Genomic DNA, 115,343 nt, shown 5'->3' on the forward strand with positions numbered 1-115,343 from the left:
CGCTGTCAGCCACCGGCTTTTATAAAACCCCGAAAATTCATTATGACCCGCAAACCATGAGTGGGCGGCCGTTCTATTATTTTGCTTATGGCGCGGCAGTGTCAGAAGTTGAAATCGATACTTTGACTGGCGAATATCGCGTGCAGCAAGTCGATATTTTGCATGATGTGGGTGAGTCTTTAAATCCTGCCCTTGATATTGGGCAGATTGAAGGCGGTTTTGTACAAGGGATGGGCTGGCTAACCACCGAAGAGTTATGGTGGGATCAGACTGGACGCTTACGCACGCATGCACCTTCTACTTATAAAATCCCTGTCGCGGGCGATCTACCAGAACGTTTCAAGGTGTGTTTGGTAGATAAAAAACCCAATCGAGAAGCGACGATTTATCACTCCAAAGCAGTGGGCGAGCCACCGTTAATGCTAGCCATGTCGGTGTTTTTTGCGCTCAAAGATGCGGTTGAAAGTGTTGGGAATTATCAATACAGCAGTGGTTTAAATGCACCCGCTACTCCAGAGTCGGTCTTAATGGCAATTGAGTTTTTAAGGAAAAAGGTTAAATAAATGAATAAATTTGCTCTACTCAGTATAGCTTTCCTTCCCTGTTTAGCGAATGCAGAAGCAACTTTAGCACACTGGGATCTTGGTTTAGCCGTGACTGCGCGGCAATCGCCGTTTGTGGGAGGGGATACACAATTAAGTGCTAAACCTGTGTTTGCAGATCAATCTGGTTTTAATATTCCTGGCCCTAGCTTATCTTTATTGAATTCACCAAATGCACGTTACTATATTGGAGTGGGTTTAGATGATTGGGATCACGAGCGTGGGAATAGTACGCAATTAAAAGATATGCATGAATTAGATCGAGCGATTAATTTGCGCGTCGGGGGTGCTTGGAAAGTTATGAATGGGGTAACCTTATTCGATATTGCTCAGGATATGACTGCACATAAAGGCACACAATTAAAAGCGCGCTATACGTTTAATCCCGAACCTTATCAAGCCATTTTCCGTCCGTATGGAGAGGTGCAATGGCTGTCTGATAAAGTCACTGATTATTACGTAGGTGTGAATGCGGATGAAGCCAAAGCGGGTCGGCCTGCTTATCAAGCTGATGCTGCTTTTGCTTTTAAAGCAGGGGTAGAAGTCGAACAACCTTTAAGTCCAAAACTGACTTTGGTAGGTGATGTTGCGGTAACTGCGTATGATTCACAGATTAGTGATAGCCCGATTATTGAGCGCAGTAGTGTTTGGGGTGGGGCTTTGGGGTTGAGATATAGTTGGTAGTCTCTAAATGCTAGTGCATTTAAAATCATAACGTTATTTAGATGCACTAACATTGCCTGGTATTAAGATCAGCTCTGGGTATCAGGTTTTAATCTTAAATAAAGGTGAGTTTACTATTTCCGTGCTAGCAGTTAATTTCAACTAGATCTCCTTTTTATTCAAAAAATTGACAAAATAAATTAAGTTTTATTTTTTATTATTTTTCATATGTTGAGTTAAATGCCTTTGGCAAAAAGTGATTTAAAGTTATTTGTTATTAGCCGTATTGGATATTGAATTAAATAAGGATTTTCCCAACCGATAAGCCCGCTGAAACTGTTCCTGCACCGAAAAGCTATCACTAGCTTCCAGCCTGCGTCGATTAAGCTGCACTTGCATACCTTGTTCGTAATAGTGATCAAGGAGTTTTTCTAGTTCATTCAGATTGTAAGTGGGCTTATCTTCACTGACGGATAGCGGAATCATCGACTGGAAATTGAGGAGTTTTTGGTTGTAATCCAAAGCATCACGAATATTTCGGGCTTTTTGGTTGTGCGGATTTTGCAAATCATAAGGAGGTTGCCATTCATTTTGTGGAGCAAGGCGATCCACTTGATTCAGTACCCCTAATAGAATGGGTTGGCGGCGTGCGCGTTGCTTGGGATCATTCAGCCAAGTTTGCCATTGCTCTTTAAATTTAGTATCCAAGGCACGAGCAGGTTGATTGGCTTTGAGCACCCACAGCACCACATCGCTTTGCATCATTTGCTCCAGCAAATACGCATCATTGTCAGCTTGACCATCTAAGCCGGGTAGATCTACCAAATGCATAGCATCCACCTCATTCTCTAATTTGGCTTGATAAACCGTTGCAGTGCGAGTAGACGGCAGTTGATTGACTTCCGCGACCATTGAACCAATCAAGGCATTGATAATGGATGATTTACCCGCGCTGACCTGCCCAATTAAGCAGACCCGTAAGGGTTCAAGGGGTACAGCTAAGCGCGCTTGATCGGCTTTTAAAGTTTCACTAGCGCTTAATTCTTCATTACTGACCTTAAAGCGTCCACTGTAGAGATCAATCACTACACTGGAAACTTCTTGCAGCAAGGCTTGTTTAAGCTTGGCTTGAATTTCATCTTTTAAGTCAGTGAAGACATGATCTAAGAGTTGCCCACGTGCCTCAGCAATTAACCCAGCGGGTGTAAACGCTCGAATGATGCGATAAATATTCCAGACATTTTGAATCGCTTCCTGTTTGTCACGATGGTCGTAAACCATCCGCACCATCGATAAGTTCAGCTTTTCCACTAAAGGTACGTGTTGCATGATTAAGACCCGATAACGCCGACTGACTTCTTCGGTCATGCGCAAGGCTTCGGGAAGCGTAAAAGCTAACTCACGCCGTGAACGCGTAGGGTGATATTGTGCAGCCGCCATTGAGGCTAGTTCCAAACTATAAGGTCGCATCATGGACCAATCGGCATTGGCGGCAAGCTTTTCTTCAAGGCTTTTATTTAAGAGTGCCCAAACTTGCAGATCAAATGCTGTCCAGTCTTTCGAAGCTTTGACCCAAGTTTCTTCACTCAAATGCTTCGTATCAATCCCTTTTTTTACTTGGCGACGCAGAAAAAAGAGAGGTACTGCAGCTACAAAAGTCAAAACAGTAATGAGTAGCACTAAAGCGAGCAGATAGCCTTCGCGATAAATCGAGATGATTCCAAAGCCCAGCACCACCAGCAGAGGAATCCCAACCACCAGGGCGAGAAAAGGTGCAATGCGTTCAGAGAGACGCAGGAAACTACTTAGGCTGGTTTGAGTTTGGCGCATCTTGATTGTCTTTATCGTTCTTTAATTTAGGCAATAAAGCGCGCATGGCGTCTTCATATAAAGTCTGTAACTCGATTTGATCGACTGCTTCGCCTTGAGTTTGATGATAGAGGTATTTGCTCGCCGCGCGGCCTAAAGCATAGGTAGTGGCAAAACTTATACTTGCAGCTGTTGCCGTTCCAATGGTCTGCCCATACACTGGAATCAATTTGGCCAATTGGCGCAAACCCAAACGGGTCGCGTATTTGATTCCAAAACTAGCCCCCAACGCTGTAGCAAACTCGCTCAGTAGTTTTTTATCCCATTCCACCCCATATTGATTTGCAAGGCTATGGAGCATTTTGCCTTGAATACTTGGAACGGCGACTAAACCGACGGCTGGCAGGACGTCACTTGCCGCCGCAGCTCCGGCATACCAGAGCACTTCTTTTTTCAAATGGATGAAGTTTTTTTCTTCTTGATTCGTATGCAATTGCTCATCATTGAATTGTGCCAGAATTGGCAGCAAGTCTGCTAAAGCTTGTTTTAATTCAGAAACACCGGATTGAGCCGGATCGTCTGCAATGAAATCCACCGCCACTTGATCCAGTGTTTGCGCTAAGACTTTTTCAACTTGAGCTTGATTATGGGCAATAGCCTGTTGGCGTTGAATCAAGTCAGATACTTGCAAAATACCAGTGTGCACGACCAAGTAATTTTTAATTTTTCCAGAAGCGCGGATTTGTTTTAAGGCTTTGACGACATCGCTTTGTTCAGGGTCATCCGCTTTCAGTACAATCAACAAAGCATGGCTACGATCTTCACAGGCTGCTATATCTTCACGCGCATCATAATCAGCTTCCGACAGACCACGGGTATCGAGAAAGCGTAGCAGAGGCTTATCTTGTGGATAGTCATAGACATTGGCAGTTTTAGTGCAGGGTTGAAAGCCATTGCCAATATCGATTTTACTATCGCCAGTCAGCGCCTGAATGAGGGAGGATTTGCCAGCACCAGTTTTGCCCAGCAACCACAAGATCGGTAAGGACTGTGCTTGCTGAGCAAATACCGGTTCTAACTCTGGATTTTTGCTCGGATTCGCCCAAGCGGTGACGCGTTCAGACCAATTCATACCCTAGCCTAGCCTTGTTATTCATATACTAACTAATCTAGGGGATAAATCAGATAAAGCAAGTTGTCTGGATGAAGTCTGTTGCTATTTAAAGCTCACTTTATTCTTAAACAATTTTCGGCTCTTGCTGGGTGGCACAGTGAATACTGCCGCCGCCTGCTACAATTCCATCGACATTAATCTGTTCAATTTTCCGATTCGGAAAAGCTTTTTGCACTGCCAGTTTGGCCGCTTTATCCGCAGCCGCATCGCCAAAATTCTGCATAATCACTGCACCATTACACACATAAAAACCAATATAACCAGCGGCAAATTCATTATTTAAGAAAGTATCACGAATATCGATAGGTGCTTGTAGTTTAATCACTTGCAGCTTTTTGCCAGTCGCATCGGTGGCGCTTTTTAAAATTTCTAAATGCTTTAAAGTCACTTCATGATCAAATGAGTCCGGATCAGAATCATAACCGGCTAATACCACACCGGGGCGGGCAAAGCGTGCATAAAAATCGGTATGACCATCCGTAATATCTTTACCTTTAATTCCGGGCAGCCAAATAATTTTGCTTAAACCTAATAGCGGCATCAGTAAATCTTCAAATTGTGCTTTAGAAACACCCGGATTACGGTTTTTATTTAACACACAGCTTTCGGTGATAATCGCTGTACCCTGTCCATCGACTTCAAGACAACCACCCTCTAACACTAAACTGGTATTGAGCACCGGCACATTAGCTTGGCCTGCAACTAGGTCGGCGACATTTTTATCTAAGTTATGTACCTGTTTTTTCCCCCAGCCATTGAAGTTAAGTTTTACAGCGGCTTTTTTGCCTTGATCATCGAGGACAAAACTAGGGCCGGTATCGCGTATCCATAAATCATTGAGTGGTGCTACTACTAAGTTAATTTTGGGGTCAAGCATACTGGCAGCTAGTGAATATTCTTTGTCACGCACTAACATGCTTACGGGTTCGTACTTCACGATGGTATTAGCAAGTAGGGCGAGGCTACGGCGGGTTTCGGGTAGTAGCTCTTTACCCCAAATCGCAGCACTCGCACCAAAGGCCATCCAGGTGCGGGTATGTGCTTCACTTTCATCAGGCATGCGCCAACGACTGGGTGCAACGATAGCTTGAGTAGAAGAGGATAAACCTAGGAGCGCACTAGCGGATAAACCCAAACTAGTCGTTAAGAGCTGGCGGCGCGTGATCATGCTAAGAATTCCTAGAAATTTTATAAGTTTGCTGTGGTATTGATTGGTCAGTATACGCCAGAGTATTAACTAAGCAAGCGAGTGGGTGTGCCTATGCTGAGTATCCAATTTAGAAATCAATTGAATACAAGGCTTAGCTGTAATAATCTGCTGGCAACCCATCCGCTGTATAAGTGCACTCGATACGATGCCAACCCTCACTCGTTCCACCCTTGGTTTACCTGATTGGCTGCGTGGTCTGCAAGTGGCTATCGATGACCAACAGCCTTGTGTACTGATTACCTTAGTGAAAACCCTTGGTTCTGTACCACGCGAGAGGGGTGCGCGTATGTTGATTACTGCCCAAGCTTGTTGCGGCACGATTGGTGGTGGTCGTTTAGAATGGCAAGCGAGTAAACGTGCTCGGCAGTTACTCACGCAGCCTCAAGCTATTAGCAGCATCGAAGTATTTACTCTCGGCCCACATTTAGATCAATGCTGCGGTGGTGTCGCTAGTATTCATTATGAATATTTTCCGCTGGCTGACATAGCTTGGTTTGAGACTTTGATAGCGCGTTGGCAGCGGGGTTTAAGTACAAGCTTACGCGCCTATCCTCAATTGTGGCCACATACAGGACGAGGCCGAGACTTAGTTGACACTCACTCGGATCACGACATTCAATTGCTTGAACCTGAGGCGGGAAAGTTTTATTTAATTGAAAGCTTTACTCCATCACCCGCTCACTTAGTTATCTTTGGTGCAGGGCATGTGGCGCAAGCGTTAGTACCCATCTTATTGCCTTTAGATTGGCATATCCACTGGGTGGATAATCGGGCTGAATTATTCCCTAGTTTGTCAGTTGGGCAAGCTAGCCTTAGCTATTCGGTGATAGACCCTGCCCTATTCGCGGCTGAACAAGTCCCTGCCGATAGTTTTTGTTTAATCATGACCCATGAGCACAGTCTTGATTTAGAACTCTGTGCTGCGTTATTAGTGCGCTCAGATTTAGCTTATGTGGGTTTAATCGGTTCAGCGACTAAAGCGGCGCGTTTTCGTAAACATTTGCTTGATCAGGGGTTGAGTACCGAGCAAGTTGCTAAATTAGTTTGCCCGATTGGTATTAGTGGCATTCAAGCTAAACAGCCAGCCGCTATTGCTATTAGTGTCGCGGCACAATTATTGCAGTTGCGGGAAGAGAGCCAAGCTGCTTCAGGAGATCAGATACATGAGCCTTAATGCTGTTCCACCGCGTTTAGAGCTACGGGGTATTACTAAGCGTTATCCTTCGGTGGTAGCCAATCAAGCTATTGATTTAGTCGTGCAGCCCGGTGAGATTCATGCACTCTTGGGGGAAAATGGTGCAGGTAAAAGCACCCTAATGAAGATTGTATATGGGGTGGTTAAACCTGACACCGGCAGCATTTTTTGGAATGGACAAGCTGTACAAATTCGTAGCCCTGCTCAAGCCCGTGCATTAGGAATTGGCATGGTGTTTCAGCATTTTTCCCTATTTGACACCTTAACGGTTGCCCAAAATATCGCTTTAGCGCTGGATCAAAAGCAGGATATGCAAGCACTCTCTGCACGGATTACTGAAGTATCGAATCGTTATGGTTTACCGCTAGAGCCAGATCGTTTAGTCCATTTATTATCAGTGGGTGAACGTCAGCGTGTGGAGATTGTGCGGTGTTTATTGCAAGAGCCGCAGCTGTTGATTATGGATGAACCAACCTCAGTCCTTACACCGCAAGCAGTCCGTAAATTATTTGAAACTTTGCGCCGCTTGGCTGCGGAGGGTTGCAGTATTCTCTATATCAGCCACAAATTAGATGAGATTCGCGAACTCTGTCATACCGCTACCGTGTTACGTGGGGGCAAGGTGACGGGTACAGCGAATCCACAACTAGAAAGCTCCAAAAGCCTAGCAGAATTAATGATTGGTAAAGAATTGCCTGCTTATCAGCGTGCCAGCACCCGTGCTGTGGGCGAGCCGCGTTTAGTGATTAATGAGCTCAGCCGAGCAACCACTGACCCCTTTGGTACATCTTTAGAGCAGGTTCAACTGAGTGTGCATGCTGGTGAAATTGTGGGGATTGCAGGTGTTTCTGGCAATGGCCAGCAAGAGCTGTTGTATGCTTTAAGTGGCGAACAACCGGGGCAGCGTGCAGAGGTTTTAATCAAGGGTCAGGAAGCTGGGCAACTGGATGCAGCGGGACGACGAAGTTTAGGTTTGCGTTTTGTCCCCGAGGAGCGTTTGGGGCGTGGTGCAGTACCAGAAATGTCTTTAGAGTTGAATGCTTTGTTGACAGGTTATTCAAGTAGTTTGGCGCAGAAAGGTTGGATTCAATACGCTAAAATTCGGGAGTTTTCTAAAGCCTGTATTGAGCGTTTTAATGTGAAAGCGGCTGGCTCGCAAGCAGCTGCCAAAAGCTTATCAGGCGGTAATGTACAGAAGTATATTGTTGGCCGTGAATTAATGCTCAACCCTGAAGTCCTCGTTATCGCTCAACCTACTTGGGGGGTGGATGTAGGCGCTGCTAGTTTTATCCGCCAGACTTTATTAGATTTAAGTCAGTCAGGGGTTGCTGTACTGGTGATTTCTGAGGAGCTAGACGAGCTATTTGAAATTTGTGACCGGATTGCAGTGATGGCGGGTGGGCAATTATCGGCAGCTAAACCAGTGGTTGAAACCAGTATCGAAGAAATTGGCTTACTCATGGGTGGTACACACGCTAATCATGCTAGTCAACAGAGGGCTGCCTAATGCTGCGCTTAGAACCACGCCCCGCCCCTTCACGTTTAATGGTTTATCTCTCACCACTACTGGCAATGGCTTTAATGCTCGTTGTGGGGATGGTTGTCTTCACCATTTTAGGCCAGCCTCCGCTCAAAGCTTTTCATGCTTTCTTTATTGAGCCAATCAATGATTGGTATGGCTTTGGCGAACTTCTAATTAAGTCGTCGCCTTTGGCTTTAATTGCTTTGGGCTTAGCGGTCGGTTTTCGTGCAAATATTTGGAATATTGGTGCGGAAGGTCAACTAATAATGGGGGCGATTGCAGCGGGTGGAGTAGCTTTATGGCTGTATGAAACGACTAGTGCTTGGATTTTATTGCCCTTAATGTTTATAGCAGGTGCTTTAGGTGGCATGTTCTGGGCAAGCATTCCGGCTTTCTTGCGCACCCGTTTTAACACCAGTGAAATTCTGGTCAGTTTAATGTTGGTGTATGTGGCAAATTTGGTTTTGAGCTGGTTGATTCATGGCCCTTGGCGTGATCCGGATGGTTATGGCTTCCCCCAATCTAAATTATTTGAAAGCTCAGCCATTTTGCCAATTATGCTCGAGGGTACTCGCGTCCACGCAGGGATCTTTATTACGGTTTTAGCACTCCTTGCTGCAGGTATTTTCTTTCGTTGGAGTTTAATTGCCTTTCAAATGCGTGTTGCGGGTCTAGCACCAAAAGCAGCTTTATATGCGGGCTTTAAACAGAAAAAAATGGTCTGGTTAGGCTTACTTGCTGGTGGTGCAGCCGCTGGCTTAGCAGGTACTGCTGAAGTGGCAGGCCCCATCGGGCAGTTATTAATTCCAATCTCCCCCGGTTATGGCTTTGCAGCGATTATTGTTGCCTTCGTGGGGCGTTTGCATCCGGTGGGTATTGTGCTGGCGAGTTTGCTTATGGCTTTATTGTATTTAGGCGGTGAGTCGGCGCAAATGCAATTGGCCTTGCCTGCAGCGGTCAGCGGTGTTTTCCAAGGCATGCTGTTGTTTTTCTTATTAGCCACGGATGTGTTAATTCAATTCAAACTGCGCTGGGTACCCAAAGCTTCAGCAGGAGCTGTTTAATATGGATATGAATACTTTGGTGTTAATCCTAGCAGCTACTGTGGCCGCTGCCATACCTTTAATTTTCGCGGCCTTAGGCGAATTAGTCGTGGAAAAGTCCGGTGTCCTAAATCTAGGCGTTGAAGGCATGATGGTAGTCGGGGCTGTGTTTGCCTTTATGACAGCTGCAGAAACTGGGCAGTTGTGGCTGGCGGTTATAGTTGGCGCGTTAGCTGGTGCAGGGATGGCTTTGATGTTTGGCTTTATTACTTTAAGCTTGATGGCTAATCAAGTAGCGACTGGCTTAGCCTTAACTATTTTTGGTATCGGCTTAAGTGCCTTTATTGGACAAGGCTATACCAGTGTGGCTTTGGATGGTTTGAAGGAAATCAGTATTCCAGTTTTAAGTAGTTTGCCTATCGTGGGGAAATTACTATTTTCTTATAATATTTTGGTTTATTTGGCTGTTGTTGCTTTTGTTGGCATTTGGTGGTTTTTATATAAAAGCCGCGCTGGGTTGATCTTACGTGCTGTCGGTGAGTCGCCTTCGTCTGCTCATGCTTTAGGGTATCGGGTGATTCGGGTTCGCTATTTAGCGGTACTTTTTGGGGGAGCGATGGCAGGTGTTGGTGGTGCGTATTTGTCGATTGCTTATACCCCACTCTGGGCAGAAGGGATGACAGCTGGACGTGGTTGGATTGCCTTAGCGCTTGTTGTGTTTGCGACTTGGCGACCTGGGCGGGTATTGATTGGGGCTTTATTATTTGGGGGTGTCACGATTGCCCAATTCCATGTGCAAGGATTGGGTGTAGAAATTCCTTCGCAGTTTTTATCCATGTTGCCATATCTGGCGACGATTATTGTGTTAGTGCTGATTTCACGTGATGCGGGGGTAATTCGCTTAAATGCGCCCGCTTCCTTGGGTCAACCTTGGCATAATGAACTTCACTAAGACTTTGTGAGACTTTGGGAGCTTAAAATAGATGACTAAATATTCCTTAGCACTACGCTTTAAAACCTTGATGAGCAGCTTGCTATTAGCTAGTAGTATGGCGGTGGCTGGCAGTGCTTCTGCTGATGAGCCTTTAAAGATTGGCTTTGCGCATGTCAGTCCCATTGGTGATGCAGGTTGGACTTATCAGCACGATCTAGGCCGTAAAGCGATTGAAGAAAAGTTTGGCGATAAAATTCAGGTCAAATATATCGAAAGTGTTCCTGAAGGTGCGGAAGCGGAGCGGGTGATACGTGATCTGGCCTCAAGTGGTAATAAGCTGATTTTCGGTACGTCCTTCGGTTTTATGAACCCAATGGTTAAAGTAGCCAAAGCTTTCCCAGAGACTTATTTCGAGCATGCGACCGGCTATAAAACAGAAGCTAATCTGGGTAACTATAATGCGCGCTTTTATGAGGGGCGCTATTTGTCGGGTATCATTGCAGGGTCGATGACTAAATCGAATACCTTGGGTTATGTGGCTGCTTTCCCGATTCCTGAAGTGGTCATGGGCATTAATGCGTATATTCGTGGTGCACAAAGTGTTAATCCGAAAGCAGAAGTCAAAGTAGTCTGGGTTAATGCTTGGTTTGACCCAGGTCGCGAGCGTGAAGCCACTGTCGCTTTAATTGATCAAGGTGCAGATATTATTACTCATCACACTGATTCCACCGCCGTCGTTTCTGCTGCGGAAGAGAAGGGTAAATACTCGATTGGTTACAACTCTGATATGTCTAAATATGGCCCTAAATATCAATTAACCGCTGTGACTCATCATTGGGAGCAGTTCTATATTGATCAAGTGCAACAAGTTTTAGATAAAACTTGGAAACCAACTTCAATTTGGGGTGGGGTGAAAGAAGGCATGATTGGTTTATCCCCCCTAAATCCAGCCGTACCTAAAGAGGTAGCGGATAAAGTTGAACAGGCTAAAGCGGATATGATCGCTGGTAAATTACATCCATTTGCAGGCCCAGTCGTTGATCAAGATGGCAAAGAGCGGGTGGCTGCAGGTAGCAATATCAGTGACGAAGATTTATCCAAAATGGATTACTACGTAAAGGGTATTCAAGGTAAATTACCTAAGTAAATTCGGCTGCGTATTCTGAGTGGGTTATCCTGCTCAGAATACAGCAATTTATGCGCACAGTAGTTGGTTCTTGTGCAGAAGTGACTCAAGTTATTTGAGTCACTTTTAAAACCTTAAGCCCAACGATACCAAGCCTCAATCCCTAAGGCTCTGCCCCAAATATCAATGAGTTCACGATCTAAAGTCTCATCAAAAATCTGATTCATACACGCATCCAACAGTAAAGTCGCTGCTGCTTCCATCCCCACAGTTTGATAGGGTGCAAAAATATCAGGCATTTCAAAGAGGTTTGCGACCATTAAAGCTTGGGCTGCATTCATCACTTGATTAGCACGCAGCAAAGTACGCGGGAACATATCCGGCGTCATTTGTAAGCAGCCAATATGTTCCACCACTTGATTAATTAAAGACTGGCGTTGAGTGGCGTGTAATTCTGCATACTCCCGATGCAGAGCAATATCAATCAGCATCCCCACCGGCATGGAGCGTAATTGGGTTAATACGCCACCAATCACATGCTCGCTAAAATTTTCCCGCTGACTAATCGGAATTTGCGGATGCATATCCAACAATTCTTTTTTTACAGGAGCTAAAGCCGCTGGCTCAGGTTTGAGGTTGGCACGCTCGGTTTCTGGCATTTGAAATTGATGCAAGACAAAGGCAGCTTGCCAAGCAATCAAATAATTATTTTCATCGCTGGGTAAGCGCAGCACAATTTCATGTTGCTCACGGCCTTCGCGTCCAGCGATTTTGACGCTGGAAGAAATAGGTAAATTATAGTCGTAAACAATATCGAAGCCTGCACCGCTCAGCGTAGTGGCTTTATCCAGCAGGGTTTGAGTACTTTTGGGGTAAGCAGTCATGATTAATCCAGTGGTGCTGCCCACTATCTGAAATAGCAAGCAGCAAGCTTAGCGAATAAGATTAACGGGTAATAATTGTGCCCATGCCTTGATCAGTGAGCAACTCTAATAAAAGTGCATGTTCAACCCGACCATCAATAATACAGGCATTATTCGCCCCACCGCGAATCGCATCAATCGCACAGTTGAGCTTCGGCAGCATCCCGCCGTGAATCGTACCGTCATCCATTAAACGACGAATATCTTCTTGGGATAGGGAAGTGAGCAATTTTCCTTGTTTATCCAAGACACCAGGGATATTGGTAAGGAGTAATAAGCGCTCTGCCCCTAAGACTTCAGCAATTTTACCTGCAACTAAATCCGCATTGATATTGTAAGTCGTTCCATCTAAGCCAACCCCAATCGGTGCGACCACTGGAATAAAACGATCTTCATCCAATAAGCGCAAGAAGCGTGAGTTGATCTTAGTCACCTCACCTACATGGCCTAAATCCACCTCTTCCAGTTCGCCTTGAGCATTTTTGGTCTTCATTGCCATTTTTTCAGCAATAATGGTATGCCCATCTTTGCCGGTTAGGCCAACTGCGCGTCCACCGGCTTGGTTAATCATGTTCACGATCTGCTTATTGACTAAGCCGCCAAGCACCATTTCCACTACATCCATCGTTTCAGCATCGGTAACACGCATGCCTTCGATGAACTTACTTTCCTTGCCCAAGCGATTCAGCATCTCACCAATTTGCGGGCCGCCACCGTGCACTACTACTGGATTAATGCCGATTTGCTTTAGCAGTACAATATCACGCGCAAAGCCGAGCTGAAGCTTTTCCTCAGTCATCGCATTACCACCGTATTTCACCACAATGGTTTTACCCGCATAGCGTTGAATATAAGGCAAAGCCTCGACGAGAATATTAGCTGTATCGTGAGCATCGTGTGCCATAGCGAAACTGTCCTAGGTCAAGCTGAAAATGGCCGCAAGTATAACCAGTTTGCAAGCCTTGGAAAATTAATCTTCATGTCTAATCCTGCTATATTGTGCGCAAGACCTAGAAAGGATTAGACATGGATTACGAAATTATTATCGCCGGTGGTGGCATGGTGGGTGCTGCTTTGGCTTGTTTACTTGGTCAAGCAGGCAAGCAGGTGGCGGTGTTAGAAGCAGCAGTTCCACCCGCATTTTCAGTCGATGATCCTTTCGATAATCGTGTGTCTGCTTTGAGCCGAGCTTCCCAGCGCTTACTGGAGCAAGCAGGTGCTTGGGACAGTGTCGTAAAAATGCGTGCTGCCTCTTATGAGAATATGCAGGTTTGGGATGCAACTGGTTCTGGAGTAATTCGCTTTGAAGCAGCCGAGATAGGTGAGCCTGATTTAGGACATATTGTTGAGAATCGAGTTTTACAATTAGCTTTATTAGACACTTTAAAATCCTATCCTAGCGTTGAACTACTATGTCCAGCTCGTTTAAGTAGCTTTGAACTAACTCAACAGCAGATTCAAGTCACGCTAACGAATGGTCGCCAGTTAAGCTCACAGCTCTTAGTGGGCGCGGATGGCGCTCAGTCGGTGGTGCGTAGTTTGGCAGAGCTGCCTTATGAGGTTTTAGATTATGCGCAAAAGGCGGTGGTCTGTACCGCTTATACCTCATTGCCTCATCTGGAAACCGCGTGGCAGCGCTTCCTGCCCAAAGGGCCAGTGGCTTTTTTGCCTTTACCTCATTCCCAAGGCTGCTCTATTGTTTGGACTTTACCGTCTGATCAAGCTGATGCTGCTTTGCTCTGGGATGAAGAGCGTTTTCAACGTGAATTGGGCCAAGCTTTAGATTTTCGCCTAGGTGAGATTATTAAGATTGGTGAGCGTGCAGCTTTTCCTTTACGGGGTTTGCATGCACAACACTATGTCTGCGAGCGAATTGCCTTACTTGGTGATGCAGCGCATACCATTCATCCCTTAGCTGGGCAGGGTGTCAATTTAGGTTTTAAGGATGCACAAGCTTTAGCCAAACTGATTTTAGCTAATGCACATACGGATCATGGTGCGTTGAAGTTATTACGTCGTTATGAGCGCGCACGGCGGGGTGATAATCTTTTGACGCAAAAGGCGATGGAGGGTTTTAGTCTAATGTTTGGCAATACCCTAGCGCCTTGGCAGGTGCTGAGGAATAGAGGGCTGAATACGGTTGATCAATTCCCGCTACTTAAATATCAGCTGGCAAAACGGGCGATGGGTTTATAGCCAGTGGTGGGATTGGTGTAGATAACATAGGCTTTAAATTTAGCTTGGCTTGCTGCTGTTCTTGAATCAAGACACTGAGATTTTGCACAAATTCTTGAACTTTTTTGCGCTTGGGGCGGTTTTGCCAGATGTATAAAAAATTCTCACGTGTATGGAGGTGCCTAAAAATTACCAAATCTGTAGTATATAAAAAGAAGCGATAGCCGAGTACGAGAGTGGTAGCTGTTAAAATTCCAGCCAAAATATACAGGGCTAACATGCTCTTCATGGCTGCCCAATAAAATACGAAGCCTGCTAAAGTACCGACGAATAAACTATGAAATAACCACTTTAAAGAAAAGGAGGAGGAATAAGTAGGCGAGGGATCAAGGACGCTAAGTGGGATCTGTGTTTCATGAAAACGCCCAAGTGAGCGTTCCCTGACTAGTAAAGACTCAGGTGCTTTAATTACAAATTCACGGCTGCCAAATAATAGGTGTCGTTGTTTGAGTGTGCTGTAATTCGTTGGCGCTTGCATTGCTATGAATTTACTCTGCTAAAATGGCAATCTTTACCTAAAGTATAAAGTGATTAAAAACAAGTCCACAGGCTTTTCCGATGGCCTGTGTTCCTAAGGTGGTTACTGGAGATATAAAAAAATCGCTTAAATATTCAGCATTTTGGCTATCATTAAAGGTAACTTGGTTAGAGAGTAGTCTTAAACCCCAGCAGAAAGGACTCTGTTTAAGCATAAGACTAGGAAGACAATAAGAATAAACAGCGCTGTTGACCTGTCATGGAGTGTAAGTTATGAGAGGCGAAAAAAAGGGCATGTATTGTAGAGCGTTACTGGTAGGTGTGGTGTTTACTTGGCACTTATCTGTAGTGGCGGCTGACCCGGCCGTTTTAGAAGAAGATGGTATAGTGAAGTTAGTAGCAACTTTGCAAAATAATCCGGCTTTCACGAATGTGTTATGGAAGGTTTATCGAATGGATGATATGCGGAATCCAGTCGAAACCATAGCACGTCACACGGCTACCTTAAATTTACGCCCAGGCGCTTACAAAGCGGTGGCAGTGTTAAACAATAAGGAACGCAGCCGTGCTTTTCAGTTAAAATCCAAAACTAATACCGAAGTTGTATTATCGATGGACTAACTGTTTAGAAGGAATGTGTATGTCTGTGCAAGTTGACCGTTATGCGGTCATTGGGAATCCCATTGCTCATAGTAAATCTCCACTCATTCATCGTTTGTTTGCTGAGCAAACCCAGCAGAACTTGGATTATCAGGCTGTATTCGTGCCGCTAGGTGAGTTTGAGACGAAGGTGGATGAGTTATTTGCACAGGGTCTACGTGGGTGTAATGTCACGATTCCTTTTAAGCAAAATGCTTGGGCATTTGCGCATGAGCTTAGTTCTTATGCGCAAATTGCAGGTGCTTTAAATACTTTAATGTTGCGAGCTGATCAAAGTATTTATGGCCACAATACGGATGGCTTAGGGATGATGCGCGATCTATTAGTGAATAAACAGGTCGCTCTACAAGGCAAAAGAGTGCTAGTTTTAGGGGCAGGTGGAGCAGTACGCGGTATCATTCAACCTTTATTAGAAGCTCAACCGGCTTTAGTTCAATTAGCAAATCGTACCGCTGCGACTGCTAGTGATTTAGCCAATGAGTTCAAACCTTATGGTGAAATCATGGGGGGGGGATTTGACGCGATCAATGCTTCGTTTGATATTATTATTAATGGCACTGCGGCAAGCCTGCAAGGTGAATTGCCTGAGTTACCAGCAAATTGCTTGGGTGAAGGTGGCATAGGCTATGACATGATGTATGGCAGCGAACCTACCCCCTTTATGCGTTGGGCCTATGAGCAGCGCGCGGTGCAAGTCTTTGATGGCCTAGGTATGCTGATTGAGCAAGCCGCCGAAGCGTTTGAGTTGTGGCGTGGTATTCGCCCTGATACTCAGCCTGTATTTGCTGCTTTAGTTCAACAGTTTAAATAGCACTAGGAATGAGATAGCCGTGCTCACGCAGCATGGTACATAAACGAATCAAGGGTAAGCCAATTAAAGCCGTTGGGTCATCGCCTTGCATGCGTTTAAATAAGCTAATGCCTAACCCTTCTGACTTAAAACTACCGGCACAATTATAAGGCTGTTCGCGGCGCAGATAATTTTCTATCTCGAAAGCTTCAAGCGCTCGAAATTCGACTTGAAAGGAAATCACATCAAGTTGAGAGGTTTGTGTTTGAGTATCAAATACACATAGACCGGTTAGAAACTCGACAGTTCTTCCTGAAGAGGCTGCTAACTGCTCAATCGCTTTTTCGTGGGTATGGGGTTTACCTAAAATCTGTTCACCTAAGACGGCACATTGATCGGAACCAATAATTAAAGCATCTGGATATTGACGAGCAATGGCGGCCGCTTTTTGTTGAGCCAAGCGCGCTACCATTTGATAAGCTGATTCGTTTGGTAGGCGAGTTTCATCAATGTGGGGTGCAGCAGTGATAAACGGTAGCTGTAAACGCTCTAATAATTCGCGTCGATAAATAGAGGTAGAAGCTAGGACTAGAGTTTTAGACATGGTTGACTCAAGATAGCAAAGAAACGCGCCAGCATCTTACGCAAACCAGAAAAAATCAAGCAGGTTTTGCCGCAATAATTTGTGATTTTTCTTTACACTCCTACCCCTAGATTCATATAATCGCGCGCTTATGTCGAACAGGTTACCCATTGAAGTTAATCCTTTCCGTCTGATTGAGCAGCGCCGAAGTTTATTGGGCGTTTTGCCATTGCAGCAATTACCACGTGTACGTGAATTAGCCGCAGAATCAACGGACAGTGAATTTGCGGTGGAAATGATTTTTACTCATTCTGCAAGCGGCTTGCCGTTGATTACAGGGTCAGTAAAAGGCGAGCTAATGTTAAGCTGCCAACGTTGTTTAGAACCTGTATGGGTGAAAGTTGATACACAAATCAATGTGGTATTAACCACCTCCCAAGTAGATCGTGAACCTGAAGAAGAGGGTTACGAGCTGTATATTGTCGACGACGAGCGTATCTTCGTGCGGGATTTTATAGAAGATGAAATTCTTTTAGCCTTGCCCGTAGTGCCTCGGCATGAGCATTGTCAACCGGTAAAGCCATTATTTGAAGGCTCGCCAGCTGACTTGGAAGATTCGGCTGCAGAAGAAAAAGCAAATCCTTTTGCTGCTTTAAAAGACTGGAAGAAATCGGAGTAAAATTGCTATGGCAGTCCAACAAACTCGTAAATCACGTGCTAAACGTGACATGCGTCGTGCACATGATGCACTGACCGCTCGTACTACTTCAGTAGACCAAACTTCAGGTGAAACTCATTTGCGTCATCATATGACTGCGGGTGGTTTTTATCGCGGCCGTCAAATCATTAAAGCTGCTGTTGAAGTAGAAGACGAAGAGCAAGATCAAGCGTGATGATTAAGGCTTGGCCTGATCAGAATGTTTTTGAATAAAAATCGCGGGCTTTGACCCGCGATTTTTTTGTAGGAGAGAATAGCATGGGTACCTTGTACCGCATTGCTTTAGACGCGATGGGCGGCGATCACGGGCTAAGTGTGGTTGTTCCGGCTGCCAAAAAAGCACTAGAAAATCATGCAGATATTGCTCTGATCTTGGTTGGGGATGAGCAACAAATCCGCGCTAATTTAGGCTCACACACCCTCACTGAAGGGGAACGTTTACAAATTAAGCATGCCTCCCAAGTAGTGACCATGGAGGATTCGCCTGCTTTAGCTTTAAAAAGCAAAAAAGACTCGTCAATGCGAGTGGCAATTAATCTGGTAAAAGAAGAGCAAGCGGATGCGGTGGTGAGTGCTGGCAATACCGGAGCCTTAATGGCAACTGCGCGGTTTGTCTTGAAAATGCTCCCAGGGATTGATCGTCCAGCTATTTGTACGGTGATGCCTTCTTTAAATGGGCATACCCATATGCTTGATTTAGGGGCAAATGTTGATTCTTCTGCTGAGCATCTCTATCAATTCGCGTTGATGGGGTCGGAACTGAGTAAGGCCATTGATGAAATTCCTAACCCAAGAGTCGGATTGCTAAATATCGGCCAAGAGTCTATTAAAGGCAATGAGCAGGTTAAGGCAGCTAACGCTTTATTGGAAGACTCATCCTTAAACTATATTGGTTATGTCGAAGGGGATGATATTTATCTAGGTGAAGTCGATGTGATTGTCTGTGATGGATTTGTAGGCAATGTAGCACTAAAAACTAGTGAGGGTTTGGCTAAACTAATCTCCTCTAAGCTCAAAGGCAGTTTTACACGAAATCTCTTAAGTAAATTGGCTGGATTAATTTCTATGCCTGTCTTGAATAATTTTCGACAAGAAATTGACCCACGACGTTATAATGGGGCGAGTTTATTAGGCTTGCAGGGTATTGCTGTCAAAAGTCATGGCGGAGCAGACAGTCTAGCGTTTGCGAATGCCATCAGCATTGCTCGCACAGAAATTATTAAGCAAGTTCCGCAGCGGATTAATAAGCAAATCGCGGCTTTGCTAGAAGGACAAACAGTATGAGTTATGCACGCATTATTGGTACCGGCAGTTATTTACCGCCGCGGATAGTCACTAACCGTGAGTTGGAATCAACTGTTGATACTAATGATGAGTGGATTGTTGAGCGTACTGGCATTCGTCAACGCCATGTGGCTGATACCGAGACTGCCTGTGATTTAGCCGAAGTAGCTGCCCGTCGTGCTTTAGAAATGGCGGGTAAGCGCCCTGAAGATATTGATCTTATTGTCATGGGCACTTCAACGCCTGATCTAGTATTTCCAAGTACTGCTTGCCTGTTGCAGGGTCGTCTAGGAATTTCTACAGGGGCGGCTTTTGATGTGAATGCAGCTTGCTCTGGCTTTATTTATGCCCTAGGTGTAGCCCATAACTTTATGAAGGCCGGGACTAGCAAATGTGCTTTAGTCGTCGGTAGCGAAGTAATGACTCGCATCCTTGACTGGAATGACCGCACTACCTGTGTCCTATTTGGTGATGGAGCGGGTGCTGTTGTACTAGAAGCTTCTGATGAAGCTGGTATTCTTTCCACCCATTTGCATTCTGATGGGAAGTATGAGCATTTGCTCAATGTGTCTGCAGGTATTTCACGGAATCATCAATTACTCCGCGAAACGGGCGCATTCTTGCAAATGAAGGGCAATGAAGTCTTCAAAATGGCCGTCAATACTTTAGGCCGGATTGTGGATGAGACACTCGAAGCTAACCAACTAACCAAAGCCGATGTCGATTGGTTAGTTCCACATCAAGCCAATATTCGCATAATTCAAGCGACCGCTAAGAAATTAAGTATGCCAATGGATCGAGTAGTAGTGACAGTAGGTGAGCATGGCAATACCTCGTCAGCGTCTATTCCTTTAGCGTTAGATGCGGCAATTCGCGATGGGCGTATCCAGCGTGGTGATATGCTATTGCTGGAGGCTTTTGGTGGTGGCTTTACGTGGGGTTCGGCGCTAGTCCGTTATTAACTGCTAATGATTTTTCTATAAAGAAGGCTGGAGCTTAATTCCGGCCTTTTTTATTTAAGGCTTAAGTGCTTTGTGACTAATCAGGTTGTTAGTTGTAGTTTGATTTTATCCACCTTGGATTACATCTAGTGTTTTAAATGATCTGTTTTAATTATGATCAGCAGAAGTATCAACTTCATTATAAGCGATTGTTTTATCTTTCTTATACTTGAAGCAAAACCCCCCTTTATTGGCACTAGTCAGTGCTTCATTCACTTCATCGTAAAAAGGATAACAGTTTTCATGTTCCACGCCACTCATTACGACCCAACCACGTGAACGGGTTACAGCTACTAAAAGTTGATTTCTCATAAGAAGATCATGTTCTTGTTCGGCAACCAAATCCATACCAACAACATATACAATATCGGCTTCATTACCTTTTGCGCGCACAACTCTTGATATAGTCACTCCGCCAGCATACCAAAAAGCATCTGGATCATTATCAGGATATTTAGGATTGGGTTGATTCAATCGAGTTCCGCTTGCTACAAAAATATCAATGCCTGAGGAGATTAAAAAAGAGGCAATATATTCTTCAAGTTTTATGGCTTCATAACCGTTACCTAAAACAACTACTAAAATGCCCAATTCTGACGGAATATTTTCGACTTTTAAATTATGCTGTATATTTTCAGCTAAATGCAGGAGCTCTTCTTGACGAGATGGGTAATGCTTAAATTGAATACATTTCTGGCTGTACAGTCGGTGAGTCGGGTTGGGTGAGTTCTCGTTGGGACGCGTTAGAACAATATCTTGATCTTTTGTTTTAAAGTCCCCAGCAATCACTTTGTAACCAATAGCATCCCAATCTTCTTGATCTGTTATCCCACAAAGCATCCCTTCTTTGCGCATTAGCCCCATGCCCAAACCTTGTGCAAGCATTAAAATGGGCTTGGGCGTGCGAAAACAGCGTTTCATGATATGACTTTTTAAAATACCACCTTTATAGCTACGCTGTAGTAGAGTGCTATCACCAAAAAATTCTTTAGCCTCCGGTATTTTCAAGGTATCAAGACTTTGTGCCTCATCGTATGCCCAAATTAAGCGTCGCATTTTTGTATCGTCAGGGTCAGAATTCTTTAATGATTGGTAGATTAACCAATAAATAGGTTGTTTTCCCTCGTACATTAATTGTTGATTGTCAACGACTAAATCTTGTCCTTCATCAATCAAAACGGCATCAAATAAAGGTGTAAGTATTTTGCCGCTTTTTAGCAACTGACCACAAATATCAGCGAGTCCCTCACTGGGCTTTTTATAATTAGTTTCATTGACTGTTAATGGACGAATATTATTCTTTTCACAAATGTATCGGTATATTCCATCTCTATTCTTTGCTCCCCAGGCATGAAAAACCTTTAACTTTGAACGAGCTTTATCATTATAGCCTGTATCACCATTAGTAAAATGTCGCAACCACTTATCAAGGGAACTTTGCATGTGCTCATATAAGGATCTAGTAAAAAATACCAGTGCAATATCCCAGTCAGGATGCTTTAAATGCATATGAGCTGCCTTTTGACATAACAAGAGTGTTTTACCTGAGCCTGCGATACCACGTATCCTTTGTACCCCTGGTGGTATTTCCATTGCTATACTTAATTGCTGTAAATCAAGAGAGTACATACTTTTGCGTATGTGATTAATAATGTTAAGGCGTTCAAGCTCTAACTCACCAGCTTCAGGCTGAGGTTCAATTTTAGGTTTTCGCATGACTTGCGACCCACCTATGACTGATAATAACAGCGCCCACTGATAGTCACTGAGATTACTAGCAGCTTGCACAGGAGGGGTATTCTCAAAATTTCTAAGTAGAGTTACTGCTCCCAATTGATTAGCAAATAATATAGGTGGACAGGCTAAACTCTGATCGAAATTTTTAGCCTTCCATTCAGATTCAGAGATATTTGGTAAGGCAACCAAAGCTCGCCCCCTTATTTGACGACGTAGCTTTTGCTCTCTATCACTTCTTCCTAACACTGCAAACAAATAATCCTCTGCTTGCGCATAAGGACTACCGCTTTTTTTATAAAAATTATTATAAGTCCAACTATGACCATCAATAGCTTGAATTTGATCTATGCTGATACTTTTTACTTCAATTACAATGACACCTAGTTCTCTATCAATCAACAGAATATCAGGCTCTTTGCGTTTCTCACCAAGATTAGAAAAAATTGGGTAACGCCAAAAGGCAAGACACTGTCTGCCACTAAAGGCATTTTTACAGGCCTGCCAAACTCTTTGTTCACCTGCTAATCCCTCTTTAGCAATATTTTCTGTCTCAATGAAGGTGGATAGGAAATCTTTATTAGTTTCCTTAGCTACATCAGTAACTGTTGTTTTTGTAATTATAGCTGTCATAGTTTATGTCTTTTTTCTGGTAATATGCTTGCTTGATGTCTTAAGTTAATATGTAAATTTCATTTAAAATAGATTTTACTAAAATTTTAATTAAATTTTTTAAAACTATAATGATTTTTTAATTGAAGGAGATTTATTTTTATTTGAATAATTTTTTAATTAAGAATAGATGATTTTTTCTTACAATACACCTGTAAACGATAAAGTGACTTTCCAGTCTTACCCAAGAGCGGCATAAGAATAGGTGTGTATTGATACGTAAGGGATAACTAAGATTACTAGTGTTTAGTAGCTATAAACCTAGGTAAGTTATAGTAGTTAATTAAATTTTGAACATGGCCAATGAGTTTAGGACAATATTGACAGTCATCTGCTAGACTGCTGTTTTATTTGTATGAGTGCTGCTAATGGCTCTAGAAATCGAGCATAAATTCCTTCTGATTTCCAACGAGTGGCGCAATTTAGTTAGTCGTTCGGAAGTATTTCGCCAAGGCTATTTGAGCAATAATCCAGCCGCTTCGGTGCGGGTGCGCATTGCGGATGAACAAGCTACTTTAAATATTAAAGGCATGACGATTGGTACGCATCGCCCTGAATATGAATACAGCATTCCCCTACAAGATGCGGCAGAACTATTAGACCTACTCTGTGCACGGCCAATTATTGAGAAGACTCGTCACTTTGTGGAGTATGCTGGCAAGACTTGGGAGATTGATGAATTTGCAGGTGAAAATACAGGTCTGCTTGTCGCTGAGGTTGAGCTAGCGGAAATCGGTGAGCATTTTCAACGACCTACTTGGGCGGGTATCGATGTGTCAGGGATTGAGCGTTATTATAATGTCAGCCTGCTCAAGTATCCTTATCAGCAATGGACAGCAGCCGAGAAGGCCTATGGTGCTTAAAGCAATTCTCTTTGATCACGACGGTACTTTAGTTGATTCCGAAGCTGTCCATTATCAAATGTGGCTGGAGGTACTAAAGCCTTATGGGGTAAGTATTTCGTCTGAGCAATATATGCAGATTTATTCAGGCATGCCGACGATTGATAACGCACGGGATCTGGTGGAGCGTTTTCAATTAAACGCTGCTGTGGATGATTTGGTCACTAAGAAGTTAGAAGTAGCGCATGCTTATCTAGAAGATAATGCCTTTCCCTTAATGGCGGGTGCGCAGAATATTCTCAATTATTTTCAGCGGCAACCAACAATTCAGCAAGCCATTGTAACGGGTGCGGGGGCGCGTATTGTGAATGCGACAGTGCGCTCGCACCAGTTAGCGGCTTATTTTGCGACGATTGTTTCTTATGATGATGTTGAGCAGAGCAAACCAGCACCTGATTGTTATTTATTGGCTCTTAAGCGCTTGGGATTGAAAGCAGAAGAATGCATTGCTATTGAGGATACAGAGCATGGCGTTGCGGCTGCTGTGGGAGCGGGCATTACTTGCCTTGCGATTCCGAATGCACAATCACAAGGCCATGATTTCTCTAAAGCTACGGCAGTTTTACCCAATTTAGCGGCAGCTCAGGCTTGGATTCAGCAGCATTATCACTTAGTGGGTTAGTTTAGGTTGCTTCAATCAGCCACTCTACTCGCCATTGTGCTTTGCTATCTAATTGTAAAGTTTGCCTAAGGCGCGGCAATAAAGTTTGTAGTTGTTGCGCTAATTGCCAAGGCGGATTAATCATCGCTAAACCTGAGCCATGCATGCCTAAATCGGGATGTTGAGTTTCAACACTCAGCTCAGCGACTAATAAGCTACTAAAGCTGCTTTTCTCTTTTAAATCATGCAATAAGCGTAGGCTACGATCACGCGCTTTAGCCAGCATTGGATACCAAATCAAATAGCAGCCTGTTGGCCAGCGTGTATACGCTTTTTTTACCGCTTGCACCACTTGCTGATACTCTTCTTGGCGCTCATAGGCAGGGTCAATCAGGGCTAAACCGCGCCGTGGAGTGGGTGGGGTAAGGGCGGTTAAACCTTCTAGACCATCGCGATGATGGATGTGTACGCGATTATCTTTAGCTAAATTCCCACGTAATACCTCAATTTCTTGCGGATGCAATTCCATCAAAAGTAGTTGGTCTTGGGGACGTAAGAGCTGCCGTGCAACCTCAGGAGAGCCAGGATAAAATTGTTGTCCCGCTTGCTCGGTATTCAAGTGTTGGAGAATTTGAAAATAAGCACTTAATTCAGGCCATTTCGTTGGCTCATGCCAGAGACGCTGAATACCACTATTCGACTCGCGCGTTTTGCGTGCCCAGTCACTATCCAAATCATAAATCCCAGCGCCTGCATGCGTATCTAGATAAATAAAAGGTTTGTCTTTTTGTTTAAAACTTTCCAGCACTAAACTTAAAGTTGCATGTTTTAAGACATCGGCATGATTGCCGGCATGAAAGGCGTGGCGGTAACTAAGCACAAGTATTTCTCACTGCTGGGGTTAATTGCGCTGTTGTTTGCGGAAGTCCCAAGGCGCAACTGGCTTTGCATCTTGCCACAAACCACGCTCAGCAGCACGTGCTTGTTCTTCGGCTTTAGCATACGCCTTCTGATCACGTACACTCTGCTCCTTTGCATAAGCAGTATAATGCCAACCACAACCCGCTTTGATTTGCTCTAAAGCCAGATCTTTACCCTTAACGATAACTTTTGCCACGATACGTCCATAACGATCTTTTTTGAAAGCCTCCACTTCGGCAGGCTGATTATCGGTCAGGTGCATCAGAGATTCTTTGCAGGCTTGCCCAAAGGGCTGCTTTTTCTCTGGCGCATCAATGCCTTGAAGGCGAATTTTATAAGTATTTTTATCAGGACCAAGGACTGTGAGCGTGTCGCCATCAGCAATATGTACGACTTGGGTTTCAGCGAGTAAAGTATTTGTCTCAGAAATACTGATACCTTTAGGTAACTGTTTATAAGAGCCAGTTTGGGGGCCGAGAGTATCTAAACAACCTACAACTAGACTAGCGATGCTGCATAACAACACGGCTTGCACATAAAGCTTCATTATTTCTTAAGCACATCCACTAAAACAGGTTCTAAAATTGGCCACAGATGCTCAAGAATCTTTGGCTGGGCTTCAGCCGTGGGGTGTAAACCATCGGCTTGCATTAAATTAAAATCAGTCGCGACCCCTTCTAATAAAAAAGGAACAAAAGGCAGCTTATATTGCTCTGCTAAATCCTTGTAGATCTTATCAAATTGCTCGGTATAGCTTGCTCCATAGTTGGGTGGTAGGCGAATCCCAAGCAGAATAACCTTGACCGATTCTGCAGTCGCAAGCTTAATCATTTGCTCAAGGTTTGCCTGTATTTCTTTGACAGATTTACCTTGTAAACCATCATTCGCACCTAGTTCAATAATGACATAATGCGGCTTGATCGCACTCAAAGAAGGCAGTAAGCGATTTAAGCCGCCACTGGTGGTTTCACCACTAATACTGGCATTAGCGACATGAAAGTTTTCACCTAATTTTTCTTGTAAAAGATTCACCCAGCCTTTTTCCACTGGAATCCCATAAGCAGCACTTAAGCTATCACCAAAGACTAAAATCGTGGTTTTGGTGGGCGGCATAATCGCTGAGGCCGGTTGAAAACTAAACAGTATAAAACTTAAAAACAGGGTAGTAACTAATTTCCAAAGGTTCATAAGATTCTTGAACTAGTTGAGATAGGCATAGCCTACCTGAAGCGCTAGCTAAAGGCATTAAGCCGCTACTGAAGGTAAGGAAGTAGTAATCTTTTAGTTAGAAAGTAGCATTTTACGCTACTGTTTGGCGTGCAACTTGCCACTTATCCTATAGCACTCAGCTAGCTTGAGGTGCTTGCATATACTGACTGAAACTATTGACAGGTCAGTACTATGGTTTTCAGTATTTTTCTTCTTATCATTGGTGCCTTGCTCGCCGCTTTTGCAGGGCATTCGCCCTTCACCGGTGGCGCTTTAGGTTTTCTATTCGGCTGGGTCTATAGCTTAAGTTTGCGTATTCATCAGCTAGAAACTCAAATTAAACAAGGAGTTCCTGCACACGAGGAGCCTGCGACCAGTGAGCCAGTGCTTTATGAGCCAGACCCTGTGGCAGCAGCTCCTCCAGTGCCTGTTCCCATACAGGTGTATGCACCCACCGCTGCAACTGAAGCTATACCTAAATCTAATACTGAGCCTGTTTATACAGAAGAGCCTCTGCAAACTCGCATGGCTTTGGAACCTCAGCAGCCTAGTTTTTCCATACTTACCAAGGCTAAGGATTGGTTATTTGGTGGTAATCCCTTTGTACGCTTAGGGGTGGTGATTCTCTTTATTGGTGTTGTCTTCCTACTGCGTTATTCGATTCAGCGTAATCTAGTACCGGTTGAGTTGCGTTTGATAAGTGCTGCCATCAGCGCTTTAGCGTTGTTAGGCTTTGGTTGGAAGTTGCGTGAGCGTGCAGGAGCATACGGCCTGATCTTGCAAGCGGGAGGGGTAGGGCTACTCTATGTGACGGTCTTTGCTGCTTACAGCCTTTATCATTTAATTCCGTCTTTGGCAGCTTTTGCTCTTTTAATGCTATTTGTAGTAGGGGCAACTGCCTTAGCCGTTTTGCAAAATAGTTTGCCGCTAGCTGTATTTGCGACTGTAGGTGGCTTCTTAGCACCGCTATTAACCTCGAGTGGTAGCAATAATTACATTGGCTTATTTAGTTTTTATGCGCTGTTAAATGCGGGTATTTTCGCTATTGCTTGGTTTAAATCGTGGCGTTTACTGAATCTAGTCGGCTTTGTCTTTACCTTTGTGATTGCGGGAATCTGGGGCTGGTTTAGTTATCGTCCTGAAGATTTTTGGCCGACCGAAGGCTTCTTAATTCTATTCTTTCTATTCTATGTTGGTATTTCTATCCTGTTTGCGACCCGCCGACCCTTTAATTTCAAGGATAAAGTCGATGGGACTCTGGTGTTTGGCACCCCAATTATTGGCTTCTGTATGCAAGCGGCTCTGTTTGTACCGTTTGCTGCTGACACCATTCCTAGTTCTTTCCTGACCACTTATGGCCTAGCCGTTAGCACCTTTGTGTTAAGCCTGTTTTACCTAGGTTTAGCCTTGATCATTTGGAAGCGCTATGGGCAGGAGCAGAAATTACTGGCTGAAACCTTTTTAGTGTTAGGTGTTATTTTTGCCAGTTTAACTATTCCGTTTGCGGCGCAAAACTCAGCGATTACCACAGCAGCTTGGGCAATTGAAGGCGCTGGGATTGTGTGGTTGGGGATTCATCAACAGCAATTTATTCAACGCTTAGTTGCAGTCATTTTACAGTTTTTCAGTCTTCTGTTGTTAATCGGTAGCCTCGGCAGTACTTGGTATAGCTATCCGGTGTTCTGGGATACGGCCTCTGTGCAGCCGTTCACTAATGGCTTTTTTGTCGCTAGCAGCTTGATTGCTTTAGCTATGCTAGTGTCAAGTCGCCTGCTGTCTAATGAGTTTGTGGGCAAACGTAGTTTTGAAACTGGTTTAGCGATGAGCTTGTTGATTAGTGCCTTGGTGATGCATTTCATTAGCTTTGAAATCCAAGTGCTGTGGGGCGAGCTTGAGTATGCCTTGCACTGGCATTTACTGTATGCCGCGCTTGTCTGTGGCTTATTGTGGCTGACTGCACAGCAGTATTGGGCTTTACTCAGTTGGGTGTTGCCTTTACCGATGCTGTTAATGGTGTTAGCACTATTCATCAGCTTAGGTAAGCAAACCAGTCTGTTTGCAAACTATGAGTTTGTAGTTTGGCTAGTATTTTTCGGGGCTTGGTATAGCTTGTTAGGCCGTTTAGAACGTCAAGCTTGGTTCCCAACTTGGTTGAAGATAGCGCATAGTTTCAGTTTGTGGGTGCTCGTGTTCTTGTTAACCAATCAAGTGCAAGTCTTACTCGGTGATTATTTCACTTGGCAAAGCGCGTGGAGTGTTGCGACCTTACCCGTGATAGCTTTAGGGATGATCTGGTTTGTGTTGAAGGCACCAGTTTGGCCGTTTAAATCGCAAACTAGTTTATTTTACAGCCTTGCTCTGCCTCTATTTGGCTTGGTAGCTTGGTGGTTCTTAAGTAGCTTAGTGCATGCAGGTAGTGTTGAGCCTTTACCTTGGTTACCTGTCTTGAATCCTTTAGATGTGGTGACTCTATGGATGGTGTTAACCCTAGTCAGTTTAGTCAGGCATTGGCAGAACTTAGGTGGCTTACAAAATTCGATGTTGCTACGTTACAGCCTAATTTTTATCGGTTTCGCATGGCTGAATATAACGATCTTGCGCGCCTTGCATCATTGGTATGGGCTGGCTTGGGAATTCCCTGATCTACTCATTAACCCGATTACGCAAACCACTCTAGCTTTAGTCTGGGGTATTTCTGGCTTACTGCTGACTTGGCGAGGTAATCGGATGGGCAAGCGTGTGTTATGGAGTGCAGGGGCAGTGTTATTAGGTGCAGTGGTCTTGAAATTATTCCTCATTGATTTTGCTTCCTCCGATACAGTTGAGCGCATTATTTCGTTTATCGGTGTGGGGATCTTGTTGCTGTTTATAGGCTATTTAGCGCCTTTACCTCCCGCCCATCAGGAGACTGTCCATGTTAAATAAGTGCTTAAAAAGTTTGGTGCTTGGCTTAGTTTGCTTACCTCTACTGAGTGTAGCCTCTGAACCGGTGTTTCATTACGAAGCACCTTTGACCGAAGGAGCTGGGACTTATCGTCGCGCTGAATTACCGTGGTTTGTGTTGGCAAATTTATTACAAGCCAACCAAGCCGATTTGCAAGTGAGGAATGCGGATAATCAAGCAGTACCCTCACGGATCAGTCCGATTGGCGATCTGCAATTGCAACCGGAAGAGCGTGCCTTAAATTTCTTCCGGGGTGATGATCCAACCCAAGTAGGCGTATTGTTACAATTAGAGCCGACCACGCATAAGCCTAAGCTGGAGCAGCTTGCACTTACGGATCGGTCTTATTTAATTATTCAAAACTCAGAACTTGAGGGGCAACTCTTTAACTTGCAAAGTCTCAAGCTAGCTTGGGATAGCCAAAAACTCAGCCAGTGGCTACCAAAAAATCTCAAGGTAGAAACCAGTGATGATCTGCAAACTTGGCAAGCTGTCAGCACTAAGCGCTTGCCTTATATTTTAAAGGAACAGAATGTTCTGGTTGAAAATCATAGCCTTGAATTTAATCAAGTCATCAAGGCGCGCTTTTTACGCTTATCGGGTGATAATGATTTTGCTCCACTACTCAGTGCTTTGCAGAGCGTAAATGGCTTAGCGCCTGAGCAGTCAATGCAACGGATTGTTTGGCAAGCCGTAGGTTTAACGAGTACGGCTGATCCTCAGCAATTTACCTATCAAATGCCGCCTTCCTTGCCAGTTAAATATTGGCGGATGCGCTTGGATCAGCCCGGTGATCTCTATGCAGGGCAGTTGCAAAGTCGTTATCCGGATGCACGCTATGGAGCTAATACTAAGTACGATACTGTGGTGAGTTTCGTGGATTATCGCTTAAGTTCTGAGCTAGGCGAGTTGCGTGCACCTAGTCAAAGCTTGCCGAATCCTTATGCTTGGTATAGTGATCAATCGATGGAGTGGCGCTGGACTTTTACTCAACCTAAGCCTTTGCCTGTGAATAAAGCGGTGGTCGAGTTTGCTTGGCAGCCTTTGGAAATCAAATTCATTGCTCAAGGTAAAGGTCCTTTCCGCTTAGTCTATGGAAGTCGCGATCCGGTTGAAACAATAGCTTTACCCTTTGATGATACGGATGCCTCGGTAGCAAAGCGCTTTGGTTCAACTACGGTTGAAGTGGGTGCCGAGCACGTGCTAAAACCTTTAGAAAAGCCAATTTCCTACAAACAATGGCTGCCCTATGCTTTATGGAGTGTGTTGATTGCAGCGGTCGCCCTTTTGTTATGGATGGCGCGCAATTTATGGCGGGATTTGAATAAAACGACTTAAGTGAAATGCTGGTGCTAACTCCTATGATTAAAAATAAATCATTTTAAGTGGATAGTGTCACTTATCTTTATAAGTTGCATTTGACGAAATATTGACTATTATCAGTTTGATGTATAGTTAACAAGCAAGTTTTTGTTGGCTATACGCGCAGACTTTGTTGCTAAACGGTTAATAATAACAACTCAAAAACAACCGTTTAGGCCTTGTATCTTCCCCTATATAAGGTTCTGCACTATTTGAGTTGAGTGTAAAACTAGATAGGACTGACTTGATGCAACTGAGATACTTGTTGCTGCCGACTACAATTTATGTGTTTTGCAAACCTGCAAAGCAGTGTGCAGGTTCCCATCTTTTTTTATCCCAAGAATCTATTGATCTAGGTAGAACTCTATGCTGTCTATAAAAACAATTTTGATTGCGGATGATTCCCAAACTGAGCGTCTCCACTTAAGTCGTATTTTACAAGATGCCGGTTATCAGGTGATTGTAGCCACTTCAGGTAACGAAGCTAGAATGTTGGCAGAATCTCATAACCCAGATGTGATTTTTCTCGACATTATCATGGAAGATGGTGATGGTTATCAGACCTGTCGCAATCTACGCCGGAATCCAGCCACTGCTGAGACACCGATTATTATGGTGTCGAGTAAGTCAAATCCAGTTGATATGCAATGGGCTAAAAAGCTAGGTGCAAATCATTATGTTATTAAGCCTTATACCCCAGAAGCTATTTTGTCGCAGTTAACCGCTTTGTAATGGGTGGCTATTTAAAATAAAGCTTAAGAAAAATAAACCAAAACAGTTGTTAGTGAGGGAAGTAAGCAACTGTTGATAATAACTAAATTGGGTAAAGGAGTAGGACGATGGGTCAAACTGCGTTCTCATATAAGGTTGGTGACTATCGCATTTTGTTAGAGGCGGGCATACGTTCTGAAGTGCTAAGCCTTGATACGGTCTATCCTGTGCCCTACATCCCTGATTGGTGTGCGGGGCTTTCTAATGTGCGTGGCGATCTTTGCCCTGTCATTGATATGCATGGTGTTTTGTTTAAGCAACAACGGCCTAAAAAGCAATATCTATTATGGCTACAACATGAGTCTTTTGCTCCAGTCGTGGTTAGTTGTGATGAGCTTCCTAAGCAAATTAATGTGCCTGACGCAAGCGAGCAGAGTGGGAGAGTTCCAGGAATGCCCGGTTGGATTCAGGCCGTTTGGAGTCAAGAAAATACGCTGTTATTAGCAGCGGATCATGGACGTTTATTGAGATTACTAAGTAAAACCAAGCCCAGTGGAACCACAGCCACTGTTAAAGAGACATCAATATGAATAATAAAAAGAGTATCTTGCGGCAGTTAGTTTGGGTAGCACTGTGTGTGTTGCCTTGCTTGGGGCAAGCTGATAGTGCTAATCCCAATGAGATTCGCTTAGCGACTTCTTTGGATTTACAAGGTCAGTCCAAAGGATTGGGGACTGGCATGTTAAGTGGTTTAGAGGCAGCACTAAAAGATAAACAAGTTGGTACCAAGCAGATTAAGTTGTTAAGCGAAAATGATAATTACAGCCCACCAAAAACCGTAGAAGCCGTTAATAAACTGCTAAGTCAAGATGTGTTTGCTTTCGTTGGTAATGTCGGAACACCTACAGCAGTAGCTGCTCTACCTTTATTAGCAGAGAAAAAAGTGCCTGCGATTGGTTTTTTCACAGGTGCTGAATTATTACGTGGTAATCAAGAAGGTGTGATTAATTACCGCGCTAGTTATAGCCAAGAAGTTAAGTCGGTTGTTCAAGAGGCCTTCCAAAACGGCTATGGCCCAGCTTCTATTTGTGCCTATGTACAGGATGATGCTTACGGTCTATCAGGTTTAAAAGGTCTAAAAGATGTGTTAGTGGGTGAGCAGGGTGTGAATTTTATTGCAGAAGCCCTCGATAAAATTTTCCAACAACAAGGTGATGATGCGCAACGTAATGGTATCGGACCTGTGGGTTTTTATAAACGCAATAGTTTAGCGGTACGCGATGCTTATGACTCCATTAAAACATGGGAAGCTAAACAAGGTAGAGCCTGTCGATTCGTCGTTACAGTGGGTTCTTACGAATCGGTAGCACGTTTTATTACTTATGCCCAAAGTAAAAAAGAATCTTGGGTTTATAGCGCAGTCTCTTTTACAGGTGCCGACAATTTACTCCAACAATTATCGAACTTTGGGGTAAAAGACCGTGTATTAATGACACAGGTCGTACCTCCCTTAGATAGTAGTTTACCAATTGTGAATGATGCACGTGCAGCACTAGGGGATAAGTTAGGTTATGTATCTTTAGAAGGCTATATTGTTGGCCGCATGTTACTTAAAGCAATGGACGATGTATCAGCCGCAGGTAAAGAGGTCAATCGCGAGAATGTAGTTGCGGCTTTACGTGGACAACATTTCGATTTAGGCGGCCTACCGCTTGATTTTAGTAATGACAATCAAGGTTCTGATTTAGTCATCACAACAGCGCTAGTCAATAATAAATGGGCGCCAGTAGATAGCGCAACTTGGAAAGGGTGGAGCAAATGAGTGATTTAACAAATAACAAACAGAAAGTAGGCTGGCTAGGCAATATGCCAGTAGCACAGCGGATTTTCTTGTTAGTTTTGATTCCGCTACTTTTATTATTGGTGCTAGGGATGGGGGCGATCTATGTCCTCAATAAGAACCAAACTGTTTTGAAAGATTTAAGTAATCATATCGCCTTGATAGATACAGGAAATAGATTGATTCGTGATACTCAAGATAAACATATCTTGTTGTTGCATGAAGTGGTTTTAGGAACTAAGTCTTGGGAAGAAGGTTTGAAGGAGTTAAAAGCTGCCGAAAAAGACTTCGTTGAAGTGAGTATGCCTCGTTATAAAGTCCTAAAAAGTGCTGATAAATTGGATGATGAAGCCATACGTAAAGAGTTTAACCGTGTACAAGAGCAAATGGATCAATTATTGGTATCTATTAAACGCAGCGCGCATTTATTAGAAGGCCAAGATCGTACCCAACTTGAACTGTATGTACAAAACGACTTAGTTGCTGAAACTCAAGGCTTCCGGGATAAAATTAATGCTCAAGTTGAGGGAGACATTAAACAATCTTACGCCTTGTCGGATAATGCGACTGCGGATGCGCGGTTATTCTTGTTGAGTGCGACCATTTTAATTCTTCTCGGCATGTTGATTGCCTCTATTTTAGGTTATTGGATTTACCGTTCTATCGGTAAACAATTGGGGCGTTTAAATAACACGATTCGTGAAATTGCTGCCGGTGACTTAAATGCACGGGTGGAGTTAGGGGGACGGAGTGAATTAGCAGAGTTAGGTCAAGCCTTTGATGGCATGGTGGAAGATCGTATTGCCACCCAACGTAAAATTAATTCTGAACACCAACAGTTGAATGAATCTGTATTTACCCTGTTAGAAGCAGTTGCTGATCTAAGCGAACGTAACTTAACGGTGCGTGCAAAAGTGACTGAGGATGCAACTGGGCCATTGGCAGATGCGATTAATCAATTAGCGGAAGATACCACCGATGTTCTAAAACAAGTACGTGAAGTGGCTATGTCAGTTGATCGCACCTCACAAGATGTAAACCAACATGCGCTTTCAGTTAATCAGTTAGCTTTGTTAGAGCGTACTGAAGCTGAAGAAACGGCTGAGCAATTAGGCAATATCTTACGGCGGTTGGATTCGATTGCAGCTTCGGCTCAACAAGCTAATCAGGTTGCTGATACCACTTCACAAGCCACTCGGGAAGCGCAAGAATCGGTAGCGCGCACCCTCGCCAGTATTTCTGGGATTCGTGACACTGTCCAAGAAACCGGTAAACGGTTGAAACGCTTAGGTGAACGTTCGCAAGAGATTTCCCGCATTATCGATATTATCAGTAATATCTCCGAACGCACTACCGTGCTGGCTTTAAACGCTAGTATGCAGGCGACTGCTGCGGGTGAAGCGGGACGTGGGTTCTCAGTCATCGCGGAGGAGATTCAGCACTTAGCAGAAAGCTCACGCGAGTCAACCGACCAAATCGGTGCTCTGGTGCGGAATATCCAGCAGGAAGCCAATACAACCATTGCAACTATGGATCAAACTATTTCCGAGGTTGTGGATGGGTCTGCACTGGCTGAGCAAGCGGCAGCACAAATGCAAAGCAGTTTGGATGCAACCAATGAGCTGGTGCAATCGGTTGAAAAGATTGCAGCAGATTCGGCAGAGCAGGTGCAAATCAGCCAAGAGTTACAAACTCGCGCCGAGCGTATCGTTGAAGCGACCCAGTCAACTGGTAAAGAATTGTTATCTTTGACTAGTTTGACAAGCAGCATGGCGGAAGCCGGTCAACGTTTGGTTAAGTCTGTTAACGTATTCAAGCTGGAAGCCTAAGGGTTCTAGTATTAGGAGACCTTGATGGACAATCAGCTTGATCTAGATCGCTTAGCTTTTGCTGAAGAGCTAGAAGAGGTGGCTTTACAGTTATCTATGCTGGATCCCAGCATAGAGACTGCTGTGCAACTTGAGCAAATCGGCGCTGAGTATGAGCGCCTAAGCATGACTGCCGAAATGTATGCTTGGCAGGATGTAGTTGCAGTGGTGAATTGGGTCAGTAGCTCGTTAACCACGAGTGCTGCACCCGATTTATTAGCAGAGGGAAAGTATTTTGGGTGGTTAGAAATGACTGCCCTTGTGTTACGTGAACCAGATGAACTCAGTCATTTGCCGATGCTTATGGCTGAGCTAATGGATGCTAATTGGCCTGAGCCTTTAGAGGCACAATTACTGCAACAATTCTTATTAAATCTACGCGCGAGTGGACAAGAGGACCAGACCGAGGTTGAAGTAGAATCAACAGCATCTACTGAGTTAGCCTTTGCTGCAGATATTCACCCTGAGTTATTGAATGCTTATTTAGCAGAGACTCCAGGGCATATTTCTGAGGCAGCCCGTTTAATTCGCTTGGTTGCCCAAGGTAAGAGTAATCGGGAACAGCAGCGTCATGCCTCACGCTTAGTTCACACTATTAAAGGCTCAAGCGGTGTGGTGGGTGTAGAGCCAATTGCTAATTTTACGCATAAGCTCGAAGACTTATTAGATGCAGCAGCCTTACAAACGGTGCCTGAGGGTTTAGGTGATACTTTAGAGGCCTCTGCAGATTGTTTGGAGGCTTTGTTCGATCATCTCAAAGCAGGTACGGGTCTGCCCGATGTATACGCACAGCTCAATAGTGAGTTAAGCCTTTGGAAACAGCGCTTAGAGCAAGCTGCCGAAGAAGAGGGGATTGAAGAGGAGTTACCTAGCCTTGCGCCAGTAGCCAGTTTACCCAGTTTTATTACTGAACATAAAGTTGAACCCGTTGCGGATGAGTTTGTAGAGGAAAGTGAGGAGCTGCCAGTAGCGCCAGTTATTCCACAAGTAGCAGGTTCAATTATCGTCGGTGAAGAGCGGGTTGCACGCTTACTGAGTTTGGCAGGTGAATTGATTACTTCGAGTAGTCAATCGGCTGAACTCTTGCAGCAATCTAGCCGTATGGGCAAACAAATCTATCAACATGATGAGCAAATTCGTCAGCGCTTAGATGAGTTGGAAACGGCGATTGAGCATCAAGCCCAACGTCAAGCCAAAAGTGTAAAAACCACCCAAAAAGAGGGTCAGACCCTAGATGAATTAGAGCTAGAGTCTTATAGCGACTTGGTCAGTGCAAATAACCTCTTAATGGAAGCGGCTGCCGATAGCCATGAGTTAGTGCAGAACTTGCAACAGTTAATTCGGCGTTTGACGGACGAGCTTTATCAACAACAACGGGTACAACGGCAGTTAAGTGAAGCGGTTCTATCCATGCGCCTCACTCCAGTGAGTTCTTTAGTGCCACGTTTGCAAAGGATTGTGCGTGAGACTTGCCGGAAAACAGGTAAAAAAGCGGAGATTGAAATCCACGGTCAGCACTTACAAGTCGATGCAGATATTCTCAAAGGTGTCACTGATCCTTTATTACACTTATTACGTAATGCAGTCGATCACGGTATCGAGTTGCCTGAAGCGCGGCTAGCGGCAGGTAAAGCTGAAACTGGCAAAATCACGCTGAACTTTGCGCAACGCGGTAATCATATTGCCTTGAGTTTAGAGGACGATGGCGCTGGCATGCAGCTCGATAAAATTCGTGCTCGTGGGATTGAACGTGGCTTAATTCAGGCGGATGCTAAGCTGAGTGAGGAGGCCTTATTACGGCTGGTCATGCAACCCGGCTTTAGTACTCGTGATGAGGTAAGTGAGGTTTCTGGGCGTGGCGTAGGGATGGATGTAGTACAAACCGCAGTGGAAAAGCTACGGGGTACACTCAGTTTAAGTAGTCAAGCTGGGGCTGGTACTAAAGTCGTGCTAGATATGCCACAGACCTTGATTTCAACACATGCTCTGGTCGTGCGTGCAGGTGAGCATTGGGTGGCAGTACCCGCGGATAGTATTGAGCAGGTGTTATATGTCGCTGCCAATGAAAGCATTGATGATCAGGGGACTTGGCGGATTAATACCAACCGCTATAAATTACCCGTAGAACCCTTGGCTCAATTACTGCACTGGCCTGCACCACCTGTAAATATTCAGCAAACCCACACTATGCTTATTATTCGTAGTGAAACGGGTGTCCATGCTTTATATGCAAATGAAGTTCTGCCTTCACGCGATATTGTAATTAAGAGCCTTGCACCGTGGTTGAATTATCTGCCGGGGGTACAAGGTGCTTGTATTCTGGCGAATGGTACAGTGGCTCCTGTCTTAGACATGATTCGTTTAGTACGTGATCTGGAAGATGGCAAGCTTCATTTACAAGCCCCTGATGAAGTCAAAGTTGTTGAGGCAAGTAAAGCAACTTCGACCATTTTAGTAGTAGATGACTCATTGAGTAACCGTAAAGCCTTACGCCTGACTTTAGAGGGTATGGGACATGTGGTGCATACCGCAGTTGATGGTTTAGATGCCTTGCAGCTCATGAATAATACACCCGTTGACATGGTACTAACCGACATGGAAATGCCACGCATGAATGGTTTGGAAATGACCCAAGCGATTCGGATCTGGCCAGAAATGAAAGATTTGCCCGTCATCATGATTACTTCACGTAGTACGCGCAAGCACCGTGATTTGGCAGAGCAGGCCGGTGTCGATGGTTATTTAACTAAACCCGTACAAACAGCAGCCTTACAGGAACAAATACAAAAATGGCTAGATACGCAGTTGGCGATTGCATAAGTGTTTCTTCAGGAGTAAATGGAGCGATGGCTCAGGATCATACAGTAGGGGTTTGCCTCTACAAGCTGGATGCACGCGAAGAAGCGGTACTAAAGCGGGTCGTGACGTTTAGCGGCGCACAGGGACGGCACTATGTATTAGCTGAGTTAGCAGAAGCTCAATTAGTAGTGGCAAGTAATAACACAGTAGTAGACCTAGCTGATATGCATACAGGAGCGATGTTAATCCGGATTGCTGATCAGGATAGCGAACAGCCTTATGATGTCTTAATGCAGCGCCCCTTGTTAGTGACCCGCGTCATGCGTAGCTTAGATGATGCGCGTAAACTATGGGCAGATAGTTTGGTGGTCGCCGCGCCAAAGACTACAGAGTCAGTGCATTTAAGCGTAGTTGAATCGACTCCTATTGCTCCTATTGAGCCAGCACTAGTGATTCAAGAGCCTGTTCAGCCAATGGTTGATTTAGTGTTGCCACCTTCTGAGCCAAGTGCTGAACTAACTATTGCATCAGTTGAAGCGCAGCCAGCAGTGCAAGCAGAGGTTTCCGCCTCTCCGCAAAGCACTGAATTGCCCATTGCCTCAGTGGTAGAGCAAGCAGCTTCGGTTATCGCAACGATTACACCAACTAGTCAGCCTCCAGCCGATTTAGGCGGTGAATATCAGCATCGTGCTTTAGTGGTGGATGACAGTGCAGCGATCCGTAAGCAATTAGAGTTAGAGTTACGGGAGGCAGGGATTGCTTCTGACTTCGCAGAAACAGGCGAAGAGGCTCTGCAAAAGGTCGCAGGTCATACGTATGATTTAGTGTTTTTGGATATTATTATGCCGGGCATTGATGGTTATGAAACCTGTCGGCAAATGCGTATGCGTAAAGAAATGAAAAAAACACCGATTATTATGCTGAGTGCTAAAACTTCACCCCTAGATGAAGTTCAAGGTGTTATTGCTGGTGCCTCCACTTATCTGACCAAACCAGTAAAAAGTGATCAACTACAAAAAACCCTGAAACGGGTGGCGATGTGGCTTGATAATTTCCAACAAGCACGCTCTTAGAGCGTGCTGAATTCAGTGCAAGTTTAACTAGGGTATTATATAAAAATTAGCAAAAAAAGAAGTGTTTAGCTGGACCCAACCCAAACCCACGGGGGCACATAATGAAAATAATAATACGCAACCGACCTATTCTATTAATCTCTCAAGTTTTATTAGCCAGCTACTTGCCCATACAGTTGAACACGGCGCAAGCAGCTAATGCGGCTTTAACGGAAGCACCTCCACCTTGGGCAGCGCGTCAAGATGCACAAGTAGCTACACCCTTACCTGCAAAGGCAGCCATCCAAGAAGTTGCTAGTGAAGTAACAGGGGCAGAGGCTACTGAAACTCTGCGTCAAGCTAGAGCACAAACCACCAACACCAATAATAACAGCATCGAACAATGGTATGCCCAGCGTCAGAATTATGCTGCACCAGCAAAATCAGCGCCTGAACTAAAAGCTAAGGCTACGCAAGGTGATCTAAACGCTCAATACGCTTTGGCATTACAACTACGTCAAGATCCTAGCCCTGAAAATATTGCTGAATCTCTTAAGTTACAGGAAAAGGCGGCGCGTGGTGGGCATGTGGAAGCTCAATATGGTCTAGGCGTGCTGTATAGCAATGGTCAATACCTCGCCCAAGACCAGCGTTTAGCTAATTTTTGGTATACCCAAGCAGCCAAGCGCGGGAGTGAGGCTGCGAAGTTAGCTTTAGGCAGCTTACCGACTCAAACGGCTGTTCCTGTTGCTAGAGCAGCACGGGCACCTCAAACGGTAGCTCTAAGTCCCACTACTAATGAAGTAGCTCAAGTTACAGCTGTCCATCATAATGACAGTATGTTTGCTGCAGGTGAGCCAACAGCCAGTTCTGATGTACCAACGATGTCAGCAGAAGAATATGCCGCTTTAGAAACAGATACGGCTACTTCTCAAGAACCCACAATGACTGTCCCTGAAGCGAGTGACCCAGCGCCAGCATCAGTTAGTCGGCAAGCACGTCAACGCCAAGCTTCTGTAGCTGCGCCAGTTGCTACGGTTCCAGCAGTGGAGCTTGCACAACCAGCTGAAGGTGCGGCTGGTGCTGAAGGCGCACCTGAGCTAGCTGCAGAACCAGAAGCGGGTGATATTTCTGTTGAGCACAATGAGTCTAAAGTCGATTTAGGTAATATGAGTGTACAAGAGGTAATCAATACCGCGCAGAAAGGTGATATGTATGCCCAACTGATGCTGGGTGCCTTATTTGAGGATGGGACTGATCCTGCTATTCCTCAAGATATTAAAGAAGCAGCGAAATGGTATGCAAAAGCTGCTAAGCAAGGTTACCCCAAAGCTCAGCACAATTTAGCGCTATTGTATGAAGATGGGCGCGGCGTGCCACAAAGCTATACAGAAGCTGCCAAATGGTATGCAAAAGCAGCAAAAGCGGGTTTTTCAGAAGCCCAGAACAATTTAGCCGTGCTGTATATAATGGGTAATGGTGTCAAACAAGACCGCGCACAAGCTGAAAAATTGCTAACGGCTGCGGTTGGGCAAGGCAATGAAAATGCCCGCCGCAATCTACAAAAACTCTTAGAGGGTGCAGCTAGCTAAATCAGCTAGCTTTTGAGCCACCCATACATAGCGGGGAGTCGGCCACGGCTCCCGCCCGCTTAAAATACTCATCAGGTGTCAAAGTGTGTAAAGCTAGCGCATGAATCGAGCTTAATTCAGTTGCTAAGGCTTGATTGACTAAACGGTGGCGAGCAACCAAGCGCTTGTCAGTAAATTGATCACTCACAATAACTGCTTTAAAATGCGATTCGGAGCCGGGCGGGACATTGTGTAGATGACTTTCATTAATAACTTCTAAGATTTCAGGGCTAAAAGCTTGTCGGAGCTTTGCCTCAATCTGTCCTTGCATGCTCATAATCATTTCCTTTTGGTAACTTGAATCTGCTTTAATACCAAGTATATTTCATCACATTTTAATAAAGACGCTGGCGAGCATGAACCAAAAACAAAATTTTGACAAATTGGCGCGTTATCTAGAACGGAAAATTGTTGGCCAAAAATCTCTGATTAATCGTCTCTTGATTGCTTTGCTGGCTGATGGCCATTTGTTGGTGGAAGGTGCTCCGGGTTTAGCAAAAACGCGTGCCATTCAAATGCTTGGGCAGGGTATGGAAGGTAGCTTCCATCGCGTGCAGTTTACGCCTGATTTATTGCCTGCCGACATTACCGGTACGGAAGTATTTCATCCCAATGATGGAACTTTCAAATTCCAGCAAGGACCTTTATTCCACAATCTAATTCTGGCGGATGAGATCAATCGTGCACCTGCTAAAGTGCAATCTGCTTTATTGGAAGCGATGGCAGAGCGGCAAATCACGGTTGCAGGCACAACCTGGAAATTACCTGATCCTTTCTTGGTGATGGCTACACAAAACCCGATTGAGCAGGAAGGCACTTATCATTTACCAGAAGCGCAATTAGACCGCTTCTTGATGCATGTTTTGGTTGATTATCCAACGGCTGAGGAAGAGCGCCTAATCCTATTGTTAGGGCGAAAAGAGGCGATGGAGGATGTGAAGCGCGAGAAATTGATCGAAGAGCCGATTGTTGGCCCTGAAGAAATTCGTGCTGCTCGCCAAGAAGTGCTGACTATTTATATGGCAGAGAATATTGAGCAATACTTATTGCAGCTGGTTCTCGCTACCCGCCATCCTGAACGCTATGGTAAATCTTTAACTGGCAGTATTGCTTATGGGGCGAGTCCACGGGCAACTTTAGCTTTAGATCGTTGTTCGCGTGCGCATGCTTGGCTAGCTGGGCGTGATTTTGTTAGCCCCGAAGATGTGCAGGCAGTAGCCCATGATGTCTTACGCCATCGGTTATTATTAACCTTTGAAGCAGAAGCAGATGGGATGAGCGCAAATCATCTGATTGATGAACTCTTAGCCTTAGTAGCAGTGCCTTAATGCGTCCCGGTGATGGTTTAGTTTATAGCTCTTTGCAGTCCTTAATTAGGCTGCAAACTCAAGTGCGTACTTTAAATCTAGCCAAACGGCATGTGCGTGCTCGGCAAGTGGGTTTGCATCGTTCGGTATTTAAAGGGCGTGGGATGGATTTTGCAGAATCACGGCCTTATCAACCGGGCGATGATATACGCACTATTGATTGGCGAGTCACTGCTCGTAGCGGCAAAGTGCACACCAAAGTTTTCCAGGAGGAACGCGAAAAGCCAGTATTAATTTGGCTGGATCTACGGCCTTCAATGTTTTTTGCGACTCAAGGACGCTTTAAAAGTGTAGTAGCAGCAGAAACCGCTGGGCTTTTGATTTGGAAAACCCTTTCAGAGGGTGATCGTGCGGGTGGCATTCTGCAAGAGGCTAATGAGCATTTTGAGTTCAAGCCCTCACGTAGTCGCAGTTCAGTGCTAGGTTTTATGCGTGCACTGACTGAAGCGACTCAGCAAGAAAATACGCAGCTTGCCATGACCGATCCAAGTTTATTACAAGACAGTTGGCGGCGCTTAAGACGGGTTACTGAATCGGGTACGCAAGTCTTTGTAGTGAGTGATTTTCGCCAAGCCAATCCAGAGGCTTTACAACAACTTGCGATGATTCATCGGCAAGCGAGCATTACTTTGGTGATGATTCGTGATCCCTTAGAAGATCATCTGCCACCGCAAGGTGTCTTGCGCGTTACCGACGGTAGACGCAGTTTGTGGGTTAATCTCAAACAGAAAGTTTGGCGACGGGATTATCATGAGCGCCAACGTCAAGCTCAAGTTTCGTTGCAAGAGTTTGCGCGTAAGCATCGGATTCCTTTAATTCAATTATCCACTCGCGACACTACGAATGAGCGTTTACTAAAGCTGGTCAGGGGGATGCGATGAATCCTAATGATTTGCCGTTGCGTGATATTCATTTACCACCGGACATCGGTTGGTGGCCTTTAGCTTGGGGTTGGTGGCTATTGATAGGCTTAGTTCTACTTGGCTTAGTCACTTTGGTCTGGTGGTTATTGAAACGTCCGACTAGTCCAAAACGGATTAATTTGTCTGCGCAATCATCTGCTTTGCAGGAGTTAACCCGGATTGAGCAGCAGTATAAAAATGATCCTTTAGGCTTAGTGCGTGAGTTATCCGTCTTATTGCGCCGGATTGCGATTAGCTTATATGGGCGGCGCAGTGTCGCGGGTTTAACGGGCTTAAGTTGGTTGCAGTTTTTAGATCAGCAAGGTGGCACACCAGTGTTTAGTCAGCGCTTTCAACAAGCTTTAACTGAGCTACCTTATCGTGCGCAAGGTAGTGCAGATGTGAGTACTTTAGTGCAAGAGGTGCGTCAATGGTTAAGTGCACAAGCTTCGGCAGGTAAGCAACATGTATGAGTTTACTTGGTGGTGGCTATTTGCTTTGTTGCCTTTGCCTTGGCTGATTCGGGTGCTATGGCGGCCTGTTAAACAACAGGTGGGTGTAGCGCTAAAAGTCCCCTTTTTACAAGATTTTCTGCAAGGTGAAGCTGCCTCAGAAAAGGCTTGGGTCTCTTGGTTAGCTTTGATTCTCGCGTCTGTAGCTTGGTTATTTTTGGTAACTGCAGCAGCCCGTCCGATTTGGGTGGGGGAAAGCGTGGCTTTGCCAGTTTCAGGGCGCGATTTAATGCTGGCAGTCGATCTGTCCGGCAGTATGCAGGAACAGGATTTCTATCTGAATAATCAAGTGGTTGACCGTTTAGTTGCTACTAAAGTGGTGGCTGGGGATTTCATTCAAAAGCGTAATGGAGATCGCATTGGTTTAATTGTATTTGGGGATCAAGCTTATCTCCAAGCTCCCTTGACCTTTGATCGGGTGACGGTTCACACCCTATTGAATGAAACGGTAATCGGCTTAGCAGGTGAGCGGACTGCTATTGGTGATGCGATTGGCTTAGCCATTAAGCGTTTACAGGATAGCCAAGAAAAAAATCGGGTGTTGATTCTGATGACTGATGGGGCAAATACCGCCGGTTCAGTTAGCCCTGCCGCCGCTGCAGAAATGGCGGCAACGGCTGGCTTAAAAATTTATACCGTCGGGATTGGCTCTGAAGGACCTCAAGCGCGCAGTATTTTCGGGATTCAATTAATGAATCCGGCGGCAGAGATTGATGAAGAATCATTGAAGATGATCGCTAGCAAAACGGGGGGGCAATATTTTCGGGCGCGTGATACCGAGGAGTTTCAACGGATTTATGCGGAATTGGATCGTTTAGAGCCTGTTGAACATGAAGCTGAAGAATGGCGTCCTCAGCAAGAGTTATTTCGCTGGCCTTTAGGTTTGGCTTTTATGCTCGGATTCTTTGCTTTTGTCGTGCGTATGGAGGCTTTGGCCTAAATGGCGGATTTTCATTTTCTTTACCCGCATGCCTTTTGGTTTTTGTTGCTCTTACCGCCCTTATGGTTTTGGATTCTGCGGCGACGGAAGCAACAAAGTGGTTGGCATGATTTAGTTGACCCTGCCTTAGCTCCTTTTGTATTAACAGGGCGCGAGCGGCGGCAAAGTTTAGCTCCTTTGATTCTATTTTCCTTAATTGCACTCTTAAGCATTCTGGCCTTGGCGGGGCCTGCTTGGGAAAAGAAAGAAGTTCCGGTGTTTCGCCAGCAGCAGGCACTGGTGATTGCTTTAGATTTATCCGCATCCATGTATGCGCAGGATTTATCGCCCAATCGTTTGGAGCAAGCGCGTTTTAAAGTGATGGATATTCTGCAAAAGCGCAAAGGTGAACAAACTGCTTTAGTGGTCTTTGCTGGCGATGCTTTTCCGGTATCGCCTCTGACGGATGATATTAAAACCATCGAAGCACAAATGAAAAATCTCACGCCAGATATTATGCCAGTGCAGGGTGGGGCTTTAGGTTTAGCGATTGAACGCTCGCTCGAATTGCTGCAACAAGCCGGTGCTAAAACCGGCAATATTCTATTAATCACCGATGGTATGACGGATGATACCCAAGCTTTAAAAGCGGCTCAGACTGCTGTGGCTCAAGGGGTGAATGTTTCAGTTTTAGGTATTGGTTCAGTTGCGGGTGCTCCGATTCCGTTAGCGAATGGTGGTTTCCTGCAAGATGCTCAAGGCAAAACGGTCATGCCAAAATTAGATGCTGCAAGCCTAACAGCCTTAGCTCAAGCTGGTAATGGTGTTTATGTCACCGCAGGTATTGGAGATGCTGATGTCAATCGTTTGGCCAATGCTTGGGAGAGTAAGGTTGGCGAGCAGAATTTAATTTCGGGTGGGCAACGCCAAGTAGATACTTGGGTCAATGCAGGTGTTTGGTTAGTGCTAGGCATCTTGCCTTTGGTCGCTTTGCTGTTTAGGCGTGGCTGGCTGTTGTCTTTCAGTTTAGTGGTTATCTGTTTGCCACAGGCACAGCCCGTCCAAGCCAGTGTCTGGAATGATTTGTGGGCGACTCCAGATCAACAAGCTCAAGCGGCTCTACAAGCAGGGCAAACTAAAGAGGCCAGTGAATTATTTGAAAATCCTAACTGGAAAGCCGCAGCTGCTTACAAGTCTGGTAATTTTGAGCAAGCGGCTAAACTCTATTCAACCGATCAAACGGTAGAAGGGCTCTATAATTATGGGAATGCGTTAGCGCGGTTAAATAAGCTGGAAGAGGCGATTAAAGTTTATGAACAAGTCTTAGCTCAAAACCCAAAACATGAAGATGCGCGCTATAATCGAGACTTACTCAAGAAAAAATTAGAGGAACAACAGCAACAAGGTTCACAAGACCAAAAACAGAATCAAGGCCAGCAAAATCAACAAAACCAACAGCAATCTGGTCAAAATCAGCAGTCTGAGCAACAGCAGCAGAATCAGCAAAACCAACAAAGCCAAGCTCAACAGCAACAGGCACAAGCTCAACAAGAACAAGCTAAACAACAGCAAGCACAACAAGCCAAAGCTGAGCAGCAAAAACAGCAGGAAGCAGAAAAAAATGAGGCGGAACAGCAGCAAGCCCAAGCTGAAAGTGCGCAAATGGACCCGAAAGCAGCTGAGCAACAACAAGCTACTGAGCAATGGTTACGACGGATTCCAGATGATCCAGCAGGGCTATGGCGGCGCAAGTTTCAATATCAATATCAACAACGTGCGCATCCAAACCAAGGAGATGCTTGGTAATGTCTGTGTCTAAGTTTATTGCACTCCTCCTGCTGTGCTGGAGTTTAAGTTGCAGCGTATTTGCAGCGGGTGTGCAAGTGCAGCTTGAGCGTGATACGGTCCAAGTCGGCGATGATTTCACCCTGACCTTTTCGACTGATCAAGCTCTGACTAGTAATCCTGACTTTACCCCTCTGAATAAAGACTTTCAGGTCACTGGCACTTCAACTAGCACTAATGTCCAATATATTAATGGGCAAATGAGCCAACAAACCGGTTGGATTGTGAGCTTATTTGCGAATCGTGCAGGTAATTTACAAATTCCCAGCATTAACTTTGGTAGTGTCAGTAGTGAGCCAGTCACTATTCAAGTCCTTGACCAAGCTGTCGCTGATCCTAAGGGAAATGCCAATAACGATATTTTGGTGGAGTTGACCGCAGATCCCCCTAACCCTTATGTGCAACAACAAGTGATTGTCACCCAGCGTTTATTGCATGTTGTCCCGTTATTGCCAACGCGCGCGAGCATGTCGCATCCAGAGCTTGAGAAAGGCAAAGGTTTGATTCAGCAGTTGGGCACTACGAAAAGTGGGGTGATTAATCGCAATGGTGTGCGTTATAACATGATTGAGCGTCGCTATGCCGTGTTTCCGCAAGTGAGCGGCGAGTTGACCATTGGCCGCACGGTTTTCCAAGGTGCTTTAGATGATCGGCGATCGCGGCAAATAGACCCTTTTGGGCTTAGTGGCAAGCAAGTACGCCGCTTTTCCACTCCTTTAGTCATTAATGTACAGCCGCATCCGCAAGTACAGAGCACTTGGCTACCTGCGAATAGCCTGACCTTGAATGCTCATTGGGAGCCAGTGAATAAAACCCTTAAAGCTGGCGAACCAGTCACCTTAACTATTGCAATTATTGCGGACGGCTTGATGGCTGAGCAGCTACCGGCTTTAGATATTAAGCCGCCGATGGGAATCAAGGGCTATGCCAATCAACCAGAGTTTCGTAATGATTTAGGTGGCTCGAGCGTAATTGGAATGCGCGAAGAGAAATGGGTTTTGATGGGGACTGCGGATGGCAGCTATGTCTTACCAGAAATTAAAATTGATTGGTGGGATTTAAAAGCTAAAAAAATGCAGACCGCACGGATTGAGCCAACACCACTTAAAGTGACGGGAGTTGGGCAAACCAATCCGAAGAATGATCCAAATGCAGCGGCAGTCACGCCAGCGAACCCATCTGCTGAGCCTGCAAATAGTTTACTGAATCCTGCTGAGCAAACGGTGCCTTCTAGTCAGACACAAACAGAGAGTAAAGCCTTCAGCCAGCAACAGTGGTTATTGATGATTGCAGTCGCTTTAGGTTTAGCCATTTTGGCTGGTTTATGGTTCTGGCTGAAGCAAGGAAAAGGGAAAACGCAAGCCGTTAACACAGCAGCACCGAGTCGTATCAGTCCCTTAAAAGCCTTACAAACAGCTTGTCAGCGTAATGATGCTCAGGCAGCTTTTCAAGGCTTGCAAGCTTGGATTCGTGAGGATTTAAAGCTTTCGCCTGCAACGATTGCAAGCTTAAGGACTCAGGCCGATTTACCCCTTAAGCAAGCCTTGGATGATCTCAGCACCGTTTTGTATGCTTCTACTACGCATGTTTGGGATGGACAGGATTTATGGAAAGCAGTGGAGCATTATCAACAGGTTGACACTCCAATACTGCCCCCCCAGGCTCAAGGTCTTGCAGACTTATATCCGAATTAACAGTTTGTGGGAGAAATTGGCTTTTTTTTATAATTTCTGCAAACTGTAGCCTCAGGCATTTTCTACAATAATAACTATTAAATATCCTAAGGAGTTTAGGCTTATGACATTATCACTTTCTGCTGTTAAATATGTTGGCCCCGCTATGCAAACCCGCTTGGAGTCAAATGGGATTAAAACGGTTGAGCAACTAGCGACTATGACTGAACAAGAGTTAGCTGATATTCCAGGCATTGGTGCAAGTACCGCTGTGGGGATTATCGAAAGTGCGAAGGCACTAATAGCTAAATCAGAGTCTAGTTCTGAGCCAGAAGCTATTGTTACTAACGCCATAGAAGACCAGGCTGAGACTGCTACAACGCCTGCAGAAGGTGCTATAGAAGTTAACGAAGAAACAGAGCTTAAACCAGCTACTAAACCGAAAGCCCCTGTAACTAAACGCCCAAGTCGTGCTAAAACTATTACTGCTAAAAAAACCACAAATGAGGCTACACCTGCTGATAGCGCTGCAACTACTGACGCTGCTCCTAAACCAGCTAGCACTCGCTCAAGAGCTAAAAAGCCTGTAGCAACTGAAACTAAACCGACTGAAGTAACAAGCGCTAATGAAGCTAAGCCAGCTGCACCTAAAAGAACGCGTACTAAGGCAGAAGCTAAGCCAGTTGCGGTAAAGACAGAGTCATCGGCTATAACTCCTAACGAATCGACAAAAAAAGCGCCTAGTGGCAAAAAAGCAAAAAAATTGGCTAAAGCTGAAAAAGAGAGTGCTAAAGAGAAAGATAAAGTGAAGCGAGAAGCAGAGAAACAATTAAAGAAAGCGAAGAAAGTCGTTGAGAAAGAGCGTAAAAAAGAAGAAAAGTCTTTAAAGAAAATTGCGGAAAAAGAAAAGAAAGAAAAAAAATTAGCTGATAAAGCGGCAAAGAAAATCGTCAAGAAAGCCAAGAAAGCTGCAAAATCAGCTGGTGCTAAAGTTAAGTAATTACAGTTGTTAGCTACCCGCTAGTGAGTAGCTAGCGGGGTTTTAGTGGATGTTTTACTGGCAGGTTTGCTTACGAAACTCTACTCGTCGGTCAACAGCATCTCGAAAATCATCTGTTCCTGTACCTACAATATTCTCATGAAAGCCTTTACCTTCGGCCTGAGTGCGCGTACCTGCAAGAGGCTGTTTAGTAGCCATTGCTTGACGAATAACCGTGGCTCGTGCGGTAGAAAGTTTCAAATTATATTCTTCAGAACCTGTATGGCTGCTATGGCCTACCACTAAGAGGCAGCGTTGTTGGTATTTTAGATAATCCGCGATTTCCTCGGTCCATACTTGATATTGGCTACTTAAAAAGTCCCCACCTGCAAATTTGGTCGAATCGACCGCAAAAAGAATTTTGAAAGTAAGCATATTGCTACGGTTAAAACCATATTTGAGGAGATCCGCAAAGGCGACACGTGCCTCAGCATGACGATTCATCCGCAGCAAGGATAAATAACGACCCGCTAGAGTACGTAAGCTCATACCATTTTTAGTACTTTTGGCAGCCTCATAGAACTCCAATGCTTTAGCGTATTGAGCGTTTGCATAAGCTTTGGCTGCATCGGCCAAGATAGCCTCTAATTGCAAACGAGCTTGGTAGTTAGGGCGCTGCATTTCTTGACGTAAATCGAAGCCTTTTGTGTTCGGGTTAAGCGGTTCAGTGTAAACCGGGCTATCTTTTGACTCAGCTGTTAAAGCATAGGGGAGACCTTGCGCCAATACTTTATTTAAACCATGTGCTAATAGGCGTCCCGTTTTGGCATCGCGTAACCAGACATTCAGATCATACACTTGACCTTCGCTGCTCTTGTCAATTGTTAAGGCACTGTGAACCACATAATGCGCTGGTGGCAATGTGCTTTGGGAAATGGCTGCAATTTTTAAACCAGTACCTTGCTTTTGCAGTTGAGTTTGCAGGTCACCTGTTAAATTCAAATTCTCCTTCGAGTTAGCATCAAACATCGGTACTAAGACAATTTGAGTACTCGCCAATTGGCTACGCCACGAGCGATCTTTATTTGCCGCTTCTAGGACTAAGTGGCTAGTTTCTTGTAAAGCAAGGAGCCAAGGCTGTGGTTCAGGATTAAAGCTTAAGCTGGGTTTGCTGGCCGGATTATCAACACGAATCGCTGAGCTAACTGTGGAGAGCCGACGTTTAGATTGTGGCTCGATCATCCACATGCTGAGCACCACCTTTTCCTTACCATGCTCTTCGGTCATTAACATGGAGCTATGCAACTCATAATTAGCTTGAGTTTGGCCTTGTGTTTCTAAGTTCACTAAGTGAAGACCTTTGAAGCTGGGCGCTTGTTGTTGTAAATAGGGAAAAATTTGCTTGGTGGGTTCTAAGATTTTTTTGGTGTTTTCTTGAAAAGTGGGTAATACCAAAATACGGGTTGATAAGACCTCACTACGCCAGCCCCGTTCTTGTTGGACGAGGGTAAATAAATGTTTGGCTCCACGTTCGGTCGCTTTCTGTAAAGACACCGGTTGGGTTAGCTCTAATAAAATAGGGGCTTGGATAATAGTTGTGGTACAAGCTGCCAGCACAAAAAATGCCAGCAGTAATAGCATCATTTTTTTCCTAAATGACATGAAATCACCTTGATTGTGAGCCGTGCAACGCAAGCCGCTATTGCAAGGGAATACCTAAAGACTGCTCTAGTAGTCGGTAATCATTCGTGCTTCCCCGCTCGTTTTTAGCAGCTTCTAGTGGCCTAGCTTCAGTTTGCACAGACCTTTCAGAAGTAGTACGAGCTACTGGGCGACTTGGGCGTGGAGATTCACTGACTGTTTGGGGTGATTTAACGGGTTTATTGTGGATGCTTGGAGCTGCAACTGGATAGTTGCGATTATTCTGCTGATTTTTGGTATTAGCTTGATTTATTGATGAGTTGGATTGGCTCTTTGCAGTAGTCGATTCTGCGGGCTTTTTAGCAGTTTTAGTAGGCCGTATAGGTGCTAAGGTTTCCGATCTATTTAAGGGTTTAGATGTAGTAGTGGAGGGTTTAAGGTCAGGTTTAATGAGGGTGTCTGTAGAACTCGTAGGTTTTTCAGGGCTTGTATCACTGGGCAATTCAGCGGTGAGTGGTAACGGCAAATTTGTACTTGAGCTAGGTGGCAATGCTTGAGGTTGTACCATCGGCGCTAGAGGTAATAAAGGCACTTGTCCCGCTTTAAAGTTCAAGTGTTGCCATTGGCTAATCAGGTTGCCAGTAAGAAAGCCTGCCAAGAGGGCTACAGGTAATAAACCCAATACCCAAAACAAGATCGCTTGCCACGTAAAACGTTGGGGATTTTCACGTTTAATAATAAGCTTAGGCATGCTGACCCTAATGAGCGTGCAAAACTACAAGCGCTCACAGTAACCTTAAGCCTAGACAGATTCAGGTAATAAGCGGATAAGCCTCTAAGTTAACGCGCTAATCGGTGGGTTAGTTGACTTGATTGAGCAACTGACCTTGTTGAAAACTGCTAATAACTTCAGCCAGTTGATCCACTAAAGTTTGCCTTGCCTTGTGACTGGCCCAAGCAATATGGGGCGTAATAATCAGGTTAGGTAAACTCTGTTGAAGTAGTGGATTAGCAGCCGTAGGTGGTTCAATGCTTAAAACATCTAAACCTGCACCCGCAATAGTACCGTTTTGTAAAGCAACTACTAAATCCGCTTCATGAATCAAACCACCGCGGGCAGTATTAATTAACAAAGCCGAGGGTTTCATCTGTTTTAAGCGCTCTGCGTTAATAAATGCTTTGGTCTGCTCGGTTAAGGGGCAATGCAAACTAATCACATCTGCTTGAGCGAATAACTCCTCCAAACTGACTCGATCAGGGCGTATGCGGCTGGCATCTGAGCGCTCAGCAATAATGACGTTCATACCAATGGCAGTAGCTAGTTCGGCAGTAGCTTGACCCAAAGCTCCATAGCCAATAATCCCCAAAGTTTTACCAGCGATTTCAGTGATAGGGTAGTCTAATAAGCAGAAATGTTTACTTTGCTGCCAAATACCTGTTTGCACGGCTTGGTGATAAGCAGGAATTTGCCGAGCCAAAGCAAAGATTAATCCGATACAGTGCTCAGCGACCGAGCGACTACCATAATTGCGTACATTACACACAGGAATGCCTAAATCACGTGCAGTTTCTAAATCAACATTGTTCGTGCCTGTTGCCGCTACACAAATAAGCTTAACTTGATCTTTAAGTGCTTGTAGGGTGGCTGCGTTAATGAGCACTTTATTGCTAATCACAATTTCAGCTTTACCAATATGCTCAAGCACGGTGCTAGGGTTGGTATCTTCCCATAAGGTCAGGGCTCCACAAGCTTGTTCTAATTGAGTTAAATCAAGGTCATGGCGGCTGGTGCTAGCAAAATCGAGAAAGACTATTTGTGGCATGAAAGGCTCCTAATCGGTGAATAAGTGTCAACAGTCGGTGCAGGCCTGCTTAAGTTTGTTTATGATAGCGCCTTAAATTGACGTCTTTGGTTTTAGGGATGGGTCGCAAGCTAGCGCGTACACTACAACTTGGTATTCTTTTTAGCGTAGTCTTGTTTGGATATACACTATTTTCTGATCAGGAGTTTGCCAAGTGGCAAACTAATTTTCGGCACTATGCGCAGCAACATGGGGTTAAAAACGCTACGTTAGATATGGCTTTTCGTGGTCTGCTCACTGATAAAAAAGTATTAAAACTAGATACTTATCAGCCAGAGTTTAGTCGACCTGTTTGGGAGTATCTGGATACGGCTGTCTCAGCTGAACGGGTGGAACAAGGTCGTTATGTTTTAAAGCAATATGCACCCCTTTTAAAAAAAATTAGTGAAACCTATCAAGTAGATATTGAGTATATCGTCGCTATTTGGGGGATGGAAAGTAGCTACGGTCAGCAGCTTGGTAATTATTCAGCGATTCGCTCGTTAGCGACCTTAGCTTATCAAGGTCGTGAAGATCGGCGTGATTTCTGGCGCACTCAATTAATTGCTGCTTTAAGAATCCTGCAAAGTGGTGATATGCCAGGCAATAATCTCCGTGGCTCTTGGGCGGGCGCGCTGGGACATACTCAATTTATTCCTAGCACTTTCGAAGAGTTTGCGGTTGATTTTGATGGCGATGGCAAGCGAGATGTACGCGCTAGTATTCCAGATGCTTTGGCTTCGACGGCAAATTATTTAGCGCAATCTGGTTGGCAGCGTGGACAACCTTGGGGGACAGAGGTCGTTCTGCCAGTTACTTTTGATTGGATGGAAACTGAGCCAGCCAATTGGCAAAGTCTGAATTATTGGAGTGCGCAAGGTGTCTATCGAGTGGATGGTACTGCTTTAGAAGACTCTCCCACGCTGCGAGCTGCAGTGATTATTCCTGCGGGTTATCGGGGGCCAGCTTTTTTAACTTACCCTAATTTTAATGTATTACTGAAATATAATAATGCGCTGAGTTATGCCTTGGCAGCGGGTTACTTAGCAGAGCGATTGAAAGGTGGTTTAGAAGTACAAGCCGCATGGCCACGTAATGAAGTTCCCTTAAGTCGTTTGGAAAAAGCAGAGTTACAAGAACGTTTAAGTGCTGTGGGTTACAGTACCGATGGGGTTGATGGCACGATTGGCCCAAATACACGCGCTGCTTTGCGCCGTTGGCAGGCGGATACGGGTTTTCCAGCCGATGGTTATGCCACCATGGAGCATTTAAAACTTTTACGTGAACAAACGGCTTTACCCAAAACCTTGGAAGCAGGCAGCTAATGTAGCCACCTGCTCAGTTAACTTAAAACTTATAAAAATCTTGTGCTGCTCTGACAGCAACGCCCGATTCAATTGGGGCTTGCATAGAGCTGAGGACTGCATCCAAAGCGCCTAAACAAGTCAAGACGTTTTGGGTATTACAGGCATGACCCATTAAACCAATCCGCCATACTTTACCTGCTAAAGCACCTAAGCCCGCGCCGATTTCTATGCTGTATTCATTTAACAGGCGTGTACGCACCGCTGCTTCATCCACACCTTCAGGCACTGTAATCAGATTCAGCTGAGGCAGGCGATAGTTTTCTTCCACCACAAAGCGAATGCCCATTGCTTCTAAACCGGCTTTTAAGGCTTGATGATGGTGATAATGGCGTGCCCACGCATGTTCTAAGCCTTCTTCTTGCACCATCACCAACGCTTCATGCAAAGCATAGAGTGTATTCACAGGGGCAGTGTGATGATAGGCGCGCTTAGTACCGCCACCCCAATAGCCCATAATCAGGCTCATATCTAAGAACCAGCTTTGGATTTTGGTTTTGCGACTTTTAATCACCTCAACAGCGCGACTGCCAAAGCTTACAGGAGATAAACCGGGTACACAGGACATGCATTTTTGCGTACCAGAATAAATCGCATCAATGCCCCAAGCATCGACTCTTAATTCACAGCCAGTTAAAGAGGTTACCGCATCTACTATCACTAAACAGCCATATTGATGAGCCAACTCAGTTAAGAGCTTGGCATCTGAGCGTACACCTGTAGAAGTTTCTGCATGGACAAAAGCAAGAATTTTGGTGTCTGGGTTAGCTTTTAGGGCGGCTTCAACTTTATTAGGATCGACTGGCTTACCCCAATCATCCATGACCATCACCGCAGTACCACCAAAACGCTCGACATTTTCTTTCATGCGTCCACCAAATACACCATTTTGGCAAACGATGACTTTATCCCCCGGCTCAACTAAGTTGGCAAAGCAGGCTTCCATTCCGGCAGAACCAGGAGCAGAAACCGGCATAGTCAGTTCATTGTTAGTTTGTAGGGCATACTGCAGTAGGCTTTTGACTTCATCCATCATGCCAACAAATAAAGGGTCTAAATGCCCTAAAGTTGGGCGTGCCATCGCTTGTAAAACACGCGGGCTTACATCAGAAGGGCCTGGCCCCATTAAAATACGTTGCGGTGGGTAAAATGATGAATTTGCCATGCAATCCTCTCTGAATCTTTGAAAAATAGCGCCTCATTATGCCATAGCTTCAAGGGAGGCTTGCCATTGTTTTTCCACTCACGGGTTGTTGCTAAACAGCAGATTTAGCATAATCAGCGCTTTTGCATTTTTTAGCCTCCGAGGGCCTGTCTGTGTATAGCTTGCTGCGCGAATTACTCTTTCTCTTATCCCCTGAAATGTCTCATCATACTGCTTTAAGAGGCTTAAAATTAGCTTATCAATTAGGCCTGAATGGCAAAGCAGAAGCATTGGTTGGAACACCTGTTGACGTGATGGGTATTAAGTTTCCCAATCGCATCGGTTTAGCCGCAGGTTTGGATAAAAATGCAGAGTTTATTGATGCACTGGCTAGCTGCGGGTTTGGCTTTATCGAAGTCGGAACAGTGACTCCACGGCCACAGCCTGGTAATCCGCATCCCCGTCTATTTCGTTTGAAAGCAGCCAAGGCTATTATCAATCGAATGGGCTTCAATAATCATGGTTTAGAGTATTTATTAGGTCAGGTTAGTAAAGCCCAATATCAAGGCATTCTTGGTATTAATATTGGGAAAAACTTTGATACCGCAGTAGAACGTGCAGTCGATGATTATTTGATAGGTTTGCGCAAGGTTTATGCATATGCACATTATATCACCATCAATATTTCCTCTCCTAACACCCCCGGTTTGCGTAGTCTTCAGTATGGAGAAGACTTAAGGCGTCTATTGACAGCTTTAAAACAAGAACAAATCTTATTAGCTGAAGAACATGGTCGTTATGTACCCTTGGCAGTGAAGGTAGCACCAGATCTAAGCCCAGAGGAAATTGCAGGTATTGCTGAAGTCTTACTGGATTGTGAGATGGATGGTTTGATTGCTACGAATACAACTTTGGATAAATCGGCGGTTGCACAATTAGAGCATGGCGCAGAGCAGGGCGGCTTGAGTGGTCAGCCGTTAACAGAACACTCGACTGAGGTCATTCGCTTATTTCACCAACATTTAGGGAATCGGATTCCAATCATGGGTGTGGGTGGGATTATGAGTGCCCAAGACGCTGTGGCTAAGTTGCAAGCGGGCGCAGTTTTAGTGCAAATCTATACAGGTTTTATTTATTCAGGGCCGCAATTGATTAAAGATTGCGTGAAAGCTAGCAATCAAGCCTACTAAATTTAAGTAGGCTTGAGCTAAAAACTGATTAGTTAGTTTTCGCAGGCGCTGGGGCAGTAGTTTCAGTTGTTGGTGCTGCTTGAGTTGGCGCTGCTGGAGCAGGAGTCATAGGCGGGACTGGAGTTGCTGCAGCTTTGCTTTGAGCTTCCAGCATTTTGCGCTGCTCCTCCATTTGCTGCTTCATATAGGCTTCAGCCTGTGCACGTTGTGCCGCCATTTGCTGCTGAATTTGGGCAAAGTTAGGATTTTGCATCATGGGCATGGATGGTTGCATTCCATAGGGTGCATACATTTGCGGCATCATCGGCATATAGGGTTGTTGCATGCCGTAGGGAGCATACATTTGTGGCATCATTTGCATCTGTGGCATAGCAGTTTGTGGGTACGGATAATAATTACCCCAAGCTGGCATTCCGCCCCAAGGGTTATAACCACTGCCAGAAGTAGCACTATTGCTATAACCATTTAAGTTGTTATAGCCTAAACCATAGCCAGTACCTTGACCGTTGAAATTACCATTAGTAGTACCATTACCACGGCCGACTACGTCGGACGCCATATCTGTATTACCTTTGCCTTTAAAGTTAATAGAGAAATCAACTTCGCCGTCACCTGTACCTTTGCCTGTACCCCAACCATCTAAGTTGCCTTTGCTAGTGCCATAACCAGTGCCTTGACCAGTGGTATAACCTTGACCTTGGCCTGCACCTTGGGCATTACCTGCACCTGTGCCATTATCAAAACCATTGAAAAAATCAGTAGCAGATGCAGTCGTGGCAGCTGCAAAAATAGTCATAGCCAATGTCATTTTTGTAAATTTCATGAACAGATACCTCTAGCAGAAATGTGTCGATACACAAGTCATCAAAATCGAATAGAAAATTAAATATAAGAAAATATTAATATTCTAATCCTTCAAAAGCAAGCAAAACTTTCAACTAGAGTATCTAAAAACATTGGTATGGTATTTGCTTTAGTACTTTGCATAAGCAGGTATTTCACAGTAGTTATTTTTAATAAATCAATTTGAATTAATTATTGACAGCTTTCATCGAAGCCTTTAACCTAAGTCCATTAATTTTTTATTAATGATACGGTTAGTGCTAAGCGTTCTTAAGTTGACAAGCATGCGAGTTTACGAGATTATTTTTTTCGGATCTTGAAAAAATTAATGACTTAATGTGGGATAAGTTTTAATAAACTGCTAGTGTTTTGTGCTTCAAAGCGCTTTGGTAGTGTGTTTTAATAACCGTGTTTTTGATTGAATAGCGAAGGTAAATGCAATGAAAACCAAATTGAAATTGAGCGTTGCTTGTGGGATAGCAGCTTTATTAGTCGGCTTTAATGTTCAAGCAGAAGAGAAAACTTTCAGCATTGGTGGGGATGTTGAGCTTGATCTGACCGCAAAAGATACAGATGCTAGTGGCAGTAGTTATTATAATGGTGGCCGCGTTAAGTTAAATGCGACTGGTGAAATGAAAGGCGAAAATGGCAGCTTTGTTAAAGGTGTTGCTCAGCCTTTAGTGCCCTTCAAAGGCGACGCTTTAGGTTATGATGATGTTTATTTGCAATTTGGTCGTCCAGCTTGGGACGTGCAAATTGGTCGTTTTGAAGGGCTAGACTTATTCCCAGCAGGTAAAGATACAGTGGTTGAGCATGCTGCTGGTATGTCTCACTATGGTACTAATGATAGCCGTGGTCGTAAGAGCAACGTTATTCATACAGCTCTGCATTTAAAACCCAATGATGCGACTACTTTTGAACTGGGTGTCATGGGCACTAAGAACACTAGTGATTATGATAAGTTCACGGCAATTCGCCCAGCTATTAGCTACAAAGCAGGTATGGCTACCCTGCGTGCAGGCATAGAAAGTGTAAAAAGTGATGAAGCTGGTGATGCTGCAAAAGAAGTTTCACATACTGGCTTTGGCTTGAGTGGTGGCTTTGATTTAGCTGGTGGTTCTTTAAATGTGAACTTAGCTAAGAAAAATTATAAAAAAGATGCGGGTGCTGATAAAACCACTTACGGTGTGAACTATACCCAAGGTCCTTGGGGTGTAGGTTACATTGGTGCTAAAGAAGACTATTCCTCAATTGATGCCAAGTTAAATACTTTCTATGCAGCTTATAGTATCCCATTAATGGGACTAAAAGATGCAACAGTAACCTTCGCAGCCAGTACTTCTAAAGCGACTGACGTGGGTGGTACAAAAGGTAACGATGATAACGTTAACGCATTCCGTACACGCTTTAACTACGCATTTTAATTAAAGCTAGGGAAGCCATCATGTTTGTTGTCTGTGGAGAAGCACTATTCGATGTTTTTACAGCAGAAGTTGTGGATCAAGCAGCTTTTGAAGTACCGCTTAGTGCACGTGTAGGTGGTTCACCGCTGAATGTAGCAGTGGGTCTAGCACGCTTAGGCTGTCCGGTTGCCATGTTGACAGGACTTTCTACAGACTTCTTAGGTGAAAGGCTCTTAGCAAGTTTGCAATCAGAAGGGGTTAAAACTCATCTGATTGCACGCAAGCAAGCACCTACTACTTTAGGCTTCGTCCAGCAGGATGCTGCGGGCGTACCTAGTTATGCTTTTTACGGTAACGGCGCGGCGGATCGTTTGTTAACTTTAGACGACGTTAATGTTGATCTAGAGGGGACAGCGGTTATTCACTTCGGTTCCTATTCCATCGTTGCACAGCCGACTGCCGATTCGTACTTTGCGCTTGCCCAGCAACATTCGGGCAAGCGCCTTCTTTCCTTAGATCCTAATGTGCGCTTGAATGTTGAGCCACGTTTGGCGATTTGGAAACAACGCATTGCTGAGCTTTTACCTTTATTTGACATAGTAAAAGTAAGCGATGAGGACTTGCATTTGCTTTATCCCGAACAGCAGCCTGAAGCGATTGTGGAAAGTTGGTTACAACAAGGCCCACAGTTAGTTGCCTTGACGCGCGGGGGCAAGGGTGCTTCTTTGTGGAGTCATCATGGGCAGGTTGATGTGCCTGGGCAAGCCGTGCAGGTGATTGATACGGTGGGTGCAGGTGATACTTTCCAAGCATCCTTATTAGATGCTGTTGTCAGTTTAAAAAATTCTACGGCTGTTTGGTCTGAACAGCTTAACAACGAAACTTTATTTAAGATTGGTCACACCGCTACCGTAGCGGCTGCGATTACTTGCTCGCGACGTGGTGCCAATTTGCCGACTCGTGCAGAGATTCAAGCTGCACTCTAATAACAAATAAAATTGTTAAAACAACCACCAAGGAAATCCAGTATTCATGAGCAGCACGGTTATTCCTGTTGATCCTTTTGATCTTGTCATTTTTGGCGGTACTGGCGATTTGGCGATGCGCAAATTATTGCCTGCTTTATTTCGACGCGATGCCGATGGACAAATTCCGGCTGCCGCTCGAATTCTAGGTTTAGCGCGTACCGATCAAGACACGGAAGCTTTCAAACTTGAAGCTCGAGAAGCTTTACAACAACATGTCGCTGCTGAAGAGTTAAGTGCAGAGGCCGTTGAACGCTTTATTAAGCGCTTAAGCTATTTACATATTGATGTCACCGATTCCAGTGCTTGGGGTGATTTAGTTAGTTATCTAAATGAACGTCCTGAGCATATTCGCGTTTACTATTTAGCCGTTGGCCCAGCTCTATTCGGCACGATTGCGCAAGGTCTAGCCAATGTCGGTTTAGCTACAGTTAAAGCACGCTTGGTAGTGGAAAAACCCTTAGGCCATGATTTAGAAAGTGCGATTGAACTCAATCAAGCCATTAGTAGCGTTTTTAATGAAAAATCAGTTTACCGGATTGATCATTATCTTGGTAAAGAGACCGTCCAAAACTTAATGGCGCTGCGTTTTGCTAATGCATTGTTTGAGCCTTTATGGAATGCGAACCGCATTGATCATGTACAAATTACTGCTGCTGAGTCTTTAGGTGTTGGGAGTCGGGGTGGGTATTATGATACTGCCGGTGCTATCCGCGATATGGTGCAAAACCACTTAATTCAGCTGCTTTGTCTATTAGCAATGGAACCGCCGTATAAATTTGATGCAGACGCTTTGCGTGATGAAAAGCTCAAAGTCTTGCGCTCCTTAAGACCTTTAACTGGGCGTGCTGTATTAAGTAGTACAGTACGTGGGCAGTATATGGGGCATGAGGCAGATGCTGAATCTTATTTAAAAGACGTGGGTAATCCTGATAGCAGAACGGAATCTTATATCGCGATTAAAGCGAAAATTGATAACTGGCGTTGGTCAGGTGTACCTTTCTACTTACGCACCGGTAAAAAGTTACGGGCGCAAATGACCGAAATTGCCGTAGTTTTCAAAGAGCCTGCACATTCAGTCTTTGGTGATTTAGAAACCCCCATCATGCCGAATGTTTTGACAATTCGCTTGCAGCCGGATGAAGGTTTGCAATTGCATATTATGACCAAAGATCCAGGTCCGGGTGGTTTCCGTCTACGGGATATTCCTTTAGATATGAGCTTTGCTGAAGGGCGTGAAGGTAGCTGGCGGATGCCAGATGCTTATGAACGCTTGATCATGGATGTAGTGCGTGGTAATCAAACCTTATTCATGCGTGGTGATGAAGTCGAGGCGGCTTGGCGCTGGATTGACCCCATTATTGATGCTTGGGAAGCCTCTGGTCTGAAGCCGGAAGCTTATGACCCAGGTAGTCGTGGCCCGATTGCAGCGGTAGAAATGATGGCGCGCGATGGGCGACGTTGGCGAGAAATTGAGGCATGAACTTAATTAGCTATCCTGATCGCGCTGTGCAAGCTGAGCAATTAGCTCAGCTTGTCGCTGATGAATTACAGCTTGCTATTCAAACTAAGGCTAAAGCCACGGCTGCATTTGCTGGTGGCACTACGCCAGTACTTTTTTTTAAAGCACTAGCTAAGCAGTCAGTCGATTGGTCAAAAGTTGTGTTTACTTTAACCGATGAACGCCAAGTAGAGCCTACAAATGAGCGTTCAAATGCTCGTTTATTGCAAACCAATCTATTGGCTAGTTTAGAACCCGCTGCAAGCTTTCAAGCCTTATACCAGTTTGGGCAAACTAAAGCGGACTTAGCTAAATTAGCAGGGAAGCTGCAGGACGAGTTTTTACCTTTAGACTCAGTGGTATTGGGGATGGGCAATGATGGACATTTTGCCTCTTTATTCCCACAAGCCGCGAATTTAGACTGGGGTTTAGATCCCAAAAACTCCGAGGTTTTATTAGAAATACAAGCGCCTGATTTACCAGAAGCGCGCATTTCTTTTAGCTTGGCAGCTTTATTGCAAGCTAAGCACTTACATTTACTGATTACTGGCGCTGATAAACACCAATTACTAGAACAAGCGCAGGCCAATCTTGCTGCCAGCCAGCCACGTCAGTGGCCAATTGAGGCTTTATTACAGCAAGCTGGTGATAAATTGATGATTCACTATGCACCTTAAAGGTGTAGGTCGAGAATATTATGAATACCACAGTTCACCCAGTCATCGCCGAGGTGACAACTCGGATTGAGCAACGCAGTCAACAGACACGTAATCTCTACTTAGCTCGCATGCAACAAGCCGCAGTGCGCGATAATCGGCATAATCTGGCGTGCGGTAACTTAGCTCATGCGGTTGCTGCTAGTCCAAGCGCGGATAAGTTTAAAATTGTAGCGAGCAAAGCGCCCAATCTTGGGATTGTGACCGCTTACAATGATATGTTATCGGCGCATCAGCCCTTTGAAACCTATCCAACTTTAATTAAACAAGTTGCCCGCTCAGTCGGTGCTACCGCTCAAGTAGCCGGTGGTGTACCTGCGATGTGTGATGGGGTCACTCAAGGCCAGCCGGGTATGGAGTTATCCCTATTTTCGCGCGATGTAATTGCGATGGCGGCTGGTATTGCACTCAGCCACAACTTATTCGATGCGGCTGCTTTTTTAGGGGTGTGCGATAAAATTGTTCCGGGCTTAGTGATTGCTGCGGCTACTTTTGGTTATTTACCTTGTGTTTTCTTACCTGCAGGCCCGATGGTTTCAGGTATTTCGAATGACCAAAAAGCTAAAGTGCGCCAGCAATATGCAGCCGGTCAAGTAGGCCGTGCTGAGCTATTAGAAGCTGAAATGCAGTCTTATCATAATGTGGGTACTTGTACGTTCTACGGTACAGCGAATAGTAACCAGATGCTCATGGAGTTTATGGGGCTGCAATTGCCGGGTAGTAGTTTTGTTAATCCTAATACCCCACTACGTGATGCGTTAACCGTGGCGGGAACTGAGCAAGTTCTGAAGCTGACCGCAGAGGCAGGTAATTACACACCAGCCTGTGAGGTCTTATCCGCGAAGGCTTTCGTGAATGGAATTGTGGGTTTGAATGCTACCGGTGGTTCCACCAATCTAGTCTTACATTTGATTGCAATGGCACGTGCTGCTGGTTTAATCGTGCACTTAGAAGATTTTTCTGCTTTGTCAGCAGTTACGCCCTTAATGGCACGAGTCTATCCAAATGGCTCGGCCGATGTTAACCATTTCCATGCTGCTGGTGGCTTGCAATTCGTGATTCGCGAATTGCTGGCTGCCGGTCTTTTACATGAGGATGTGCATACTGTGGCTGGCTTTGGTCTGCATCATTACACGCAAGAAGCCAAGTTGAATGAACAAGGTAAAGCCATGTGGGTTGAGGGTGCAGTAACTAGTCATGATACCGACATTTTGCGCCCCTACACTGAGGCTTTCCAAGCCGCCGGTGGTTTAGTCAGTTTAACAGGGAATCTTGGTGAGGCAGTGATTAAAGTGTCTGCCGTAAAGCCCGAACGCCGTATTATCGAAGCGCCTGCCAAAGTCTTCCATGACCAAGAGGAAGTGAAAGCTGCTTTTAAAGCAGGTGAGCTAACTGGCGATTTTGTCTGTGTCGTGCGCTTCCAAGGACCAAAAGCCAATGGCATGCCTGAATTACATAGTCTCACGCCAGTTTTAGGTGTTCTACAAGATCGTGGGCAACAAGTGGCTTTAGTTACTGATGGGCGCATGTCCGGTGCGAGTGGCAAAGTTCCTGCCGCGATTCATTTAAGCCCAGAAGCTGTGGATGGTGGCGCGATTGCTAAAATCCGTGATGGGGATTTAATCCGTTTAGATGCAGAAACTGGTGAATTAAACGTATTGGTGGCTGATTTCGATAGTCGAACCAATGTAGCTGCGAATTTAGCAGCGAATGAGGCTGGTTTAGGGCGCGAATTGTTCCAAGTCTTCCGCCAAGCAGTCGGGCCTGCTTCCAGTGGCGCCAGCTCCTTATTCGCTGCTGGAGTATAAATTGATGAAAGCAAATCTTACTAAGGATTGGCAAGCCTTAGAAATGCATGCGGAGCGCTTGAGGGTGCAACATTTGCGCGAGTTATTTGCGAATGACCCACAGCGTTTCGAGAGCTTGGCCTTTAGTCTGAATGATTTACTGATCGATTTTTCTAAAGAAAAGATCGATAGCTTCGCCCTGAATGCTTTAGTGCAGCTTGCGACTGATGCCCAAGTAGAAGCGCGGCGGGATGCGATGGTACAGGGTGATAAAATTAATAGTACCGAACAGCGTGCCGTTCTCCACATGGCTTTACGTGAGGGTATTCCAGCCGGTGTAAGCGTTGATGGTCAAGATGTGCTAGCGGATGTTGCTGAAGTCCGGGAGCGTTTTCTAAATTTTGCAGAAGATGTCCGGACAGGTACTTATAAAACCTTATCAGGTCAAGCTTTTACTGATGTGGTGAATATTGGGATTGGTGGTTCGGATTTAGGTCCAGTGATGGTGACCACCTCCTTAGCGCCTTGGCATGATGGTCCGCGTTTACACTTTGTTTCCAATGTAGATGGTGCGCATATTGTTGATACCCTCACGCCCCTTAATCCGGCGACTACTTTAGTGATTGTTGCTTCTAAAACCTTCACCACTGCGGAAACCATGCTGAATTTCAGTACCGCTTTAACTTGGTTAAAGGCCACTTTAGGCGAACAAGCAGGTCAACATGTGGCTGCAGTTTCAACTAATTTAGCGGCAACGCGTACTTACGGGATTGATGATTCGCGGGTATTTGGGTTTTGGGATTGGGTTGGTGGACGCTATTCAGTCTGGTCAGCGATTGGTTTACCCGTAGCGATTGCTGTCGGTAAACAAGCCTTTACTGAGTTTTTAGCGGGTGCCAAGGCGATGGATGAGCATTTTCGCTCAGCGCCTTTGAGTACAAATTTGCCGGTACTGTTTGCTTTAGTTGGGGTTTGGCGGCGTAATTTTTTGAAATATCCCACGGTTGCGTTGATTCCCTATGATCAGCATTTAGCCCGTTTCCCAGCTTATGTGCAGCAGCTAGATATGGAATCGAATGGTAAGCGAGTGCAAATGGATGGAAGCCCAATTCAAAGCTCAACAGGAGCGGTTATCTGGGGCGAAGCGGGGACTAATGCACAACATTCGTTTTTCCAACTAATTCATCAGGGTAGTGATGTCACACCAGTAGATTTTCTTGTAGCCGCTAATCCAAGTAGCCAGAGTGAGTTTGGTGATGTGCAACGACATCATGAAACTTTACTCACGAATGTTTTAGCCCAAGCCCAAGCTTTAGCCTTTGGGCGTGATGCACACGCCGTCCGTTTGGATATGCAAGCAGCAGGTTTATCAGTGGAAAAGATTGAGCAATTAGTACCACATCGTACTTTCCCTGGTGATCGGCCTTCGACTTCGATTATCTATCGTCAACTCAATCCACATACTTTAGGCCGTTTAGTCGCATTATTTGAACATAAAGTATTTGTGCAAGGGGTAATTTGGGGTGTTAACTCCTATGACCAATGGGGCGTGGAGTTAGGTAAAAAATTGGCTACAGCCTTAGCGCCTGCTTTGCAGGAGCGTACCGTACCTGCTGATGTGGATGCATCGACCGCTGGGCTTTTAACACATATTCACGCACTGCGTGCCTAAAGAGGATTAGCAATGTTTTCATTAAGAGACATGTGTCAGCAGGTCGCAGTCATTCCAGTATTAGTCGTGAAAGAAACCTCACAGGCTAAACCTTTAGCAGCAGCTCTAGTAGCGGGTGGATTAAAGGTGCTGGAGGTGACTTTACGCACACCGGCTGCTTTAGAAGTGATTCGTTTAATGAGTGAAGTGCCAGGTAGCCAAGTGGGGGCAGGGACTGTACTAACCTTAGCTGATGTGAAAGCAGCAAAAGCAGCCGGTGCTCAATTTGCGGTATCTCCGGGGGCAACGGCTGATTTAGTCAAAGCGGCTGCAGATGAAGGTTTACCTTTATTGCCAGGTGCTTCGACGGCCTCTGAAGTGATGCGCTTGATGGAGCTGGGTTTAGATACCTTAAAGTTCTTCCCTGCTGAAGCAGCAGGTGGGGTGCCAATGTTAAAGTCTTTATATGGCCCATTGCCTAAAGTGCTGTTTTGTCCTACTGGCGGCATTACAGAAAAAACGGCCGCTAATTATTTAGCACTACCGAATGTGATGTGTGTGGGTGGGTCTTGGGTAACACCCGATAATCTACTACAAGCGGGTGATTGGCAGGCGATACAGGCTTTAGCGCAAGCAGCACAAGCTTTGAAAAAGCCTTAAAAAGTGTAAACCACGCTGTTGAATCCATAATTCAGCCTTGTTCATTCAACAAGGCTCTGCAGGAGGGCAGGCAGATGCCAAACTTAGCCATTGCGATGATTGCTCATGATCGGACTAAACCCGATTTAGTGGCTTGGGTGGGGAGAAACCTGGCGCATCTGCAAGGACGCTTGATTTATGCGACTGGCACAACAGGGCGTTTATTGCAACAGGCCTATCCTGAACTCACGATTCACCCCTTGAAAAGTGGCCCCTTAGGTGGTGATCAACAAGTAGGTGCTTTGATCGCTGAGGGTAAAATTGCTTGTGTTATCTTCTTGCAAGACCCAATGACCCCGCAGCCGCATGATGTGGATGTAAAAGCCCTCGTCCGCTTAGCTACGCTTTACGAAATTCCTTTGGCTTGTAATCAAAGTACCGCAGATTATTTGGTTTCTAGCCGCTATTTTACTCAACCTGAATTAGCGCCAGATATTCTCTCGATTGAGGAGCGCTATGAAGCTTATCTGCAGCGTTTAAATGCCAGTTTGGCTAACTGAAGCTTCAATTATTCACCGCATTGATCATGGAATAACAAACAAATGAATAGTCCTTTTAAATTAGACAGGCGCACCAAGATAGTGGCTACCCTAGGCCCCGCTTCGAATGATGAAACGGTATTACGCAAATTGGTTGAAGCGGGCGTGAATGTCTTCCGCCTCAACTTCAGTCATGGTAGCCATGAAGATCAACGTGCCCGCTTCAATCTGATTCGCTCAATGGAGGCTGAGTTTGATCGTCCGATTGGCATTCTGATGGATCTCCAAGGACCAAAATTACGTATTGGCACTTTCGCAGAAGGCAAAATCACTTTAAAAAAAGGCGATACTTTTAATCTGTATTTAGAAAAGCGTGTAGGTGATCAAGACGGTGTAAGCCTGCCGCATAGAGAAATTTTTGATGTACTGGAAGCAGGACATGAATTACTGGTTGATGACGGTAAAGTCCGCTTAAAAGTAACTCAAGCTTCGCCATTAGTGGCGGTAACGACCGTAGTGGTCGGTGGCGTTATTTCTGACCGGAAAGGCGTCAATGTTCCTGATAAACAATTACCGATTAGTGCCTTAACTGAAAAGGATCGTGCGGATTTAGCCTTTGGTTTAGAACTAGGGGTCGATTGGGTGGCTCTGTCTTTCGTGCAGCGCCCTGAGGATATTATGGAGGCACGTAATTTGGTGAATGGCCGTGCCGGTGTGTTAGCCAAATTAGAAAAACCTTCTGCTTTAGATCAATTGCATCGGATTATTGAGTTAGCGGATGCAGTGATGGTGGCACGTGGTGATTTAGGTGTTGAGTTACCACCGGAGCGTGTACCGGCGATTCAAAAGCGGATTGTGGAAACCGCACGTTCTTTAGGGCGTCCCGTCATTGTGGCGACGCAGATGCTAGAATCTATGATTAATTCACCAGTGCCGACCCGTGCTGAAGCCTCAGATGTGGCGACTGCAATTTATGATGGTGCTGATGCAGTAATGTTGTCAGCAGAAACCGCAGCGGGTCAGTATCCAATCGAAGCTGTGGAAGTGATGGGGCGGATTATTGCTGAAACTGAGCGCGATGTACGTAGCAATCATGCCCTGAAAACTTATCCACTAGAAGGTGAGCCAACCGATGCAGATGCGATTGCACGGGCTGCTTCAGATATTGCTACAGCACGGCGTTGTGTCGCGATTGTGACCTTTAGTAGTACGGGATCAACCACGTTACGCGCAGCACGTGCCCGTGGTTTGGTGCCTATCTTGGGGTCTACGCCTTCACACCATGTTGCCCGCAAGCTCACCTTGGTCTGGGGGGTGTATGCAGTGCAAACCCGTGATGTGGTGTCGCTCTCGGATATGGTGGGAAAAGCAGCACGGATGGTGCAGCGTAAAGGTTTTGCAGTTTTAGGGGATCGCATTGTGGTGACAGCGGGGGTTCCCTTTGGTCAACCCGGCTCAACCAATGTCATTCGCCTTGTTGAAGTTACCAAAGAGTATGATAAGCCCAGTGCCTAGAAGGCGGCCACAAGCCTTTAACAGTGGGGGCTGCCAAGTTTCACACCAGAGGAGGTTAGCATGAGTAATACACATAATAATCCAGATAATTCAGGCCGGATGGACTTTTCTCGTCCGAATTTGGCTCGGGAGTTAAGCCGTAACACTTTAGCTTTAGTGTTGGCAGGTGGTGAGGGGTCACGTTTAAAGAATCTGACACAACGCCGCGCTAAACCGGCTGTGCCGTTTGGCGGTAAATACCGCATTATTGATTTTGCTTTATCGAATTGCGTCAACTCGGGGATTCGCCGGATTGGTGTTCTAACACAATACAAATCCGATTCTTTGATTCGCCATATGCAGCGTGCATGGAATTTTATGCGGGCTGAAATTGGTGAGTTCGTAGAAATTCTGCCTGCCCAACAGCGCACTGAGAAAAAAGAGTGGTATCAAGGCACGGCGGATGCGCTCTATCAGAACTTGGATATTTTACATCGGCATGATCCGGAATATGTCATCGTCTTAGGCGGTGATCATATTTATAAAATGGATTACTCCGATATGCTGGTGAAACATGTGCTATCAGGGGCTGATTTCACGGTCGGTTGTATCGAAGTTCCTGTAGAAGAAGCAACTGCTTTTGGTGTGATGTCCGTAGATGAGAACATGCGCATCACTAAGTTCTCTGAAAAGCCTAAACAACCAGAACATATGCCGGGCAAACCGGGTATTGCGCTTGCGTCAATGGGTATTTATGTGTTCTCACGCGAGTTCCTATTTAGAACTTTAAGTGAGGATGCGCTCAGCGATGATTCTTCACACGATTTTGGTAAGGATATTATCCCTAATCATATTCATAGCGCGAAAGCACAAGCTTATGCCTTCCGCAATGAAGCAACCGGCGAGCCAGCTTACTGGCGTGATGTGGGTACGGTTTATTCCTATTGGAAGGCCAATATGGAGTTATGTGCGGTCGAGCCAGAGCTGAATTTATATGATCGTTTATGGCCTATTTGGACGTATCAGCCACAATATCCGCCTGCAAAATTCGTATTTGACGAAGATGGGCGTCGTGGTGAGGCGATTGATTCCCTAGTCTCTGCAGGTTGTATTTTGTCAGGCGCTCGTATGAAGCGTTCAGTGACTTTCTTTGCAGTGACGATTGGCAATAATTCTTTGGTGAAGGACAGTATTATTTTGCCAAAAGTGAGCATTGGAAATAATTGCCGACTCACTAAAGTGATTGTTGATAAAGGCTGTGTGATTCCAGATGGCACCGTGATTGGTGAGAATCTGGAGGAAGACAAAAAACGCTTTTATGTCACTGATGAGGGAATTGTCTTAGTGACGCTCGAAATGTTAGGGCAATCTTTAAGTAGTCGCGATAAAGAACATATCTGGCGGATGGATACTTAAGCTTGCAAAGCGTTGCCTTTTGGTTAGTCATTAGCGGTTTTTTTGCAGTAGGCCTTGTATTTGGCTCTTGGCAAGTGATGATGGCTGATTTGCAACGTGCGTTTAGTCTAAGCTCAGGCCAACTGGGCTTGACTTTGACTTTAGGTGTGGTGGGATCTTTTCCTGCCATGCTGTTGACAGGGCGCCTTGCTGACCGCTGGGGTGCTCGATATTTGATACTGGTAGGTATCTTCCTATCTGCTTTGGCATATGCTGCCTTTTATTGGATTAACAGCTATCCAGTTCTAGTTATCTCAGTTATCTGTTTCATGGCAGCATCTGGTGCTTTGGATGTAGGTATCAATGCTGCTGCGGTTAATTATGAGCAGAATACAGGCGATACACGTATGAGTTTCTTTCATGCTGGTTACAGTGGCATGGCTGCTATAGCCGCTTTAGTAACTGGGTTATTATTATTCCAAGGCATAAATTTTCGGTTAGTTTACTTACTTGTAGCAAGCCTGTTAATCGTTCTCGGTAGTATCTATGCCTTAAGTAAGCGCTTGGATTCAATCATCAGCTACCATCAACCAGATAGTACAGATTCGGCGAGTTCTAAAATGAGCCGATCGGAGTTATTTAGAACTCCGGTCTTACTATGGTTAGCTGCGATTACAGGTTTGACTGTTTTCTCTGAGGGTACCTTGGAAATGTGGTCAGCAGTTTATTTGCGTTTATCTTTAGACCTGCCCGTTATTATAGGTGCTGCAGGGCCGGCGATATTTCATTTGGCGATGATGATAGGACGGTTAGGTTCAGGCTGGATTGTTTTACATTGGCAACGCCGTTTAGTACTTCGAGTATCTGGAGTTATGGCTACCGTTGGGATCATTATTTCTGTTAGCACCGTATATCCGCCATTAATTTTAACAGGTTTTTTAGTTGCAGGCTTAGCGCTGGCTGCGGTGGTACCGATTGTACTTTCTTTAGCTGGTGATATTGCTCCCAAACAGGCAGGGCAAGTGATTTCAATGATTACCATTTTGGGTTATACCGGCTTTTTATTAGGTCCTTCCTTAATTGGCAATCTGGCTGATTTAGTGGGGTTACGTTTGGCTTTATTAGCTCTAGGTGTAGCAGGTATTGGTGTGGTGTTCATGAGTTTTAAAATTCAGCACCCTGTTTTAGACCACCCTTAGATCTAAGCGAGCTTAGACTTAAAAATACGCTGCTAACCCGCATTCCACGTGAGTTTCACTGGTGTATTTTGTCCTTTTCTAAGCATTATCTGCTATAATAGCCGCCTCTATCTTGAACGGTCGAACAATAAATATGGCTGCTTTTGCCAAGGAAGTTATTCCGGTTAACCTCGAAGATGAAATGCGTCAGTCCTATTTGGACTATGCGATGAGTGTCATCGTTGGACGTGCGCTACCGGACGTGCGTGATGGCCTAAAACCTGTACACCGTCGTGTCCTCTATGCGATGAGTGAGCTGGGCAATGACTGGAATAAAGCCTATAAAAAATCAGCGCGCGTTGTCGGTGACGTAATCGGTAAATATCATCCACATGGTGACACCGCCGTTTATGATGCGGTCGTGCGGATGGCTCAGCCATTTTCGTTGCGGTATATGTTGGCGGATGGTCAAGGTAACTTCGGCTCAGTGGATGGTGACGCGCCCGCAGCGATGCGTTATACCGAAGTACGCATGTCCAAAATTGCACATGAACTTTTAGCTGATATTGATAAAGAAACGGTTAATTTCGTTCCTAACTATGATGGTGCTGAGCAAGAGCCAGCGGTATTCCCGACCCGCGTGCCGAATCTCTTAGTGAATGGCTCTTCAGGCATTGCGGTAGGGATGGCGACGAATATTCCGCCACATAATTTGACAGAAGTCGTTAATGCCTGCTTAGCTCTCATCAATAATCCAGAATTAGAAATCGATGATTTGATGGAGTATGTCCCAGGCCCCGACTTTCCGACTGCAGGGATTATCAATGGCTCGCGTGGGATTCGTGAGGCCTATCATACTGGGCGTGGGCGGATTTATGTACGTGCACGTGCTGAAGTAGAGACCCATGAAAAAACTGGGCGTGAAACGATTGTGGTTCACGAGTTGCCTTACCAAGTTAATAAAGCACGCCTTCTAGAAAAGATTGCCGAGCTGGTTAAAGATAAGAAAATCGAAGGCATTTCTGAGCTGCGCGATGAGTCTGATAAAGACGGCATGCGCATGGTCATTGAGGTCAAGCGGGGCGAATCGGCCGAGGTGCTGCTCAATAATCTGTATAAACAAACACAAATGCAAACTGTGTTTGGCATCAACATGGTGGCTTTGGTTGATGCTCAACCAAAATTACTTAATTTAAAGCAAATTCTAGAAGCTTTCTTACGCCATCGCCGTGAAGTAGTGACACGGCGCACGATTTTCAATCTGCGCAAAGCACGTGAGCGAGCACATATTTTAGAAGGCTTAGCAGTTGCACTCTCCAATATTGATCAACTTATTGATTTAATTAAGCGTGCAGCGAGTCCTGTCGAAGCGAAAGAAGGCTTAATGGGGCGTGGTTGGAATCCGGGAATTGTCTCTGAGATGCTTACGCGCTCAGGTGCAGAGATGTCTAGACCTGATGATTTAGATGCCGCTTTAGGTCTGCGTGAAGGGCAATACTGGCTTTCTGAACAGCAAGCACAAGCGATTCTTGATCTACGTCTGCATCGCTTGACGGGCTTAGAAAAAGACAAAATCCTTGAGGAATATCGCGAACTGTTAGAGCGGATTGCCGATTTACTGGATATTTTGAGTAATCCTGAGCGCTTAATGCAGGTCATTCGTGCTGAATTATTGGAACTGCGCGAGACTTATAGCGATAAACGCCGTACTGAAATCAATGTAATCGGCGAAGATTTAAGTCTTGAGGATCTAATCGCTGATGAAGAGGTGGTTGTAACGCTTTCGCATGAAGGTTATGCCAAAGCTCAGCCTTTGGATACTTATCGTGCACAACGTCGTGGTGGGCGCGGTAAAACAGCGACGACGATGAAGGAAGAGGATTTCATTGAAAAACTCTTTGTAGCCAGCACTCACGATACGATTCTCTGTTTCTCTAGCCGTGGACGCATGTATTGGCTTAAGGTTTACCAATTACCGCTTGCCAGCCGTAATTCACGTGGACGACCGATGGTGAATTTATTACCGCTCGAAGACGGTGAGCGCATTAATGCGATTCTGCCCATTCGTGAGTATGCAGAAGATAAGTTTATTTTCATGGTGACTTCGAATGGCACTGTGAAAAAGACACCGCTGAAAGAGTTCTCACGGCCACGGAATGCAGGGATTATTGCGATTGATTTGCGCGATGATTATTTAGTGGATGTAGCACTCACGAATGGTGAAAACGAAGTTATGCTCTTCACTTCTGCAGGTAAAGCCATTCGCTTTCCTGAAAGTGATGTACGTGCTATGGGGCGTGGTGCTGCGGGTGTGCGTGGAATTAAATTAGAGGATGATCAACAGGTCAATGCTCTAATTATTCTCGGTGAAGGTGAAATCCTGACTGCGACTGAAAATGGCTATGGTAAACGTACCCGAGTGGATGAGTTCTTAGCCCAAGGCCGCGGTGGGATGGGGGTGATTGCCATCCAAACTTCTGAGCGGAATGGGCGCGCTATTGGTGCGGTACAAGTCACAGAAGGTAATCAAATTATGCTGATTACGGATGGTGGCGTGTTAGTGCGGACGCCGGTTGCGCAAGTGTCTCTAGTTGGTCGTAATACTCAAGGGGTGACTTTAATTCGCTTAAATGAAGGCGAGAAATTAGTACAAATTGCCCCCATCTTTAGTACAGACGATGAAGATACTGATTTAGAGGATCTTGAAGCTGAAGCGGCTGAAGACGATAGCAGCGAGTAAATTGGAATGAAAGGCATCTATTTTTAGTAGATGCCTCTTGTTTTAACTCAGTTCTTTCAAGCAGCTTTAGCCATAGGCAGCTCTAACTCACTAAAATCCACGCCTAACATATACAAGAGATTTAAAGTCATGCGGGCTGTCGCGCCCCACAAAAGTTCACCGTCATATTCTTTGAAGTAAACGACTGGCACATTAGTCCCTTTCAATTCACGCAAACGCAGTTCGTGATTACGCGGATCAGCCAACCAAGTTAAGGGAATCGTAAATGCGCGATCAACTTCGCTACGTTGCAGTTGTAAGGAATAAGGCCAAGGCACTTGACCAACGACTGGGGTGATTTTGAAATTGCTAATGCTATGGTGAGCACTTAAATGTCCAAGAATGTTCACATCCTGCGGGTTAATCCCAATTTCTTCCTGAGCTTCACGTAAGGCCGTACCGTATAAATCAGGATCTTGCGGGTCACGCTTACCACCTGCAAACGCTACTTGGCCGCTATGCCGATCACGCTCTGAACAAGCGCGCCGAATATATAATAAATGCCATTCATCTCGTAGGCGCACAAAGGGCACTAAGACCGCAGCATCGCGAAACTGGTCGCCGATTAAATTGCTGGGTACATCAAAACTACGGTGAGGGTTGACGGGTTGTAAGCGCTTACTAATCTCCTGCGCTGTTAATTTATTTAAAGCCTGCATGCTAAATCCTAATAATGGGTGCTAGTTCTAGTTGTTCTAGACAGTTGTGATGGTCGATATAGGTCTTAGGTGTGGTGGTCGGCTAGTACATATTCCAAGCCGAGGATGCTACTGTTACACTGCCTACGCTTTTTTTCTTACCCTTCCTTTGGGTGCTTATTCCTATTATATTTTGTTAAGGATCACTTTATGAGCCACATTGAAAATGTCCGTCTTCAAACTACAGCTAATGTCTATTTTGACGGCAAATGTATCAGCTATACTTTTTTTACAGCTGATGGCACACGGAAAAGTGTAGGAGTTATTTTGCCTGCTACTTTAACTTTTGGTACTGCTGCTCCCGAAGTGATGGAGATTCAGCAGGGACATTGCCGTGTGCGTTTGGCTGGCTCTGACCAATGGCAAGACTATAAAGGTGGGCACTCATTTTCAGTGGGTGCGAATACTTCTTTTGATATTGAAGTCTTAGAACCCACGCATTATGTCTGCCATTACGGCTAATTATTGCAGAGCCACTGCATCCTTGCAGCTAAACCTTTTGTAAGGATGCAATTATTTTGCCACAATCTCTAAATTTTTCTCTAAAAACTTAATAATTTCAGGCTCATCCCATTCTAAGCCCCCAAAATACATATAGCGTAATTGTCCCTTACGATCAATGACATAGGTGCTAGGGAACGCTTTTAAATGCCAAGCTTCAGTTGAGCTACTAGTGCTATCTACCAACACTGGGTAATCCGCTGGGATATGCTTTAGGAAGGTTTGAATGTCTTTTGGTTCCTCACCTACATCCACGCTAAGTACTACGAAATCATCGTGAGAGAACTTCTTCTGTAAGTTATTGAGCGATGGAATTTCTTTGATACAAGGTGGGCACCAAGTAGCCCAAAAGTTTAAAAGTACTACCTTGCCGCGATAATCTTTTAAATCCTGAGCTTTCCCGTTGAGGTCAGTTAAGCGCAGCTCAGGCGCTAGTTCTTTAGTCGGATGCTCCAGCAGAGTGGGTGACGGCGCTTCTTCAGTTTTAGTCGTGGCTGCTTGGCTGGCAGCTTCATCTAATTTATCTAGAGCTTGAGTGAGTTGAGCGGGAAAAACACTAAGCTGTAAGGTCTCTTCTTCTGAGCTTGCTTTACGTTGCAAATAGCCAGCTGCTGTATCCTTCACTACTTCTGAATAAACTACGCTACCTGCTTTTTCAAACGCAGCAACTAAACCTTCAGTGGCTGCTAGGTTGAGTTTCTCGGAGGGTTGAAAAATATAAATCGGCGACTTCAGTTGGGAGGCGGCTTCAATAAACTGTGGCTCTTTTTGTTTAGCCTTACTTAGAGTTAGCTCTGGGTAGGCGAGTATCAAGCCGCCTAACTGGCTAGAGCTACCACGTGCTTCTTGCCACGTCTGTAAACTTTCTACGGCAGCTTTAGCTTGTTTTCCAGTACTAAAAATATAAAGTTTATTTTCGGTTTTACTTGGAAAGGATTCTTGAATTAATTCAGCGAGTTGAGTAGCAGAAAGTTCTTTAGATACGTGAGAGGTTTTGCTATTACCTTGCAAAGGAGTTAACCAAATCTCTAAATCAGCCGCTGCTAGTTGTTTGGCTAAATTGAAATCAGCGACTTGGGTTTCAGTGCTCGAAATCCACAAGATGCGGCGGGGAGCTTCACCAAAACGATGAATTGAGGTTTCTACTTGCCCCGATAAAGCAATTTTCACACTTTCATCAGCTTGTTCAGTAGCAAAAACAGGTGTCAGCAAAGGACTGACCATAAGTACAGCAATTGCTAACCAGTAGTTTATTTGGATCATTTACTTTTCTATAGAGTTATCAAGCCCAGCAGGTAGCCTACTTTAGGCTACCCTATGGAATTGTAAATTATCCCTGATGCCTATAAGGGGTAATTATACTTATTGTGCTTTGCTAGCTTGAGCCGGAAGAACATCAGCGTTACATAGCTCTTTGACGTTTTTTTCCACCTCGGCAATCTTATCGGCACGTTCTTTAGCCGTAAGGATTTTTTCTACATTGTCAGTTGAGCGCCAACGAATTATTGGATTTGCCAATAATTGTTTTAAGGAGCCTTTTTGTTGATCACAGAACTGGCGGTGCTTTTCTTCATTTTTTGCACCTTCATCCTTAGCTTGTTCCATCTCATCTTTGGGTTTATCTTTATCTTGCTCTTCAGACTTAGCCGTATCAGTTTTAGTTGCATGGGTGGCTTTGCCAGTAGACAAACTGATGTCTTCAGCAATGTCTTTCGCTTTGGATAAATCCGGTGGGGGCGTTTGTGTGTAATGGACTGCACCCGAAGCATCAGTCCATTTATAAATTTCTGCCTGTACGTTCGCTATCATGCAGGATAACAAAGCAGATAGTGCACAGAGTCTAATTACTGTTGTTTTCATAATGCATATACCTCTGCGTAACTTCCTTTGACTTTAAGTATATTAGGATTTTCTAAATTTATTTGGCTATATTTAATCTGATCAAATTATTCTAGCGACTAATTATCACATGAAATTAGTGCAGACAGGCATGCTAGTCGTCGGATTTCTTATTGTTAATAATTGTATTTTATTAGCTGGTTTAACCATCTAAGTCTCTAAACAGGACAGATGGAATGCAGGAATTGCCTAAGATAGATGAGGTATGAGGGGCAAAGGGCAATAGTTGGGTGGAGCAGAGCGCTCCACCCAAGAGCGGTCTTACATGCGTTCGAATACCGCAGCAATACCTTGACCGCCACCGATACACATGGTGACTAAGGCATATTTGCCATTGATACGGTGTAATTCATAGATCGCTTTGGTAGCAATGAAAGCACCAGAACAACCGATGGGGTGACCTAATGCTATCGCACCACCGTTTGGATTGGTTTTGTTCATGTCTAAGCCTAAGCCTTTAGAGACTGCAATGGCTTGAGAAGCAAACGCTTCGTTAGACTCAATCACATCCATTTGATCTAAAGACAAGCCTGCTCTTTTCAGTGCTTGTTTAGACGCTGGGATTGGGCCTTCACCCATTACATCATTTGGTACACCAGCAACAGCATAAGACACTAAACGTGCCATTGGTTTTTGACCCGCTTTCGCAGCCACATCAGCCGCCGCTAAGACGAAGAAAGCAGCACCGTCATTGATACCAGACGCATTACCTGCTGTTACGGTACCGTCTTTCTTGAACGCGGGGCGCATTTTCGCCAGAGTTTCAACGGTAGTATCCGCTTTAACGTGCTCATCCGTATCAAATACCACTTCACCCTTACGAGTTTTCAGAGTGATTGGTAGAATTTGAGATTTGAATCGGCCTTCTTTGATCGCATTGGCTGCACGACGTTGTGACTCAGCCGCTAAAGCGTCTTGCTCTTCACGCGAGATGCCCCATTTTGCTGCTAAGTTTTCTGCAGTGATGCCCATGTGACCTACGCCAAAGGGATCAGTCAAGGTGGCAACCATCGTATCGATCATAGTGGTATCGCCCATACGTGCGCCATTACGCATCGCAGTCGATAAATAACCAGCGCGTGACATCACTTCCACGCCACCGCCCACACCATAGTCATAATCGCCGAGCATAATGCCTTGAGCGGTGGTTACAATCGCTTGCAAACCAGAGCTACACAGGCGATTGACTGCCATAGCGACCGATTCCATCGACAAGCCAGCTTGGATAGAAGCGACACGTGCAACATAAGGGAAACGAGATTCAGTAGGGATAGTATTGCCTACTGTTACATAATTGATTTGCGCAGGATCAACGCTAGAACGTTGCACCGCCTCTTTCATGACTTGGCCTGCCAATTCAGCAGGTTCCATACCACTTAAACTTCCACCAAAAGCACCAATTGCAGAGCGTACCGCACTTAATACAACAACATCGCGACTCATTAGACTTCTCCTTGCATGGGTTATTTTGACCCGTCCTCAACGCCTGCACAGCATAGCCGAAAAACTTGCGCATTGCAGCAACTTAAAAACACCTATGTTAACGCCACTCATAGCTTTAGCTTCTAACCTTGCTGAGCTAAGCTAGTTAAATCCGATGCTGTATAATTAGTTCTTAATTCGTAGCATAACTATGTTAGTACAAAGGATTTCTACCACTCCTTCTGCTAAGAAATTAATTGTTTCAAGTTAGACATCGGGTCATACACTCCACTACAGTACCGTTAGAAGTGTTTGGCCTCATGTTCTAAAATAAATTTTTATCTATACGTAGTCACATAGGTCTTAAGAAAAGTGATGAAGTCAATAAAAAATAGTACTCCAAACTACGTGCAGTTCGGTGTTAGGGGTCATAAAGCCTCACCTTTTTACAAGAACATAGAATGTGTTCTTCTACACGCGCGTCACCTTAGGTATTAGGTAGCAGTTTTTCGCAAGCTTATAGCAGCAATCGCCGAATATCTTCCAACATTTTAGCTAGAAAAGTGGTAAAGCGTGCACCATCCGCACCATCAATCACTCGATGATCATACGAGAGCGACAAAGGCAGCATCAGACGTGGCACAAATTCTTTGCCATTCCAAATCGGCTGCATACTCGATTTAGATACCCCTAAAATCGCTACATCGGGGGCATTAATAATCGGGGTGAATTGAGTGCCACCGATCCCGCCTAGGCTGGAAATAGAGAAGCACCCCCCTTGTAAATCAGCAGGTTTCAAGCGCCGTTCACGCGCTTTGGTAGAAACCTCTTTGAGATCATCCGAGAGTTGTAGGAGAGACTTCTTATCCACATCACGAATAATCGGCACAACCAAACCATCCGGTGTGTCCACAGCAATACCAAGGTGATAATACTTTTTCTGAATGAGCATTTCCCCTGAAGGATCAAGCGATGTATTAAAGCGGGGATAAGCTTTTAAACCAGCTACCACTGCTTTCATAATGAAGACTAAGGGGGTGATTTTCGAGGCTTTGATTTTTTCTTGTTCAAGATTCAGTGCTTGGCGGAAAGCTTCTAAATCGGTGATGTCCGCTTGATCGAATTGAGTGACATGCGGAACATTCAACCAATTGCGATGCAGGAACTCGCCAGTGAGTTTATTAATCCGATTTAGGCGCACTGTTTCGACTTCGCCCCATTGGCTGAAATCAATTTCAGGCATGCGTGGAATGCCAAGGCCACTATGAGCCGTCGCCGCATTTTTTGATGGTAAGCCAAGCCCCATCACATCTTTGATATAGCCTTTCACATCTTCTTGCGTAATGCGCTGCTTGCGCCCACTGCCCGCCACGCGGCTTAAATCGACGCCTAATTCACGTGCAAACTTACGCACCGAGGGGGGAGCATAAGCTTTTTTAAATGCCTCGTGATCTACTACAGTTTGCGGGCTAGGGCGCTTAGCAACAGGGGAAACGGACATTGATGCGGGTGGGCTAGATGCAGAGGGTAAATGAGCTGCGCCCGAGTTAGGTGTTAATGCAGGTGGTGGTTTCGCTGGGTTCGTCACGGTTTCCACGCTGAGAATCAGACTACCTTTAGAAACCCGATCACCTTGTTGAACCCGCAACTCCTTGACAGTACCTGCCAACGGTGACGGAATTTCCATCGAAGCCTTATCCGACTCGACAGTAATGAGCGAGTCTTCCGCGTGAATGCTATCACCCACTTTAACCAGCACTTCAATGATTTCTACTTCTTTAAAGTCCCCAATATCCGGGACACGAACTTCTTGGATAGCCATGGTGTCGCCTCCCTACACGTATAAGGGGTTAGGTTTGTTGGGATCGATCTGATATTTCTCCATCGCTTCCATCACTTTGACTGCCGGCAAGGAGTTTTCATCGACCAAGGATTTCAAGGCAGCGAGCACGATATAATAACGATCTACTTCAAAATGTCGCCGCAACTGGGCACGGGTATCACTGCGCCCAAAACCATCTGTACCTAATACTTTATAATGCATGGGCACCCAAGCACGGATTTGGTCTGCGTAACTACGAATATAATCAGTGGCTGCGATGGCCGGGCCACGTCGATCTTTTAAGCACTGGGTGATATAGGGGGTACGTGCATCTTCTAAGGGATGCAATAAATTCCAACGCTCAAGATCACGCGCTTCGCGGGCGATTTCATTGAAGCTGGTCACACTCCAAATATCTGCATCCACGCCCCATTCTTTATCTAAGATTTCTCCGGCTGCAATCACCTCCCGCAAGATCGCGCCCGAACCTAAAAGCTGAACTTTCTTACGCTTTTTGCCCCCACCACTGAACAGATACATACCTTTGACAATGCCTTCTTCTGCTGCAGGTGGCATCGCAGGATGATGATAATTTTCATTCATTGCGGTGATGTAGTAGTAAACATCTTCCTGATTTTCATACATGCGTTTCATGCCCTGTTGAATAATCACCGCAAGTTCATAAGCAAACGTCGGGTCATAAGAAATACAGTTTGGAATTAAACCCGCTTGCACTAAGCCATGCCCATCTTGGTGCTGTAAGCCTTCACCCGCAAGCGTGGTGCGTCCGGCTGTACCCCCAATCAAAAAGCCTCGTGCACGGCAATCCCCCGCTGCCCAGGCTAAATCGCCAATCCGTTGGAAACCAAACATCGAATAGTAAATATAGAAGGGCACCATACATACCCCATGTGTACTGTAGGCGGTGGCTGCTGCAATCCAGCTCGAAATTGCCCCCGCTTCATTAATACCTTCTTCCAGAATTTGTCCTGATTTATCTTCTTTGTAGAACATCACTTGATCTTTATCTTGCGGTTCATACAACTGACCCACTGAAGAGTAAATCCCTAATTGGCGGAACATGCCCTCCATCCCAAATGTGCGCGCTTCATCCGGTACAATCGGTACGATGTGCCGTCCAATATTTTTATCGCGGGTCAAAATGGTTAACAGGCGTACAAAGGCCATCGTAGTGGACATTTCCCGATCACCACTGCTATCCAATAGAGTTTGGAAGAGGTTTAATTCGGGGACTTTTAGTGGGGCTGCATGAGTCTGGCGCTGCGGTAAATAGCCACCCAGTGCTTTACGTCGCTCATGTAAGTATTTGATTTCTTCACTATCATCGGCAGGACGATAATATTTGGCTTCCGCTGCATCCTCGTCGCTTAAAGGAATGTTGAAACGATTTTTGAAGGCAATCATCTCTTCATTGCTGAGCTTTTTCTGTTGATGCGTGCGATTTTGCCCTTCGCCGGCAGCGCCCATTCCATAGCCTTTTACGGTATGCGCAAGAATAACTGTAGGCTGATCTTCATGATTTACCGCTGCGTAATAGGCTGCATAGACTTTGTGTGGATCATGTCCACCACGGTTTAAGCGCCAAATATCTGCATCGCTCATACGTGCGACCATTTCGCGCAATTCAGGATAAGCCCCAAAGAAATGCTCGCGTACATAAGCGCCGTCTTTGGCTTTATAGTTTTGGAATTCGCCATCCACCACTTCGAGCATACGTTGCTTGAGCTTGCCATTAATATCTTTGGCTAAGAGTGGATCCCAATACGAACCCCAAACCACCTTAATGACATTCCAACCCGCACCTCGGAAGACCGCTTCCAGTTCTTGTACAATTTTGCCATTACCACGCACCGGGCCATCTAAACGTTGCAGATTGCAATTCACTACCCAAATCAGATTATCGAGTTTTTCACGCCCTGCCAACGAAATAGCGCCTAAAGTTTCTGGCTCATCCACTTCACCATCGCCGACAAAAGCCCAAACATGGCGATTTTCAGTATCCGCGAGCTTGCGATCTTGTAGGTATTTCATGAAGCGCGCTTGGTAAATCGAAGTAATTGGCCCCAAGCCCATCGACACAGTCGGGAATTGCCAATAATTCGACATAAGCCACGGATGCGGATAAGAAGATAAACCTTGGCCGCTCACTTCTTGACGGAAGTTATCTAAATCTGCTTCAGTGAATCGACCTTCTAGGAAAGAACGCGCATACATCCCTGGTGCTGCATGCCCTTGGATGTAAATTACATCACCCCCATTTTGTGGCGAGGGCGCATGCCAAAAATGATTCATGCCGACATCATATAAAGTCGCTGCTGAAGCAAAAGTAGCAATATGTCCGCCGAGCTCGGTACTTTTTCGATTAGCCCGTACCACCATAGCCACCGCATTCCAACGAATCCATGAGCGCAAACGCAATTCGAGTGCTGGATTACCAGGGGTATATTTTTCCAAATGCGGCGGAATGGTATTGATATAAGCAGTATTTGCGGAATAAGGCAGGTTGGCGCCATTTTGCCGTGCGGTGCTAATCAGTTGTTCAAGCAGAAAATGCGCGCGTTCTAAGCCTTCGCTTTCAATCACCGCTTCGAGGGAGTCGACCCATTCGAGGGTTTCTTGTGGATCAATGTCTTGCGGGGTTTTGTCTAAGCTCATAGCAGAACTCCTTGCCAGCCGTAGCGCACCTTAGCAGTCGCGCGAAATGATGTTTAATTTTTTGAACATAACATTATCCTTTTTGAAAGAAAAGAAGCTCTGATTTTGTGAAATAAATAAATTTAAAAATCAGTGTCTTATAAAAAACAAATGAAATTGCTTGCAATTTTCTACCTATTTTCAGCCACATCCGGTAAGCTCAATGCCATGAGTGATGAAATTGAGATTATTCCCCTCGCTAATCGGTTTCGTGGATTTTTGCCGGTCGTAGTCGATGTGGAAACTGGCGGATTTAATTTTCGTAAAGATGCTCTGCTAGAAGTGGCAGCGGTTATTTTGCGCATTGATGAAAAAGGTGAATTATCCCGTCATCGTACTTATCACTGGCATATTGAACCTTTTCCCAATGCTAATCTTGATCCCAAGTCCTTAGAGGTGAATGGTATTAAGCCGTTTAGCCCCTTACGCTTAGCCGTACCTGAAACCCGTGCTTTAGATGAGTTCTTTAAAATTGTGCGCCGCGAAGTCAAACTAAATCGTTGTAATCGTGCGATTTTGGTAGGGCATAACGCACCTTTTGATCTCAACTTCGTCAATGCCGCTTCGGATCGTAATGATTGCAAACGCAATCCTTTCCACCCGTTTAGCACCCTGGATACGGTGACTTTAGGCGCGGTGGTCTATGGGCAAACTGTGCTCGCGCGTGTGGCGCAGGCAGCAGGAATGAATTGGGATGGCGAACAAGCGCATTCTGCCGTTTATGATGCTGAAAAGACGGCGGATATTTTCTGTCATATCGTCAATACCTGGCAGACTTTAGATGCAGCCTTCAAAGCGGTCGAAAATTAAGTGAAACCCTATGCGGCCTCTTGTGATGAAAATCGCGAGCCGATTTTAGCGGTACTTAAAAACTTGTTGCATGATCGTCATGCACTACTCGAAATCGGCAGCGGCACAGGCCAGCATGCCGTCTATTTTGGTGAAGCCTTCCCACAACTCACTTGGCAAACTAGCGATCAACTTGAATATCATGTGGGCATTCAAGCTTGGTTGGCTGAAGCCCAACTCCCTAATGTTTTAGAACCTTTGTTATTAGATGTGCGCCAAGCAACTTGGCCTGGGCTAAAAGTGGACGCGGTGTTTTCAGCCAATACTTTGCATATTATGAGCAGGGAGGCGGTACAAGCTTGTTTTGCGGGTGTGGAGCGTTTATTGCCAAGTGACGGCTTGTTTATTGTCTATGGCCCCTTCAATTATGCAGGGCAATTCACCAGTGCGAGCAATGCACGCTTTGATCAGTGGCTGAAACAGCGTGACCCGGAAAGTGGGATTCGCAATTTTGAGGATTTGAATCTGCTCGCAGCCAATGCAGGTATGGAGTTACAGGCAGATTATGAGATGCCGGTGAATAATCGAATTTTGGTTTGGCGCAAGGTTTAAGGTTAGCTAGGCAACTTGTTCGACTATTTTGAATAAATCCCTAACATCCAACTGAGCCTGGCAAGCTTTTAAAGTAACCCGATTGGGTAGCACCAAATCAGGCGCAAGCTCAACTAAAGGATAAACCACAAACGCGCGCTTACATAATTCAGGATGCGGCACGATCAAATTCGCTTCTTGTATAACCGCCTCACCAAACAGCAATAAATCTAAATCTAAAGTCCGTGGCCCCCAGCGTAGATTCGGATCACGCACGCGTCCATGCAAGCGTTCCACTTCCAAAAGCACTGCTAACAAAGCTTGAGCATTTAAACTAGTCTTTAAAGCAGCCACTGCATTCACATAATCAGGCTGCTCTTGTGGGCCAACAGGCTTGGTTTGATAAAAACTAGAAACTGCTTGGACTTCAATCTCGGCATGCTCAGCTAACTGCTTTAAAGCTGACTGCAAAGTTGCTAGTGAATCGCCTTGATTACTACCTAAACCAATATAAGCCAAAGTCATCAGGCAGAGTCCGTTGGCTTATTATTCGCTTTTTTGCGCTTGGTACGGCGTTTTTTACCACCATTTTTACACAAACCTAAGCGGTCTTCGGGTGAAGCTTCTTGGAAGCGTGTCCACCAAGCTGCATCTTCAGCGACACTGGTTTCACCTGCTGCGGCACGTAGATAGAGGAAATCATAAGCAGCACGGAAACGTGGATTACTTAATAGAATATTCGCACGGCGTAGATCACGATGACGGAAGCGCGATTGTAAGCCCCAAATCTCGCGGGTGATATTACTAAAGCGGCGCGGAATCGCGGTTACTTTCACTTGATCACGCAATACATCGGTCGCAGCAATATGTAAAGCTTGCAGTTCAGGATGGCCTTTGAGTTGCGCTTGCACCATTTGTGCATGTACTTGTTCCCACAAGAGCACTGCAAACAAGAAAGCAGGCATTACTGATTTACCTTCAGCAATCCGATTGTCGGTATTGCTTAAAGCGGATTGCAGTAGCTTTCGATAAATTCCTTGATGGTCTTGGGCAAGGCTTGTGGCAGTAATCGGCAAGAGGATAGGCAGTAGCTTATACTGCTCTAATAAGCCAAAGGTTTTCCAGCCTTGGCCGCTGTGTAGAAGCTTTAAAAGCTCATCAAATAAACGCGCAGGCGCTACATCATTGAGTAACGGCGCCATTGCATAAATCAACTTACCCGTTGGGCCGTCTAATTCAAAATTCAGTTTAGCCACAAAGCGTAAAGCGCGTAACATCCGCACAGGATCTTCGCGGTAACGCTGCTCAGCATCACCAATTAAATGCAACCGGCGCTTGGCTAAATCCTGCATGCCACCGACATAATCGAGCACATCACCGCCAACCGGATCATAGAAGAGGGCATTGATGGTGAAATCACGTCGCCAGACATCTTCTTCTAAAGTCCCATAAACATTGTCGTGTAAGATACGACCTTGTTCATTGACTTGACCTTGAGAGCTTTCATCATGGGGTGCACGAAAGGTCGCGACTTCAATGTAATCACGTCCATAATAAATATGCGCTAGACGAAAACGCCGCCCAATCAAACGTGCGGAGGAAAAGAGTTTACGCACCTGCTCAGGATGAGCACTGGTGGCAATGTCGAAATCTTTAGGGATTAAACCGAGTAAGAGATCACGTACACAACCGCCAACTAAATAGGCTGCAAAGCCTGCTTTTTGTAGCTTGCGGATAATGGCATCAGCACGTTCACAAATTTGTTCTTGTTGTATTTTATGTTCAGATGCGTGGATGCGCACGGGTTGTGCCGATCCTATCAAATTGTCGGAAGCTCCCTGTTTTAGCCCTGTCGAAGACATTAATATCTTAAGGATGTTGCCAAAGATCGCAATAATAGCACTGCTATGGCTTCACCACTAACCCCCTGAAAGATTTAAACTAAAGTTTTTGCCATCAAAATGGCATGTTCACGCCCATTTTTAGCAGGATAATAATTTTTCCGTAAGCCCACTTCATTAAAACCCTGCGCTAAATACAAATGAATCGCGGCTGTATTTGAGGGGCGCACCTCTAAAAAACAATCTTGTGCACCTAAACCACTACCGATTTGTTCTGCGCTTGCTAGCAAACGTTTACCTAAACCTTGGTTTTGATGACTAGGTTCAACCGTGATATTTAAAATATGTAACTCGCCTACGGCAATAGATAAGACACAATAGGCGATAATTTGCTGATCAAGCTCATAAATATACGCATGATAAGTTTTGTGTTTGAGGCAATCTTGGAAAATCCCCAAGGTCCAAGGATAAGGATAAGCACGCTCTTCAATCGGCATGATCCGTTCAAGATCAGCCAAGCTCATCGAACGTAGGGGTAAAATAGGACTAGAGTCAGACATAAAATAAGTTACGATTGAGCGTTTAGGCTAGCTAAAAAATCCCGCGCTAATTGCAAATCTTGCCAAGCTCGGCGCTTTTCAGCCGGTTGACGCAGTAAATAAGCAGGATGATAAGTCACAATCACTGGCACGGTACTATTCGGTAAAATATGTACACTGCCCCGTAAGCGACCTAATGGAGTCGTAGTTTGCAATAAATTGTGTGCCGCAATTCTGCCAACCACTACAATGAGCGCTGGTTGAATTAAAGCAATTTGCCGCTCTAAATAACCCCGACAAGCTGCAGCTTCTTCAGGCTTGGGATCACGATTATTTGGCGGGCGACATTTAAGAATATTCGCGATATAAATAGCTTCACGTGCAATTTGAATCGAAGCGAGCATATTGGTCAGCAACTTGCCCGATTTGCCCACAAAAGGTAAACCTTGACGATCTTCTTCAGCTCCGGGTGCTTCGCCAATAATCATACATCGTGCTTGTTGATGACCTGTACCAAACACCGTTTGGGTACGGGTTTTGTGCAGCTCACAGCGCTTACAAGCTGCAACGGCAGCTTCTAAGTCTAGCCAAGTTAGTTGGCTACAATCTGGTGCATGGCTAGCAATAACTGGTTTAGCAGGATTCGCTGGCGGTATTAGCTTAGGTTTAGCAGGCTCAAATAGCTCACTGATTGTTCTCGATGAGCTAGAGGGCTTACTAACTGGCGGCAGTGGTTCCAGTGTTTCATTAACTAGTGCTACTGATGCTTCTAAACTTGGTGCAGTGTCTTCGTCCATAGCTAAATCTTTGGGTATCCACAGCGGAATACCCATTGCTTTTAGATAACGACGGCGCGTCTGCCAATCCAAAACTAACTACACTCCGCTGTGCTGCGGATGAGCACGCTGCTGGCTGGAAGCTAGCTTATTCAAAGCATCGACATAAGCCTTGGCAGAGGCAATTACAATATCTGTATCTGCGCCATGCCCATGTACTAGCCGACCGGCTTGTTCTAAACGCACAGTTACTTCGCCTTGGGAGTCAGTACCACTGGTGATCGCATTTACTGAATACAATTGCAAGCTAGCTTCTTCATGCGTGATCGCTTCAATCGCTTTATACACTGCATCTACTGGACCACCACCTAAAGCTTCTGCTTTCTGCTCAACACCGTGTACTTTTAAAGTCACAGTCGCGACGGGTGCCTCACCCGTTTCTGAGCACACACGTGAAGAGACTAACTCATAGGCGGCTTGTTCTTGGGCAGAGCGTGATTCTAAGATCAGCATTTGTAAGTCTTCATCGAAGATTTCATGTTTGCGATCCGCTAAATCTTTAAAGCGTGAGAAAGCCGCATTGATTTCTTCTTCGGTTTTTAACTCAATGCCTAAATCCTGTAAGCGGGTGCGGAAAGCATTTCGGCCTGAGTGTTTGCCAAGAACAATCTTATTATCTGACCAACCGACATCTTGGGCGCGCATGATTTCATAAGTTTCACGATGCTTGAGCACGCCGTCTTGATGAATACCTGATTCATGTGCGAAGGCATTAGCACCGACAATCGCTTTATTCGGTTGCACAGGGAAACCCGTTACGCTAGAGACTAAACGCGAAGTCGGTACGATCTGTGTGGTATCAATTTGAGTTTCTACTGAGAAGACATCATGCCGCGTGCGAATTGCCATGACGATTTCTTCTAAAGAGGCATTCCCCGCACGTTCACCTAAGCCATTGATAGTACATTCAACTTGGCGTGCACCTTGCATCACTGCCGCTAAGGAGTTGCCGACCGCCAAGCCTAAATCATTGTGGCAATGCACGGAAAATACCGCTTTATCCGCATTCGGAATCGTTTGGATTAAGCGCCCCACCATGTCACCGAACACATGTGGAATTTGATAGCCCACTGTGTCCGGAATATTGATGGTCGTTGCCCCCGCTGCAATCGCTGCTTCAATCACGCGACATAAAAACTCAAATTCAGAGCGCCCCGCATCCTCACAGGAAAACTCAACATTATCCGTGTAATTGCGTGCTTTTTTCACTGCATACACCGCTTGCTCGACCACTTGATCGGGTGTCATGCGCAATTTATTTTGCATATGAATCGGAGAGGTGGCGATAAAGGTATGAATTCGCCCAGAGTTTGCACCTTTTAGAGCTTCGGCAGCGCGTTCAATATCCGCATCTAAAGCCCGCGCTAAGCCGCAAATGGTGCTTTCTTTAATAATGCCTGCAATCGCTTTAACTGACTCAAAATCGCCGGGGCTAGCAATCGGGAATCCAGCTTCGATGACATCCACACGCATTTTTTCTAGCATTTTGGCAATGCGGATTTTCTCAGCTTGGGTCATGGATGCGCCAGGGCTTTGTTCGCCATCCCGCAAAGTGGTATCAAAAATAATTAAACGTTGTTTAGACATGGTTGTCTCCAAAGATTCTGCTAGACCTAATGATAAATTAAAACAGGGAATGCGTGTTAAGCTCGCGAGGCTTCAGTTAGCTTTATTCTGCCTATCTAGGCAGTCGATATAGCAGAATAGTAGGCAGGAAGCAGCAGTGGCTTAGATGGCCAGTAGACCAAGGAGTTGTCAGGCTGCGTATAATCATTGAGTTTCAAATCTAAAATACTGTTGAAGAAACTACAGTAAATCTAAAGGAAGCTCAAGTTTTCTAAGTTCGGTTTGGACTGCTTTTGTAACGGGAAATTGGAGCATCTTCATACCAGATGCCCCAGAAGTTTTTAAGGTTGAGGCGGGTTAGGAGCACTTGGTGGGGGAGTGATTTGGCCTTCCTTTTTGCGTCTTTGCATCCGCCGATAACGACGCACCCCCCAAATAATCGGCCCAGATAAGGTGTAAGCCACGAATACAGTGAATAGAACTTTAGGTGGATCGATCGTGGTGAGTGCAAACAGCAGTAAGACCGCAATCATTACCACGAAAGGTACTCGATTGCGTAAATCGATTTCTTTAAAACTATAGTAGCTGACATTACTCACCATCAATAAGCCTGCGGTGAGGGTCATTAACAGCGCAGGAAACTGAAAATTATTCCCAGAAATACTTAAATCATTAAACACCCAAACCATACCCGCCATCAACGCAGCCGCAGTCGGGCTAGGTAAACCAGTGAAGTACTTTTTATCGCCTTTACCAAGATGGGTATTAAAGCGGGCTAAACGTAAAGCGGCGCAGGCGACATAAACAAAAGCCGCTAGCCAGCCCACCTTGCCCCAGCCAGTCCCCATTTCCCCAAAATGCACTAAAGACCATTGATACATGGTTAGGCCGGGGGCGACACCAAAGGAAATCAGATCAGACATGCTGTCATATTCAGCACCAAAAGCAGTTTGAGTATTGGTTAAGCGGGCAACGCGTCCATCCAAACCATCCAAAACCATAGAAATAAAAATCGCAATGGCGGCCGCTTCAAAATGGCCTTGCATGGCAGCTACGATGGCATAAAAGCCACTAAACATAGCCGCGGTCGTAAACAAATTCGGGAGTAAATAAATGCCACGACTGCGCGGGCGCTCAGGGTTAGAGTTGGACTCAGGTAGAGCCTGATGGTCTGATTCCATTGCTTAGTTTCCTAGTGGTTTTGTGATTATCGTGTTTGAGCAAAAAAGTATTATGACAACTGCAGGATAACAGGGTCAATCGTTGTGCAATGTGTTAATGAAGAGGTAATCTAAAGCAAAAAGCCGCTTTAAAGGCGGCTTTTGTTAGGAAACTCAGGTTTTACTTAAACTTAAGCAAAATTCAAACCTAACTGTTTGGCTAAATTATGGATTAAGCTGTCAGCACCCGCTAATTGCTCCTGCAATTTTAAACCTTCTTGCATATGTGTTAATAAACTCTCAATCGCACTAACATGTTTCACACGTAATTCAAGAATTTCGACACCTGCTTTAATCGGAGTCATTAATTGTACGGCGCGTTGACTATCTTGCTGAATTAAGTCCTTCACTTGGCTGATAGAGCGCATTAGATTCTCACAACTATCCGCTTGGACTAATTGACGGCCTTCATCTAAACCGCCCCGAGTTTCAGACATATCGTGAACCAGCGCATTCAATTGGCGCATCTGATTGCGTAAGGCTGCGATGGCTTCACGCTCTGCACTGATTAAAGCTTGATTGGCAGCCAGCTTTTTTTGTAAATCCGTATAGGCATCAACAATTGGATCAAAACCTGCACGATCTAAAGAGTTCAACACAGCTAGGCCTGCTGCTTGCGCTGCAGGTTCTGCCACTACAGGCTGTTCTTCTTTGAGTTCTGTCTCTACAGAGGCTTGAGCAACTGCTGGTTCAAGTACAGCAAGGGGTTCATCAGTAATGACTAACTCATCAAGTTCGGCTGCTTCTGTTACAGGGTCAGCCTGTAAAGCAGCGGTTAGTTCTTCTAGTACTGAATCATGGCTGGTGGGTTCTGCAGCGAATGTCTCTGCTACTAGATTCGCTTTTGGAGTTTCTTGCGCTGTGGTGCTGGTAAAAATAGCGTCGACTATGCTGTCTTCTTCCTCAATGTGCTCAGCTTGTTTTGGCTCAGCCGCTTTAGGTTCAGTGAGGCTAATAAAATTTTCCTCCACTGCAAAATCAGCATTCAGGAAATCTTCTGCCGCTAAACCACCCTCTAAGGGTTTGCCTTGTGGGCTTAAACCCATATCGGCAAACAGTTTTTCGCGGGCGCTTAAATTACTATTGGGTCTAGATTCAGGAAAAGTTTCAAAAGGATTATTCTCAGGCATAGTGGCTACTTCTTTATAGTTATTTGGGATTTAGTTGAAGTAAGTCTTTAAACGACTTGAGTCAAAACTATTATCTTCGGTTTTGACTCTAAAAGAGACCGCCGCCTGCGTCAAATCAAGAGGATAGTTGGTCGCTCAAGGCTTGAGTAAGCGATAACCTTGTGCTTCTAAACGTCCTACCTCAGCCACGCCTGAGGGAATTACATCTTCTGCTTTAGCGTTATACAGATCAGCAAGTTTGATTTCGCGCCCGACTAAGGTGTTGTAGCAGATTTCAAATTTCACCCCTTTGGCTTTTAGGTTATCTACTTGCGCAGGGAGTTTAGCTTCATTTTCTAATTCGAGGTCTTTGGCAAGCTTTAATAAACCCAGTCCCTCGCCATTCATGACCACAATGGCTTCAGTTTTTTTGCCTGTGCTGTCTAAAGCTTTAATGTAGTTATTAATATTGGCCAAAATACTGAGATATTTTTTCTCGTCTCCATCGACAGAGACATGCACTACTAGTTTTTCTGCCCCTGCATAATAGTCAGCCGGTACTTTAGGTGCAGGTACACCGGGATCAAAGCTTTCGGCGAAACTGAGTGGGCTAATAAACGATAAACTTAAGGCTAAACTAATGGCGAGCTTATTCAACATACGTGATTTCCTCTAGTCATCAGGATTAAACTAATATTTTGAGTTTAGGTCGCAAACATCTCTTTAGCTGAACTGAGTCGTTAAAGAGATGGATAACTGAGCAGCTTAAGCACGGCGCCAAGTAGTGAGACCCGCCTTGTCTTCAAGCAGTACCCCTTTAGCTTTCAATTCATCGCGAATCCGATCCGATTCAGCCCAATTTTTATTGGTGCGTGCAGTTAAACGCGCTTGGATCAAGGCCTCAATCGCAGCATCATCCAAACCATCTAAGGCTTCACCTTTAAACCAGCTTTCAGCGTCGCGCTCAAGCAGGCCTAAAATACCTGAAAGTTTTTTCAGTAGAGCGCCAGTTTCCGCTGCAGCCGTTGCATTGTGCTCCATCCGCAAGCGATTAATTTCGCGCGCCAGCTCAAATAAAATCGCAATAGCTTCAGGAGTATTGAAGTCATCATCCATCACAGCCCGAAAACGCTGTTCTGCATCTGTATTTTCAGGAGCGGTCACTTGGGGCAAGTCGCGTAAAGCCGTATACAAGCGAGTTAAGGACGCACGGGCATTATCAAGTTGCTCAGTGCTGTAATTGAGTGGGCTGCGATAATGGCTATTCAACATGAAATAGCGAATTTCTTCAGCTTTGTACTCTTGAAGCACATCGCGAATCGTGAAGAAATTATTCAAGGATTTTGACATTTTTTCGTCATTAATCCGAATAAAGCCATTATGCATCCAGTAGTTCACATACTGATGACCATTGCAGGCTTCGCTTTGCGCAATTTCGTTCTCATGATGTGGGAATTGCAAATCATGCCCACCCCCATGAATATCAAACTGCGTACCTAAGAGGGTACTCGACATGGCCGAGCATTCAATATGCCAACCCGGGCGACCCAAGCCCCAAGGGGATTCCCAAGCAGGTTCACCTTCTTTTGCCGCTTTCCATAAGACGAAATCCAAAGGATCATCTTTCACTTCATCAATGGCAATTCGTTCACCGGCACGTAAGTCTTCTAATTTGCGCCCAGAGAGTTTGCCATAGCCTGCAAATTTAGACACATCATAGTAAACATCACGATTACTACCCACATAGGCATAGCCTTTCTCAATCAAGCTGCTAATTATGGCTAGCATTTCTTGAATATTTTCAGTCGCACGCGGCTCATAAGTAGGCGAGAGGATACCTAAAGCTTGCTCATCCTCATGCATAGCATCAATAAAACGTTGAGTCAGTGCAGTGAACGGTTCTGCATTTTCATTGGCACGCTTAATAATTTTATCGTCGATGTCGGTGATATTGCGCACATAAGTCACCGCATAGCCAGCCGCTTGTAAATAGCGATAGACCATGTCAAACACCACCATGACGCGTGCATGCCCTAAATGACAATAGTCGTACACCGTCATCCCGCATACATACATGCGGATTTTGTTCGCTTCTAAAGGGATAAAGTCTTCTTTGCGATTGTGCAAACTATTGTAAATTTTCAGCATAAGAGAATGATTTTATTAGTGTTAAGTTAATCGATAAGTTTACTTAAAACCGTAGCACCGTGGCTTAAGGTCTTGTGCACTGGACAGCGATCCGCAATTTCCAGTAAGCGTTGTTTTTGCTCTTCATCTAAGTCGCCGACAAGTTTTATATCTCGCTCAAACACACTTTCCTTATTTCCATCACGGCTATGACGTAAGGTGACAATCGCATCTTGTAGCGGCCATTTTTTACGTTCGGCATACATGCGAATCGTCATCGCGGTGCAAGCTCCTAAGGCTGCTTTCAAGTAAACATAAGGTGTAGGGCCTAGATCAGTGCCACCTAAAGGTATAGGTTCATCAGCAACGAGTTGATGATGACCTGCTTTAATATCACAGATATAACCATCGCTCCCGCGTAAATTGACGGTGACACTGTGCGGATCCTTGGCATTGCTATTCATTGATGTTGTCCCTCGAACGCAGTCGGTTGCTGGCTGGTTATGGTCTGTTTTACTCGCATGGTAGCGGAAAGGTGTGTGTCCTGCTAGGGTTAGCGCATCGGCAAATCAGTCATCTGGGCTAAATAATGAACTATCTACACGGCTTAAAACTAATCTTCAGTCTATTGATGAGTGCTTGGCTCTTGAGCGCTTGTACCACCGCAAGTGTACCTTTGGGGCAAGATAAACTAGAGCCTAGCCTCATTCAGCAACCTGTATTTCGTGCCAGTGATGGTACCGAGTTAGTCGCACAAAGCTGGCTACCGCAAGGCAAAGTGAAAGCAAATTTGTTGCTTTTGCATGGCTTCAATGAATATCCGGGGGCTTTTGATGAAGTCGGTCAAAGCTTTGCCAAACAAGGCGTTGCAGTTTGGGCTTATGATCAGCGTGGTTTTGGACGTTCACCTTATCGTGGCTTATGGTCAAGCTCAGAACGTATGGCTGAAGATGCGCGCGAGGTGACGAAGCTCTTACATAAATTGCATCCCCAACAGCCTCTGTATGTGGCTGGAACTTCGATGGGAGGCGCAGTTGCTTTGTTAGCAACTGGCAGTGGTGACTTAGCAGCAGATGGCATTATTCTACTAGCTCCAGCTGTCTGGATTAGTGAAACCCAGCCTTTTTATCAGCGTTGGTCTTTAGAGTTTGCCAAACGTTTTACCCCAGCTTGGTCACCAACTGGCGAAGGCTTAAATATTCGCCCTAGTGATAATATAGAAATGCTCAAGCGTATTTGGAAAAGTCCTTGGATGATTCGTCAATCGCGCATTGATACGGTGGCTGGTTTAGTCGAGCTGATGGATAAGTCCTATGCCTCAGCGGATAAGGTCAAACTACCTGTACTGCTGTTGTATGGGGAAAAAGATCAGCTAGTACCGAAAAAGCCCACTGATATGTTGTGGGCGCGGTTGCCAAAAATGGGTAAAACTCAGCAAATTCGCTATCCGAATGGCTGGCATATGCTGATGCGTGACTTGCAAGGAGCCAAAGTGATTCATGATATGATTCAGTGGATGGAAAGAACTAACTAGTTCGAGTCTAATGTTTAGTTTTTATGCTAATTTGTGCTAAGGTGAGATTCAATAAGTTATTAAAATGAAGTGCCTTGGGGATGTATGACAACAAGCTTAATGAGGATCTCAGCTGACGAACTCAGTGCTCAGCATGTCACCTGGTATAGCTATGCGCGGATGTTGCGCCGCTATCGTTGGGTCTATTGGGCTTTTTCTGTCCTCGCCATTTTAATTATTGTGAAATTATATGCATTTAAATGGGATTTGGGCTTAGATCAAGCTTTACTCATTAGCTTGCTGTGTTTAATTTTGCTAGCAACTAGCTTTAATCTCTTTATTGACTCCAGTTTTTCGTTAGCAAAATATGGAGCTGAACAAGAGGCACGTAAACTCATTGATTATAATTTCTATCTCACGAGTTTAAATAGCGCCCTTTGGGGTTGTTTAAGCTTAGTTATTATTTATCATCGCCATACCATTGATTATGAGCTGCTAGCCTTACTAGGTGTATTGGTTTGTTTAAATATTCCACGAGCCGCTATTTTGCAACCAGTGTTTTATTTGCAAACAGCCATTATTACTTTGCCGGGTATCTTTTTCATGCTCCTACAAGGGCGCTGGGCTAGTGCTATTGTGATGCTATTTGCTGCCTGTTCCATCACGATTGCGATTAATGCAATGGCGATGTTGCTGAAAGCCCATCAAGAACATGAGCAGCAGTTGCTCGTCGAAATGCGCCAACCTCAAAAGAATAATCTCCTAAATGCAGCCGAGTTTGATGTCCTGTTAAAGCTAGAATGGCAGTATGCGGCACGTGAGCATCAATATTTGTCAGCACTTAAATTGGAATTAGAACCTGCGGGTTCAAAACAGCTACCGCACTTTATAAGTGTTATTAAAACCGCTTTATATCGTTCTTCGGATTGCTTAGCTTATTTAGATGGCTGCGTCTTTAAGGTTTTATTGCCGAATACCTCTGCAGAGCAGGCTTTATTAATTGCTGAACGTTTGCAAGGTCGCTTGGCTCAGGCCGATTTAGATACTGAAGAGGAGCTGCAACTTAGAGTAGGTTTAGTGACTTGTAGCCCGGAATTGGGCAGGCGTGCTGCGAAAACTAGCTTTGCTTTGGAGACTTTCAATACACAATTAGATGCAATGTTAGTTGAAGCGAAGCGAGAGGAAGGCCGTTTTGCGGTGAAAGCCTATAGACTATAGGCTGACATTAGCGAAATGTTTACTCTTAATCCACCAATGCTAAATGACTGCTTTGGCTTTTAAAGTTTGTTGCTGGTCTACATCTAAATTTAATAACTTGCTTAAGACTTTTTCTGTATGCTCACCTAATAAGGGCGGTGGGGTATCCGCATTTAAGGCTTGATTATCAAAGCGAATCGGGTTACTGACCAGTTTTACGCTACCGGCTGTAGAATGGGGTAATTCAATTTCCAACTGACGATGCTTCACTTGTGGATCAGCAAAAACTCGATCTAGCGTATTAATTGGGCCACAAGGTACCCCGACTTTTTCTAAAGCTAATAACCAATCATCGGTACTACGTTGTTTAAGCACTGGAATTAATAAAGGAACGAGCACCTGACGATGTTCAACCCGCTTGGCATTTGTTAAAAAGCGCTCATCTTGAGCTAATTCAGCACAACTAGCGACTTCGCAGAAACGCTGGAATTGCGCATCATTACCTACCGCCAGTATTAAATGCCCATCCTGAGTCGCAAAAGCTTGATAGGGAACAATATTCGGATGCGCATTTCCTAAGCGCCCCGGCACTTGACCCGAGGTCAGATAATTCAGCGCTTGATTAGCTAATACACCCACCTGAACATCTAACAAAGCTAAATCAATATGCGTTCCGATACCGGTTTGTTGGCGTTGAAATAAAGCAGCCAGAATCGCATTAACCGCATACATACCAGTGAAAATATCTGCAAAAGCCACGCCAACTTTTACGGGGCCACCCCCTAATTCAGAATCTGGCTGGCCGGTTAAGCTCATTAAACCGCCCATCCCTTGAATCATAAAATCATAGCCTGCCCGTTGTGCATAAGGGCCCGTTTGCCCAAAGCCGGTAATGGAACAATAGATCAAGTCAGGTTTGATGGTTTTTAAACGGTCATAATCCAACTGATATTTTTTCAAACCACCCACTTTGAAGTTTTCTAGAACGACATCGCAGTGTTTGACTAACTCATGCAATAAGGCTTGTCCTTCGGGTTTAGCCATATCAATCGTGACCGACTGCTTGCCGCGATTAGCACAAAGGTAATAAGCAGCTTCTGTAGAGTTTGCCAACCAAGGAGGCCCCCAGCGGCGCGTATCATCACCTTCATTCGGCTTTTCGATTTTGATGACTTCTGCACCTAAATCAGCTAACTGTTGGCTACACCAAGGCCCTGCCAAAATGCGCGAAAGATCGAGAACACGAATACCTTGTAAGGGTTTTGGAGACATGGGAATACCTGTTAACGAGGGCGAAAGTTAGAATCTTCGCCCTAAGTATTTGAGGGAATCAAGAAGCCGTTAAGAAAAAGCCTGAATCCCTGTCTGAGCGCGACCCAAAATTAAGCCATGCACATCATAAGTACCTTCATAGGTATTCACGGTTTCGAGGTTGACCATATGGCGCATCACCCCATATTCGTCCGAAATCCCGTTGCCGCCATGCATATCCCGCGCCACCCGAGCAATATCTAAAGATTTGCCGCAATTGTTACGCTTGATCATTGAAACCATCTCAGGTGCCCAAGTGCCTTGATCCATTAAGCGCCCAACTTGTAAAGCAGCTTGCAAACCTAAGGTAATTTCAGTTTGCATATTCGCAAGCTTAGTTTGGACTAACTGTGTAGCTGCTAAAGGGCGACCAAATTGAATCCGGTCTAAAGTATATTGCCGTGCTGCCTGCCAACAGAATTCAGCCGCACCTAACACCCCCCAAGCAATCCCAAAGCGAGCTTTATTCAAACAGCCAAAAGGACCTGCTAAACCCGAAGCATTCGGTAGGAGGTTTTCTTCAGGCACAAAGGCTTCATCTAAAACAATTTCACCCGTAATAGAGGAGCGTAAAGACAATTTGCCATGAATTTTCGGTGTACTAAAACCTTTAGTCCCCCGGTCAACAATGAAACCCCGAATTTTATTCCCATGCGCTTCAGATTTCGCCCAGACCACCGCTAAATCAGCAATTGGGCTATTGGTGATCCACATTTTTTGCCCACTTAAGCTATAGCCACCATCGACTTTTTTAGCGCGAGTAATCATCGAACCGGGATCGGAGCCATGATTCGGTTCAGTCAAACCAAAACAACCGACGATTTCACCTGTGGCTAACCGTGGCAGGTATTTACGTTTTTGCTCTTCACTGCCATAGCTTTCAATCGGGTACATCACGAGTGAAGATTGCACACTCATGGCTGAGCGATAGCCAGAATCCACCCGCTCTACCTCACGCGCGATTAAGCCATAAGCCACATGACTTAAGCTGGCTCCACCATATTCTTCAGCGACAGTTGCACCTAACATGCCTAGTTCGCCAAGCTCATTCATAATTTCACGATCAAAGCGTTCTTCACGTGAAGCCATTAACACCCGTGGTTGAAGTTTTTCTTGGCAATAGGCTCGGGCAGCATCACGAATTTGCTGTTCATCATCGTTAAGTTGTTGATTAAAAAGTAAAGGGTCATCCCATTGAAAGGCTTGCATGCTGATTCCTCCAAATACTGCTGAAGTCCAAAGGTAATTATGCTATTTATTATAATAAATACTAGAAATCAAGTTTTATTTCAAATTTAAAATAAATTTCGGTTAGCATAACAGTGACCACTAACAAATGAAGCCAAATGAACAAGAGTGTTGAAATGGAATTGATGGATAAGTTGCTAGCCAGTGGCGGCTCAGCGAAGCGGGTGAAACGTGCTGACCAAATTGTTGAGGCAGTCAAACGTTGGGTAGTTGTGAGTAATATTCAGCCCGGTGATCGCCTGCCGAATGAAAAGGCTTTAATGGAGCTATTTGATTGCTCCAAGGGCACTGTGCGGGAAGCGCTCAAATCTTTAGAAGTGCAAGGTTTGATTAGTATTAAAACGGGACCAAATGGTGGTGCGGTCTTAGTCCAAGTGCCTTATCCTTTAGCTTCACAGATGTTACGTAATTATCTACATTTTCAGCACCCGACTGGCCCAGATGTTTATGAACTTCGTGATCTGGTTGAGCCAGAAATTGCCCGTTTAGTCGTTGGAAAGCTGTCTGCAGAAGATTTAAGTGAACTAGAGCGCCTCACCAATTTATGTGCACCTATTGCAGAGAGTATGGAGCAGCGCCTAGAGCAGCGGATTGCAGAATTGGATTTTCACAGTCTGCTAGCGGAGCGTTGTGGTAATCCACTGTTAGGCTTTATTGGGCGCTTCTTAAATGATTTACTGAAAGATTTAGTGATTTTCAAAAAAGTACAGTTACCTGAGCAGCGCGAATTTTCCAAATCGAATCTGCATTATCACCAAGAGCTAGTTGAGGCATTTCGTGCGCAAGATGCAGTAGCCGTAGAACGCTTAATGCGTGAACATATGAAGTGTGCACACGCTTTTAATTTAGAGTTAGAAGCGCAACTATCCAAGCAGTTGTTAGTTTCCACTTAAGCGCAAAACGTTGAAAACCACCCTGCGACAAGCATTCTTGAGCAGGCATTGTTACTATAAAGCTTAGTTAACTTCAGGCTAGTCAAGCATGCATTGGTTTCGTAGCCATTGGTATTATTGGTATACCGGCAGGAAAAAAGTTGCCATCATTAGCATGGGTTTAAATTTTCTGCTGCTGACGTTAATCCTCAATGGATTTTTTAGCTTTTCAGTTTGGGCAGTGCTTTTAGCTTTGTTATTGGATGCGGTGGGTTTTATTGTTATTGCTATCTATTTAATTTCCCTGCGCGCCTTTATTCCCTTGGCCTTAGTCGAGCAAACGGATGCCTTAATGGTGCATTATTTCGTCTTGCCAATCTGTATTGCTTTTGTTCTGAGCCGTTTTGTGACCTTTTTAGTGGCTAAAGCGTTTAGTGCTAGTTAAGCAGGCTTAGCTTGCAGTTGATAAACTTCGGTTTTGAGTTTGGTATTCTGCTCCAACTGCAACAACCATTTCTTCCGCTCCAAACCTCCCGCATAACCCGTCAATTGTTTCTGACTCCCCAATACGCGATGGCAAGGAATAATAATACTCAAGGGATTTTTCCCAACCGCAGCGCCCACTGCTCGCACCGCTTTCGGCTGATTGAGTTGATTGGCAATATCGCCATAACTACAGGTCACACCATAGTCGATGTCTTGCAAAGCCTGCCAAACACGCTCTTGAAACTCCGTTCCTTTTGGCGTTAAGGGCAAATCAAACTCCTTCAATTCACCCGCAAAATAAGCTAATAATTGCTGTTTAGCCGCATGTAACAGCTCAGTTTCCTGATGAATCCAATCGCCCTGAATCCCTGCAAAATGGCGCTGATCATTAAACCAAACCCCTGCCAAGCCCTGCTCATTCCCAGCCACAATGGTCTGACCTAAAACCGTATCAAATTCAATTACGTGCATGTGCCATTTCTCCAAATATACATCACTGCGTAGCTGCGCCACGGTTTCCACTGGTGTGCGATAGTTTCGGCTTGTTTGGCAGTCGCGACCTTAAGCAGTTTTTTAATCCAATAATCATCCACCAAAAACGCATCCGGCCAACGCAAAGTACGCATCGCAATATAACTCGCCGTCCACGCGCCAATCCCTTTGAGACTCAGAAGTTGCTGATAACTTGTGTGATAATCGGCGCTACTATCCAATACCAATTCGCCTTGTACTATCAGTGCCGCGATATGGCGTAAGATTTCGACTTTACGTGGCTGGATTTTATAAGCGCTAAAGGTTTCGTCGCTCACTTTAAGAAAATCGTGGGCTAAAGGAAAGCGCTGATACAATTCAGGATAAGGTGTTGCCACTTTGCAAGCCGCCAATTCAGCCATGCGCCCAACCAGTGTCAATGCGGCCTTTACCGTGACTAATTGCCCCATCACCGCCCGCACCGCAATTTCAAATCCGTCCCAAGCACCAGGCACCCGTAAGCCTGTGGCGGGATTCGCCAGCTCCCCCAAGGCTTGATGAATGGCGTCTGGTTCGCAATCCAAATCACACAGTGAACGCACCCGCGCAATCACTTGAGGAATCACTGCCTCCAAACTATCCGAAACGGTAAGTTGCAAAGCGTGTTGTTTGGGGGCAGGGCTAATGCTAATCCAGCCTTCGTGCCATTGGCCTTGTGCATCGGCTAAGGCCACTGTGCGAAAGTAAATATCAGCACGCACCATTTCCACGCCTTTAATGCAGCGCGTTTTGAAATAGTTGAGTAAATGCGCCCAATCGAGCGGTGGGCGATAAGCCAGTTTAAATGTCATAGCACCTGCTTGGGGTGGCGAGTTACGCCGCCAATCCGTGGGTGTGAGTTGATAGTGAGTTTTGAAATGTTGATAAAACTGCGTCGTGCTGCCAAACCCTGCATAAATCGCAATTTTATTCACCGGCAATTGGGTATCAGTTAATAGGGTTTTCGCTATTAATAAACGTTGGGTGCGCAAATAATGGCTGGGAGCTACGCCAAACGCCTGCTGAAATAACCGCCGCAAATGCCGCTCACTCACGCCTAAACGCTTGGACAGTTGAACGGTATCTTGCACCTGTGCCTGCTTGATTAATTGCGCGGCTTGATGCGCTAAGGTGTGGGTGGCATCCATTTGCGATAAGCCGGGCGCTTGCTCTGGGCGACACCGTAAACAAGGGCGAAAACCTTGGGCTTCCGCCAACGCTGCGGAACTATAAAACTGGCAATTTTTCAAGCTAGGCGCTTTGACCCGACAAATCGGTCGACAATAAATTCCCGTGCTGGTTACACCGACGAAAAAACGTCCATCAAAACGTGCATCGTGACTGAGTAGGGCTTGGTAATAGTCTTGAGCTTCCATGTGGGAAGTATATGCAGAACTGGGCTAGCATGTGTCCGGATTGCGGACTTGAACTTTGTGTGAGCTTACTAAAAAGCTGTTAGAGCCTGCAATTAAAAATCGCGAACTGCATCAAACCAAGTCTGGGCTTCTTTTGGATCAATTTGGAATTTAGCGGCAGCAACCAGTTGATCAACTGCTTCTGCTACATCTTCTCTTTCAGAAGTTTCCATAGCAGGAAGTTGGTTAATAACTGCAATAAATACAGCAATACTGTCTTGTACTTCCTGAGTAGTTGAGGCTTGCTGAATTGCTTTTAAGCAAGCTTTATAGGCCTTAGTAGCTAACTTAGCATTTTTATTTTCCCAAGCACCAAAAGGTAGCGCATATTCAGCTATAAACCAGCTTTTCGATCTTAGTTGTGAGACGCTTGAGTATTTTTTTAATTCGGCTTTCTGAGCTAATTTAAGTTGTTTTTGCAAAGCTTTTCCTGCAGTGGCTTCGATATTCCAACCAATAAAATGGCTTAAATTTGGCCAAGTACGCAGTGCAGGTAAGGTATCTAATTCAGGCATATAACGTAAACCCAGCGTCTGCAAATGAGTTAAGCTGGCTAAGCAGTCTAAGTGCAGCATAGATCCCCAAAGTTTTAAAGAGGTGAGCCTAGGAAATTGCAATAAACTCCTACAATCAAAACTTTTGCCAAGTGGTTGAACATAAATACAAAGATCATCTGTGTTAGCTAATGAGGGATACTCTGGAAGTTGATAGCACTCCGTGTCTGAGTACTTCGGGGAGAAGCTTAAAGATTCAAACGTGCTGCATTGGTTCAAATGGATTTGTGCTAAGTTTCCTGCAAGATGTAGCCTACTAATTCCTGCATCCAGTGTTAAATTTAAATGAGTGGTGTTCACTTCAATATAAAGTTTACTGATAGCAGCTGAATTGAAGTTTGCAGCTAAATGAGTGGTTGGATACCATTCAAAGCTCTCAATGGGTCTGTTTGTTGACCAAGTAATAAATCCTAAGTCATTACCAGAATACTTAAAAAAGCGTGGCCAAGGATAATTAGAGGCCGTAGTCAGTGTATCAAAGGCATGCCAGTTCAATTTTTGTTGTGGTTCAACCCAAAGATCATATTTACCGTGTGATTCCCCACGTGTGCCAATGGATAAACTTCCTTGTCCCGGTTCAAGGAGCAACTTATGGCTATCAGTGCCTGTTAAAGAGATCAATAGAGTTTCAAGTTTGGGCATAAACTTTAAGGGTTTACTCTATAAAACCTTAGTGTAAGAGCTAAGAAGTGAGTTTAATCTTAATGCCGCAGTCTTATAAATAAGGTGGTGTACAGGCACTCACAATCACACAATCCGTTTTGCCAATATTGCGAAAGCGATGCGGTTGACGGCTATCAAATAAATAAGCATCACCGGCTTTAAGAATGGTTTTACGTTCGCCAACGGTTAGTTCAATCGTGCCTTCGATGACCACTCCACCTTCTTCCGATTCATGTTGCAACATGCTGCGCCCCGTATCTGCGCCGGGGGTATAACGTTCATGGAGAATCTGTAAGTTGTGATAGCGCATATCACCCACTTGCCGATAGTGCACCGCACCTTGAGTGATTGGTACTAACTCTTCTTCTTTAAAGAAAATCTTATATTCAGCAGGTGTTTCGAGGGCAAAAAACTCGGTGAGTGATAGCGGAATCACTTCTAATACTTTTTTTAATGAGGCAACCGAAGGGCTACTCTGGTTATTTTCTATGACTGAAATAGCAGCATTCGTCATCCCCGCACGTTTAGCTAGTTCGCGCTGGGATAAACCAGCAGCTTGACGGACATAACGTAAACGCGCCCCTAAATCAAAGTCATCCAAAATAATTTATTCCTCTTCAAGCCAAGCTGCTCAGTAAAGATCGGCAAAGTATAGCAAGCTACTTGCGAACTTGTCTTAGTTGTGCGATAAATAAATTTAACATTTTTAAGAAAATCGTCAATTTTATTTAACAAGTTAGCTAGGCTAGCACGCAATCCTGTAGAGGTGGGATGTGTTAATCACGGATATGAATTTATTTAAGCAACAAGCTTATATCAATGGTGCTTGGGTCAATGCAGCTCAGCAGCAGTCTTACCCTATTCACAATCCAGCTACCCATGAGCGTTTAGGTGCAGTACCAAATATGGGAGCTGCTGATACGCAAACTGCGATTAATGCAGCCGAAGCTGCTTTACCAGCTTGGCGTGCTTTAACCGCTAAAGAACGTGCTAATCGTTTACGCCGCTGGTTTGAGTTGATGATGGCGAATCAAGAGCAACTCGCGCATCTGATGACTTTAGAACAGGGCAAACCCTTAACGGAAGCACGTGGTGAAATTGCGTATGCCGCCTCGTTTGTCGAGTGGTTTGCGGAGGAGGCTAAACGGATTTATGGTGAGACGATTCCGGGGCATCAAGCCGATAAGCGCATTGTGGTGATTAAGCAACCGATTGGTGTAACTGCTGCGATTACGCCGTGGAATTTCCCTTCAGCAATGATTACCCGTAAAGCTGCCCCTGCTTTAGCCGCAGGTTGCACAATGGTATTAAAACCAGCGCCACAGACTCCATTCTCTGCGTTAGCTTTAGCTGAATTAGCTACTCAGGCGGGTATTCCAGCCGGTGTGTTTAATGTGGTGACAGCGGATGCGGAGAGTTCACGGGCGATTGGCGATGTGATGTGTTCGAGTCCAGTCGTGCGTAAATTATCTTTCACAGGTTCAACCGCGGTGGGCATGAAGTTGATGGAGCAATGTGCGCCTACAATCAAAAAACTGTCCTTAGAACTGGGTGGGAATGCCCCCTTTATTGTATTCGATGATGCTGATGTCGATGCTGCGGTGCAGGGCGCGATAATTTCTAAATATCGTAATGCAGGCCAGACTTGTGTGTGTGCCAATCGCTTATATGTGCAGGAGGGTATCTATGAGCAATTCGCTGAAAAGCTCTCGATAGCTGTGCAAAAACTCAAAGTAGGGAATGGCTTAGAAGAAGGTATTACTACTGGGCCTTTGATTGACGAAAAAGCGGTGAGTAAGGTCGAGAAACATCTAGCCGATGCGCTCAGTAAAGGTGCGCAAGTGCTTACAGGTGGTCATCGCCATGCTTTAGGTGGGACTTTCTTTGAGCCTACAGTGATTACTGAAGCCAAGCCCGGCATGTTATTAGCAAAAGAAGAAACCTTTGGTCCTTTAGCCCCTTTATTCCGTTTTAAAAATGAAGCCGATGTAGTTCAAATGGCGAATGATACGGAATTTGGCTTGGCCGCTTATTTCTATGCACGTGACTTAGGTCGGGTGTGGCGGGTCGCAGAAGCTTTGGAATATGGCATGGTCGGCATCAATACGGGCCTGATTTCGACTGAAGTTGCTCCATTTGGTGGGGTGAAGTCATCCGGCTTAGGGCGCGAAGGCTCGCATCATGGCATTGATGAATATCTTGAACTGAAATACTTGTGTATGAATATTTAAAAGCCATAAAGGCTTTGGAGTTAGCAGAATGAAAAAAACGAATGCTGGTTTAATTGAGCGCAAAGCCTCCGCGGTAGCCCGTGGAGTTGGCCTGTTACACCCTCATTTTATTGAGCAAGCGCAAAATACTACGGTGCGTGATGTGGAAGGGCGCGAGTTAATTGATTTTGCAGGCGGGATTGCGGTACTGAATACAGGTCACTTACACCCGAAAGTAAAAGCCGCCGTCTTAGAGCAGTTAGATAAGGTTTCACATACCTGTTTTATGGTGATGGGTTATGAGCCTTATGTAGAGTTGTGTGAAAAGGTTAATGAATTAGCCCCCGGTGATTTTCCTAAAAAATCAGCTTTATTTACCACAGGAGCGGAAGCGCTCGAAAATGCGGTGAAAATCGCGCGTGCTTACACCAAACGTACTGGTGTAATTGCTTTTGGTGGTGGCTATCACGGGCGTACCATGGCAACTTTAGCTTTAACCGGCAAAGTCGCACCGTATAGCGCTGGGATGGGGATTATGCCCGGTGATGTGTTCCGTGCCATGTATCCCAATAAACTGCATGGTGTGAGTACAGCAGATGCTTTAGCTTCGATTGAGCGCATTTTCAAATTCGATGCTGAGCCACAAAATATTGCGGCGATTCTGCTCGAACCCGTTTTAGGTGAAGGTGGTTTCTATGTCGCGCCGAAAGAGTTTATGCAAGGCTTGCGTGAAATTTGTGATAAGCATGGGATTGTATTGATTGCGGATGAAGTACAGACCGGAGCAGGGCGTACCGGCACTTTCTTTGCAATGGAACAAATGGGTGTGGCTGCCGATTTAACCACCTTTGCGAAATCCATTGCCGGTGGTTTCCCCTTATCGGGGGTAGTCGGTAAAGCCGAAGTGATGGACGTCGTTGGCCCGGGTGGTTTAGGCGGCACTTATGCCGGTGGGCCAATTGCCTGTGCAGCAGCTTTGGCAGTGTTAGAAGTCTTTAAGGAAGAAAATCTGTTAGAACGTTGCCGTACCCTGGGGGAGCAAGTCACAGCACGTTTACAAGCTTTAGCTAAACAATATCCAGTGATTGCCGAAGTGCGCGGTTTGGGCGCAATGATTGCAATTGAGTTAATGAAGGATGGCAAGCCCTCACCTGAATTAACGGCAGCTTTAGTGGCTAAAGCACGGGAAAAAGGTTTGATTTTGCTGTCCTGTGGAATCTACGGGAATGTGATTCGGATTCTGATGCCTTTGACAGTGCCAGATGCACAGTTAAATCAAGGCTTAGATATTTTGGCGGAGTCAATGGCTGAACTGACTGCTTAACTTAGAGTCAAGTTACTCAGTCGCCAGTTTGGCGTAGATTAAAGAAAGGGGTAGTTGGTGCTACCCCTTAATCTTTTTAGCTATTTATTCAGGTTTGCAGTTTGCATCACTACCTGTAGTTGCAGTACTGCTACTACAAGTACCGATCCCAGCCCCTTTGGTGGGTGGTGTTTCAGTGCTGGTAGCAGACGTTGCATTACTGCTGCTCGTGGCATTAGTCGCATCAGGCGCTGGGTTAGTAGTCGTTGCTGGGCTAGTTGAAGCGGTATTGCCCAAAGCGCTTTCAAGGGTGGCAATGAGTTCCTTTTCCATATCTACTTGTGGACGGAATGGCTTGCCATTTACAAAGAAGCTAGGTGTGCTATTCACTCCTAAATTGCGTCCTTCGGTTTCTGATGCGTTCACTGCTTCTAGCGTTTTCGGGTCATCCAAGCAAGTTTTCATTTTTGCTTCGTCTAACTTTAGCTCAGTTGCCAGTTTCAACGGCGATTTATCAGTTAAGGAATCTTGTTGTTTGAACGCTAAGTCATGATATTCCCAGAATTTACCTTGCTGATCAGCACAGACTGAGGCAACGGCAACTTTACGTGAGATGCCTGAAGGGTTAATAGGCATGTGTCGATAAACCAATCTTGCTTTATCGCTATATTTGCTTACTACTTTATCAACTATTTCCGAGGCTTCTTTGCAATGTGGGCATTGAAAATCCGCAAATTCCACAATCGTTACACTTGCACTTGCATTACCTTTTGAAGGATAGCCTGTGGTATTGATTTCAAAAACCGGAGCCTCTGCTTGTGGCAGATTCACCTTATAATTGTTCTCAGCCGTAATCTGCTTGAGGACTTCTTTGAGCTTTTCTTGTTGTTTTTCCGCCCAAACGGCTCCTAATAATTCTTCTTTCACTTCTTTGTAGGGCTTTTGAATTTTTTCCCAATTCTCATCGTAGTATTTTTTTAAGTCCTTTTCGCTTGGCTCAGCAACTTCTAAGGCTTTGGCGGCATATTCTTCAGGAGTTTTACCTTCCGCTTTGGCTTTGTCACGCAACCAAGCATCCAAAATATATTGATCAACAATATCTTGGCGTTGTTGATTCATCCGTGTTTCTAGCTCGTATAGCTGAATACGAATGGAGGCTGGCAAGTCTTTACCACTGTAATCTTTATCACCATAGTGATAACTCAGCTCGGCTGCTTGTGCCACTGGAAAACATAGCGCTAAAAGTAAACTAGCCGTTAGCCTTTTTAATTTATGCATCGCTCAAATTCTCTAGGATTCGTGTTGGATAAATACAACATAGGCGACGGGCATCAATCTTGCAAGTTATAACAATCACAATTGTGTGTATTACAAGTGGAGGCCGTGAACTGTTGCATTCAGATTCAAGCAGGGATCATAATGCCGCTTATCAATAGCTTGGGAAGAGAAGAGGAAGATAATTCAATGACAGCAGTCCTTGACGTGCAAAATATCCACAAGCGCTTTGGCTCTTTAGAAGTTTTGCATGGTATTTCCTTGCAAGCCGATAGAGGCGATGTGATTTCTTTGATTGGCTCTTCTGGTTCTGGTAAGTCCACGTTCCTTCGCTGTATTAATCTCTTAGAAATGCCGGATCAAGGCAAAATTCATTTGGCCGGTGAAGCGATTAGGCTGCATACCAATCGTAAAGGTATGCGTACTGCTGCCGATCCAAAACAAGTCCAACATCTGCGCAGCCGTGTGGGCATGGTGTTCCAGCAATTCAATCTTTGGGCACACTTAAGCATTTTAGAAAATGTGATGGAAGCGCCGGTGCGTGTGCAGGGGGTTGATAAAACCGAAGCACGCGAAATTGCCATGGATTATCTAAATAAAGTCGGCATTGCACACAAGTCTGATGCCTACCCTGCCTTTTTATCGGGCGGTCAGCAGCAACGGGTAGCCATTGCACGCGCTTTGGCGATGCGCCCTGATGCGATTCTATTTGATGAACCCACTTCAGCTTTAGACCCTGAATTAGTTGGTGAAGTCCTAGCAGTGATGCGTAAGCTGGCTGAAGAGGGGATGACCATGCTAGTCGTCACGCATGAGATGGGATTTGCGCGTGATGTATCGAATAAAGTCATTTTTTTACATCAAGGCCTAATTGAGGAACAGGGGTATCCTTCTGAGGTCTTTAGTAAGCCTAAGTCTGAGCGCTTAAAGCAATTTTTATCCAATACTTCTATTAAATAATATCCAATTGGAGTGTATCGCATGAGCAAAAAGTGGTTATTAGCAATTACCTTGGGGGCAGCTTTAGTCAGTGGTCAAGTATTCGCGGAAGATAAACTGCGGATTGGTACTGAGGGTGCTTATGCTCCCTACAATTATGTGAATGATGAAGGCAAGTTAGCCGGCTTTGAAATTGATCTAGGCAATGAACTCTGTAAGCGTACCAAAATGACTTGCGAGTTCATCCAAAACGGCTGGGATTCGATCATTCCAAACCTGCTCGCGGGCAACTATGACGCAATCATGGCGGGAATGTCGATTACAGATGAGCGCAAAAAGAGCATTACCTTTAGTGATGAATATAAGCCTGTTGATCCTTCTTTATATTTAGTGAAAAAAGGCACTCAACTCGATTTTGCCAAATTGGAAGGTAAAAGCATCGGTGTCCAAGGCTCAACCATTCAAGATGGTTTTGCTAAGGAAAAATGGGGCGCGAAAAACACTTTAAAAGCTTATGAGAAAGCTGACCAATCTTTAGCTGATGTCATGGCAGGTACGGTCGATGTGGTGTTAGCAGATGGTGAGTTTGTGCGTACTGCTGTAGGAGGCTCAAATGGTGAATTGGAAATTATAGGCCCACAAGAAATGATTGGCGGTGGAATCGGCATCGGTATGCGCCCAGATGACACTAAACTGCATGAAAAAATTAATGCGGCTTTAGCTGAAATCAAAAAAGATGGCACTTTAGATACTCTGACTAAGAAGTATTTCACTGAGAAAAAGTAAGCGTCTCTCTGCTAAGTAACCTATTCGTAGTTGAAAAGAAAAGCTCTCTGGCTATAGCTAGAGAGCTTTCACAGTTAGTTATCTAACAAAAGGGATTGTTCATGTTGGAGATGCTTCCCCAATGGCTTATTGATTGGTTAGGCCCTGACGGTATTGCTAGTTTAGCCTATATCACCAATGGCAAACATTTATCTTGGTATGCAAGCGTGCGTTATACACTACTTGCCGCCTGTTTTGGGGCAATCTTAGCCGTCGTGTTTGGCTTATTAGGTGCAGCTGCAAAACTATCTAAATTTGCTCCCTTGCGTTGGATTGGCGACATTTATACGACAATGGTACGGGGGGTGCCGGATGTCTTGTTTCTCCTGTTTTTCCCACTAGCGTTTGAACAGGGTGTAGAGTATTTAATGGCTAAGCTCTATTGTAAGCCGGAGGAAATTGCTGCCGCGACGGGCTGGCCACTTTGCCAATCAGCTCAATGGTATTTGAGCACCACTGAATATATGGTGTTGGCCTGTTTCTCTTTAGGGATAGTTTATGGCGCTTTTGCTGCTAATGTGATCTATGGTGCATTAAAAGCAGTACCGAAAGGTCAATTAGAGGCCGCCCATGCGTTTGGTTTCCCTAGCCGCGAAGTGTTTTGGCGCTTTCAAGTTCGACAAATGTGGGTTTATGCTTTACCCGGCCTTTCTAATGTTTGGTTGCTATTATTAAAAGCAACTTCTTTATTATCCCTCTTACAAATCACTGATATTGTGGCTTGGGCTGATCGTTTAGGTGCACCGAATTACTCACCCTTAGCTGGTTTAGTGCATGCGGATTGGCGCTGGAAGTATTATCTGGTGTTGTTTATTTTTTATATCCTGCTCACTTGGTTTTCGGAGAAATTTTTTGCTTATCTACAAGCACGCGCCGGGCGTGGCATGGCGAGGGCTAACTAATGGATTCGATTTTAAATGCCCCGTTTGTGCACGACTTAGTCACCTTATTTAAGCCCGCTTTATTTAATTTATACTTTTTACTGCTGGCAGTACCCTTTGGCTTCCCTTTAGCAGTTTTATTAGCCTTAGGCAAAAATAGTAAGAACAAGCTGCTTTCGATACCTGCAAGTACCTATGTGTATGCCTTCCGTGGTTCACCCTTATTTATTCAATTCTTCATGTTTTATGCAATCACTTTGGCGCTGAACCCAGGCGTATGGAAACCTCTAGGGATTAGTTGGCTTATGATTCATCCTTTATTTATTGGCCCTTTCGTGTTGGTTTTGAATACCGGCGCTTATGCCGCAGAAATTTTTTACGGTGCTTTACGTACTATTCCTAAAGGTGAAATCGAAGCGGCGCGTGCAGTAGGGATGAGTAAATGGCAAGAGTTCCGTACCGCAGTTTGGCCGAATATGCTGCGTTTAGCGTGGCCTGCGTATACCAATGAAGTGGTATTTTTGTTCCATTCAACCACCTTGGTTTATTTCACTATGCCGGTGATTAATGAGCAAAAAGACTTGTTGAATAAAGCTGGAGAGCTGTTTGAAAAGGATTACAATTTATTCCTGCATTTTTCAGCAGCAGCCTTATATTTCTTAGTCATTTCCATTGTAATTTTCTTTGTATTCAATTTAATTTATAAGCGCTTAACTCGACATTTGAATGTAGACGTAAGCTTGAAAATTAAACCTAATTATATTCGTTAAGCTTCGATGGAAAAAATTACGCATAAGATCTACGGTGATTCGCCCGGCAAGCAAACTGAGTTGGTTTGCTTTAAATTAGGTTCAGAGCAGGCAGGACGTAAAGTCTATTTACAAGCGGCTTTGCACGCGGATGAACAGCCCGGAATTTTGGTACTACATCATTTACTAAAGCTATTAAAACAGGCGGAAGAGCAGGGCTTATTAACAGCACAATTTGTTGTCTTCCCTATGGTGAATCCTTTAGGAATGGGGGATATTGGTTTTCGACAACATCAAGGGCGCTATGATCGTGCCTCAGGCGTAAATTTTAATCGCAACTGGCCTGATCTATTTAAAGCAGTCGGTACTCAAGTAGCTGCACAACTGACTGATAATGCCCAACAGAATATTCAGATAGTGCGTTCTGCACTTAAAGCCTGGCTAGCAAAACAGCAACCTATTACCGCTTTACAACAGCAGCGGCATATTGTGTTGCAGGCTGCCTTTGATGCCGATTTCGTACTCGACTTGCATTGTGATAATGAGGCTCTGCCACATATTTTCACCGTTCCGCAGTCCGCAGCTGTGATGCAAGACCTCTCAGATTGGATGGGCGCTGCTGCGACTTTATTTGCTGAAGATAGTGGTGGCTATTCCTTCGATGAAGTTTGGTCGACTTTGTGGCTTGATCTTGCTAAAGCCTATCCTGATAAACCGCTTCCCTTGGCCTGTCATTCCGCCACTTTGGAGTATCGCGGGCAATTCGATACCTTTGATGAACTCAATCAAGACGATGCTGAACGCTTGTATGCTTTCCTACAAAGCCAAGGTTTAATCGGTGGCGACCTGATTCGCTCGCGTCCAAGCGTTACGCCTACGGGTACTGATTTGGCCGCCACTGAAATGACCCGTGTTCAACAAGCTGGCTTACTCGCCTATAAAGTTCAGTTAGGTGATGTGGTCAAGAAGGGTGATGTACTGGCCGATTTAATCGCCTTAGACGGTGAGGGTGCTTTGATGGAGCGTATTCCTGTATTAGCAGGTACAGATGGCGTGATTATCTCACGTAACATTAACAAATACGTCTGGCCGGGCTGTTCGGTGGCTAAGATTGTGGGGAAGGAAAAGTTGGAGGCTCGGGGTGAGTATTTGTTGGAGGATTAAAGCAGCGTGCTTTAATCCCTAAAATTAATTATTTCTGCCGCTGGCGCAAAGCCTCATACAAACAGACTCCAGTTGCCACTGACACATTCAAACTCGATACTTGCCCACACATCGGAATCGAAATCAAAAAGTCGCAACGCTCCTCTGTCAAACGACGAATTCCTGTCCCTTCTGCACCCATGACCAAAGCCATCGAGCCTTTGAGGTCAGCTTGATACAAAGTTTGTTTAGCTTTATCACTCGTCCCAGTTAACCAAATCCCGCGCTCTTTTAAACTATCTAAAGTCCGTGCCAAATTAGTGACAGCAATAAACGGCACAGCCTCCGCCGCACCCGAAGCGACTTTACGCACGGTTGGATTGATGCTGGCGGCATTGTCTTTGGGGGCAATCACCGCATGTACTCCCGCCCCATCCGCAGTCCTTAAACAAGCCCCTAAATTATGCGGGTCAGTGACCCCATCCAGCACTAATAAAAAGGGCTGAATGCGGTCATTATCCAGCTCATCTAAAAGGTCATAGAGATCATTTTCGGTGTAATCTTTGGCTTGGTAATATTCAGCCACCACGCCTTGATGCCGTCCTGTACTGGAGAGTTTATTCAATTGCTCCATATCGGCAGGGGTGGTTTTCAAACCACCCACTTCAGCAATTTGTGCTTGGAGCTTTTTCAAGCGGTCATTACGGGTGTTCTTCTCTAGCCAAATCGTACCAATGTTTTCAGGGTCATTGCGCAATGCGCTTTCCACGGCGTGAATGCCATAAATAATTGTCTTAGCCATTAAGATTTCTTCTTACGTGCTAGCGGTTTTTTACTGGATTTCGTGCTTTTGCTTGGCTTGCTGAGTTTAGCTTTGCTGCGCTTTTCAGTTTTCTCTGCGCCATCTGCCAAGATAAAGTCGATTTTACGCTCATCTAAATCGACCCGTGCGACTTTCACGCGAATGCTATCGGCTAAACGGAAAGTACGGCCTGAGCTTTCGCCGGTTAGGCGGTGACGTACCGGATCATAGCGATAATAGTCATTGGTGAGTGCAGTCACATGCACTAAACCCTCAACATAAATATCGGAAAGCTCCACGAATAAGCCAAAGTTAGTCACGGCACTCACGATACCGTCGAAGACATCGCCTACATGCTCTTGCATATACTCACATTTCAGCCAAGCGGTCACATCGCGACTGGCATCATCCGCGCGGCGTTCTGCCATGGAGCAGTGTTCACCTAAGGCTTGCATATCCGCTAAGCTATAGCTGAAATTCGTAGCTGTGCCACCGGTTAAAATATGTCGAATTGCCCGATGTACTAATAAGTCAGGATAGCGGCGAATCGGTGAGGTGAAATGAGCATAATCCTCATGCGCTAAACCAAAATGTCCGGTTTCTGCATCTGGGCTGTATTGAGCTTGCGATTGTGAGCGCAATAGCACCGTTTGAATCAAATGGAAGTCTGCGCGACCCTGCACTTGCTGTAAGACCCGTGCATAATCAGCCGGTTCTGGCTCCAGCCCACCGCCTAACGACAAACCGACACCGGCTAAGAAAGCACGCAAATCTTCTAGTTTTTCATTCGTAGGGGGAGCATGCACCCGATGCAAAGCGGGAATTTCATGTTCTTTCAGGAAGCGTGCAGCGCAGACGTTTGCCAGAATCATGCACTCTTCAATAATCTTGTGGGCATCATTGCGCACACTCGGTTCAATCGCATCAATTTTACGATCTTCCCCAAAAATAATTTTGGTTTCAGTGGTCTCAAAATCAATTGTGCCCCGTTCCATACGAGCATGACTTAGGGTGTGATACAAGGCATAGAGATTATCCAAATGCGGTACTAAGTCCGCATATTGCTTGCGCATTGCAGCATCATGATCCACCACCATCGCTGCGACTTGATCATAAGTCAGACGCGCTGCGGAGTTCATCACGGCTTGTTTGAACTGATAGTCCAGCACATTGCCTTCATCATCTAAACGAATCTCGCAGAGCATACACAGGCGATCCACTTGAGGATTGAGCGAGCATAAGCCATTAGATAAAATTTCGGGCAGCATTGGAATGACTTTACCGGGGAAATAAACCGATGTACCGCGCAAAGTTGCTTCTTTATCTAAAGCTGTGCCGGGCTTCACATAATGTGAAACATCGGCAATCGCCACCAATAAGCGCCAGTGATCAGCTTCACGACTACAGAAAACTGCATCGTCAAAGTCTTTAGCATCCGCACCATCAATTGTTACCAGTGGCAAGTCGCGCAAATCTTCACGGCCTTGTTTGGCACGTTCAGGGACTTCATAGCCAAAACGGTCGGCTTCTTCAGTAACGGCGGGTGGCCATTCAAATGGTAATTCATGGCTACGAATAGCAATATCAATTTCCATCCCCGGCGCCATATGATCACCTAAGACTTCAACGATTTTACCAATCGGGCGCGAGCGTTTGGTTGGGTGTTCAATGATGGCTGCGACAACAATTTGCCCCGGTTTAGCTTCATGCAATTGATCGGGTGGAATCAAAATTTCTTGAGTTAGGCGTTTGTTATCGGGCACGACAAAAGCAATGCCACTTTCAACCAGTAAACGCCCAACCACTTGCTCAGTGGCGCGTTCTAAGACTTCAACTACTGCACCTTCGCGCCGACCTTTGGGGTCTAAGCCGCGCACACTAGCAAGCACCCGATCACCGTGCATCACACTGTCCATTTGCTTAGCGTGTAGGAAAAGGTCAGGTGAGCCATCATCAGGGATTAAAAAGCCAAAGCCATCGGGATGTCCCATGACCCGGCCAGAGATTAAATCAGCGCGTGCAACCGGCACATATTGACGGCGGCGATTAAATAAAATTTGCCCGTCACGCTCCATCGCACGCAAGCGTTTACGCAGGGCATCAATATCGATTTCTGCGGATAAGCCTAAAGCAGCGGCTAAGCTCGGAAAATCTAAAGGGTGGGTGCTTTCAGTTAATAATTGTAAAATGACTTCGCGGCTGGGGATGGGGTTATCGTATTTTTCAGCCTCGCGTTCGAGATACGGATCTTTTAGTTTCAACAGAATTCCTTGTTTTAATGTTTGTGGTTTTTAGGCGTCTAGGATAGCAAATTGACCGAGTTTTTGTTTGACAAAAAAACATAGGCTCGGTATCCTGCCCCGCACTTGAGACATCACTCTCTTTGCCGAAGTGGCGGAATTGGTAGACGCGCTAGTTTCAGGTATTAGTGGGGCAACTCGTGGAAGTTCGAGTCTTCTCTTCGGCACCAAATTCAAAGCCTTGAATCTAAATTGATTCAGGGCTTTTTTGTTTTTGGTGGTTTTGCTGGATTCAGCAGTAGACAATATTATTCTTATCATTTTGGGTTTAGAGTCTAGTTGTCTCTGAAAGTTCAATCGTATCTCAACTAAAGGTTTTCACGCTTTTGAGTCAGTGTTGATCCATAAAGTTATTACCCTCCCGACCCCCCACAACCTCCCCCTGATCCTCCTGAACCCCCACCACTACAGCCACCACCACTGTCCTGTGTGAGCCAGACAGTATGACCACAGAACTTACAGAAGTGTTCATAGGTAGGTGGTGTGTCATTAGATTGTTCGCCAGTCTTTTTTAAAGCACCCCATTTTTTGCATTCAGGACACTTGCTAGCTCTACGTTTTATGAGGATGATCAGAAAGGCACCAAGGATTAGATAGAGCGGCCAATAGGAACCGGTATTCTTATCATTATTAGCATAAACATTGGGAGTTTGACTGGCTAAACCAAGCATTCCTAAACTGATGGCTGCTAGCCATTTTGGTTTTAACCAACTAGGCTTGGATATAACCCAATGAGTACGCGTATTGATCAAACGAAAATAGGGTGTATCTTGCAAACGCTGGTCTGGTTTTACCCAAATATCTGGCGGTGGGGCTTCAGCAAATAATGTCTGATAGCACTCTAAAGTAGTGGCATAGCAGCGATAAAAATCACTAGTTTCAGTTTTCCCACCTCGGGACGGCACATGGTGCAAAGGCTTGCCAATGAGATTTTGGCAAAGATCATTCCA

The 115,343-nt window shown here is 45.1% G+C and carries 103 protein-coding genes and 1 tRNA gene (1 of these 104 running past the window's edge); 61 read left to right on the plus strand and 43 right to left on the minus strand.

The window, feature by feature from the left end; all coding sequences use genetic code 11:
* Together Q0230_RS05515 and Q0230_RS05520 are read left to right on the plus strand one after the other, a co-directional pair.
* Nucleotides 1-563, plus strand: a 563-nt coding sequence (locus tag Q0230_RS05515; RefSeq protein ID WP_298608839.1) for a molybdopterin cofactor-binding domain-containing protein, incomplete at its 5' end; no start/stop codon positions are given.
* Complete coding sequence (locus Q0230_RS05520) at nucleotides 564-1,286, plus strand: MipA/OmpV family protein (RefSeq protein WP_298608840.1); 723 nt, start codon at nucleotides 564-566, stop codon at nucleotides 1,284-1,286. It abuts the gene before it with no gap.
* A gap of 246 nt (nucleotides 1,287-1,532) precedes the next feature.
* On the opposite strand, the gene Q0230_RS05525 is transcribed toward Q0230_RS05520, so the two are convergent.
* The 3 genes from Q0230_RS05525 to Q0230_RS05535 all read right to left on the minus strand — a co-directional run bounded on the left by Q0230_RS05525 (nucleotide 1,533) and on the right by Q0230_RS05535 (nucleotide 5,416).
* Nucleotides 1,533-3,095, minus strand: a complete 1,563-nt coding sequence (locus Q0230_RS05525) for a dynamin family protein (RefSeq protein WP_298608841.1) — start codon at nucleotides 3,093-3,095, stop codon at nucleotides 1,533-1,535.
* Nucleotides 3,067-4,206 carry a GTPase gene (locus Q0230_RS05530; RefSeq protein ID WP_298608842.1) on the minus strand — a complete coding sequence of 380 codons (1,140 nt, stop codon included), beginning with the start codon at nucleotides 4,204-4,206 and terminating at the stop codon, nucleotides 3,067-3,069. The genes Q0230_RS05525 and Q0230_RS05530 overlap by 29 nt, the downstream gene beginning before the upstream one ends.
* A gap of 106 nt (nucleotides 4,207-4,312) precedes the next feature.
* The gene (locus tag Q0230_RS05535; RefSeq protein ID WP_298608843.1) at nucleotides 4,313-5,416 is read right to left on the minus strand and encodes an agmatine/peptidylarginine deiminase; all 1,104 of its coding nucleotides are present in this window, start codon (nucleotides 5,414-5,416) and stop codon (nucleotides 4,313-4,315) included.
* A gap of 187 nt (nucleotides 5,417-5,603) precedes the next feature.
* Here Q0230_RS05535 and xdhC point away from each other — a divergent pair, with 187 nt between their 5' ends.
* Genes xdhC through Q0230_RS05560 form a run of 5 tightly spaced genes read left to right on the plus strand, consistent with a single transcriptional unit; the run spans nucleotide 5,604 to nucleotide 11,299 of the window.
* A complete protein-coding gene (gene xdhC, locus Q0230_RS05540) occupies nucleotides 5,604-6,632 on the plus strand; it encodes a xanthine dehydrogenase accessory protein XdhC (protein WP_298608844.1) in 1,029 nt (342 codons plus the stop codon).
* A complete protein-coding gene (locus Q0230_RS05545; RefSeq protein ID WP_298608845.1) occupies nucleotides 6,622-8,160 on the plus strand; it encodes an ABC transporter ATP-binding protein in 1,539 nt (512 codons plus the stop codon). The genes xdhC and Q0230_RS05545 overlap by 11 nt, the downstream gene beginning before the upstream one ends.
* Entirely contained in the window at nucleotides 8,160-9,239 is a 1,080-nt protein-coding gene (locus Q0230_RS05550; RefSeq protein ID WP_298608846.1) for an ABC transporter permease, read from the plus strand. The genes Q0230_RS05545 and Q0230_RS05550 overlap by 1 nt, the downstream gene beginning before the upstream one ends.
* A gap of 1 nt (nucleotide 9,240) precedes the next feature.
* Nucleotides 9,241-10,170, plus strand: a complete 930-nt coding sequence (locus tag Q0230_RS05555) for an ABC transporter permease (protein ID WP_298608847.1) — start codon at nucleotides 9,241-9,243, stop codon at nucleotides 10,168-10,170.
* A 31-nt stretch (nucleotides 10,171-10,201) separates the two neighbouring features.
* Complete coding sequence (locus tag Q0230_RS05560) at nucleotides 10,202-11,299, plus strand: BMP family ABC transporter substrate-binding protein (protein ID WP_298608848.1); 1,098 nt, start codon at nucleotides 10,202-10,204, stop codon at nucleotides 11,297-11,299.
* Between the two features lie 113 nt (nucleotides 11,300-11,412).
* Here Q0230_RS05560 and Q0230_RS05565 read toward each other — a convergent pair whose 3' ends face one another.
* On the minus strand, nucleotides 11,413-12,162 hold the full coding sequence (locus Q0230_RS05565; protein ID WP_298608849.1) for a hypothetical protein: 750 nt from the start codon (nucleotides 12,160-12,162) through the stop codon (nucleotides 11,413-11,415).
* Nucleotides 12,163-12,223: 61 nt separating this feature from the next.
* Nucleotides 12,224-13,105, minus strand: a complete 882-nt coding sequence (gene argB, locus Q0230_RS05570; RefSeq protein WP_298608851.1) for an acetylglutamate kinase — start codon at nucleotides 13,103-13,105, stop codon at nucleotides 12,224-12,226.
* A gap of 122 nt (nucleotides 13,106-13,227) precedes the next feature.
* Here argB and Q0230_RS05575 point away from each other — a divergent pair, with 122 nt between their 5' ends.
* On the plus strand, nucleotides 13,228-14,397 hold the full coding sequence (locus tag Q0230_RS05575; RefSeq protein ID WP_298608853.1) for a UbiH/UbiF/VisC/COQ6 family ubiquinone biosynthesis hydroxylase: 1,170 nt from the start codon (nucleotides 13,228-13,230) through the stop codon (nucleotides 14,395-14,397).
* Here Q0230_RS05575 and Q0230_RS05580 read toward each other — a convergent pair.
* A complete protein-coding gene (locus Q0230_RS05580) occupies nucleotides 14,360-14,914 on the minus strand; it encodes a hypothetical protein (RefSeq protein WP_298608854.1) in 555 nt (184 codons plus the stop codon). The two genes, Q0230_RS05575 and Q0230_RS05580, sit on opposite strands and share 38 nt — an antisense overlap.
* A gap of 293 nt (nucleotides 14,915-15,207) precedes the next feature.
* Between Q0230_RS05580 and Q0230_RS05585 the strand changes: the two genes are divergently transcribed.
* On the plus strand, nucleotides 15,208-15,534 hold the full coding sequence (locus Q0230_RS05585) for a hypothetical protein (RefSeq protein ID WP_298608855.1): 327 nt from the start codon (nucleotides 15,208-15,210) through the stop codon (nucleotides 15,532-15,534).
* 19 nt (nucleotides 15,535-15,553) lie between these two features.
* Nucleotides 15,554-16,384, plus strand: coding sequence for a shikimate dehydrogenase (gene aroE / locus Q0230_RS05590; RefSeq protein WP_298608856.1), 831 nt, complete (start codon nucleotides 15,554-15,556; stop codon nucleotides 16,382-16,384).
* Here the strand turns inward: aroE and Q0230_RS05595 are convergent.
* On the minus strand, nucleotides 16,377-16,967 hold the full coding sequence (locus Q0230_RS05595) for a nucleoside triphosphate pyrophosphatase (RefSeq protein ID WP_298608857.1): 591 nt from the start codon (nucleotides 16,965-16,967) through the stop codon (nucleotides 16,377-16,379). The two genes, aroE and Q0230_RS05595, sit on opposite strands and share 8 nt — an antisense overlap.
* A 130-nt stretch (nucleotides 16,968-17,097) precedes the next feature.
* Here Q0230_RS05595 and Q0230_RS05600 point away from each other — a divergent pair, with 130 nt between their 5' ends.
* The 4 genes from Q0230_RS05600 (at nucleotide 17,098) to Q0230_RS05615 (ending at nucleotide 19,910) form a co-directional block, all read left to right on the plus strand.
* Nucleotides 17,098-17,625, plus strand: coding sequence for a YceD family protein (locus Q0230_RS05600; protein WP_298608858.1), 528 nt, complete (start codon nucleotides 17,098-17,100; stop codon nucleotides 17,623-17,625).
* 7 nt (nucleotides 17,626-17,632) lie between these two features.
* Nucleotides 17,633-17,839, plus strand: a complete 207-nt coding sequence (gene rpmF / locus Q0230_RS05605; protein WP_298608859.1) for a 50S ribosomal protein L32 — start codon at nucleotides 17,633-17,635, stop codon at nucleotides 17,837-17,839.
* Nucleotides 17,840-17,922: 83 nt separating this feature from the next.
* Entirely contained in the window at nucleotides 17,923-18,948 is a 1,026-nt protein-coding gene (plsX, locus tag Q0230_RS05610) for a phosphate acyltransferase PlsX (protein WP_298608860.1), read from the plus strand.
* Entirely contained in the window at nucleotides 18,945-19,910 is a 966-nt protein-coding gene (locus Q0230_RS05615; RefSeq protein ID WP_298608861.1) for a beta-ketoacyl-ACP synthase III, read from the plus strand. The genes plsX and Q0230_RS05615 overlap by 4 nt, the downstream gene beginning before the upstream one ends.
* Before the next feature lie 147 nt (nucleotides 19,911-20,057).
* Here the strand turns inward: Q0230_RS05615 and Q0230_RS05620 are convergent, their stop codons facing one another.
* Entirely contained in the window at nucleotides 20,058-22,316 is a 2,259-nt protein-coding gene (locus Q0230_RS05620; RefSeq protein ID WP_298608862.1) for a DEAD/DEAH box helicase, read from the minus strand.
* 407 nt (nucleotides 22,317-22,723) lie between these two features.
* Between Q0230_RS05620 and Q0230_RS05625 the strand changes: the two genes are divergently transcribed.
* Both Q0230_RS05625 and Q0230_RS05630 read left to right on the plus strand, forming a co-directional pair.
* The gene (locus tag Q0230_RS05625) at nucleotides 22,724-23,218 is read left to right on the plus strand and encodes a CYTH domain-containing protein (RefSeq protein WP_298608863.1); all 495 of its coding nucleotides are present in this window, start codon (nucleotides 22,724-22,726) and stop codon (nucleotides 23,216-23,218) included.
* Entirely contained in the window at nucleotides 23,208-23,879 is a 672-nt protein-coding gene (locus Q0230_RS05630; RefSeq protein WP_298608864.1) for an HAD family phosphatase, read from the plus strand. The genes Q0230_RS05625 and Q0230_RS05630 overlap by 11 nt, the downstream gene beginning before the upstream one ends.
* A gap of 1 nt (nucleotide 23,880) precedes the next feature.
* Here Q0230_RS05630 and Q0230_RS05635 read toward each other — a convergent pair whose 3' ends face one another.
* From Q0230_RS05635 to Q0230_RS05645, 3 genes are read right to left on the minus strand one after another with little or no spacing between them, the layout of a single operon-like run.
* Nucleotides 23,881-24,738 carry a 23S rRNA (adenine(2030)-N(6))-methyltransferase RlmJ gene (locus Q0230_RS05635; RefSeq protein WP_298608865.1) on the minus strand — a complete coding sequence of 286 codons (858 nt, stop codon included), beginning with the start codon at nucleotides 24,736-24,738 and terminating at the stop codon, nucleotides 23,881-23,883.
* A gap of 21 nt (nucleotides 24,739-24,759) precedes the next feature.
* Nucleotides 24,760-25,326, minus strand: coding sequence for a thermonuclease family protein (locus tag Q0230_RS05640; protein ID WP_298608867.1), 567 nt, complete (start codon nucleotides 25,324-25,326; stop codon nucleotides 24,760-24,762).
* Nucleotides 25,326-25,967, minus strand: coding sequence for an arylesterase (locus Q0230_RS05645; protein WP_298608869.1), 642 nt, complete (start codon nucleotides 25,965-25,967; stop codon nucleotides 25,326-25,328). The genes Q0230_RS05640 and Q0230_RS05645 overlap by 1 nt, the downstream gene beginning before the upstream one ends.
* A gap of 213 nt (nucleotides 25,968-26,180) precedes the next feature.
* On the opposite strand from Q0230_RS05645, the gene Q0230_RS05650 reads away from it, so the two are divergent.
* From Q0230_RS05650 to Q0230_RS05690, 9 genes are all read left to right on the plus strand, one after another.
* Nucleotides 26,181-28,913: a DUF2339 domain-containing protein gene (locus tag Q0230_RS05650; RefSeq protein ID WP_298608871.1), complete on the plus strand. Its 2,733-nt coding sequence runs from the start codon at nucleotides 26,181-26,183 to the stop codon at nucleotides 28,911-28,913.
* On the plus strand, nucleotides 28,903-30,270 hold the full coding sequence (locus Q0230_RS05655; protein ID WP_298608872.1) for a DUF3999 family protein: 1,368 nt from the start codon (nucleotides 28,903-28,905) through the stop codon (nucleotides 30,268-30,270). The genes Q0230_RS05650 and Q0230_RS05655 overlap by 11 nt, the downstream gene beginning before the upstream one ends.
* 390 nt (nucleotides 30,271-30,660) lie before the next feature.
* On the plus strand, nucleotides 30,661-31,026 hold the full coding sequence (locus tag Q0230_RS05660) for a response regulator (protein WP_298608873.1): 366 nt from the start codon (nucleotides 30,661-30,663) through the stop codon (nucleotides 31,024-31,026).
* A gap of 107 nt (nucleotides 31,027-31,133) precedes the next feature.
* Nucleotides 31,134-31,595, plus strand: coding sequence for a chemotaxis protein CheW (locus Q0230_RS05665; protein WP_298608874.1), 462 nt, complete (start codon nucleotides 31,134-31,136; stop codon nucleotides 31,593-31,595).
* Nucleotides 31,592-32,827: an ABC transporter substrate-binding protein gene (locus tag Q0230_RS05670; RefSeq protein WP_298608875.1), complete on the plus strand. Its 1,236-nt coding sequence runs from the start codon at nucleotides 31,592-31,594 to the stop codon at nucleotides 32,825-32,827. Before Q0230_RS05665 ends, Q0230_RS05670 begins: the two co-directional genes overlap by 4 nt.
* On the plus strand, nucleotides 32,824-34,674 hold the full coding sequence (locus Q0230_RS05675; RefSeq protein ID WP_298608876.1) for a methyl-accepting chemotaxis protein: 1,851 nt from the start codon (nucleotides 32,824-32,826) through the stop codon (nucleotides 34,672-34,674). The genes Q0230_RS05670 and Q0230_RS05675 overlap by 4 nt, the downstream gene beginning before the upstream one ends.
* Nucleotides 34,675-34,698: 24 nt before the next feature.
* On the plus strand, nucleotides 34,699-37,533 hold the full coding sequence (locus Q0230_RS05680; protein ID WP_298608877.1) for a response regulator: 2,835 nt from the start codon (nucleotides 34,699-34,701) through the stop codon (nucleotides 37,531-37,533).
* 26 nt (nucleotides 37,534-37,559) lie between these two features.
* Nucleotides 37,560-38,585 (plus strand): response regulator, encoded by a 1,026-nt coding sequence (locus Q0230_RS05685; protein ID WP_298608878.1) that lies wholly within the window; start codon nucleotides 37,560-37,562, stop codon nucleotides 38,583-38,585.
* A 101-nt stretch (nucleotides 38,586-38,686) separates the two neighbouring features.
* Nucleotides 38,687-40,156, plus strand: coding sequence for a hypothetical protein (locus Q0230_RS05690; protein WP_298608879.1), 1,470 nt, complete (start codon nucleotides 38,687-38,689; stop codon nucleotides 40,154-40,156).
* Between the two features lies 1 nt (nucleotide 40,157).
* On the opposite strand, the gene Q0230_RS05695 is transcribed toward Q0230_RS05690, so the two are convergent.
* On the minus strand, nucleotides 40,158-40,472 hold the full coding sequence (locus Q0230_RS05695) for a BolA/IbaG family iron-sulfur metabolism protein (RefSeq protein WP_298608880.1): 315 nt from the start codon (nucleotides 40,470-40,472) through the stop codon (nucleotides 40,158-40,160).
* Between the two features lie 79 nt (nucleotides 40,473-40,551).
* Between Q0230_RS05695 and Q0230_RS05700 the strand changes: the two genes are divergently transcribed.
* The 7 genes from Q0230_RS05700 to Q0230_RS05730 all read left to right on the plus strand — a co-directional run bounded on the left by Q0230_RS05700 (nucleotide 40,552) and on the right by Q0230_RS05730 (nucleotide 48,413).
* Nucleotides 40,552-41,523 carry a MoxR family ATPase gene (locus tag Q0230_RS05700; protein WP_298608881.1) on the plus strand — a complete coding sequence of 324 codons (972 nt, stop codon included), beginning with the start codon at nucleotides 40,552-40,554 and terminating at the stop codon, nucleotides 41,521-41,523.
* Nucleotides 41,523-42,443, plus strand: coding sequence for a DUF58 domain-containing protein (locus Q0230_RS05705; protein ID WP_298608882.1), 921 nt, complete (start codon nucleotides 41,523-41,525; stop codon nucleotides 42,441-42,443). Before Q0230_RS05700 ends, Q0230_RS05705 begins: the two co-directional genes overlap by 1 nt.
* The gene (locus Q0230_RS05710) at nucleotides 42,440-42,937 is read left to right on the plus strand and encodes a DUF4381 domain-containing protein (protein WP_298608883.1); all 498 of its coding nucleotides are present in this window, start codon (nucleotides 42,440-42,442) and stop codon (nucleotides 42,935-42,937) included. Before Q0230_RS05705 ends, Q0230_RS05710 begins: the two co-directional genes overlap by 4 nt.
* Nucleotides 42,930-43,916, plus strand: a complete 987-nt coding sequence (locus tag Q0230_RS05715) for a VWA domain-containing protein (RefSeq protein ID WP_298608884.1) — start codon at nucleotides 42,930-42,932, stop codon at nucleotides 43,914-43,916. The genes Q0230_RS05710 and Q0230_RS05715 overlap by 8 nt, the downstream gene beginning before the upstream one ends.
* Complete coding sequence (locus Q0230_RS05720; protein WP_298608885.1) at nucleotides 43,917-45,701, plus strand: VWA domain-containing protein; 1,785 nt, start codon at nucleotides 43,917-43,919, stop codon at nucleotides 45,699-45,701.
* Nucleotides 45,701-47,434 carry a BatD family protein gene (locus Q0230_RS05725; RefSeq protein ID WP_298608886.1) on the plus strand — a complete coding sequence of 578 codons (1,734 nt, stop codon included), beginning with the start codon at nucleotides 45,701-45,703 and terminating at the stop codon, nucleotides 47,432-47,434. The genes Q0230_RS05720 and Q0230_RS05725 overlap by 1 nt, the downstream gene beginning before the upstream one ends.
* A gap of 103 nt (nucleotides 47,435-47,537) precedes the next feature.
* Complete coding sequence (locus Q0230_RS05730; protein WP_298608887.1) at nucleotides 47,538-48,413, plus strand: helix-hairpin-helix domain-containing protein; 876 nt, start codon at nucleotides 47,538-47,540, stop codon at nucleotides 48,411-48,413.
* 54 nt (nucleotides 48,414-48,467) lie between these two features.
* Here Q0230_RS05730 and Q0230_RS05735 read toward each other — a convergent pair whose 3' ends face one another.
* The 3 genes from Q0230_RS05735 to Q0230_RS05745 form a co-directional block, all read right to left on the minus strand.
* Nucleotides 48,468-50,054, minus strand: coding sequence for an OmpA family protein (locus Q0230_RS05735; RefSeq protein WP_298608888.1), 1,587 nt, complete (start codon nucleotides 50,052-50,054; stop codon nucleotides 48,468-48,470).
* A gap of 37 nt (nucleotides 50,055-50,091) precedes the next feature.
* Nucleotides 50,092-50,784: a hypothetical protein gene (locus tag Q0230_RS05740; RefSeq protein WP_298608889.1), complete on the minus strand. Its 693-nt coding sequence runs from the start codon at nucleotides 50,782-50,784 to the stop codon at nucleotides 50,092-50,094.
* A gap of 109 nt (nucleotides 50,785-50,893) precedes the next feature.
* Complete coding sequence (locus tag Q0230_RS05745) at nucleotides 50,894-51,856, minus strand: D-2-hydroxyacid dehydrogenase (protein ID WP_298608890.1); 963 nt, start codon at nucleotides 51,854-51,856, stop codon at nucleotides 50,894-50,896.
* Nucleotides 51,857-51,954: 98 nt separating this feature from the next.
* Between Q0230_RS05745 and Q0230_RS05750 the strand changes: the two genes are divergently transcribed.
* A complete protein-coding gene (locus Q0230_RS05750) occupies nucleotides 51,955-53,199 on the plus strand; it encodes a lytic murein transglycosylase (protein WP_298608891.1) in 1,245 nt (414 codons plus the stop codon).
* A gap of 22 nt (nucleotides 53,200-53,221) precedes the next feature.
* On the opposite strand, the gene Q0230_RS05755 is transcribed toward Q0230_RS05750, so the two are convergent.
* Nucleotides 53,222-54,403, minus strand: coding sequence for an alanine--glyoxylate aminotransferase family protein (locus Q0230_RS05755; RefSeq protein ID WP_298608892.1), 1,182 nt, complete (start codon nucleotides 54,401-54,403; stop codon nucleotides 53,222-53,224).
* Nucleotides 54,404-54,555: 152 nt separating this feature from the next.
* Between Q0230_RS05755 and Q0230_RS05760 the strand changes: the two genes are divergently transcribed.
* Nucleotides 54,556-55,572 (plus strand): quinone-dependent dihydroorotate dehydrogenase, encoded by a 1,017-nt coding sequence (locus tag Q0230_RS05760; RefSeq protein WP_298608893.1) that lies wholly within the window; start codon nucleotides 54,556-54,558, stop codon nucleotides 55,570-55,572.
* Nucleotides 55,573-55,600: 28 nt separating this feature from the next.
* Here the strand turns inward: Q0230_RS05760 and Q0230_RS05765 are convergent, their stop codons facing one another.
* The gene (locus Q0230_RS05765) at nucleotides 55,601-56,395 is read right to left on the minus strand and encodes a hypothetical protein (RefSeq protein WP_298608894.1); all 795 of its coding nucleotides are present in this window, start codon (nucleotides 56,393-56,395) and stop codon (nucleotides 55,601-55,603) included.
* 460 nt (nucleotides 56,396-56,855) lie between these two features.
* On the opposite strand from Q0230_RS05765, the gene Q0230_RS05770 reads away from it, so the two are divergent.
* The 12 genes from Q0230_RS05770 to gyrA all read left to right on the plus strand — a co-directional run bounded on the left by Q0230_RS05770 (nucleotide 56,856) and on the right by gyrA (nucleotide 72,483).
* Nucleotides 56,856-57,839: a carbohydrate porin gene (locus tag Q0230_RS05770; protein WP_298608895.1), complete on the plus strand. Its 984-nt coding sequence runs from the start codon at nucleotides 56,856-56,858 to the stop codon at nucleotides 57,837-57,839.
* Nucleotides 57,840-57,859: 20 nt separating this feature from the next.
* Nucleotides 57,860-58,804 (plus strand): carbohydrate kinase, encoded by a 945-nt coding sequence (locus Q0230_RS05775; protein WP_298608896.1) that lies wholly within the window; start codon nucleotides 57,860-57,862, stop codon nucleotides 58,802-58,804.
* A gap of 46 nt (nucleotides 58,805-58,850) precedes the next feature.
* Complete coding sequence (zwf, locus tag Q0230_RS05780; protein WP_298608897.1) at nucleotides 58,851-60,326, plus strand: glucose-6-phosphate dehydrogenase; 1,476 nt, start codon at nucleotides 58,851-58,853, stop codon at nucleotides 60,324-60,326.
* Complete coding sequence (pgl, locus tag Q0230_RS05785; protein ID WP_298608898.1) at nucleotides 60,323-61,021, plus strand: 6-phosphogluconolactonase; 699 nt, start codon at nucleotides 60,323-60,325, stop codon at nucleotides 61,019-61,021. Before zwf ends, pgl begins: the two co-directional genes overlap by 4 nt.
* A gap of 20 nt (nucleotides 61,022-61,041) precedes the next feature.
* Nucleotides 61,042-62,868 (plus strand): phosphogluconate dehydratase, encoded by a 1,827-nt coding sequence (gene edd, locus Q0230_RS05790; RefSeq protein WP_298608899.1) that lies wholly within the window; start codon nucleotides 61,042-61,044, stop codon nucleotides 62,866-62,868.
* 4 nt (nucleotides 62,869-62,872) lie between these two features.
* Nucleotides 62,873-64,519, plus strand: a complete 1,647-nt coding sequence (pgi, locus tag Q0230_RS05795; protein WP_298608900.1) for a glucose-6-phosphate isomerase — start codon at nucleotides 62,873-62,875, stop codon at nucleotides 64,517-64,519.
* A 12-nt stretch (nucleotides 64,520-64,531) separates the two neighbouring features.
* Nucleotides 64,532-65,158: a bifunctional 4-hydroxy-2-oxoglutarate aldolase/2-dehydro-3-deoxy-phosphogluconate aldolase gene (gene eda / locus Q0230_RS05800; protein ID WP_298608901.1), complete on the plus strand. Its 627-nt coding sequence runs from the start codon at nucleotides 64,532-64,534 to the stop codon at nucleotides 65,156-65,158.
* Between the two features lie 74 nt (nucleotides 65,159-65,232).
* On the plus strand, nucleotides 65,233-65,697 hold the full coding sequence (locus Q0230_RS05805) for a methylglyoxal synthase (RefSeq protein WP_298608902.1): 465 nt from the start codon (nucleotides 65,233-65,235) through the stop codon (nucleotides 65,695-65,697).
* Between the two features lie 42 nt (nucleotides 65,698-65,739).
* A complete protein-coding gene (gene pyk / locus Q0230_RS05810; protein ID WP_298608903.1) occupies nucleotides 65,740-67,191 on the plus strand; it encodes a pyruvate kinase in 1,452 nt (483 codons plus the stop codon).
* 99 nt (nucleotides 67,192-67,290) lie between these two features.
* A complete protein-coding gene (gene glgC, locus Q0230_RS05815) occupies nucleotides 67,291-68,586 on the plus strand; it encodes a glucose-1-phosphate adenylyltransferase (RefSeq protein WP_298609012.1) in 1,296 nt (431 codons plus the stop codon).
* Between the two features lie 2 nt (nucleotides 68,587-68,588).
* Nucleotides 68,589-69,764, plus strand: coding sequence for an MFS transporter (locus tag Q0230_RS05820; protein WP_298608904.1), 1,176 nt, complete (start codon nucleotides 68,589-68,591; stop codon nucleotides 69,762-69,764).
* Nucleotides 69,765-69,897: 133 nt separating this feature from the next.
* The gene (gyrA, locus tag Q0230_RS05825; RefSeq protein WP_298608905.1) at nucleotides 69,898-72,483 is read left to right on the plus strand and encodes a DNA gyrase subunit A; all 2,586 of its coding nucleotides are present in this window, start codon (nucleotides 69,898-69,900) and stop codon (nucleotides 72,481-72,483) included.
* 56 nt (nucleotides 72,484-72,539) lie between these two features.
* Here gyrA and Q0230_RS05830 read toward each other — a convergent pair whose 3' ends face one another.
* The gene (locus Q0230_RS05830; protein WP_298608906.1) at nucleotides 72,540-73,181 is read right to left on the minus strand and encodes a CoA pyrophosphatase; all 642 of its coding nucleotides are present in this window, start codon (nucleotides 73,179-73,181) and stop codon (nucleotides 72,540-72,542) included.
* A gap of 189 nt (nucleotides 73,182-73,370) precedes the next feature.
* On the opposite strand from Q0230_RS05830, the gene Q0230_RS05835 reads away from it, so the two are divergent.
* Complete coding sequence (locus Q0230_RS05835) at nucleotides 73,371-73,682, plus strand: pyrimidine/purine nucleoside phosphorylase (protein ID WP_298608907.1); 312 nt, start codon at nucleotides 73,371-73,373, stop codon at nucleotides 73,680-73,682.
* Nucleotides 73,683-73,733: 51 nt separating this feature from the next.
* On the opposite strand, the gene Q0230_RS05840 is transcribed toward Q0230_RS05835, so the two are convergent.
* The 5 genes from Q0230_RS05840 to aceE form a co-directional block, all read right to left on the minus strand.
* On the minus strand, nucleotides 73,734-74,984 hold the full coding sequence (locus Q0230_RS05840) for a TlpA disulfide reductase family protein (RefSeq protein WP_298608908.1): 1,251 nt from the start codon (nucleotides 74,982-74,984) through the stop codon (nucleotides 73,734-73,736).
* 99 nt (nucleotides 74,985-75,083) lie between these two features.
* Entirely contained in the window at nucleotides 75,084-75,581 is a 498-nt protein-coding gene (locus Q0230_RS05845; RefSeq protein WP_298608909.1) for a DUF4124 domain-containing protein, read from the minus strand.
* A gap of 300 nt (nucleotides 75,582-75,881) precedes the next feature.
* Nucleotides 75,882-77,063: an acetyl-CoA C-acyltransferase family protein gene (locus Q0230_RS05850; RefSeq protein WP_298608910.1), complete on the minus strand. Its 1,182-nt coding sequence runs from the start codon at nucleotides 77,061-77,063 to the stop codon at nucleotides 75,882-75,884.
* A 496-nt stretch (nucleotides 77,064-77,559) separates the two neighbouring features.
* Nucleotides 77,560-78,864, minus strand: coding sequence for a dihydrolipoyllysine-residue acetyltransferase (gene aceF / locus Q0230_RS05855; RefSeq protein WP_298608911.1), 1,305 nt, complete (start codon nucleotides 78,862-78,864; stop codon nucleotides 77,560-77,562).
* A gap of 12 nt (nucleotides 78,865-78,876) precedes the next feature.
* Nucleotides 78,877-81,540 carry a pyruvate dehydrogenase (acetyl-transferring), homodimeric type gene (gene aceE / locus Q0230_RS05860; protein WP_298608912.1) on the minus strand — a complete coding sequence of 888 codons (2,664 nt, stop codon included), beginning with the start codon at nucleotides 81,538-81,540 and terminating at the stop codon, nucleotides 78,877-78,879.
* Nucleotides 81,541-81,747: 207 nt separating this feature from the next.
* Between aceE and rnt the strand changes: the two genes are divergently transcribed.
* Complete coding sequence (gene rnt, locus Q0230_RS05865) at nucleotides 81,748-82,389, plus strand: ribonuclease T (RefSeq protein ID WP_298608913.1); 642 nt, start codon at nucleotides 81,748-81,750, stop codon at nucleotides 82,387-82,389.
* A complete protein-coding gene (locus Q0230_RS05870) occupies nucleotides 82,390-82,980 on the plus strand; it encodes a DUF938 domain-containing protein (protein ID WP_298608914.1) in 591 nt (196 codons plus the stop codon).
* Between the two features lie 6 nt (nucleotides 82,981-82,986).
* Here the strand turns inward: Q0230_RS05870 and folK are convergent, their stop codons facing one another.
* The 10 genes from folK to Q0230_RS05920 all read right to left on the minus strand — a co-directional run bounded on the left by folK (nucleotide 82,987) and on the right by Q0230_RS05920 (nucleotide 92,661).
* Nucleotides 82,987-83,484 carry a 2-amino-4-hydroxy-6-hydroxymethyldihydropteridine diphosphokinase gene (gene folK / locus Q0230_RS05875; RefSeq protein WP_298608915.1) on the minus strand — a complete coding sequence of 166 codons (498 nt, stop codon included), beginning with the start codon at nucleotides 83,482-83,484 and terminating at the stop codon, nucleotides 82,987-82,989.
* Nucleotides 83,484-84,761, minus strand: a complete 1,278-nt coding sequence (gene pcnB / locus Q0230_RS05880) for a polynucleotide adenylyltransferase PcnB (protein ID WP_298608916.1) — start codon at nucleotides 84,759-84,761, stop codon at nucleotides 83,484-83,486. Before pcnB ends, folK begins: the two co-directional genes overlap by 1 nt.
* A 134-nt stretch (nucleotides 84,762-84,895) precedes the next feature.
* On the minus strand, nucleotides 84,896-85,360 hold the full coding sequence (gene rimI / locus Q0230_RS05885) for a ribosomal protein S18-alanine N-acetyltransferase (protein ID WP_298608917.1): 465 nt from the start codon (nucleotides 85,358-85,360) through the stop codon (nucleotides 84,896-84,898).
* Nucleotides 85,361-85,368: 8 nt separating this feature from the next.
* Entirely contained in the window at nucleotides 85,369-86,208 is an 840-nt protein-coding gene (locus tag Q0230_RS05890; RefSeq protein WP_298608918.1) for a uracil-DNA glycosylase, read from the minus strand.
* A gap of 6 nt (nucleotides 86,209-86,214) precedes the next feature.
* The gene (locus tag Q0230_RS05895; RefSeq protein ID WP_298608919.1) at nucleotides 86,215-87,762 is read right to left on the minus strand and encodes a 2-isopropylmalate synthase; all 1,548 of its coding nucleotides are present in this window, start codon (nucleotides 87,760-87,762) and stop codon (nucleotides 86,215-86,217) included.
* A gap of 320 nt (nucleotides 87,763-88,082) precedes the next feature.
* The gene (pssA, locus tag Q0230_RS05900) at nucleotides 88,083-88,922 is read right to left on the minus strand and encodes a CDP-diacylglycerol--serine O-phosphatidyltransferase (RefSeq protein WP_298608920.1); all 840 of its coding nucleotides are present in this window, start codon (nucleotides 88,920-88,922) and stop codon (nucleotides 88,083-88,085) included.
* 170 nt (nucleotides 88,923-89,092) lie between these two features.
* Nucleotides 89,093-90,091: a hypothetical protein gene (locus tag Q0230_RS05905; protein WP_298608921.1), complete on the minus strand. Its 999-nt coding sequence runs from the start codon at nucleotides 90,089-90,091 to the stop codon at nucleotides 89,093-89,095.
* A gap of 135 nt (nucleotides 90,092-90,226) precedes the next feature.
* Nucleotides 90,227-90,730, minus strand: a complete 504-nt coding sequence (locus Q0230_RS05910) for a DsrE family protein (RefSeq protein WP_298608922.1) — start codon at nucleotides 90,728-90,730, stop codon at nucleotides 90,227-90,229.
* A gap of 105 nt (nucleotides 90,731-90,835) precedes the next feature.
* Nucleotides 90,836-92,218 (minus strand): cysteine--tRNA ligase, encoded by a 1,383-nt coding sequence (gene cysS, locus Q0230_RS05915; protein ID WP_298608923.1) that lies wholly within the window; start codon nucleotides 92,216-92,218, stop codon nucleotides 90,836-90,838.
* Nucleotides 92,219-92,244: 26 nt separating this feature from the next.
* Complete coding sequence (locus Q0230_RS05920) at nucleotides 92,245-92,661, minus strand: OsmC family protein (protein ID WP_298608924.1); 417 nt, start codon at nucleotides 92,659-92,661, stop codon at nucleotides 92,245-92,247.
* 125 nt (nucleotides 92,662-92,786) lie between these two features.
* On the opposite strand from Q0230_RS05920, the gene Q0230_RS05925 reads away from it, so the two are divergent.
* Together Q0230_RS05925 and Q0230_RS05930 are read left to right on the plus strand one after the other, a co-directional pair.
* The gene (locus tag Q0230_RS05925; RefSeq protein ID WP_298608925.1) at nucleotides 92,787-93,731 is read left to right on the plus strand and encodes an alpha/beta hydrolase; all 945 of its coding nucleotides are present in this window, start codon (nucleotides 92,787-92,789) and stop codon (nucleotides 93,729-93,731) included.
* Between the two features lie 99 nt (nucleotides 93,732-93,830).
* Nucleotides 93,831-94,928 (plus strand): hypothetical protein, encoded by a 1,098-nt coding sequence (locus tag Q0230_RS05930; RefSeq protein WP_298608926.1) that lies wholly within the window; start codon nucleotides 93,831-93,833, stop codon nucleotides 94,926-94,928.
* 39 nt (nucleotides 94,929-94,967) lie between these two features.
* Here Q0230_RS05930 and Q0230_RS05935 read toward each other — a convergent pair whose 3' ends face one another.
* Together Q0230_RS05935 and Q0230_RS05940 are read right to left on the minus strand one after the other, a co-directional pair.
* On the minus strand, nucleotides 94,968-96,179 hold the full coding sequence (locus Q0230_RS05935) for a CaiB/BaiF CoA-transferase family protein (protein WP_298608927.1): 1,212 nt from the start codon (nucleotides 96,177-96,179) through the stop codon (nucleotides 94,968-94,970).
* A gap of 69 nt (nucleotides 96,180-96,248) precedes the next feature.
* On the minus strand, nucleotides 96,249-97,427 hold the full coding sequence (locus Q0230_RS05940) for an acyl-CoA dehydrogenase (protein WP_298608928.1): 1,179 nt from the start codon (nucleotides 97,425-97,427) through the stop codon (nucleotides 96,249-96,251).
* A gap of 137 nt (nucleotides 97,428-97,564) precedes the next feature.
* Here Q0230_RS05940 and Q0230_RS05945 point away from each other — a divergent pair, with 137 nt between their 5' ends.
* Both Q0230_RS05945 and Q0230_RS05950 read left to right on the plus strand, forming a co-directional pair.
* Nucleotides 97,565-98,359 carry a FadR/GntR family transcriptional regulator gene (locus Q0230_RS05945; RefSeq protein ID WP_298608929.1) on the plus strand — a complete coding sequence of 265 codons (795 nt, stop codon included), beginning with the start codon at nucleotides 97,565-97,567 and terminating at the stop codon, nucleotides 98,357-98,359.
* Nucleotides 98,360-98,447: 88 nt separating this feature from the next.
* Nucleotides 98,448-98,783, plus strand: coding sequence for a hypothetical protein (locus tag Q0230_RS05950; protein ID WP_298608930.1), 336 nt, complete (start codon nucleotides 98,448-98,450; stop codon nucleotides 98,781-98,783).
* Here Q0230_RS05950 and Q0230_RS05955 read toward each other — a convergent pair.
* The 4 genes from Q0230_RS05955 to Q0230_RS05970 form a co-directional block, all read right to left on the minus strand.
* Nucleotides 98,780-99,295, minus strand: coding sequence for a methylated-DNA--[protein]-cysteine S-methyltransferase (locus Q0230_RS05955; RefSeq protein WP_298608931.1), 516 nt, complete (start codon nucleotides 99,293-99,295; stop codon nucleotides 98,780-98,782). The two genes, Q0230_RS05950 and Q0230_RS05955, sit on opposite strands and share 4 nt — an antisense overlap.
* Nucleotides 99,286-100,710, minus strand: coding sequence for a DNA-3-methyladenine glycosylase 2 family protein (locus Q0230_RS05960; RefSeq protein ID WP_298608932.1), 1,425 nt, complete (start codon nucleotides 100,708-100,710; stop codon nucleotides 99,286-99,288). The genes Q0230_RS05955 and Q0230_RS05960 overlap by 10 nt, the downstream gene beginning before the upstream one ends.
* A 92-nt stretch (nucleotides 100,711-100,802) precedes the next feature.
* A complete protein-coding gene (locus Q0230_RS05965; protein WP_298608933.1) occupies nucleotides 100,803-101,945 on the minus strand; it encodes a hypothetical protein in 1,143 nt (380 codons plus the stop codon).
* Nucleotides 101,946-102,018: 73 nt separating this feature from the next.
* Nucleotides 102,019-102,567, minus strand: a complete 549-nt coding sequence (locus Q0230_RS05970) for a cupin domain-containing protein (RefSeq protein WP_298608934.1) — start codon at nucleotides 102,565-102,567, stop codon at nucleotides 102,019-102,021.
* A 187-nt stretch (nucleotides 102,568-102,754) separates the two neighbouring features.
* Between Q0230_RS05970 and gabD the strand changes: the two genes are divergently transcribed.
* Together gabD and gabT are read left to right on the plus strand one after the other, a co-directional pair.
* Entirely contained in the window at nucleotides 102,755-104,197 is a 1,443-nt protein-coding gene (gene gabD / locus Q0230_RS05975; protein WP_298609013.1) for an NADP-dependent succinate-semialdehyde dehydrogenase, read from the plus strand.
* Nucleotides 104,198-104,225: 28 nt separating this feature from the next.
* The gene (gene gabT / locus Q0230_RS05980) at nucleotides 104,226-105,500 is read left to right on the plus strand and encodes a 4-aminobutyrate--2-oxoglutarate transaminase (protein WP_298608935.1); all 1,275 of its coding nucleotides are present in this window, start codon (nucleotides 104,226-104,228) and stop codon (nucleotides 105,498-105,500) included.
* Nucleotides 105,501-105,584: 84 nt separating this feature from the next.
* Here gabT and Q0230_RS05985 read toward each other — a convergent pair whose 3' ends face one another.
* Nucleotides 105,585-106,757, minus strand: coding sequence for a thioredoxin domain-containing protein (locus Q0230_RS05985; protein ID WP_298608936.1), 1,173 nt, complete (start codon nucleotides 106,755-106,757; stop codon nucleotides 105,585-105,587).
* 186 nt (nucleotides 106,758-106,943) lie between these two features.
* Between Q0230_RS05985 and Q0230_RS05990 the strand changes: the two genes are divergently transcribed.
* The 5 genes from Q0230_RS05990 to Q0230_RS06010 all read left to right on the plus strand — a co-directional run bounded on the left by Q0230_RS05990 (nucleotide 106,944) and on the right by Q0230_RS06010 (nucleotide 111,312).
* Nucleotides 106,944-107,714 carry an ABC transporter ATP-binding protein gene (locus tag Q0230_RS05990; protein WP_298608937.1) on the plus strand — a complete coding sequence of 257 codons (771 nt, stop codon included), beginning with the start codon at nucleotides 106,944-106,946 and terminating at the stop codon, nucleotides 107,712-107,714.
* A 21-nt stretch (nucleotides 107,715-107,735) separates the two neighbouring features.
* Nucleotides 107,736-108,479 (plus strand): transporter substrate-binding domain-containing protein, encoded by a 744-nt coding sequence (locus Q0230_RS05995; RefSeq protein WP_298608938.1) that lies wholly within the window; start codon nucleotides 107,736-107,738, stop codon nucleotides 108,477-108,479.
* 101 nt (nucleotides 108,480-108,580) lie between these two features.
* Complete coding sequence (locus tag Q0230_RS06000) at nucleotides 108,581-109,420, plus strand: ABC transporter permease subunit (protein WP_298608939.1); 840 nt, start codon at nucleotides 108,581-108,583, stop codon at nucleotides 109,418-109,420.
* Nucleotides 109,420-110,169, plus strand: coding sequence for an ABC transporter permease subunit (locus Q0230_RS06005; RefSeq protein WP_298608940.1), 750 nt, complete (start codon nucleotides 109,420-109,422; stop codon nucleotides 110,167-110,169). The genes Q0230_RS06000 and Q0230_RS06005 overlap by 1 nt, the downstream gene beginning before the upstream one ends.
* Before the next feature lie 6 nt (nucleotides 110,170-110,175).
* Complete coding sequence (locus Q0230_RS06010; RefSeq protein ID WP_298608941.1) at nucleotides 110,176-111,312, plus strand: succinylglutamate desuccinylase/aspartoacylase family protein; 1,137 nt, start codon at nucleotides 110,176-110,178, stop codon at nucleotides 111,310-111,312.
* 28 nt (nucleotides 111,313-111,340) lie between these two features.
* Here the strand turns inward: Q0230_RS06010 and rlmB are convergent, their stop codons facing one another.
* Together rlmB and rnr are read right to left on the minus strand one after the other, a co-directional pair.
* Nucleotides 111,341-112,093 carry a 23S rRNA (guanosine(2251)-2'-O)-methyltransferase RlmB gene (gene rlmB / locus Q0230_RS06015; protein WP_298608942.1) on the minus strand — a complete coding sequence of 251 codons (753 nt, stop codon included), beginning with the start codon at nucleotides 112,091-112,093 and terminating at the stop codon, nucleotides 111,341-111,343.
* On the minus strand, nucleotides 112,093-114,354 hold the full coding sequence (gene rnr / locus Q0230_RS06020) for a ribonuclease R (RefSeq protein WP_298608943.1): 2,262 nt from the start codon (nucleotides 114,352-114,354) through the stop codon (nucleotides 112,093-112,095). The genes rlmB and rnr overlap by 1 nt, the downstream gene beginning before the upstream one ends.
* Nucleotides 114,355-114,478: 124 nt before the next feature.
* Between rnr and Q0230_RS06025 the strand changes: the two genes are divergently transcribed.
* Nucleotides 114,479-114,563 (plus strand) — tRNA-Leu (locus Q0230_RS06025).
* A gap of 183 nt (nucleotides 114,564-114,746) precedes the next feature.
* Here the strand turns inward: Q0230_RS06025 and Q0230_RS06030 are convergent.
* A protein-coding gene (locus Q0230_RS06030; RefSeq protein ID WP_298608944.1) for a glycine-rich domain-containing protein-like crosses the window boundary here: on the minus strand, nucleotides 114,747-115,343 show its 3' portion. It continues 300 nt past the right edge of the window; the window shows 597 of its 897 coding nt (coding positions 301-897); its start codon lies beyond the right edge, outside the window; it ends in the stop codon at nucleotides 114,747-114,749.

The sequence above is a fragment of the uncultured Thiothrix sp. genome, from assembly GCF_937876535.1.
GTDB lineage: Bacteria > Pseudomonadota > Gammaproteobacteria > Thiotrichales > Thiotrichaceae > Thiolinea.

Coding starts and splice junctions, on each gene's coding strand:
- Q0230_RS05520 (WP_298608840.1), top strand. CDS start 564: ATGAATAAATTTGCTCTACTCAGTATAGCTTTCCTTCCCTGTTTAGCG.
- Q0230_RS05525 (WP_298608841.1), bottom strand. CDS start 3,095: ATGCGCCAAACTCAAACCAGCCTAAGTAGTTTCCTGCGTCTCTCTGAA.
- Q0230_RS05530 (WP_298608842.1), bottom strand. CDS start 4,206: ATGAATTGGTCTGAACGCGTCACCGCTTGGGCGAATCCGAGCAAAAAT.
- Q0230_RS05535 (WP_298608843.1), bottom strand. CDS start 5,416: ATGATCACGCGCCGCCAGCTCTTAACGACTAGTTTGGGTTTATCCGCT.
- xdhC (WP_298608844.1), top strand. CDS start 5,604: ATGCCAACCCTCACTCGTTCCACCCTTGGTTTACCTGATTGGCTGCGT.
- Q0230_RS05545 (WP_298608845.1), top strand. CDS start 6,622: ATGAGCCTTAATGCTGTTCCACCGCGTTTAGAGCTACGGGGTATTACT.
- Q0230_RS05550 (WP_298608846.1), top strand. CDS start 8,160: ATGCTGCGCTTAGAACCACGCCCCGCCCCTTCACGTTTAATGGTTTAT.
- Q0230_RS05555 (WP_298608847.1), top strand. CDS start 9,241: ATGGATATGAATACTTTGGTGTTAATCCTAGCAGCTACTGTGGCCGCT.
- Q0230_RS05560 (WP_298608848.1), top strand. CDS start 10,202: ATGACTAAATATTCCTTAGCACTACGCTTTAAAACCTTGATGAGCAGC.
- Q0230_RS05565 (WP_298608849.1), bottom strand. CDS start 12,162: ATGACTGCTTACCCCAAAAGTACTCAAACCCTGCTGGATAAAGCCACT.
- argB (WP_298608851.1), bottom strand. CDS start 13,105: ATGGCACACGATGCTCACGATACAGCTAATATTCTCGTCGAGGCTTTG.
- Q0230_RS05575 (WP_298608853.1), top strand. CDS start 13,228: ATGGATTACGAAATTATTATCGCCGGTGGTGGCATGGTGGGTGCTGCT.
- Q0230_RS05580 (WP_298608854.1), bottom strand. CDS start 14,914: ATGCAAGCGCCAACGAATTACAGCACACTCAAACAACGACACCTATTA.
- Q0230_RS05585 (WP_298608855.1), top strand. CDS start 15,208: ATGTATTGTAGAGCGTTACTGGTAGGTGTGGTGTTTACTTGGCACTTA.
- aroE (WP_298608856.1), top strand. CDS start 15,554: ATGTCTGTGCAAGTTGACCGTTATGCGGTCATTGGGAATCCCATTGCT.
- Q0230_RS05595 (WP_298608857.1), bottom strand. CDS start 16,967: ATGTCTAAAACTCTAGTCCTAGCTTCTACCTCTATTTATCGACGCGAA.
- Q0230_RS05600 (WP_298608858.1), top strand. CDS start 17,098: ATGTCGAACAGGTTACCCATTGAAGTTAATCCTTTCCGTCTGATTGAG.
- rpmF (WP_298608859.1), top strand. CDS start 17,633: ATGGCAGTCCAACAAACTCGTAAATCACGTGCTAAACGTGACATGCGT.
- plsX (WP_298608860.1), top strand. CDS start 17,923: ATGGGTACCTTGTACCGCATTGCTTTAGACGCGATGGGCGGCGATCAC.
- Q0230_RS05615 (WP_298608861.1), top strand. CDS start 18,945: ATGAGTTATGCACGCATTATTGGTACCGGCAGTTATTTACCGCCGCGG.
- Q0230_RS05620 (WP_298608862.1), bottom strand. CDS start 22,316: ATGACAGCTATAATTACAAAAACAACAGTTACTGATGTAGCTAAGGAA.
- Q0230_RS05625 (WP_298608863.1), top strand. CDS start 22,724: ATGGCTCTAGAAATCGAGCATAAATTCCTTCTGATTTCCAACGAGTGG.
- Q0230_RS05630 (WP_298608864.1), top strand. CDS start 23,208: ATGGTGCTTAAAGCAATTCTCTTTGATCACGACGGTACTTTAGTTGAT.
- Q0230_RS05640 (WP_298608867.1), bottom strand. CDS start 25,326: ATGAAGCTTTATGTGCAAGCCGTGTTGTTATGCAGCATCGCTAGTCTA.
- Q0230_RS05645 (WP_298608869.1), bottom strand. CDS start 25,967: ATGAACCTTTGGAAATTAGTTACTACCCTGTTTTTAAGTTTTATACTG.
- Q0230_RS05650 (WP_298608871.1), top strand. CDS start 26,181: ATGGTTTTCAGTATTTTTCTTCTTATCATTGGTGCCTTGCTCGCCGCT.
- Q0230_RS05655 (WP_298608872.1), top strand. CDS start 28,903: ATGTTAAATAAGTGCTTAAAAAGTTTGGTGCTTGGCTTAGTTTGCTTA.
- Q0230_RS05660 (WP_298608873.1), top strand. CDS start 30,661: ATGCTGTCTATAAAAACAATTTTGATTGCGGATGATTCCCAAACTGAG.
- Q0230_RS05665 (WP_298608874.1), top strand. CDS start 31,134: ATGGGTCAAACTGCGTTCTCATATAAGGTTGGTGACTATCGCATTTTG.
- Q0230_RS05670 (WP_298608875.1), top strand. CDS start 31,592: ATGAATAATAAAAAGAGTATCTTGCGGCAGTTAGTTTGGGTAGCACTG.
- Q0230_RS05675 (WP_298608876.1), top strand. CDS start 32,824: ATGAGTGATTTAACAAATAACAAACAGAAAGTAGGCTGGCTAGGCAAT.
- Q0230_RS05680 (WP_298608877.1), top strand. CDS start 34,699: ATGGACAATCAGCTTGATCTAGATCGCTTAGCTTTTGCTGAAGAGCTA.
- Q0230_RS05685 (WP_298608878.1), top strand. CDS start 37,560: ATGGCTCAGGATCATACAGTAGGGGTTTGCCTCTACAAGCTGGATGCA.
- Q0230_RS05690 (WP_298608879.1), top strand. CDS start 38,687: ATGAAAATAATAATACGCAACCGACCTATTCTATTAATCTCTCAAGTT.
- Q0230_RS05695 (WP_298608880.1), bottom strand. CDS start 40,472: ATGAGCATGCAAGGACAGATTGAGGCAAAGCTCCGACAAGCTTTTAGC.
- Q0230_RS05700 (WP_298608881.1), top strand. CDS start 40,552: ATGAACCAAAAACAAAATTTTGACAAATTGGCGCGTTATCTAGAACGG.
- Q0230_RS05705 (WP_298608882.1), top strand. CDS start 41,523: ATGCGTCCCGGTGATGGTTTAGTTTATAGCTCTTTGCAGTCCTTAATT.
- Q0230_RS05710 (WP_298608883.1), top strand. CDS start 42,440: ATGAATCCTAATGATTTGCCGTTGCGTGATATTCATTTACCACCGGAC.
- Q0230_RS05715 (WP_298608884.1), top strand. CDS start 42,930: ATGTATGAGTTTACTTGGTGGTGGCTATTTGCTTTGTTGCCTTTGCCT.
- Q0230_RS05720 (WP_298608885.1), top strand. CDS start 43,917: ATGGCGGATTTTCATTTTCTTTACCCGCATGCCTTTTGGTTTTTGTTG.
- Q0230_RS05725 (WP_298608886.1), top strand. CDS start 45,701: ATGTCTGTGTCTAAGTTTATTGCACTCCTCCTGCTGTGCTGGAGTTTA.
- Q0230_RS05730 (WP_298608887.1), top strand. CDS start 47,538: ATGACATTATCACTTTCTGCTGTTAAATATGTTGGCCCCGCTATGCAA.
- Q0230_RS05735 (WP_298608888.1), bottom strand. CDS start 50,054: ATGTCATTTAGGAAAAAAATGATGCTATTACTGCTGGCATTTTTTGTG.
- Q0230_RS05740 (WP_298608889.1), bottom strand. CDS start 50,784: ATGCCTAAGCTTATTATTAAACGTGAAAATCCCCAACGTTTTACGTGG.
- Q0230_RS05745 (WP_298608890.1), bottom strand. CDS start 51,856: ATGCCACAAATAGTCTTTCTCGATTTTGCTAGCACCAGCCGCCATGAC.
- Q0230_RS05750 (WP_298608891.1), top strand. CDS start 51,955: ATGGGTCGCAAGCTAGCGCGTACACTACAACTTGGTATTCTTTTTAGC.
- Q0230_RS05755 (WP_298608892.1), bottom strand. CDS start 54,403: ATGGCAAATTCATCATTTTACCCACCGCAACGTATTTTAATGGGGCCA.
- Q0230_RS05765 (WP_298608894.1), bottom strand. CDS start 56,395: ATGAAATTTACAAAAATGACATTGGCTATGACTATTTTTGCAGCTGCC.
- Q0230_RS05770 (WP_298608895.1), top strand. CDS start 56,856: ATGAAAACCAAATTGAAATTGAGCGTTGCTTGTGGGATAGCAGCTTTA.
- Q0230_RS05775 (WP_298608896.1), top strand. CDS start 57,860: ATGTTTGTTGTCTGTGGAGAAGCACTATTCGATGTTTTTACAGCAGAA.
- zwf (WP_298608897.1), top strand. CDS start 58,851: ATGAGCAGCACGGTTATTCCTGTTGATCCTTTTGATCTTGTCATTTTT.
- pgl (WP_298608898.1), top strand. CDS start 60,323: ATGAACTTAATTAGCTATCCTGATCGCGCTGTGCAAGCTGAGCAATTA.
- edd (WP_298608899.1), top strand. CDS start 61,042: ATGAATACCACAGTTCACCCAGTCATCGCCGAGGTGACAACTCGGATT.
- pgi (WP_298608900.1), top strand. CDS start 62,873: ATGAAAGCAAATCTTACTAAGGATTGGCAAGCCTTAGAAATGCATGCG.
- eda (WP_298608901.1), top strand. CDS start 64,532: ATGTTTTCATTAAGAGACATGTGTCAGCAGGTCGCAGTCATTCCAGTA.
- Q0230_RS05805 (WP_298608902.1), top strand. CDS start 65,233: ATGCCAAACTTAGCCATTGCGATGATTGCTCATGATCGGACTAAACCC.
- pyk (WP_298608903.1), top strand. CDS start 65,740: ATGAATAGTCCTTTTAAATTAGACAGGCGCACCAAGATAGTGGCTACC.
- glgC (WP_298609012.1), top strand. CDS start 67,291: ATGGACTTTTCTCGTCCGAATTTGGCTCGGGAGTTAAGCCGTAACACT.
- gyrA (WP_298608905.1), top strand. CDS start 69,898: ATGGCTGCTTTTGCCAAGGAAGTTATTCCGGTTAACCTCGAAGATGAA.
- Q0230_RS05830 (WP_298608906.1), bottom strand. CDS start 73,181: ATGCAGGCTTTAAATAAATTAACAGCGCAGGAGATTAGTAAGCGCTTA.
- Q0230_RS05835 (WP_298608907.1), top strand. CDS start 73,371: ATGAGCCACATTGAAAATGTCCGTCTTCAAACTACAGCTAATGTCTAT.
- Q0230_RS05840 (WP_298608908.1), bottom strand. CDS start 74,984: ATGATCCAAATAAACTACTGGTTAGCAATTGCTGTACTTATGGTCAGT.
- Q0230_RS05845 (WP_298608909.1), bottom strand. CDS start 75,581: ATGAAAACAACAGTAATTAGACTCTGTGCACTATCTGCTTTGTTATCC.
- Q0230_RS05850 (WP_298608910.1), bottom strand. CDS start 77,063: ATGAGTCGCGATGTTGTTGTATTAAGTGCGGTACGCTCTGCAATTGGT.
- aceF (WP_298608911.1), bottom strand. CDS start 78,864: ATGGCTATCCAAGAAGTTCGTGTCCCGGATATTGGGGACTTTAAAGAA.
- aceE (WP_298608912.1), bottom strand. CDS start 81,540: ATGAGCTTAGACAAAACCCCGCAAGACATTGATCCACAAGAAACCCTC.
- rnt (WP_298608913.1), top strand. CDS start 81,748: ATGAGTGATGAAATTGAGATTATTCCCCTCGCTAATCGGTTTCGTGGA.
- folK (WP_298608915.1), bottom strand. CDS start 83,484: ATGACTTTGGCTTATATTGGTTTAGGTAGTAATCAAGGCGATTCACTA.
- rimI (WP_298608917.1), bottom strand. CDS start 85,360: ATGTCTGACTCTAGTCCTATTTTACCCCTACGTTCGATGAGCTTGGCT.
- Q0230_RS05895 (WP_298608919.1), bottom strand. CDS start 87,762: ATGTCTAAACAACGTTTAATTATTTTTGATACCACTTTGCGGGATGGC.
- pssA (WP_298608920.1), bottom strand. CDS start 88,922: ATGGAATCAGACCATCAGGCTCTACCTGAGTCCAACTCTAACCCTGAG.
- Q0230_RS05905 (WP_298608921.1), bottom strand. CDS start 90,091: ATGCCTGAGAATAATCCTTTTGAAACTTTTCCTGAATCTAGACCCAAT.
- Q0230_RS05910 (WP_298608922.1), bottom strand. CDS start 90,730: ATGTTGAATAAGCTCGCCATTAGTTTAGCCTTAAGTTTATCGTTTATT.
- cysS (WP_298608923.1), bottom strand. CDS start 92,218: ATGCTGAAAATTTACAATAGTTTGCACAATCGCAAAGAAGACTTTATC.
- Q0230_RS05920 (WP_298608924.1), bottom strand. CDS start 92,661: ATGAATAGCAATGCCAAGGATCCGCACAGTGTCACCGTCAATTTACGC.
- Q0230_RS05925 (WP_298608925.1), top strand. CDS start 92,787: ATGAACTATCTACACGGCTTAAAACTAATCTTCAGTCTATTGATGAGT.
- Q0230_RS05930 (WP_298608926.1), top strand. CDS start 93,831: ATGAGGATCTCAGCTGACGAACTCAGTGCTCAGCATGTCACCTGGTAT.
- Q0230_RS05935 (WP_298608927.1), bottom strand. CDS start 96,179: ATGTCTCCAAAACCCTTACAAGGTATTCGTGTTCTCGATCTTTCGCGC.
- Q0230_RS05940 (WP_298608928.1), bottom strand. CDS start 97,427: ATGCAAGCCTTTCAATGGGATGACCCTTTACTTTTTAATCAACAACTT.
- Q0230_RS05945 (WP_298608929.1), top strand. CDS start 97,565: ATGAACAAGAGTGTTGAAATGGAATTGATGGATAAGTTGCTAGCCAGT.
- Q0230_RS05950 (WP_298608930.1), top strand. CDS start 98,448: ATGCATTGGTTTCGTAGCCATTGGTATTATTGGTATACCGGCAGGAAA.
- Q0230_RS05955 (WP_298608931.1), bottom strand. CDS start 99,295: ATGCACGTAATTGAATTTGATACGGTTTTAGGTCAGACCATTGTGGCT.
- Q0230_RS05960 (WP_298608932.1), bottom strand. CDS start 100,710: ATGGAAGCTCAAGACTATTACCAAGCCCTACTCAGTCACGATGCACGT.
- Q0230_RS05965 (WP_298608933.1), bottom strand. CDS start 101,945: ATGCCCAAACTTGAAACTCTATTGATCTCTTTAACAGGCACTGATAGC.
- gabD (WP_298609013.1), top strand. CDS start 102,755: ATGAATTTATTTAAGCAACAAGCTTATATCAATGGTGCTTGGGTCAAT.
- gabT (WP_298608935.1), top strand. CDS start 104,226: ATGAAAAAAACGAATGCTGGTTTAATTGAGCGCAAAGCCTCCGCGGTA.
- Q0230_RS05985 (WP_298608936.1), bottom strand. CDS start 106,757: ATGCATAAATTAAAAAGGCTAACGGCTAGTTTACTTTTAGCGCTATGT.
- Q0230_RS05990 (WP_298608937.1), top strand. CDS start 106,944: ATGACAGCAGTCCTTGACGTGCAAAATATCCACAAGCGCTTTGGCTCT.
- Q0230_RS05995 (WP_298608938.1), top strand. CDS start 107,736: ATGAGCAAAAAGTGGTTATTAGCAATTACCTTGGGGGCAGCTTTAGTC.
- Q0230_RS06000 (WP_298608939.1), top strand. CDS start 108,581: ATGTTGGAGATGCTTCCCCAATGGCTTATTGATTGGTTAGGCCCTGAC.
- Q0230_RS06005 (WP_298608940.1), top strand. CDS start 109,420: ATGGATTCGATTTTAAATGCCCCGTTTGTGCACGACTTAGTCACCTTA.
- Q0230_RS06010 (WP_298608941.1), top strand. CDS start 110,176: ATGGAAAAAATTACGCATAAGATCTACGGTGATTCGCCCGGCAAGCAA.
- rlmB (WP_298608942.1), bottom strand. CDS start 112,093: ATGGCTAAGACAATTATTTATGGCATTCACGCCGTGGAAAGCGCATTG.